This is a genomic window from Nocardia sp. NPDC005998, from assembly GCF_040614395.1.
Lineage (GTDB): Bacteria > Actinomycetota > Actinomycetes > Mycobacteriales > Mycobacteriaceae > Nocardia.
Genome location: NZ_JBEXUI010000021.1, coordinates 57,308 through 154,670 on the forward strand (window position 1 = coordinate 57,308; position 97,363 = coordinate 154,670).

Annotated in this window: 54 protein-coding genes and 2 pseudogenes; 21 read left to right on the top strand and 35 right to left on the bottom strand. The window is 66.4% G+C overall.

The window, feature by feature from the left end; translation table 11 throughout:
• Positions 1–45: 45 nt before the first annotated feature.
• The 8 genes from ABZ293_RS25575 to mftA form a co-directional block, all read right to left on the bottom strand.
• Complete coding sequence (locus ABZ293_RS25575; RefSeq protein ID WP_354958956.1) at positions 46–264, bottom strand: MbtH family protein; 219 nt, start codon at positions 262–264, stop codon at positions 46–48.
• 25 nt (positions 265–289) lie between these two features.
• Positions 290–25,972: a non-ribosomal peptide synthase/polyketide synthase gene (locus tag ABZ293_RS25580; protein ID WP_355184551.1), complete on the bottom strand. Its 25,683-nt coding sequence runs from the start codon at positions 25,970–25,972 to the stop codon at positions 290–292.
• Positions 25,972–43,911: a non-ribosomal peptide synthase/polyketide synthase gene (locus ABZ293_RS25585; RefSeq protein WP_355184553.1), complete on the bottom strand. Its 17,940-nt coding sequence runs from the start codon at positions 43,909–43,911 to the stop codon at positions 25,972–25,974. Before ABZ293_RS25585 ends, ABZ293_RS25580 begins: the two co-directional genes overlap by 1 nt.
• 487 nt (positions 43,912–44,398) lie before the next feature.
• Positions 44,399–45,775, bottom strand: coding sequence for a GAF domain-containing protein (locus ABZ293_RS25590; protein ID WP_355184555.1), 1,377 nt, complete (start codon positions 45,773–45,775; stop codon positions 44,399–44,401).
• 128 nt (positions 45,776–45,903) lie between these two features.
• Positions 45,904–47,346: a mycofactocin system GMC family oxidoreductase MftG gene (mftG, locus tag ABZ293_RS25595; RefSeq protein ID WP_355184557.1), complete on the bottom strand. Its 1,443-nt coding sequence runs from the start codon at positions 47,344–47,346 to the stop codon at positions 45,904–45,906.
• A 44-nt stretch (positions 47,347–47,390) separates the two neighbouring features.
• Positions 47,391–48,791 carry a mycofactocin biosynthesis glycosyltransferase MftF gene (mftF, locus tag ABZ293_RS25600; protein WP_355184559.1) on the bottom strand — a complete coding sequence of 467 codons (1,401 nt, stop codon included), beginning with the start codon at positions 48,789–48,791 and terminating at the stop codon, positions 47,391–47,393.
• A 228-nt stretch (positions 48,792–49,019) separates the two neighbouring features.
• Positions 49,020–50,567 (bottom strand): mycofactocin radical SAM maturase, encoded by a 1,548-nt coding sequence (gene mftC / locus ABZ293_RS25605; protein ID WP_355184561.1) that lies wholly within the window; start codon positions 50,565–50,567, stop codon positions 49,020–49,022.
• Between the two features lie 14 nt (positions 50,568–50,581).
• Positions 50,582–50,671: a mycofactocin precursor MftA gene (gene mftA, locus ABZ293_RS25610; protein ID WP_354956351.1), complete on the bottom strand. Its 90-nt coding sequence runs from the start codon at positions 50,669–50,671 to the stop codon at positions 50,582–50,584.
• A 475-nt stretch (positions 50,672–51,146) separates the two neighbouring features.
• On the opposite strand from mftA, the gene mftR2 reads away from it, so the two are divergent.
• Both mftR2 and ABZ293_RS25620 read left to right on the top strand, forming a co-directional pair.
• Entirely contained in the window at positions 51,147–51,785 is a 639-nt protein-coding gene (mftR2, locus tag ABZ293_RS25615; protein WP_355184563.1) for a mycofactocin system transcriptional regulator MftR2, read from the top strand.
• A 127-nt stretch (positions 51,786–51,912) separates the two neighbouring features.
• A complete protein-coding gene (locus ABZ293_RS25620; RefSeq protein WP_355184565.1) occupies positions 51,913–52,968 on the top strand; it encodes a ferredoxin--NADP reductase in 1,056 nt (351 codons plus the stop codon).
• A 14-nt stretch (positions 52,969–52,982) separates the two neighbouring features.
• Here the strand turns inward: ABZ293_RS25620 and ABZ293_RS25625 are convergent, their stop codons facing one another.
• The 3 genes from ABZ293_RS25625 to ABZ293_RS25635 form a co-directional block, all read right to left on the bottom strand.
• Positions 52,983–53,717: a DNA alkylation repair protein gene (locus ABZ293_RS25625; protein ID WP_355184633.1), complete on the bottom strand. Its 735-nt coding sequence runs from the start codon at positions 53,715–53,717 to the stop codon at positions 52,983–52,985.
• Complete coding sequence (locus ABZ293_RS25630) at positions 53,714–54,484, bottom strand: aspartate/glutamate racemase family protein (protein ID WP_355184567.1); 771 nt, start codon at positions 54,482–54,484, stop codon at positions 53,714–53,716. The genes ABZ293_RS25625 and ABZ293_RS25630 overlap by 4 nt, the downstream gene beginning before the upstream one ends.
• A 117-nt stretch (positions 54,485–54,601) precedes the next feature.
• Positions 54,602–55,801, bottom strand: coding sequence for an FAD-dependent oxidoreductase (locus ABZ293_RS25635; RefSeq protein WP_355184569.1), 1,200 nt, complete (start codon positions 55,799–55,801; stop codon positions 54,602–54,604).
• Between the two features lie 232 nt (positions 55,802–56,033).
• Here ABZ293_RS25635 and ABZ293_RS25640 point away from each other — a divergent pair, with 232 nt between their 5' ends.
• The 3 genes from ABZ293_RS25640 to ABZ293_RS25650 all read left to right on the top strand — a co-directional run bounded on the left by ABZ293_RS25640 (position 56,034) and on the right by ABZ293_RS25650 (position 58,346).
• Entirely contained in the window at positions 56,034–56,390 is a 357-nt protein-coding gene (locus ABZ293_RS25640) for an SPW repeat protein (RefSeq protein ID WP_355184571.1), read from the top strand.
• Between the two features lie 5 nt (positions 56,391–56,395).
• A complete protein-coding gene (locus tag ABZ293_RS25645; protein WP_355184573.1) occupies positions 56,396–57,019 on the top strand; it encodes a TetR/AcrR family transcriptional regulator in 624 nt (207 codons plus the stop codon).
• A gap of 148 nt (positions 57,020–57,167) precedes the next feature.
• A complete protein-coding gene (locus ABZ293_RS25650) occupies positions 57,168–58,346 on the top strand; it encodes a lipase family protein (protein WP_355184635.1) in 1,179 nt (392 codons plus the stop codon).
• On the opposite strand, the gene ABZ293_RS25655 is transcribed toward ABZ293_RS25650, so the two are convergent.
• A complete protein-coding gene (locus ABZ293_RS25655; protein ID WP_355184575.1) occupies positions 58,343–59,152 on the bottom strand; it encodes an alpha/beta hydrolase in 810 nt (269 codons plus the stop codon). The two genes, ABZ293_RS25650 and ABZ293_RS25655, sit on opposite strands and share 4 nt — an antisense overlap.
• Positions 59,153–59,352: 200 nt before the next feature.
• Between ABZ293_RS25655 and ABZ293_RS25660 the strand changes: the two genes are divergently transcribed.
• Positions 59,353–59,991 carry a DUF4232 domain-containing protein gene (locus ABZ293_RS25660; RefSeq protein ID WP_355184577.1) on the top strand — a complete coding sequence of 213 codons (639 nt, stop codon included), beginning with the start codon at positions 59,353–59,355 and terminating at the stop codon, positions 59,989–59,991.
• 115 nt (positions 59,992–60,106) lie between these two features.
• Here ABZ293_RS25660 and tuf read toward each other — a convergent pair whose 3' ends face one another.
• The 7 genes from tuf to hppD all read right to left on the bottom strand — a co-directional run bounded on the left by tuf (position 60,107) and on the right by hppD (position 67,206).
• Entirely contained in the window at positions 60,107–61,297 is a 1,191-nt protein-coding gene (tuf, locus tag ABZ293_RS25665; protein WP_354956311.1) for an elongation factor Tu, read from the bottom strand.
• Positions 61,298–61,444: 147 nt separating this feature from the next.
• A complete protein-coding gene (gene fusA, locus ABZ293_RS25670; RefSeq protein WP_355184579.1) occupies positions 61,445–63,547 on the bottom strand; it encodes an elongation factor G in 2,103 nt (700 codons plus the stop codon).
• A gap of 140 nt (positions 63,548–63,687) precedes the next feature.
• Positions 63,688–64,158, bottom strand: a complete 471-nt coding sequence (rpsG, locus tag ABZ293_RS25675; RefSeq protein ID WP_030525248.1) for a 30S ribosomal protein S7 — start codon at positions 64,156–64,158, stop codon at positions 63,688–63,690.
• 1 nt (position 64,159) lies between these two features.
• A complete protein-coding gene (rpsL, locus tag ABZ293_RS25680) occupies positions 64,160–64,534 on the bottom strand; it encodes a 30S ribosomal protein S12 (RefSeq protein ID WP_014353064.1) in 375 nt (124 codons plus the stop codon).
• A gap of 295 nt (positions 64,535–64,829) precedes the next feature.
• Positions 64,830–65,387 (bottom strand): DUF3558 domain-containing protein, encoded by a 558-nt coding sequence (locus ABZ293_RS25685; RefSeq protein ID WP_355184581.1) that lies wholly within the window; start codon positions 65,385–65,387, stop codon positions 64,830–64,832.
• Between the two features lie 11 nt (positions 65,388–65,398).
• The gene (locus ABZ293_RS25690; protein ID WP_354956318.1) at positions 65,399–65,926 is read right to left on the bottom strand and encodes a DUF3558 domain-containing protein; all 528 of its coding nucleotides are present in this window, start codon (positions 65,924–65,926) and stop codon (positions 65,399–65,401) included.
• 71 nt (positions 65,927–65,997) lie between these two features.
• Positions 65,998–67,206, bottom strand: a complete 1,209-nt coding sequence (hppD, locus tag ABZ293_RS25695) for a 4-hydroxyphenylpyruvate dioxygenase (RefSeq protein WP_355184583.1) — start codon at positions 67,204–67,206, stop codon at positions 65,998–66,000.
• 158 nt (positions 67,207–67,364) lie between these two features.
• Between hppD and ABZ293_RS25700 the strand changes: the two genes are divergently transcribed.
• Positions 67,365–67,889 (top strand): Lrp/AsnC ligand binding domain-containing protein, encoded by a 525-nt coding sequence (locus ABZ293_RS25700; protein WP_354956324.1) that lies wholly within the window; start codon positions 67,365–67,367, stop codon positions 67,887–67,889.
• 45 nt (positions 67,890–67,934) lie between these two features.
• The gene (locus ABZ293_RS25705; protein ID WP_355184585.1) at positions 67,935–69,101 is read left to right on the top strand and encodes a low temperature requirement protein A; all 1,167 of its coding nucleotides are present in this window, start codon (positions 67,935–67,937) and stop codon (positions 69,099–69,101) included.
• Positions 69,102–69,145: 44 nt separating this feature from the next.
• On the opposite strand, the gene ABZ293_RS25710 is transcribed toward ABZ293_RS25705, so the two are convergent.
• Together ABZ293_RS25710 and ABZ293_RS25715 are read right to left on the bottom strand one after the other, a co-directional pair.
• The gene (locus ABZ293_RS25710) at positions 69,146–70,258 is read right to left on the bottom strand and encodes a winged helix DNA-binding domain-containing protein (RefSeq protein ID WP_355184637.1); all 1,113 of its coding nucleotides are present in this window, start codon (positions 70,256–70,258) and stop codon (positions 69,146–69,148) included.
• On the bottom strand, positions 70,258–71,232 hold the full coding sequence (locus tag ABZ293_RS25715; RefSeq protein WP_355184587.1) for an NADPH:quinone oxidoreductase family protein: 975 nt from the start codon (positions 71,230–71,232) through the stop codon (positions 70,258–70,260). The genes ABZ293_RS25710 and ABZ293_RS25715 overlap by 1 nt, the downstream gene beginning before the upstream one ends.
• Before the next feature lie 147 nt (positions 71,233–71,379).
• Here ABZ293_RS25715 and ABZ293_RS25720 point away from each other — a divergent pair, with 147 nt between their 5' ends.
• Together ABZ293_RS25720 and ABZ293_RS25725 are read left to right on the top strand one after the other, a co-directional pair.
• A complete protein-coding gene (locus tag ABZ293_RS25720) occupies positions 71,380–71,703 on the top strand; it encodes an ESX-1 secretion-associated protein (protein WP_355184588.1) in 324 nt (107 codons plus the stop codon).
• Entirely contained in the window at positions 71,700–72,839 is a 1,140-nt protein-coding gene (locus ABZ293_RS25725) for a transglycosylase SLT domain-containing protein (protein ID WP_355184590.1), read from the top strand. The genes ABZ293_RS25720 and ABZ293_RS25725 overlap by 4 nt, the downstream gene beginning before the upstream one ends.
• Positions 72,840–72,857: 18 nt before the next feature.
• On the opposite strand, the gene ABZ293_RS25730 is transcribed toward ABZ293_RS25725, so the two are convergent.
• The 4 genes from ABZ293_RS25730 to ABZ293_RS25745 form a co-directional block, all read right to left on the bottom strand.
• Entirely contained in the window at positions 72,858–74,075 is a 1,218-nt protein-coding gene (locus ABZ293_RS25730; protein WP_355184592.1) for a hypothetical protein, read from the bottom strand.
• The gene (locus ABZ293_RS25735; RefSeq protein WP_355184594.1) at positions 74,072–76,015 is read right to left on the bottom strand and encodes a serine/threonine-protein kinase; all 1,944 of its coding nucleotides are present in this window, start codon (positions 76,013–76,015) and stop codon (positions 74,072–74,074) included. The genes ABZ293_RS25730 and ABZ293_RS25735 overlap by 4 nt, the downstream gene beginning before the upstream one ends.
• Entirely contained in the window at positions 76,015–77,841 is a 1,827-nt protein-coding gene (locus ABZ293_RS25740) for a serine/threonine-protein kinase (protein WP_355184596.1), read from the bottom strand. The genes ABZ293_RS25735 and ABZ293_RS25740 overlap by 1 nt, the downstream gene beginning before the upstream one ends.
• Before the next feature lie 101 nt (positions 77,842–77,942).
• On the bottom strand, positions 77,943–78,143 hold the full coding sequence (locus ABZ293_RS25745) for a DNA-binding protein (RefSeq protein ID WP_355184598.1): 201 nt from the start codon (positions 78,141–78,143) through the stop codon (positions 77,943–77,945).
• 180 nt (positions 78,144–78,323) lie between these two features.
• Here ABZ293_RS25745 and ABZ293_RS25750 point away from each other — a divergent pair, with 180 nt between their 5' ends.
• Positions 78,324–79,091: an acyl-ACP thioesterase domain-containing protein gene (locus ABZ293_RS25750; RefSeq protein ID WP_355184600.1), complete on the top strand. Its 768-nt coding sequence runs from the start codon at positions 78,324–78,326 to the stop codon at positions 79,089–79,091.
• A 41-nt stretch (positions 79,092–79,132) separates the two neighbouring features.
• Here the strand turns inward: ABZ293_RS25750 and ABZ293_RS25755 are convergent, their stop codons facing one another.
• Positions 79,133–80,803, bottom strand: a complete 1,671-nt coding sequence (locus tag ABZ293_RS25755) for an FAD-dependent oxidoreductase (protein ID WP_355184602.1) — start codon at positions 80,801–80,803, stop codon at positions 79,133–79,135.
• Positions 80,804–80,985: 182 nt separating this feature from the next.
• On the opposite strand from ABZ293_RS25755, the gene ABZ293_RS25760 reads away from it, so the two are divergent.
• Complete coding sequence (locus ABZ293_RS25760; RefSeq protein ID WP_355184604.1) at positions 80,986–81,477, top strand: histidine phosphatase family protein; 492 nt, start codon at positions 80,986–80,988, stop codon at positions 81,475–81,477.
• A gap of 17 nt (positions 81,478–81,494) precedes the next feature.
• Here ABZ293_RS25760 and ABZ293_RS25765 read toward each other — a convergent pair whose 3' ends face one another.
• Positions 81,495–81,698 carry a hypothetical protein gene (locus tag ABZ293_RS25765; RefSeq protein ID WP_354961774.1) on the bottom strand — a complete coding sequence of 68 codons (204 nt, stop codon included), beginning with the start codon at positions 81,696–81,698 and terminating at the stop codon, positions 81,495–81,497.
• Positions 81,699–81,757: 59 nt separating this feature from the next.
• On the opposite strand from ABZ293_RS25765, the gene ABZ293_RS25770 reads away from it, so the two are divergent.
• The 8 genes and pseudogenes from ABZ293_RS25770 (at position 81,758) to ABZ293_RS25805 (ending at position 86,401) form a co-directional block, all read left to right on the top strand.
• Positions 81,758–82,126 (top strand): glyoxalase superfamily protein, encoded by a 369-nt coding sequence (locus ABZ293_RS25770; protein WP_355184606.1) that lies wholly within the window; start codon positions 81,758–81,760, stop codon positions 82,124–82,126.
• Between the two features lie 193 nt (positions 82,127–82,319).
• The gene (locus ABZ293_RS25775; protein ID WP_355184608.1) at positions 82,320–82,790 is read left to right on the top strand and encodes a MerR family transcriptional regulator; all 471 of its coding nucleotides are present in this window, start codon (positions 82,320–82,322) and stop codon (positions 82,788–82,790) included.
• Between the two features lie 16 nt (positions 82,791–82,806).
• Positions 82,807–83,439, top strand: a complete 633-nt coding sequence (locus tag ABZ293_RS25780) for an aldo/keto reductase (protein ID WP_355184610.1) — start codon at positions 82,807–82,809, stop codon at positions 83,437–83,439.
• Positions 83,440–83,477: 38 nt separating this feature from the next.
• Positions 83,478–83,771, top strand: a complete 294-nt coding sequence (locus ABZ293_RS25785; protein ID WP_355184612.1) for a putative quinol monooxygenase — start codon at positions 83,478–83,480, stop codon at positions 83,769–83,771.
• 81 nt (positions 83,772–83,852) lie between these two features.
• A pseudogene (locus ABZ293_RS25790) lies at positions 83,853–84,317 on the top strand (carboxymuconolactone decarboxylase family protein); the annotation flags it as partial.
• A gap of 12 nt (positions 84,318–84,329) precedes the next feature.
• Positions 84,330–84,641: a GNAT family N-acetyltransferase gene (locus ABZ293_RS25795; protein WP_355184639.1), complete on the top strand. Its 312-nt coding sequence runs from the start codon at positions 84,330–84,332 to the stop codon at positions 84,639–84,641.
• The gene (locus ABZ293_RS25800) at positions 84,638–85,627 is read left to right on the top strand and encodes a pirin family protein (RefSeq protein WP_355184614.1); all 990 of its coding nucleotides are present in this window, start codon (positions 84,638–84,640) and stop codon (positions 85,625–85,627) included. Before ABZ293_RS25795 ends, ABZ293_RS25800 begins: the two co-directional genes overlap by 4 nt.
• Before the next feature lie 129 nt (positions 85,628–85,756).
• Complete coding sequence (locus tag ABZ293_RS25805) at positions 85,757–86,401, top strand: hypothetical protein (RefSeq protein WP_355184615.1); 645 nt, start codon at positions 85,757–85,759, stop codon at positions 86,399–86,401.
• On the opposite strand, the gene ABZ293_RS25810 is transcribed toward ABZ293_RS25805, so the two are convergent.
• Positions 86,380–87,252: a helix-turn-helix transcriptional regulator gene (locus ABZ293_RS25810; RefSeq protein ID WP_355184617.1), complete on the bottom strand. Its 873-nt coding sequence runs from the start codon at positions 87,250–87,252 to the stop codon at positions 86,380–86,382. The two genes, ABZ293_RS25805 and ABZ293_RS25810, sit on opposite strands and share 22 nt — an antisense overlap.
• Before the next feature lie 101 nt (positions 87,253–87,353).
• Here ABZ293_RS25810 and ABZ293_RS25815 point away from each other — a divergent pair, with 101 nt between their 5' ends.
• Positions 87,354–88,367 carry an aldo/keto reductase gene (locus ABZ293_RS25815; RefSeq protein ID WP_355184619.1) on the top strand — a complete coding sequence of 338 codons (1,014 nt, stop codon included), beginning with the start codon at positions 87,354–87,356 and terminating at the stop codon, positions 88,365–88,367.
• A gap of 98 nt (positions 88,368–88,465) precedes the next feature.
• Here ABZ293_RS25815 and ABZ293_RS25820 read toward each other — a convergent pair whose 3' ends face one another.
• The 7 genes and pseudogenes from ABZ293_RS25820 to ABZ293_RS25850 all read right to left on the bottom strand — a co-directional run.
• The gene (locus tag ABZ293_RS25820; protein WP_355184621.1) at positions 88,466–88,831 is read right to left on the bottom strand and encodes a CD225/dispanin family protein; all 366 of its coding nucleotides are present in this window, start codon (positions 88,829–88,831) and stop codon (positions 88,466–88,468) included.
• A 111-nt stretch (positions 88,832–88,942) separates the two neighbouring features.
• On the bottom strand, positions 88,943–89,995 hold the full coding sequence (locus ABZ293_RS25825) for a glycerophosphodiester phosphodiesterase family protein (protein WP_355184623.1): 1,053 nt from the start codon (positions 89,993–89,995) through the stop codon (positions 88,943–88,945).
• Between the two features lie 197 nt (positions 89,996–90,192).
• A complete protein-coding gene (locus ABZ293_RS25830; protein ID WP_355184625.1) occupies positions 90,193–91,266 on the bottom strand; it encodes an ABC transporter permease in 1,074 nt (357 codons plus the stop codon).
• Positions 91,267–91,300: 34 nt separating this feature from the next.
• The gene (locus ABZ293_RS25835; RefSeq protein WP_355184627.1) at positions 91,301–92,260 is read right to left on the bottom strand and encodes an RNA polymerase sigma-70 factor; all 960 of its coding nucleotides are present in this window, start codon (positions 92,258–92,260) and stop codon (positions 91,301–91,303) included.
• Positions 92,261–92,514: 254 nt separating this feature from the next.
• Positions 92,515–92,694: pseudogene (locus tag ABZ293_RS25840) on the bottom strand (NAD-binding protein); the annotation flags it as partial.
• A 377-nt stretch (positions 92,695–93,071) separates the two neighbouring features.
• Positions 93,072–97,025 carry a DNA-directed RNA polymerase subunit beta' gene (locus tag ABZ293_RS25845; RefSeq protein ID WP_355184629.1) on the bottom strand — a complete coding sequence of 1,318 codons (3,954 nt, stop codon included), beginning with the start codon at positions 97,023–97,025 and terminating at the stop codon, positions 93,072–93,074.
• Between the two features lie 104 nt (positions 97,026–97,129).
• Positions 97,130–97,363 (bottom strand): hypothetical protein (locus ABZ293_RS25850; protein ID WP_195154422.1); only part of this gene is annotated, 234 nt, incomplete at its 5' end.

The window sequence follows — 97,363 nt, forward strand, 5'->3', positions numbered from 1 at the left end:
GCACCGGTCGGCAGGGGGGATGTGAGACCGGTGCGCCCCACCTATTCAGTTGGCTTCGCGGTGCATTGCGGCGATCAGGGAATTCGGGCGCATGTCGAGCCAGTGGGATTCGACGTAGTCGAGGCAGGAGTGGCGGGGGGCCGCGCCGTGGGCGATGGTCCAGCCGCCGGGGACGGCGGCGAAGATCGGCCACAGTGAGTGCTCGCCCTCATCGTTGATCAGGACGTAGAACTGGGCGTTATCGTCGTCGAAGGGGTTGGTCACGGGAATTGGCCTTCCTGGTTGGGGTTCAGGTCCGGTCGGCGTGCGCCAAGACATTGGTCAGGACGTGGCCGATGCGGGCGAGAGCGGATTCGGAGGTCATGCGCCAGTGCGAGGCCTGCACGGCGTGGTTGTGCACGGTGCCGTCGATGGCGTCGGACCAGCTGGCCGCGCCGGTGGCCCCGGTCGGATCGTCGAGTGCGGCGGTGAAATAGATGAGATTGCCCTTATAGGGCCGTGGGCGGTAGCGGGTAATGAGCTCCAGGGAGTGGGTACCCGCATCGAGCACGCGGCCGAGTCGATCGAAGCCGAAGGAGGCGAACGGTTCCGGGAGATCGGCAATGCGGCGGGCGAGTTGGGTGCGGTCGAGTTCGGTATCGGTTTCGTCGGCCTGTTCGCCGAGTAGTCCGCCGAGCAGATCGGCCACCGGGACCGTCGCCGTCTCGTCCACCGTGACGTGCAGTGAACTGTCCATCATGGCCAATATCGCGACCTGCTGACCCTGGTCCTGCAATTGGTTCGCGACGGCGTGCGCGAGCACACCGCCGAGCGACCAGCCCAGCAGGTGGTAGGGGCCTTCCGGCTGCACCGCGCGGATCTCGCGGACATAGCGTCCGGCCCAGTTCTCGATCGAATCCGGCAGCGCCGCCGTGGAATTCAATACCGGGGACTGAATGCCGTAGATGGCGCGCTCGGGATCGATATGCGCGGCCAGACCGGCGAACGACCAGGCAACGCCGCCGACCGGATGGATACAGAACAGCGGCTCACGGGACCCGCCGGGCCGCAACGGAAGTAGCACATCGAAGGCGGCCTGTGCGTCGACGCGGCCGCGACCGGAGCGGTGCAGTTCCAGTTGGGTAATGAGATCGGCGGGTGTCGGTGCGGCGAACAGCCACACCACCGGGATCGGCTCGGCGAGAGCCGAACTCAGTTGGGTCGACAGTCGGGTGGCGAGCAGCGAATTGCCGCCGCGTTCGAAGAAGTTGTCGTCCATACCGATGCGCTCGGCAGCCAGCACCTCGGCGAAGGCGGTGCAGACGAGCTGCTCCAATTCTGTTTCCGGAGAGCGAAATTCCCGGGTGCCCAGCTCGGGCCGGGGCAGCGCGGTCCGATCGACCTTGCCATTCACATTGAGCGGCAGGGTTTCCAACCGCATCAGCACCGTTGGCACCATATAGCTCGGCAGCACCTCGGTCAGCGCGGTGCGCAGTGCCGTCGGATCGACCAGCTCGGTACCGGTGAAATACCCGACGAGCATGGCGTTATCGGCACCTTCATGGGCGACGACGATGGCCTCGGACACCATCGGGCGGGAACGCAGCGCGTGCTCGATTTCGGCGAGTTCGATGCGATAACCGCGCACCTTCACCTGGAAATCGCGGCGCTGCACATATTCGAGATTGCCGTCCGCACCCCAGCGGACCATATCGCCGGTCCGATAGATTCGCGTGCCCGCTGCGCCGAACGGAGAGGCCACGAAGCGTTCCGCGCTCAGGTCGGGTCTGCCGTAATAGCCGCGGGCCAGTTGCGCACCGCCGAGATATAGCTCACCGGTCACCCCGGCCGGGACCGGATGCATCCGGTCGTCGAGCACATAGACCTGGTTCCCCGCCTCCGGTGTGCCGATCGGGACCACCGCGTGCCGAAGGGCCGGGCCGGTACGGAATCGAGTCACCGAGACCGCGGCCTCGGTGGGGCCGTACAGATTATCGATCCGGGCCGTGGTAAGCGCCCGAATGCGATCGACGGTGTCCGCGGGCAGTGCCTCACCGATGACGAGCAACCGGCGCAGCGATGTCGGCAACCGCCGGTCGTCGCCGACCTCCGCCAGCATGGCCAATAGTGATGGCACCAGCGTCACGGTGGTCACCGAGGCGCGGCGGATCAGATCCAGTACCCCCGCCGGATCACGCTGCACGCCCTGCGGTGCCAGCACAATGCGGGCACCGGTGCGCAAGGCCAGCCAGAACTCCCATACCGACAGATCGAAGGCGGCGGAGGTCATCAGCAGGGTGGCGTCGTCGGCGTCGAGTGCGTATTCCGATTGCAGCCAGTCCAATTGGTGCGCCACCGCAGCGTGCGGGACCGCCACGCCCTTCGGCGTTCCGGTCGAACCCGAGGTGAAGATGACGTAGGCGGTATTCGCCGGGGTCAGCGGCGTCACCCGTTCCTCGGCACGCACCGGACTGCTGTCGAGAACACCGGCGGCGATCGAGATATCCAGCACCACATCGTGATCCGCCACGCCGTCGGGCAGCATCGGCCGCTCGGCCGAGATCAGCACCAGCGCCGGATTCGCGGCGGCGAGTACGCTTGCGGTCCGGTCCAACGGATGGGCCGGATCCAACGGTACGTACGCACCACCAGCGGTAACCACCGCGTACATTGCGGTCAGCAGCTCGATACTGCGCGGAATGGCCAGGGCTACCAGCGATTCCGGGCCGACACCGCGCCCGATCAGCGCGCGGGCCAACCGGTTAACCCGGGCGGCGAACTGACCGTAGGTGACAGTCGCGCCGTCGTCGACGATTGCCACCGCATCGGGGGTCCGCACGGCCTGCGCCTGGAATGCCGCGATGAGCGTGGCCGGTGCCACCGGGTGCTCGCTTCGATTCCAGGTCACCAGCATGCGTTCGCGTTCGGCCGGGTCGAGCAGGTCGAGATCACCGACCGGCACCTGCGGTGCGGCACAGATCGCGGCCAGCAGGCGTTGCAGGCGACCCGCGAAACCGGCGACGGTCGATTCGTCGAACAGTGCGGTCGCGTAAGTGATCGATGCGGCCATCCCCGCCGGATTCCCCTCCGCGTCGTAGCGGTCGGTCACCACCAGATGCAGATCGAATTGCGATATCTCGGAATCGAAATCGGCTGCGGTAGCTGTCAATCCGTCCAGTGCGAACTCGGCCTCGGCCTGATTGTGGAAGGAGAAGCCGACCTGGAACAGCGGGTGCCGGGCGGTGGAGCGCTCCGGATTCAGCACCTCCACCAGCCGCTCGAACGGCACATCGGCATGCGAGAAGGCGGCGACGTCCGCGGCACGCACCAGATCCAGCAGTTCGGTGAAGTCCGCGCCCGCATCGACCGGCGTGCGCAACACCAAAGTGTTGACGAACATGCCGACCACATCATCGAGTTCGGCCGCGCCCCGGCCCGCGACCGGAGTGCCGACGGCGATATCGGCGGCTCCGGACAGGCGTGCCAGCAGTGCCGCGAATGCGGCGTGCAGCACCATGAACAGCGTCGCGCCGGTGCCGCGCCCCAGATCGGCCAGCGCCGCCTGCATTTCGGCGTCGATGGTGAAGTCGACATGTCGGCCGCGGGTGGAGACGAGGGCGGGTCGCGGCCGGTCGGTCGGCAGGGTGAGTTGCGCGGGTAGTCCGGTCAAGGTGTCGATCCAGAACCGGAGTTGCTGGGCGAGCAGCGAATCCGGATCGTCCTCGCTGCCGAGCAGATCCCGCTGCCAGCGGCTGTAATCCGCGTACTGCACCGGCAGTGGCGCCCACCCGGGCTGCCCACCCTGTTTGCGTGCGGCATAGGCGATCATCACGTCACGGGCCAGTGGGACCAGTGACGAACCGTCCGCGGCGATATGGTGCACGACCACGACGAGCACATGCGCACCGAGATCGGTCGGCCCCTCGACGGGACGGAACAGCCGGGCGCGCACCGGAACCGCCTCGGTGACATCGAATCCGCCGCCGACGAAGTCCACCACCGCCGAGGTCATATCGTCGACCGGCACCGGAATCGGCACCAGCACCGGCACTTCCGCCTCCGCCATGGGCAGCACCACCTGCACCGGACCGCCCTCGTGCTGCGGGTAGACGGTGCGCAGCACCTCGTGGCGCCGCACCACGTCGGTGATGGCCGCATTCAGCGCCGCGATATCCAGATCACCGGTGAGCCGCACCGCGAGCGGAATGTTGTAGGCGGTGGACTGCCGGTCGAGGCGGTTCAGGAACCACATGCGCTGCTGGGCGAGCGATAGCGGCACCGGATCGGTTCCGGTGCGCCGGGTCAGTGCCGGACGTGCGCGCACCGCGGCCGGATCGGTGGCGGCGGTATCGAGGGCGGCGGCCAGGGCCGATACCGTCGAGTTCTCGAAAACCAGCCGCACGCCGATCGACACATCGAGGCGCGCACCCAGTCGCGCGGCCAATTGTGTTGCGGTCAGTGAGTTTCCGCCGACCGTGAAGAAGTCGTCGTCGACACCGACGGTGTCCAGGCCGAGCACATCGGCGAAGACCTCGGCCACGATCCGTTCGGCCGCCGTCTGCGGCGCGCGGAAGGCCGCGGTACGGAACTGCGGCTCCGGCAGTGCCTTTCGATCCAACTTGCCGACGGGGGTCAGCGGGAGTTCGGCCAGGACCATGATGGCGGCGGGCACCATATACGCGGCGAGTGCGCGTCCGGCGAAGGCGGTGAGCTCGGCGGTGTCGATCGTCCGGCCCGCCGCGGCGACCACATACGCGACCAGCGAGACGGTGCCAGCGGCATCGGTATGTCCGATGGTCACCGCGAATTCGACGGTGTCATGGGCCGAGAGCACCGCGTCGATCTCACCGAGTTCGATGCGCAGGCCGCGCACCTTCACCTGATGGTCGGCGCGTCCGACGTACTGGATCGCGCCGGTCGCGGTCCAGCGCACCAGATCACCGGTCCGATACAACCGCCCACCCGCCGGACCGTAGGGATCGGCGACGAACCGATCCGCCGAAAGTCCCGGCCGCGCGTGGTATCCGCGGGCCAGACCCGGCCCGCGCAGATACAACTCACCGGTCACCCCGTCCGGGACGGGCTGCAGCCGGGTATCGAGCACCACCGCGGACATGCCGTGGATCGTGGTCCCGATATCGAACCGGCCCGGTCGCAGCGGTGCGCTGATATTGGTGATGATCGTGGTTTCGGTCGGCCCGTAGGCATTGTGGAAGGCCCGCCCGCTCCCCCAGCGCTGCACCACATCCGGGCCGTAGGACTCGCCGCCGACGGTCAGCCGCTTCAGTTCGGGCAGCTCGCCGGGATCCAATGTCTGCAGCACAGCGGGAGTTATGAACGCATGGCTGACCCGCTGGTCCCGGATCAGCGCGGTCAATTCCGCCCCGCCGTAGACACCGGCGGGCGCGATCACCAGCGCGGCACCTGCGGACAGTGCGAGGAGCAGTTCGAGCATGGACGCGTCGAAGCTGGGCGATGCCACATGCAGGACTCGCGACGTCGCGGTGACCTCGTACCGATCCCGTTGTGCCCGTGCAACTCCCGCGAGTCCGCTGTGCGTGGCGAGCACGCCCTTCGGTATGCCGGTGGAACCCGAGGTGTAGATCATCCAGGCGGGGTTGGCGACCCGCACCGGACGCGCCAGCTCCGTCGCGCTGAGTGGGGCCGCACTCGTATGCCGCATGCGCGCTGCCGTGCCGGGTGCGTCGAGAACCAGCCATTCCGCGGTCTCCGGCAGTGCCGATCGGCAGGCGGTCAGGGTAAGACCGACGGTCGCACCGGAATCGGACAGCATATGCGCGATCCGGTCGGCCGGATAGGTTGGATCGACCGGTACGACGGCCGCACCGGTCTTGGCCACCGCCCATACCGCGAGGATGGACTCGGCCGAACGCGGGATCGCCACGACAACGAAATCCTCGGCGCCGATGCCGTGCCCGATGAGCATCCGCGCCAGTCGGGAAGACTGCTCGTCCAAGGCGCGGTAGCTGAGTTCCCGATCCTGCGAAATCAGCGCGAGCGCATCGGGATTCATCGCGACGGCCTCGGCCATCAGCTCGGCGAGGGTGCGCGGCGGGACCGGTGCATCGCCGCGCCTGCCGAGCAGTTCGGCGCGTTCGGCCGGAGCCAGCACATCGATCATGCCGACCGGCGCGGACGGATCCGCGGTGAGTGTGCCGAGGACCCGGCCGAATCGACGCAGCAGCGCAGCGGCGGTGGCCGCGTCGAATAGGTCGGTGGCGTAATTGAGTTCTACCGCGAGGTAACCGTCGGCATCGAGTTCGGCCGCGACGGTGAACTGCAGATCGAACCGGGCCACCGGCTCGTCGAAGGCGACGGCCGCCAGCTCCAGACCGGGCAGCGTGAATGCCTCCGCGCCGGTATTCAGATAGCTCAGCGCCACCGTGAACAGCGGATGCCTGGACTGCGAGCGTTCGATGCCGAGTTCGTCGGCGACACGTTCGAAGGGGACGGTGGCATAGGCGAATGCGGCCAGATCGACCGTTCTGGTCTCGGTGAGCAGATCGGCGAACGAACGCTCCGGATCCGGATGCGTGCGCAGCACCAGGGTATTGACGAACATGCCGACCAGATCGTCCAGCGCCGCGGCACCGCGTCCCGCGACCGGGGTGCCGATGGCGATATCGACCGAACCCGAGAGCCGGGCCAGCAGTACGGCCAGCGCGGCATGCACGACCATGAACGGGGTCGCGTTGTGCCGCAACGCGAGTTCGTGCACCCGGGCGCCGACACCGCCGCCGATCCGGGCGTGCATATTGCCGCCGCGCTTGGACGCGATGGCCGGGCGGGGCCGGTCGGTCGGCAACGCCAGCTCTTCCGGCAGATCGCGCAGCGCCTCGGTCCAGTACGCGAGCTGCGGAGCCGCGACCGCGTCCAGCTCGGCCGTCTGCCACAGCGCGTAGTCGGCGTACTGCGCGGCGAGTTCCGGCCAGACAGGAGTACCGCCGTACACTCGGGACAGGTAGGCCGACAACAGATCTCGCAGCAGCGGTTGCATCGAGTAGCCGTCCGCGGCGATATGGTGCAGCACCGCGACGAGCACATGGCTGGTCGCATGTTCACGCAGCAGCACCGCGCGCACCGGCACCTCGGCGGTGACATCGAAGCCCGCAGCGAGGAATTCGGCGATCCGCTGGTCCACCGGACCGTCCGGGGTCTCGACCGTCAGCCGCACCGGAGCCGATTCGGCGGGCAGGATCACCTGGTGGCCGGTGCCGCCCGCATCGGCCGGATACACCGTGCGCAGCACCTCATGACGTGCGACCACATCCGCGAACGCGGCACACAGCGCCGCCGCGTCCAGTTCACCGCCGATCCGCACCGCGACCGGGATATTGTGCGCGGCCGAATCCGGATCGAGCCGGTTGAGGAACCACATGCCGCGCTGCACCGGCGCCAGCGGAATCAGCTCCGGGCGTGGTCCGGCGAGCAATGGCAGCACCTGCTCGTGTGCGTCGGCATCGGCGGCCAGCCGGACGGCGAACGCGTGCACGGTGGGTGCCTCGAACAGCGCGCGCACCGGCACGCGGCGACCGAGCCGCTCGCTCAACCTGGCCAGTACCCGGGTGGCGATCAGTGAGTTGCCGCCCAGGTCGAAGAAGTTGTCGTCGGCGCCGATCGGCGTCCGCGCCAGGACCGTCGCGAAGGCCTCGGCAACCAGTCGTTCGGCCGGAGTGACCGGCGCGCGGTAGGTAGTGCGGTCGAATACCGGTTCCGGCAGTGCATTTCGGTCCAGCTTGCCGGAGGCATTCAGCGGGAATTCGGCGAGCACAATGATTGCCGACGGAATCATGTACGACGGCAACGCAGCCGCCGCGGCGGCCGAGGCGGCGGCACGGAGTCCGTCCGCATCCGGCGCGGTACCGATGACATAGCCGACGAGCTGATCGCCGGTATCGGTGGCGACGACTCGGGCGGCTGCCTGTGAAACACCGGGCACTACGGCGAGTACCGCCTCGATCTCGCCGAGTTCGATGCGCTGGCCGCGGAATTTCACCTGGAAATCGGTGCGGCCCAGGTACACCAGCTCCGGGGTGACACCGCTGGTATCCCAGCGCACCAGGTCGCCCGTGCGGTACATGCGCTCGCCCGCCGGGCCGAACGGGTTGGCGACGAAGCGATCCGCGGTCAGATCCGGCCTGCCGTGATAGCCACGGGCGAGCTGCGTCCCCGCGAGGTACAACTCCCCCGCCACACCCGGCAAGGTCGGCCGGAGCCGGGAATCCAACACGTACACCCGGCTGTTCCACTCCGGATTGCCGATCGGCAGGACGGCACGGTCGATATTGCCGGTGACATCGCGGTAGGTGATGCTCACCGCCGCCTCCGTCGGGCCGTACAGGTTGTGCAGACGGGCGTCACTCACCGCATCGAAGGCACGCACGGTCTCGCCGGGCAGCGCCTCACCGATGACGAATACCGTCCGCAGTGTGTCGAGATCAGCTCGCACTCCGTCGGTTTCGATATGTCCGGCGAACGCGCTCAACATCGATGGCACGAAATCGGTGACGGTAATGCCGTATTCGCCGATCACCGCGCTCAGGTAGCCGGGATCGCGGTGACCGTCCGGGGTAGCCAGCACCAGGCTCGCTCCGATGCGCAGCGGCAGGAAGTAGCCCCAGAGCGAGACATCGAAGGTGGTCGCCGTCTTCTGCAGATACACGTCTTCGGCGGTAAGCCGGTACTCCGACTGCATCCACGTCATCTGGTTGACGATGGCGGCATGGGAGACGCTGACGCCCTTGGGCTTTCCGGTGGAACCGGAGGTGAAGATGACGTAGGCCGGGTTCCGCGGGTGAATCGGCGCGGTGCGCTCGTGCACCGCGATCGGATCGTCGGCGTAGCCGTCGAGCGCGACGGTATCGACGTGCACCGTCGCACCGGTGTAACCGAATTCCGCTCGATCGCGCTCGGTGGTGAGCAGCACGGCCGGTGCCGCGGTATCGACAATGTGCGCAATGCGCTGCACCGGATGATCCGGGTCGATCGGCACATACGCACCGCCCGCCTTGAGCACCGCGTACATCGCGACAACCAGATCGGTCGAACGCCGAATCGCCAAGGCCACCAGTGACTCCGGGCCGACGCCGATCGCGATGAGATGCCGGGCCAGCTGATTGGTCCTGCGGTCCAATTCGCCGTACGACATGGTGTGGCCGGTGCCTGCGTCATCGGCCGCGAAGACCAACGCGGTGTCCTCCGGTGTCGCGGCGGCCTGCGCCTCGAACTCGTCGAGCAGCATCTCCGCGACGAATGCGGTATGCGCGGAGTCGTTCCACGCGGTCACCACCCGGTCCAGCTCACCGGATTCGAACAGATCGATATCGCCGACAACCTGCTCCGGATCGCCGATCACCGCGGTGAGCAGCCGGGTGAAGCGGGCACCGAAGGTCGCGATGGTCGTCTCGTCGAACAGGTCGGTGGCGTAGGTGAACCGCAGCGCGTCATCGGTGACGGTCAACTGCAGATCGAATCGGGTTGTCTCGTAATCGATGTCGTACTCGGTGACCGCGACGCCCGCCATCGCCACCGATACCGGTGCGAGATTCTGGAAGAACAGCGCGATCTGGAACAGCGGATGGCGCGCCTCGGAGCGCGGTGGATCCAGCACCTCCACCAGCCGCTCGAACGGCACATCGGCATTGGCGAAGGCATCGAGGTCACCATTGCGGACGCGACGCAATACCGATGCGAAGGAGTCGGCGCCGGGCACCCGAGTGCGCAGCACCAGGGTGTTGACGAACATTCCGACGAGATCATCGAGCGCCGCCGCGCCACGACCGGCGATGGGCGCGCCGATGGCGATATCGGCCGTGCCGGACAGGCGCGCGAGCACGGCGGCCAGCGCGGCATGCACCACCATGAACGGGCTGGCATCGTATTGCGTTGCGACGGCGGCAATTCCGTCACGGACCGCCGCATCGAGCCCGATGGTGATGCTCGCGGCGGCATGGCTGGCGACGGCGGGGCGCGGCCGATCCGATGGCAGATCCAGTTGTGCGGGCAGCCCGCCGAGCGCGTCCTTCCAGTAGCGCAGTTGCCGTGCGGCCACCGATTCCGGATCGTCCTCGGCACCGAGGACTTCTCGTTGCCAGAGTGCGTAATCCGCGTACTGCACACTCAACTCGGTCCAGCTGGGTGCGATGCCGGTGGCGCGCGCCGCGTACGCGACGGCGATATCGCGGGCCAGCGGCGTCATCGAAAAGCCGTCCGCCGCAATGTGATGCACCACCAGGGCGAGCAGGTGTTCCCGATTCGACAGCGTGGCCAGGCCGATGCGCAGCGGTACCCCGGTGCTCACGCCGAAGGGTGTCGCGACCAGATCGACCAGTGCGGCAGCGATATTCGACGGATCCAGTCGAACGATGTCCGGCACCTGTGTGCGGTCCAGAATCTGTTGGTAGCCGGTGCCGTCGACATCCGGATAAATGGTGCGCAGCGTTTCATGTCTGGCGATCACATCGGCGATTGCGGCCAGCAGCGCGCCGGTATCGAGATCTCCGGTGAGCCGGATGGCGACCGGAATATTGTTCACCGTCTCGTCCGGATCGAAGCGGTTGAGGAACCACATGCGCTGTTGCGCTGGCGAGAGCGGGATCAGGTCGGGACGCGGTCGCGCGGTCAGTCGCGGACGGCCACCGGTGCCGGTGAGCCGGGCGGCGCGCACGGCCAATCCGGCGACATTCGGGGCCTCGAACAGCATCCGCACCGGGACTTCGGCATCCAGTGCCGCGCCGAGCCGGGCCGCCACCTGGGTGGCGAGCAGCGAATTGCCGCCGAGGGCGAAGAAGTTGTCATCGAGGCCGATCCGCTCGACGCCGAGCAGATCGCCGATGATCTCGGCGACGGTCTGCTCGGTCTCGGTCGCAGGTGCCCGGTAGGCGGCGACCTCGAATACCGGTGCGGGCAGGGCGGTGCGGTCGAGCTTGCCGGAGGCATTGAGCGGGAAGGCAGCCAGTACGACGAAGGCCGAAGGCACCATATAGGCGGGCAGCTCGGCCGCCAGCTCCGCACGCACCCCTTCGATATCGACAGACCCGCCGACCAGATACGCCACCAGCTGATCGCCGAGACGATCGTCGGATCGGACGACGACAACGGCCTGGTCGACCGCATCCAGTGCGGTGAGCACGGCTTCGATCTCGCCGAGCTCGATCCGCAACCCGCGCACCTTCACCTGGAAATCGGTGCGGCCCAGGTATTCCAGCTCGCCGTCGGCATGCCACCGGACGAGATCACCCGTGCGATACATCCGCTCGCCCGCGGCACCATGCGGATTCGCGACGAACCGGTCAGCGGTCAATTCCGGCCTGGCCACATAGCCGAGCGCCAACTGCGCACCGGCCAGATACAGCTCGCCGGGGACGCCGATCGGCACCGGACGCATGCGCGCATCCAGCACCAGCAGCCGGGTATTGAACACCGGCCTGCCGATCGGCACCGACACCGTATCGACGTCGGTCACCTCATGGAAGCTGACATCGACCGCGGCCTCGGTCGGCCCGTACAGATTGTGCACGCGGGCGCCGGTCAGTTCCCGGGTCCGCTGCGCGATCGCCGCGGGCAGCGCCTCACCGGAGGCGAATACCGCACGCAGCGTCCGACATTCGCGCACCCGCGGTTCGGCGAGGAATACCGCCAACATCGACGGGACGAAATGCGCGACGGTAATCCGCTCATCGTCGATCAATCGAGCCAGATAGGCCGGATCACGATGGCCGTCGGGCCGCGCGAGCACCAGACGCGCGCCGACCCGCAACGGCCAGAAGAACTCCCAGACCGAAACGTCGAAGGTCGCCGGGGTCTTCTGCAACACCGCGTCCTCGGCGCCCAGACCGTACTGCGCCTGCATCCAGAGCAGCCGATTGACGATCGCGGCATGCGATACCGCGACCCCCTTCGGACGTCCCGTCGATCCGGAGGTGAAGATGACATACGCCGCATGCCCCGGCGCCAGCACACCGAGCCGATCCACCGTGGTCAGCGGTGCTGGCGAGTATCGGGTCAGATCGAGTCGATCGATCCGGACCTGAGGCGCCGCACCGACTTCCAGGTCTTGTCCCGCGGTGAGTACCAATACCGGCCGCGCGGTCTCCAGTACGTATTCGATGCGGTCCGCCGGGTGGTCGGGATCCAGCGGCAGGTACGCGCCGCCGGCAACCGTCACCGCGTACATGCCGACCACCAGGTCCAGCGACCGCCGCATGCCGAGCGCGACAATCGCATCCGGTCCGACGCCCTGGCCGACCAGCCAGCGCGCCAGTCGGTGCACCCGATCGGCGAATTCGGCATATGTCAGCGTCGCGGAGCGACTCGTTGAGGGGTGGTCGTCGGGCGACGGGTGGGCCAGCGTCGAGCGGTGGTCGTCGGGCGACGGGTGGGCCAGCGTCGAGCGGTGGTCGTCGGGTGACGGGGCGGCAGGACTGCGCCCCTCGAATGTCACCGCGATGGCGTCGGGTGTCCGCAGCACCTGCTCCTCGAACAGCGATACCAGGGTCTGGGTGCCGTCTACCGGGAAAGACGTATCGTTCCACCGGTCGAGCACCAGCGCGCGCTCGGCGTGATCGAGCAGTTCGATATCGCCGACGCGGACGGTGGCATCGACCGCGACCGCCTCGAGCAACCGCACCAGGCGGGCCGCGAACGATTCCACCGTCGTCCGGTCGAACAGATCCGTCGCATAGCGCATGACCGCGCGCAATGCGGTGCCAGCGCCCGCCGCGTGCTCGGCGAGTTCCAGCGCGAGGTCGAATTGCGCGACCTGGTTGTCGATCGGGTAGGCGGCAACGTCCAGTCCGGGCAGGCGCAACACCGTATCGTCGCGGTGCTCGTAGGTCAGCAACGTCTGCACGATCGGTGCATGGGCCTGCGAACGCATCGGATTCAGCTCATCGACGAGCCGCTCGAATGGCAGATCGGCATGCGCGAAGGCTCGGATATCGGCGGCCCGCACCCGGCCCAGCAGTTCGGCGAAGGTTGTCTCGGCCGCCACCTCGGTGCGCAGTACCAGGGTGTTGACGAACATGCCGACGAGATCGTCCAGCGCCTCTTCGGCCCGACCGGCAACCGGGGTACCGATCGCCACATCGTCCACCCGCGCCAGGCGGGCCAGCAGGGTCGCATAGGCGGCGTGCAGGACCATGAACGACGAGACCCCGTGCTTGCGCGCCAGCTCCGCGATGGCGGCGGTCAGCTCGGCGGTGATCGCGAAATCGACCGCGGCCCCGCGCCCGGATGCGACCGCCGGACGCGGCCGATCGGCGGGCAGTTCCAGGACCGGGGCGAGACCGTCGAGTTCGGTGCGCCAATGCGCAATCTGACGGGCCAGCACGGATTCCGGATCATCGGCCGAACCGAGCACATCGTGCTGCCACAGAGTGAAGTCCGCGTACTGGACCGGCAGCGGCCGCCACATCGGCGCTTCCCCCGCGGTGCGGGCGTTATACGCCACCATCAGATCCCGGGCCAGCGGGGCCGTCGAGACGCCGTCGGCGGCAATGTGGTGCACCACCACGACGAGCACATGGTCGTCGGGTGCGACCCGGAACAGGGTGGCGCGCACGGGCATTCGGGTGCGCAGCTCGAATCCGACGGCCGCGACGCCGACAACCGCAGCGGCGAGTTCGGATTCGGCGATATCGACGCGCGGGAGCGCCAACCCGGTGCCCTCGGCCAGCACCACCTGTGCGGGACCGGCGCCGTCATCGGGGAATACCGTGCGCAGCGACTCGTGCCGGGTCACGACATCACCCAGCGCCAGGTGCAGCGCCCGCGCGTCCAGTGCGCCGGTAAGGCGAATGGTGATCGGAATGTTGTAGACGGCCGATTCCGGATCGAGTCGGTTCAGCAGCCACATCCGAGTCTGGGCCAGCGACAATGGAATGCGGCCCGAGCGCGCCCTGGCCGCAAGTGCGGGTCGGGTGGCGTTCGCGCTATCGGAATCGGTCACCCGAAGGGCCAATGCGGCCACCGTCGGTGCCTCGAAGATCTCGCGCACGGTCAATGCGCACCCGAATGCGGCATTGGCGCGGGCGACCAGACGCATGGCCAGCAGCGAATTTCCGCCGCGGACGAAGAAATCGTCATCCGCACCGATCCGCACACCACCGCCGATGAGATCGGCGATGAGCACGGCGAGCACCGATTCGGCGCCCTCACCGGGTGCCCGGAATTCCGTTGTAGTACTGGATACTTCGACGGCGGGCAGGGCGGCGCGATCGAGCTTGCCGACCGTGGTGAGCGGCATCTCGTCGAGCACCACCAGATGCGCGGGCACCATATACGCGGGCAGGTGGTCGCGCACCTCGGCGAGCACCGCCTCCGCCGACAGCTCCGCCCCGGTGACATACCCGACCAAACAGTCATAGCCGGAGGTGTCCTGAACCAGCACCACCGCGGCATTCGTCACGCCCGCCACGGCGGTCAGCGCGGACTCGATCTCGCCGAGTTCGATGCGTTGACCGCGCAGCTTGACCTGGAAATCATTGCGGCCCAGATAGACCAGGTCGCCCCCGCGATTCCAGCGCACCAGATCACCGGTGCGATACATCAATCTGCCGGGCACCCCGAACGGATCGGCCACGAACCGCTCGGCGGTCAGCCCGGCCCGTCCGTGATAGCCGCGGGCCAATTGATCGCCCGCGAGATACAGCTCACCCGTCACACCGATCGGCACTGGTCGCAGCCGCGCATCCAGCACATAGGCGCGGGTATTCCAGCACGGACGGCCGATGGCGACATCACGGCCGGATTCGACGTCGGCATCGGTGAATTCGTGATAGACCGCCGAAATCGCGGCCTCGGTGGGGCCGTACGCATTGTGCACCGCCCCGCCGACGTGTTCGCGAATCGCGGCGAGCAGATCCGGCGTGAGCGCCTCGCCGCCGCAGTGCAGGTGCCGGAAGGAACCCAGCGCATCCCCCATGCCCTCACCGATCAGGGCCGCGAGTACCGACGGCACATATTCGGCGATAGTGATGCCGTGCTCGCGCAATAGTCCAGCGAAGTAGGCCAGGTCGAGATGGCCGCTCGGGCGGGCGATCACCAGTGGTGCGCCGACCGCGATGGGCAGGAAGCATTCCCAGACCGAGACGTCGAAGGTGAGCGGAGCCCGCTGCAGAATCCGGTCATCCGTGGTGACGCCGTAGCGGAATTCGAGCCACCGCAGCTGATTCATAATGGCGCGGTGGGTGACCGCGACCCCCTTGGGGCGGCCGGTCGAACCGGAGGTGAACAGCACGTAGGCCGTATTGTCCCGGCGCAGTGGCGCGCGGCGCTCCGGAAGCGTCCTGGCATCGAAGCCGGTGAGGTCGAGGTCGGTCAGGTCGACCACGCGCACGCCATCGAGTTCGGGCAGCACCGCACCGCCCACCGCCAGCACCAGAGCCGGTGCGGCGCTGTCGATCACCTGCGCGAGCCGGTCGGCCGGATGGGCCGGATCCAAGGGCAGGTAGGCACCGCCCGCACGCACGATCGCGTATACCGCCACGAGCATGTCGACCGACCGCAGCGCGGCAAGACCGACGATCGTCTCCGGTCGCACATCCGCCGCAATCAGCCACCGGGCCAGGCGGTTCACCCGGGACTCGAATTCGGCGTAGGTCACCGCGGTGTCCTCGAAACGCACCGCGACGGCGTCGGGGGTCGCGGCCACCCGGGCGGTCAGCAGATCGTCCAGGGTCGCCGACGGCAGCGACCGGGCGGTGGCATTGCGATCCGCCAGCAGCAGTCCGCGTTCGGCCACCGACATCAGCTCGACATTGCCGACAGGTGTGCGCACATCGCTGACCATCGCGCGCAGTACCCGTTCGAAACCGGCGCGGAACCCGCTGACGGTGTCCTCGTCGAAAAGGTCGAGCGCGTAATGCACATGGATATCGATGCCGTCGGCCGAACCGTCGGCGGCGTAGCGGTCGGTCAGCGTCCAGTCCAGATCCAGCTGGATCGGCGCGGGACCGATATCGAGTGCGGCAATGGTCAACCGGTGCAGCTGGAAGTCCGGCTTGGACTGGTTCTGCAGCGTCAGGGCCACCTGGTACAGCGGCGCATGTGCCTGTGAGCGAACCGGATTCACCACATCGACGAGCTGTTCGAAGGGTACGGCGGCATGATCGAAGGCGGCCAGGTCGGCCGTGCGGACCGCGGCGAGCAGGTCGGCGAGCGTGGCCTCGGCACGCACCTCGGTGCGCAGCACCAAGGTATTGACGAACATGCCGACCAGATCGTCCACGGCTTCGTCGCCGCGACCGGCAACCGGTGTGCCGACCACGATGTCATTGCTCGCGCTCAGACGGCTCAGCAGTACCGCGAGTGCGGTGTGCAGGACCATGAACGGGGTGACCCGGTGCGTGGCCGCCAACTCCTGGATGCCCTGGTGCAGATCGCGGTGCAGGCGGCCGGTGATGGCGCCGCCGCGGTTGGAGGCCACCGCGGGGCGTGGCCGGTCCGCGGGCAGGGTCAGCACCTCGGGGACGCCGGCGAGCCGCTTGGTCCAGTACTTCAGTTGGTGGGCCAGCAGCGAACCCGGCTCGTCGGCCCGGCCGAGTGCGGCGCGCTGCCAGATCGCGAAGTCCGCGTACTGCACCGGGAGCGGGCCCGAGGACGGGGCGACACCGGCACAGCGGGCCACATAGGCGGTGGCCAGATCGCGGGTCAGCGGTGCGAACGACCAGCCGTCCGCGGCAATATGGTGCACGACGAACAGCAGCACGTGCACCTGCTTGGCGGGGGTGCCCTGCGACGCCGCCGATTCGTCGTCGATGCGCAGCAGCCGCACCCGCAGCGGCACCTCGGTCGTGACATCGAATCCGGTCTGGGCCACCGTGGCGATGAGTCCGGGCAGCTCGGTCGACGGTACCGAGCGGGCCACGAGTTCCACCAGCTTGGTTCCGGCGGGCAGCACCACCTGCGTCGCGGCGCCATCGTGTTCGGGATAGATGGTGCGCAGCGTCTCGTGCTTGGCGATGACATCGGCAATGGCACGTTCCAGCGCTGGCACATTCAGTACACCGGTCAGGCTCAGTGCGAACGGAATGTTGTATCCGCCACTGGCCGTATCGAATCGGTTCAGGAACCACATGCGCTGCTGGGCGATGGACAGCGGAATCGGCTCGTGGCGCTCCTGGGCGGTCAATGGCGGCACCGCCGGTGGCGCGGTTTCGATATCGTCCGGGTGGGTGACGGTGATCCGACGGGACAGTTCGCGCACCGTCGGGGCGTCGAAAATGGTGCGCACCGGGACATCCACGCCGGTCGCCCTGGTGAGCCGGGCGGCGAGCTGGGTGGCGATCAGCGAATTGCCGCCGAGGACGAAGAAGTCGTCGTCCGCGCCGACGGTCTCCACATTGAGCAAGGCGGTGAAGGTCTCGGCGACCAGGGTTTGCGCCGGACCGCTCGGTGCGTGGAACTCGGTGGCGACCAAAGCCGGTGCGGGCAGGGCTTTTCGGTCCAGCTTGCCGGAGACGGTGACCGGGAAATCGTCGAGCACGACAAAGGCGGACGGCACCATGTAGGCGGGCAGCCGCCGCGCCAACTCGGCTCGGACGACATCGGTATCGACTCCACCATCTGCCACCAGATAGGCGATCAGCTGATCGCCCGTGCCGTAATCGTCTCGGGCCAGCACGACCGCCTGTGCCACCGCGTCCTGTGCGGTGAGCGCCGACTCGATCTCGCCGAGTTCGATGCGCAGACCACGCAACTTCACCTGGAAATCGGTGCGACCCAGATACTCCAGCTCGCCGCGCGCGGTCCACATGACTAGGTCACCCGTGCGGTACATACGCTCGGCGGTACCGAACGGATTCGCAACAAACCGCTCAGTAGTCAAATCGGGGCGACCGACATAACCGTGCGCCAACTGCGCACCCGCCAGGTACAGCTCACCCGGAACACCCACCGGCACCGGACGCAACCGCGAATCCAGCACATACACCTGGGTGTTGAATACGGGAGCACCGATCGGCACCGAACTCACATCGGCATCGGTCACCTCATGGAAAGTGACATCGACCGCGGCCTCGGTCGGACCATACAAATTGTGCAACCGCGCACCCGTCAACTGACGCAAGCGCTGCGCCGCCACCCCGGGCAATGCTTCACCCGAGGCGAAAACATTACGCAGACTTGTGCATTCAGCCGCGCGGTCCTCAGCAACGAAGACCGAGAGCATCGACGGCACGAAGTGCACCGTGGTGACCTGCTCTTCGACGATCAACCGTGCCATGTAGGCCGGATCGCGGTGGCCGTCGGGCTTGGCGACAACCAAGCGTGCGCCGACCTGCAAGGGCCAGAAGAACTCCCACACCGACACGTCGAAGGTCGCCGGAGTCTTCTGCAGCACCACATCATCGGCCGAGAGACCGTATGCGGCGTGCATCCACACCAAACGGTTCACGATCGCAGCATGCGAAACAGCCACACCCTTCGGGCGGCCCGTCGAACCCGAGGTGAAGATCACGTACGCGGTATTGCCCGGCCGCAACGGCCGATGCCGATCCGCGTCCGTCAACGGCTCATCCGAGAACTCGGTGAGGTCGAGTTCATCGATGCGGACCTGCCGCGACACCGTCGTCTCCAGATCAGTGCCGGAGGTCAGCACACACACCGGACGCGCAGTCTCCAGGATGTAATCGATGCGCTCACCCGGATGATCCGGATCCAACGGCACATAGGCACCACCCGCCATCGTGACGGCGTACATACCGACCACCAGATCGATCGAACGCCGCATACCAAGGGCGATAAAAGAATCCGGTCCGACACCCTGCTCGATGAGCCAGCGCGCCAAGCGGTGCACCCGCCCGGCGAATTCGGCATAGGACAGCGTCGCGTAGCGACTCGATGAGGGGTGGTGGTCGGGCGACGGGTGGGCCAGCGTCGCGTAGCGACTCGATGAGGGGTGGTGGTCGGGCGACGGGTGGGCCAGCGTCGCGTAGCGATTCGATGCGGGGCGATGGTCGGGCGACAGGTCGGCCAGCGTTGTCCCATCGAAGGTCAGCGCGGGTGCGTTCGGGGTCCGCACCACCTGGGCCGCGAATAATGAAGCGAGCGTGTAAGTTTCGTCGATTGCGCGAGTGGTGTCGTTCCACCGATCCAACAGCGACCGCTCGTCGGCATCCAGCAGCTCGATCTCACCGATCCGGGTCTGTGGCGTCGCGGCAGCGGCGGCGAGCACGCGAAGGAAGCGGGCGACGAAGGCGGCGATCGTCGACGCATCGAACAGATCGGTGGCGTAGCGCAGGCTGCTGGTGAGACCGCCGTCCTCGGCGCGTTCGTTCACCACCAGGTGCAGATCGAATTTCGCGCCGGTATCGGCCGGTTCGACCGGCTCCACCGTCAGCCACGGCACCTCGAACGCCCGGCTGCCCGCCACCACACGCGGTGCCTCCCCGAAGCTGAACATGACCTGGAACAAGGGATGCGCGCCGGTACCACGGTCCACCGCCATGGCATCGACCAGGCGCTCGAATGGCAGATCCGCATTGGCGAAGGCCGCCAGATCCGTATCACGCACGCCCGCAAGAAGTTCGGCGAAGGTCGCCGACGCGCTGACCCTGGTCCGCAAGACCAGGGTGTTGACGAACATGCCGATGAGCGCATCGAGTTCGCGCGCACCGCGCCCGCTGACCGGCGAGCCGATCACCACGTCGTCGGTGCCGCTCGAGCGGGCAAGCGTGGCCGCGAAGGCCGCGTGCACCACCATGAACAGCGTCGCGCCGCCACGCTGTGCCAGTGCGCGCAGATCTGCCGCGACCTCGGACGTCACCTCGAAATCAACGGCGGCACCGCGATTCGACGGCAGCGCCGGACGCGGCCGGTCGGTGGGCAGCGCGAGTTGGGCCGGCAGGCCGTCGAGGGTTTCGCGCCAGAATCCCAACTGCTGATGCGCCGGATCTCCGGGCCGGTCCTCGGCGCCGAGCAATGCCCGATGCCAGAGACTGTAATCCGCGTACTGCACCGGCAGTTCCTGCCAATCCGGTATGCGGCTCGGCCCACCCGCCACCCGGCCACCACCCCTCATCGAATCGCTTTGCGATGCTGTACCCAATCTGGCCAGATAGGCGCGCACCAGATCGCTGATCAGTGGCGTCATCGACAGCGCGTCGGCGGCGATATGGTGCACGACGAAGACCAGCACGTATTCGTCACCAGGGATACCGCGCCGATCGTCGACGCGGTCGACACTCAGCAGCGCCACCCGCACGGGCAGTTCGCTGGTCACATCGAATCCGGCACTGGTGATCGCGGTAATGGCGGCGGTCAGCTCGGCACGCTCGACGGGTGCCGGAATGAGGTTCAGCCCGATCTCAGCGGCTACCAGAATCGACTGGTACGGACCGGATTCGCTATCGGGGTAGCAGGTGCGCAGCGATTCGTGCCTGGACAGCACATCCAGCACCGCGCGCTCCAGCGCGTTGACGTCGAGCCTGCCGGTGAGCCGGAGGACGACGGGAAGGTTGTACACACTGGCCGCGCGGTCCTGGGTTTCGATCCGATTGAGAAACCACAGTCGCTGCTGGGCCGGTGAGAGCGGAATGCGCTCCGGACGTTCCTGCCGCACCAGCGGCCGTGCGGGCGCGGCGGCCCGACTGAGTTCATCGACGGCGGCCGCGAACCCCTCGACCGAGGACGCGTCGAAGAGGGCTCGCACCGGGATGCGCGCACCGATGGCCTCCCCGGCCCGGGCGGTCACCTGGGTGGCGTCGAGTGAGCTGCCGCCGAGTGCGAAGAAATCGTCATCGAGGCCGACCCGTTCGACCCGCAGCACCTCGGCGAATACCGCCGCGACCAGGCGCTGGGCCGCATTGGTCGGTGCTCGGAAACTCTTGTGCCGCAATACCGGAAGCGGCAGAGCTTGGCGATCGAGCTTGCCACTGGTGTTGCGCGGGAACTCCGAAAGCTCGACCAGCGCGGTCGGCACCATATATCCGGGAAGACGCCGTGCCAGACCCGCTTTGACCTCCTCCAGCTCCAATTCGCTGCCCGGTGTGCGGATCACATATCCCGCCAGATAGTCCCCGGTATCGCCATCGATCAGCCGAACCGCGGCCTGCCCCACCGCTGGCGCCGCCAGCAGGGCCGCCTCGATCTCCGCGAGTTCGATGCGCTGGCCGCGGAACTTCACCTGGAAATCCATCCGGCCGAGGTAGACGAGCTCGCCATCGGCGCTCCAGCGCACCAGATCTCCGGTGCGGTACATGCGCGCACCGGATCTGCCGAAGGGGTTGGCCACGAACCGCTCCGCGGTCAGGTCGACCCGGCCGTGGTAGCCGCGGGCCAGCTGGTCACCGGCCAGATACAGTTCGCCGGGTACCCCGATCGGCACCGGATGCAGCCGCGAATCCAGCACGTACACCTGGGAATTCCACTCGGGCTCGCCGATCGGCACCAGTTCGTCGTCGGCGGTGATCTCGCGGTAGGTGATCGATACCGCCGCCTCGGTCGGGCCGTACAGATTGTGCAGCGCGGCATCGCTGACCGCATGAAAACCCGCGACGGTCTCCGGCGGCAATGCCTCACCGATGACGAAAACATCGCGCAGCGAATCGAGTTCCGCCGCCTCGGCATGCGCCGCGAAGACCGCGAGCATCGATGGCACGAAGTCGGTCAGTGTGACACCGTGGCGGGCAATGGTTTCCGCGATATAGCGCGGATCGCGGTGGCCGTCCGGCGCGGCGAGCAGCAGCGTCGCGCCCGCGCGCAGCGGCAGGAAATAGCCCCACAGCGATACGTCGAAGGTGGTCGCGGTCTTCTGCAGGTAGACATCGCCGCTGTGCGGCCGGTATTCGTCGTGCATCCAGGCCAGCTGGTTGGCAATGGCGCGGTGTTCGACCGATACCCCCTTCGGCTTGCCCGTCGACCCGGAGGTGAAGATGACGTAGGCGGGGTGTTCGGGTCGCAGCAGCGCGCGACGCTCACCGTCGCCGATCTTGGCGGCGGAGTACTCCGACAGGTCGAGCTCGTCGATATGGTGCAGGTGCACGCTCGGCGGCACGGTGGCGGGGAGGGTGAATCCGCTACCGCGCGTGGTGAGTACGGAATGCGGCCGGGCGGTGTCGAGAATGTGCCAGACGCGCTCGATCGGATGTTCGGGATCCACCGGGACGTAGGCGGCACCGGCGCGCAGCACCGCGTACATCGCGACGACCAATTCGATCGAGCGCGGTATGGCCAGCACCACCAGTGATTCCGGTCCGACTCCGGTACCGATGAGCAGGCGGGCCAGCCGATTGACTTGCTCGGATAGCTCGGTGTAGGTGAGCTCGGTCGTATCGGAGACCAGGGCAATGGCATTCGGCGTACGACGCACCTGGTTGTCGAAGCCCTCGTGCAGAAATCGGTCGGCCACCTTGTGCCCGCTGGCATTCCAGCTCGCGGTGACGTAATCGAGTTCGCCCATATCCAGCAGCTCGATATCGCCGACCGCGATATCCGGATCGTCGATGGCCGCGCGCAGCAGCCGGAGGAACTTGGCCCCGAATTCGCGCACAGTCGCGGCATCGAACAGATCGGTGGCATAGGTGAATTCGGCACGGTAACCGGATTCGTCCGCGCCGGTGTCGGAAAGTGTCAGCTGGAGATCGAATTTCGCGAAGCCGGGATCGAAATCGACCAGCTCCGCGTCCAGCCCCGGCATGGTCAGCGCGATCGGCCCGATATTCTGCATGAACAGCGCGACCTGGAACAGCGGATGCCGCCCCTGCGACCGCGCCGGATTGACCACCTCGACCAGCCGCTCGAACGGAATATCGCTGTGCGCGAAGGCATTCAGATCGCGCTCACGGGCCTGGGCGACGAGATCGGCGAAACTCACCTCGCCCCGGACTTCGGTGCGCAGCACGAGGGTATTGACGAACATGCCGACGAGGTCGTCGAGCGCGCGCTCACCACGCCCGGCCACCGGCGTGCCGATGGCGATATCGGAGGTGCCGGACAGCCGTGACAGCAGCACGGCGAGCGCGGCGTGCACAACCATGAACGGCGTGGCACGGCTGCGAGCGGCGATCCGGTCGATCGCATGACGCAGTTGCGCGTCGATGGCGAACTCGTGGGTGGCCCCGCGATAGGACGCCACCGCGGGGCGCGGTCGATCGGCGGGCAGATCCAGCTGTGCGGGCAGCTCGGCCAATTCGGTGGCCCAGAACCCGAGCTGGCGCGCGGCGACCGAATCCGGATCGTCCTCGTCGCCCAGCACCTGCTGCTGCCACAGTGCGTAGTCGGCGTACTGCACCGCCAATGCGGCCCAACCCGGATTGCGGCCAGCGCGACGGGCGGAATAGGCGGTGACGAGATCGCGCATCAGCGGCCCCATCGACACACCGTCGGCGGCAATGTGATGCACGACCAGCACCAGCGTGTGATCCTCCGGTCCGCTGCGCAGCAGGCACACCCGGACCGGAATCTCCTCCGTGACATCGAATCCCTGTACGGCGGTGGCCAATACGGCCCCGGCGAGTTCGGCATCCGGCACATCGGTCGGCGATAGGTCGAATACGGCGTGCACCGAACGCACCACCTGGACCGGACCGTCCTCGGTCTGCGGGTAGACGGTGCGCAGGATCTCGTGCCTGGCCACGAGATCGGTAATGGCCGCGGATAGGGCGGAGACCTCGAGCACACCGCGCAGCCGCAGCGCGACCGGGATATTGTCCACCGCGGCGGTATCGAAGACGTAGGCCGATTCGGTGTATGTGCCGAACCGGTTGAGAAACCACATGCGCCGCTGCGCCGGGGACAGCGGAATGCGCTGCGGCCGGGCGACCGCCGTGAGTGTGGGCCGCGCGACTCCGGTTCGCGACAGTCCGGCCAGTGCCGCCACCGTCGGGCGGTCGAAGAAATCCCGGACATCAATGGTGATGCCGAGCGCTGTCCCGATCCTGGCGATGGCACGGGTGGCAATGAGGGAATTGCCGCCGAGTGCGAAGAAATCGTCATCCGCGCCGACCCGCTGCGCGCCGAGCAGCTCACCGAAGATCTGCGCGACCGCGATCTCATCGGCGGTCGCCGGGGCACGGTATTCGGCCACACCGGAACCGAATACCGGTTCCGGCAGCGCGCGACGGTCCAATTTGCCGTTGGCATTGATCGGCATTTCGTCGAGCACCATGACCAGCGACGGCACCATGTAGTCCGGCAGGTCCCGCCGGGTCGATGCCAGCACGGTGGCCGGATCCGGCGCAATGCCACGGTGCGCCACCACATAAGCCACCAAATGATCCCCGCCCGCGTGCCGATGCAGCAGCACCGCGGCCTGCGCGACCTGCTCATTGCGCAATAGCGCCGCCTCGACCTCACCGAGTTCGATCCGCAGCCCGCGCAGCTTCACCTGGAAGTCGATGCGGCCCAGATATTCCAGTTCGTGCGGGCCGCCCTTACCATCGGTGACCCAGCGCACCAGATCGCCGGTGCGATACATCCGGTCACCCGGCGCGCCCTGGGGATTTGCCACGAAGCGATCGGCCGTCAGTCCGGGACGGGCCACATAACCGCGGGCCAACTGCACACCGGCGAGGTACAGCTCACCGACGACACCGCTGGCGACCGGCCGCAGATTATCGTCGAGCACCAGCAATTCGGTGTCGTCGGCGGGCGCGCCGATCGGCACGGTGGTGTGGTCGGCGGCGGTGACCTCATGGGCGGTGACATCGACGGCGGCCTCGGTGGGGCCGTACAGGTTGTGCAGCGTCGCGCCGCTGATATCGCGGAAGGCGGCCGCAGTGGCGGCGGGCAGCGCCTCACCGGAGGCGAAGACCAGGCGCAGGCTCCGCGCCGCCGTTTCGATCTGCGGTTCGGCCACGAATACCGCGAGCATCGATGGCACGAAATGCGCGACGGTGACGCCGCGTCCGGCGATCGTGCGGGCCAGATAGGCCGGATCACGATGACCGTCCGGTGCCGCGATCACCAGCCGCGCACCGACCTGCAACGGCCAGAAGAACTCCCATACCGAGACATCGAAGGTGAACGGTGTCTTCTGCAGTACCACATCCGCGCCGCGTAGTCGGTACAGCCGCTGCCGCCACCGCAGGTTGGCGAGGATCGAACGATGCGATACCGCAACACCTTTCGGGCGGCCCGTCGACCCGGAGGTGAAGATGACGTAGGCCGTATTGTCCGCCGACAGCGGCGCGCGGTCCAGCGCCTCGTCGGATATGGCGCCGCCGTCGAATTCGTCGATCCGCAGTACCCGGATATCGGGCCCGAGCTCCGGCTGGTCCTGGGTCGTGGTGAGCACCAGCACGGGTGCGGCGACCTCGAGGACGTAACCGATGCGTTCGGCCGGATGCTCGGGATCGATCGGCACATACGCACCGCCCGCCTTCAGGATCGCGTACATGCCGACCAGCAGGTCGAATGAGCGCCGAACGGCCAGCCCCACCAGGGCGTCCGGGCCGACGCCCAGGTCGATCAGGTGCCGCGCGAGGGCGTTGACCCGGCCGTCGAACTCCGCATATGTCAGCGTCGCGCAGCGACTCGATGAGGGGTGGTGGTCGGGCGACGGGTGGGCGAGCGTCGAGCCCGCGAATTCCAGCGCCACCGCATCCGGCGTCCGGCGCACCTGCTCCTCGAATTCGGTAACCAGGGTCTCGACCGGCGCGAATGTCGTCGGCAGCACATGCGCCGCCGCCGTCAGCGCATCGTCGAGCAGCTGCTCGAGCACCGTGCCCAGCGCACCGTCGGCCGATTCCAGCAGCGCGGGCAGCTGACCGGAGACCACGACCGATACCAGTGCGTCGGCGCCGAGCCCGCCGCCCATGGCCTCGTCGAGCACCATGATCTCGGTGGCCAGCACACCGTAGGTGATGGTGGTCTCGTCGTGCCGCAGGGCGACCCGGTCCGGGTCCAGTTCGGCGACCTTATCGATCAGGCCGGGCAGATCATCGATGCCGTACGCCCGGCGCAGCGCCGAATGATCGTGCGCGGCACTGCGATTGCCGAGTCCGCTGGATGCGACCGATTCTGCGTGGGACATCAGCTAATTCCTTCCGAATCGACTTCCAACCCCGAGTTGGAGATCACGGCCTGTGCCTCGGTGCGCAGGGTCCGCAGCACCGCGGCCAGACCACTGCCGCCGAGGGCGGCCAGGAGACCGGGCACCAGCCCGGCCAGGGCGACATTGATGAGCGCTTCCGGTTTCGCGGTCGCACCCATGGCCTTGGCGACCGTCGCGAGCTTGGCGGCCAGCTCGCCATAGGTCACCGTGTGCGCGTCGTGGGTGAAGGCGACGGCACCGGATGCGATATCGGCCGCGGCGGCAATGACCGCGGGCAGGTCCGCCAGCTTCGGCGCAGTGTTCTGGTCATCGACGCGTCGCGACTGCTCGGCTCCGCCGCGCTCGGCGGCGCTGCGAATATCGATGGCGCGAATCGCGATCGACGGGTCCGCTGCCACGACCGCGAGCACACGCTGAAGTCGCTCGGCGAACAATCGGACCGTGGCGGCGTCGAGAATGTCGGTCGCGTACCCGAACCGCATATCCAGCCCGGCCAGCTCCCCCGCCGCGTCGAACATCTCGATGCCGATCAGCTGCAAGTCGTATTTCGCCTCGGCCAGCGCGAGATCGAGCACCTCGACCTCGAGCCCGGGCAGCGCGACGCGGCCCGACGGCATGTTCTGGAAGGTGAACATCACCTGGAACAGCGGCGCATAGGCGCTGGATCTGGTTCGGCCCATGGCGTCGACCACCTGCTCGAACGGCACATCGGCATGTGAGAGGGCGGCGATATCGCGATCCCTGGCCTGGCGCAGCAGATCGGCGAAACCGGTGCGCCCATCGACTTCGGTGCGCAGCACGACAGTGTTGACGAACATGCCGATCAGATCGTCGAGTTCGCGTTCGCCGCGGCCCGCGACCGGTGCGCCGATGGCGATATCCGTGGTCCCGGACAGCTTGCCGAGCAGGACCGCGAAGCCACTGTGGATCAGGGTGAACAGCGTGGTCCCGTGCTCGCGGGCAATGGTGTCCAAACGCTCGGCGAGTTCGGCGTCGATCTCGAAATCAACTGCCGCGCCGCGCATATTCCGGCGCGGTGGCCGCGGTCGGTCCGTCGGCAGCGGCAGCACCTCCGGCAGTCCGGCCAATTCCGTTGTCCAGTAGCCGAGTTGCCGCGAGAGCAGGCTGTTCGGATCGTGGTCGGCGCCGAGTGCCAACCGTTGCCACTGGCTGTAGTCGGCGTACTGGATCGGCAAGGGAGTCCAGTCGGGTGCGTGGCCCGCGGTCCTGGCCAGATAGGCGCGCATCAGGTCCCGCGTCATCGGAGCCACCGAATAGCCGTCGGCGCTGATGTGATGCAGCACCACAACGAGCAGGTGCTCATCGGTATCGGTGCGCAACAGCGCCGCGCGCACCGGCACCGTCGCGGTGATATCGAAACCGGTGGCGACGAATTCCTCGATCCACGCGTCGATATCGTGCCGAGACACCGGAATCGGAGTCAGTTCGAATGACAGATCGGCGACGGTCAGCACCTCCTGCACCGGACCGGGCTCGGTATCCGGATACCGGGTGCGCAAGCTCTCGTGGCGTTCGATCACGTCGCGGATCGCCGAGTCGAGGGCAGCGATATCCAGCGCACCGGTGAGACGCAGTGCCGCCGGAATGTGATAGGCCGAGGAGTCCGGTGCCAGCCGGTTGACCACCCACATGCGCTGCTGTGCCAAGGAAAGCGGAACGGGCGCGGTCCCGGACCGGCGGGTGAGCGCGGGCCTGGCATCGGCGTCGCCGAAGTCGGCCAGGTGTGCCGCGAGCAGCTCGACGGTCGGCGCTTCGAATACCGCGGCGACCGGAACCCGCACTCCCAGCGCGGCACCCAGCTGAGCGGCCAACCTCGTCGCCAGCAGCGAATTGCCGCCGAGCGCGAAGAATTCGGTGCCGACCCCGATCGCGCTGTGCCGCGCCGCCATACCGATCACCGATACGAAGGTGGCGGCGACCAACCGTTCCAATTCACTCGACGGTGCGCGGAAGTCCGCCGCGGCGAACACTGGTTCGGGCAGCGCGGCTCGATCGACCTTGCCATTGGCATTGAGCGGCAAGGACTCCAGCACGACAACCGCGGCGGGCACCATATAGGTCGGCAACTCCGCGGCCACGGCGGTGCGGATCGTAGCGGCCAGTTCGGTCGAATCGGCCTCCGGCACTGCGACATAGGCGATGAGCCGCGCTCCCGCATTGCCGTCCTTGTGCGCCACCGCCACCGCGGCTCGCACATCGGGCAGCCGCAGCAGCGCGGTCTCCACCTCGCCCAGCTCGATCCGGAATCCGCCGATCTTGACCTGGAAATCCGCACGCTCCAGGTACTCCAGCATGCCCTCCGGACGCCAGCGGACGATATCGCCGGTCCGATACATCGTGGTGCCGATGGCGGCCGCGAACGGATCCGCGACGAACCGGTCGGCGGTCAGACCCGGTCTGCGCTGGTAGCCGCGCGCCAATTGGGCACCGGCCAAATACAATTCACCCGGCACACCCACCGGAACCGGCCGCAAGCGACCGTCGAGCACATAGACCCGGCTGTTCCACGCGGGCGTCCCGATCGGCACGATATGAGTCGGATCGTCAGCGACCTCGAAACCGGTGATCGATACCGCGGCCTCGGTCGGGCCGTACAGATTGAACAGGCGCGCGCCGGTCCGTTCGGCCCTGCGCCGGAATTCGATCGCGGTAGCCGGCGGCAGCGCCTCACCAATGGCGAGCACCTGCCGCAGCGATTCCGGCAGCGGCGCGGCCGACACCGCGAGCAGCATGCCGACCAGGGACGGTACCGCGTGCAGCACCGTTACCGCATGCCGTTCGATCAGGGCACGGAGCCGGTCCGGATCACGTTCGGTGCCCGGCGCGGTCACCACCAGCCGACCGCCCGTCGTCAGGATCGACCAGAATTCCCATACCGACAGATCGAACGTCGCCGGTGTCTTGAGCAGCGCGCTCGCATTCGGTCCGGATGCGAATCGGTCACGCAGCCAGGCCAATTGGTTGACGATCGCGGCATGCGCAATGGTGACGCCCTTGGGCAGGCCCGTGGACCCGGACGTGAAGATCACGTAGGCGGGATGCTTCGGTCGCAGTGATCGAACCCGTTCGTCATCGGTGATCGGCGTCGCGTCGTATTCCGACAGGTCGAGCCGATCCACTTCCAGTGCGGCAAGTCCGGTTTCGATGGGCATTCCGTCGCGCGAGGTCGTCAGCACACAGCTGGGTCCGGCGGTCTCGATAATGTGCGCGATGCGGTCGACCGGATGATCCGGGTCGATGGGCACATACGCACCACCCGCCCGCACCACCGCGTACATGGCGACAACCAGTTCGACCGAACGCCGCATCGCGAGCACGACGGTGGCCTCCGGGCCAACCCCGTCGGCTATCAGCCTGCGTGCCAGCCGGTTGACCACGGCATCGAATTCCGCATAGGTGAGCACGGACTCGGAGGTCGCATCGATCAGTGCGATGCGGTCGGGTGTCAGCGCCACCTGGGCATCGATGAGATCCGCCAGCGTCGCCGATGCCACCGGATGCGCCGTCCGGTTCCACTCCTCGAGCAACTGGGTACGAGCGACCTCCCCGAGCAGGTCCAACTCGCCGACTGCGGTATCAGGCTGGGTAACAACATCTTCGAGAATCCGGAGCAGCTGCGCACTGAACCGCCGCGCACTCGCGGGCTCGAACAGATCGGTGGCATACCCGAGCGCCAGGTCGATCCCCTCGGGTGCGCCGTCCGCACCGTAGTGGTCGACCGCGAACAGATGCAGATCGAATTGCGCTACCCCGCTGTCGAATTCGAGCTCATGCACCTCGAGTCCGGGCAGCCGCAGCTCACCGCGCTCATGGTTCTGGAACGAATACCCGACCTGGAACAGCGGATGACGCGCCGTCGACCGTTCCGGATTCAGCACCTCCACCAGGCGCTCGAACGGCACATCCGCATGCGAGAAGGCCGCAATATCCGCGGCCCTGGCCCGCCCGAGCAGCTCATCGAAGCTTTCCGCGCCCTCGACCCGGGTCCGCAGGACCAGCGTATTGACGAACATGCCAATGACATCATCGAGGTCGGCATCGCCCCGTCCCGCGATCGGCGTGCCGACCGCGATATCCGAACTGCCGGACAACCGCGCGAGCAGCACCGCCAAGGCGGCATGGACAACCATGAACAGCGTTGCGCCGCTGCGTCGTCCGAGCGCGACGAGCGCGACATGCGACTGCGCGTCGATCGCGAACTCGACCTTCGCGCCGCGCAGGCTCTGACGCGCAGGCCGCGGGTGATCGGTCGGCAGCGCCAGCTGATCCGGCAGCCCGGCCAATGCCCCCGTCCAGTAGGCGAGCTGTTGCGCCGATACCGATTCGGGGTCGTCCTCACTGCCGAGCAGATCCCGCTGCCACAGCGCATAGTCCGCATACTGCACGGCGGGTGGCGTCCAGCCGGGTGCGCTGTCGTTCCGGCGCGCGGTGTACGCCTGTATCAGATCCCGGACGAACGGTGCGCGCGAAGACCCGTCCGCGGCAATGTGATGCAGCACCACGGCCAGGACGAACTCCGCACGTCCCGCGATCCGGAACAACCGCATCCGCACCGGGATATCGACCGTCACGTCGAAGGTGGTGGCGGCCAGCTCCCGAATCCGTTCCGGGAGTTCGGCCTCCGTGCTGTCGATCGGGTAGAGCGACGGAACCGCCTGTGCGACCGGCACGATCAGCTGTGTCGCCGCGCCGTCTACCTCCGGATACCGGGTCCGCAGCGATTCGTGTCGGCCGACCAGATCGGCGACCGCCGCTTGCAGTGCCGCGATATCCAATGCACCGGTGAGCCGCAGCGCCACCGGAATGTTGTAGGCGATCGAGTCCCGGTCGAACCGATTGAGGAACCACATCCGCTGCTGCGCGGGTGATAGCGGAAGCTGCGCCGGACGCGCACCGGCGATCAGCGCGGGCCGGATCGCACCCGAATCGTTCGCGACGACTGCCGCGGCGAGATCGGCCACCCGCGGCGACTCGAACAGCGCGCGGACGCCGACGGTACGGCCGAGCGCGGCACCGATGCGGGCGGCGGCCTTGGCGGCCAGCAGGGAACTACCGCCGAGTGCGAAGAAGTCGTCATCCGCGCCGACCAGACCGTCGGCGCCCATGCCGAGCACATCGGCGAAGACTCCGGCGACGACTTCCTCTGCGACCGAGCCCGGCTTGCGGTAGGCCGTGGCCTCGAATACCGGCGCGGGCAGCGCGGCGCGATCCAATTTCCCATTGACGGTCAGGGGAATTCGACCCACCACCATGATCGCGGCGGGCACCATATGCTCGGGCAGCCGGTGCGCGAGCCGTTGGCGCAACCCCACGGTATCTACCCCGTCGGCGCCGACCACATACGCGACGATGCGCGGCTCATCCACCAGATCGGTGCGCACGATGACCGCCACCTCGTGCACCGATACGTCCGCATCCAGCAGCGCCGCTTCGATCTCCCCCAGCTCGATCCGGAACCCACGCAGATTCACCTGCTGATCGGCCCGGCCCAGATACTCCAGCTCACCGTCGACGGTCCACCGTGCGAGATCACCGGACCGATAGGCCAGCGCACCATTGTCGGCATACGGATCGGCCACGAACCGGCTCGCGGTGAGCGCGGGCCGCCCGAGATAGCCGCGCGCCAACTGGCCACCGGAGACATAGATTTCGCCGGGCACGCCGACCGGTACCGGCCGCAGCCGGGCATCGAGCACCCGCACGACCAATCCCGGTATGGCGCCGCCGATGACGCTCGCCGAGCCGGTGCCCGCATCGATCCGCCGGTAGGAGACGTGCACGGTGGTCTCGGTGATGCCGTACATATTCACCAGCTGCGGCATACCCGGATGCCGGGCCGACCAGCCGCCGAGCCGCTGCGGTTCCAGCGCCTCACCACCGAAGATCACATAGCGCAAGGCGAGTTCGGCCGGCGGTGCGGCGGCCTCGGCGGCGATCAGTTGATAGAACGCCGACGGCGTCTGGTTCAGCACCGTCACCCGTTCCGCGGCGAGCAGTTCCAGGAACTGTTGTGGTGAGCGCGAGGTGAAGTAGTCGACCACCACCAGCCTGCCGCCGTGCAGCAGCGCGCCCCACAGCTCCCAGACCGAGAAGTCGAAGGCGTAGGAGTGGAACATCGTCCAGACATCCGATGGTCCGAAATCGAAATGGCCCCGGGTGTTGTCCAGCAACCGCAGCACATTGCGATGTGGGATGACCACACCCTTCGGCTGCCCGGTGGATCCTGAGGTGTAGATGACGTAGGCCGTATGCGCGGGGTCGAGCGGTGCCCGACGCTCGGCCTGGGTGATCGGCGCCGGATCCATCGAATTCAGGTTGGCGGCCATATCCAGCACCGGTCCGCCGAACCAGCCGGGTGTCAATTCCGCGGTGGCACTGGTGATCGCGCAGATCGGACGCGCGTCATCGAGGACGTATTCGATCCGATCCGCCGGATAGTTGGGGTCGATGGGCAGATATCCGCCCCCGGCCTTGACCACCGCGAGCAGCGCGACGATCAGTTCCACCGAACGCGGCAGCGCCACCGCCACCAGGGCCTCCGGTCCGACTCCGGCCGCGATGAGCCGCCGGGCCAGCCGGTTCGACCAGGTATCGAGTTCGGCGTACGTCAGCGATCGGCCACCGGCGCGGACCGCGACCGCCGCCGGATGCAGCGCCGCGGCCAGCGCGAACCGGTCGGCCAGTGTGCTGGTCTCGGTGACGTAGGTCGCCACCGGAGTGGCCCATTCGTACAGCGCCCGATGCTGCTCCTCGGCGCTGAGCAGTTGGATATCCCCCACCACCACCGTCGCATCGGCCGCGATGGCGGCCAGCACCTGGGTGAACCGGCGACCGAGCACCGCGATGGTGCTCGCGTCGAAAAGGTCTGTCGCGTAGCTGATCTCGATATCCATGCCGTCGGCGCGACCATCGGCATCATCGGATTCGACCACCGTGAACTGCAGATCGAATTTGGCCGCGGCCGCATCGAATGCGACCGGCCGCACCACCAGATCGGCGAGTTCGAGCCGGGGCAGCGCGAAGTTCTGGAAGGCCAGCGCCACCTGGAACAGCGGATGCCGGTTCTGTGCCCGGGTGGGCGCGATGACCTCGACCAGCCGCTCGAACGGCACGTCCGCATTGGACAGCGCCTCGATATCCTGTGCGCGCACGGTGTCGAGCACCGTTTCGAAGCGCGCCCTGGTGTCGATATGCGTGCGCAGCACCAGGGTATTGACGAACATGCCGACGAGCCCGTCGAGCGCGGCGGCACCGCGACCGGCGATCGGAGTGCCGATCGCGATGTCCTCGCCGACCGACAGCCGCGACAGCAGCACCGCCAGTGCCGCGTGCACCGTGCTGAACAGCGTGGTCTCCCGTTTGCGTGCCAACTCGCGCAGTTCACTGTGCAGATCCGAGTCGATGCGCAGCCGGTGGGTGTCACCGCGATACGACGAGACGGCCGGTCGCGGACGATCGGTGGGCAGTTCCAGTTGCTCCGGCAGACCCGTCAGCGCGCCCCGCCAGTACGCGAGCTGGCGGTGCGCCTGCGACCGCGGATCATCGTCGACGCCGAGTGTTTCGGCCTGCCACAGCGTGTAGTCGGCGTATTGCACCGGCAGTGTGGTCCATTCCGGCCCAACGCCCGCGCGCCGAGCCGCATAGGCGGTCATCAGATCGCCCGCAAGCGGGCCGAGCGAGAAGCCGTCGGCCGAAATATGGTGCAGCACAATCGCCAACACGTGCTCGACCGCGGCACCATCGGTGATCGTGAACAGCCGGGCCCGCATCGGCAGCTCCGCCGTCAGACCGAAGGTGGCCGCCGCGAATGCGCCAAGGCACGGTGCGAGTTCCGCTTCGGTGACCGGCTCCGACCGCAGCGTCGGAACAGCCTGCGCCGCAGGGATGATCACCTGCTCCGGACCTTGGGAACCGTCCGGATAGACAGTGCGCAGGCTCTCGTGCCGGGCGACCACATCCGCCAGCGCAGCGGCCAGAGCCGCGACATCCAGCGCACCGGTGAGCCGCAGCGCGACCGGAATGTTGTCCACGGCATCGCCGGGTCCGGTCTCATCTCCCGCGAGAAAACGATTGAGGAACCAGATGCGCTGCTGCGCGGGCGACAGCGGAATCCGCTCCGGACGTATGCGAGCGGTCAACTCGATATCGCCGAGCCCCGGGAATCCGCCGCGCGACACCTCGTCCGCGAGCGCCACGACCGTGCACGCCTCGAACAAGATCCGTACCGGCAGCCGCATATCGAGCGCCGCACCCAATCTGGCCACGACCCGAGTGGCACTCAGCGAATTGCCGCCGAGGGCGAAGAAGTCATCGTCCAAGCCGACCCGCTCGGTACCGAGGACCTCGGCGAAGGTGCGGGCGATGAGCACCTGTATCGCGGTGCCGGGCGCACGGAAGACGGCGGCCTCGAATACCGGCGCGGGCAATGCCCTGCGATCGAGCTTGCCGGAGCCATTGAGCGGGAACTCATCGAGCACCACATAGGCCGATGGCACCATGTACGCCGGCAGTTCCCCGCTCAGCGCTGCTTGCACGGCATCGGTATCGACCGTCGCACCGGCTTGCGCGACGAGGTAGGCCACCAGCTGTTCCTCGCGCAGCACGACAACGGACTGTCCGATCGAATCGACTGCGGCAAGCGCGGTTTCGATATCACCGAGCTCGATCCGCAGACCGCGCAGCTTCACTTGGAAGTCGGTGCGCCCCAGATAGTCGAGCACCCCATCGGCCCGCCAGCACACCAGATCACCCGTGCGGTACATGCGCGCACCGTCGCCGAACGGATTCGCCACGAACCGATCGCCGGTCAGCTCCGGCTGCCCGACATATCCGCGCGCCAATTGCGCTCCGGCCAGGTACAACTCACCAGGTACCCCCACCGGCACCGGACGCAGCCACCCGTCGAGCACATAGACCTGGGTATTGAATACCGGCGCACCGATCGGCACGGTGTCGATATCGGCAGCGGTGACCTCGTGGCCGGTGACATCCACCGCCGCCTCGGTCGGGCCGTACAGATTGTGCACCGCCGCACCGGTCAACGCACGCAGCCGGTGGGCGGGCCTCGGCGGCAGCGCCTCGCCAGAGGCGAATACCAGCCGCAACGAATCACACTGAGCCGCTAGCGGTTCCGCGACGAACACCACCAGCATCGACGGCACAAAGTGCGCGACACTGACCCGCTCGCGGCGGATCACGCGCGCCAGATACGCCGGGTCGCGGTGTCCGTCCGGCTCCGCGATAACCAGGCGCGCACCGATCTGCAAGGGCCAGAAGAACTCCCACACCGACACATCGAAGGTGGCCGGGGTCTTCTGCAGCACCACATCATCGGCGCTCAACGCATATGCGTCCTGCATCCACACCAGCCGATTCACGATCGCGGCATGCGAAACCGCCACGCCCTTCGGCCGTCCGGTGGAGCCGGAGGTGAAGATCACGTACGCGGCATTGCCCGGCAGCAACGCACCGAGCCGATCCGCATCGGTGAGCGGCGCGTCCGAATAGTCGTCGGTGTCGAACAGATCCACATCGAGCACTGCCCACGCCCGCGAGCGCCCCTCGACCTCGGTGGGCAGTTCCAATCCGTCAGCCGAACGGGTCAGCACACAGACCGGCCGAGCAGTCCGCAGCACCTGCGCGATGCGCTCGGCCGGATGATCCGGATCGACCGGAACATACGCGCCACCCGCGGTGAGCACCGCGTACATCGCCACAACCAGATCGACGGAGCGCCGCATGCCGATCGCCACGGTGCTATCCGGACGAACCCCAATGGACACCAGCAACCGCGCCAGCCGGTTGACCCGGCCCGTGAACTGCGCATATGTCAGCGTCGCGTAGGGACTCGATGAGGGGTGGTGATCGGGCGACGGGTGGGCCAGCGTCGCGGAGCGACTCGATGAGGGGTGGTGATCGGGCGACGGGTGGGCCAGCGATTCACCCTCGAATGAGATCGCGACCGCCTCCGGCGTCCGTACCGCCTGCGCCTCGAACAGCGACACCAATGTCGCGTCGGCGGCGCCCGGATGTGCCGTCGCATTCCAGGAGTTCAGGATCAGCGTCCGCTCGTTCTGGTCGAGCAGATCGATATCGCCGATCCGCATCCCCGGATCCGCCATCGCGTCGAGTACCCGCTGCAGCCGGATCGCGAACGAGGCGACCGTCTCGGCGTCGAACAGGTCGGTCGCGTACTCGAAGGTCGCACCCAGCCCAGCGGGAGCACCGGCGGCGTCGACAGCTTCGGCGAGTGTGAGCTGTAGATCGAATTTCGCCGTCTGCGTATCGATATCGAGCGCCGATACCGCGAGTCCGGCCAATGCCAAGCTGGTCTGCGCGGTGTTCTGGAAGTCCAGCATGACCTGGAACAGCGGATGCCGCGCCGCCGACCGCTCCGGCTGCAATACCTCGACCAGCCGCTCGAACGGCACATCGGCGTGTGCGAAGGCGCGCAGATCGCCGTCGCGCACGGCCACGATCAGGTCGGCGAAGCGCAATTCCGGACGCACATCGGTGCGCAGGACCATGGTGTTGACGAACATGCCGACCAGGTCGTCCAGCGCCTGATCACCACGTCCCGCGATGGGCGTGCCGATCGCAATATCCTGCTGCCCGGCGAGTTTCGCCAATACCGTGGCGAACGCCGCGTGCAGGACCATGAACAGCGAGGCGTTCGCATCCTCGGCCAGGCCGCGCAGCCGCTGATGCGTCGCGGCATCGATGGTGAATGCGTGGCGGGCACCACGGCCGGTGGCAGCCGCGGGACGTGGCCGGTCCATCGGCAGGGTCAGGACCTCGGGCACGCCGGCCAGTTCGGCGGCCCAGAACCGGATCTGTTCGGCGATCAGCGATTCCGGATCGTCCTCCGCACCCAGCGTCGCACGCTGCCACAGGGTGTAGTCGGCGTACTGCACCGGCAGCGGTGCCCACCCCGGCTCGGCACCGGCCAGGCGGGCGGCGTACGCGGTGATGAGATCCCTGGTCAGCGGCGCGATCGACCAGCCATCGCCGCTGATGTGATGGATGGAGACGACGAGTACGTGCTCGCTGCCTGCCGGAGCGTCCTCGGCCATGCCACTGGCACCCTCGGACCGCATGCGGAGCAATGTCAGCCGAACCGGCGGCTCCTCATCCACGGCGAAAGGCATTGCCGCCAGGGCACGGATCCGATCGGCCAACTCCGCCGCCAGCACCCGCTCCGGTACGAGCGAACCCGTGACTTCCTCGACCGCCAATACCTGCTGGTGCGGAATACCGTCCACCGCTGGGTATCTGGTGCGCAGCGCCTCATGCCGGATGAGCACATCGGCAATGGCGGCGTTCATGGCGGCCACATCGAGCGCGCCCCGCAACCGCACCGCGGCCGTCAGATTGTTCGCGACCGAATCGGCATCGAACTGATTGAGGAACCACATCCGCTGCTGCGCATAGGACAGCGGCACCACATCGGGACGGGGACCGGCCACCAGCGCCCGACGGTTGCGCGCCGTGCCCGCGGTGGGCAGATGCGCCGCGAAGGCGGCCACCGTCGAATATTCGAACAGCAGCCGCACCGGCACCTCGACACCGGCGATGGCGCCGATCCGCGCCGCAATCTGCGTGGCCACCAGCGAATTTCCGCCGAGTGCGAAGAAATCGTCGTCCAGGCCGACCCGCTCGAGCCCGAGCACCGCCGCGAACACCTCGGCCACCGCGAGTTCCGCCGATGTGGTCGGCGCGCGATATGCCTTGGCGGCCAGCACCGGATCCGGCAGCGCACGGCGATCGAGCTTGCCGGAGCTGGTCAGCGGCATTTCGGCCAGCGCGACGTAGGCGGTCGGCACCATATATGACGGCAGCGTGGCGCGCAGCCGCTGCTCCAACACCGCGCTCAGCTCCGTCTCCGGGATGGCGGAAACCACATAGGCGACCAGCAGTTCACCGGCGGCATGTGCGAACACCCGAACCGCCGCCGCCCGCACATCGGCCGCGGCCACCAGCGCCGCCTCGATCTCGCCGAGCTCGATCCGCTGCCCGCGCAGCTTCACCTGAAAGTCACTGCGCCCCAGATATTCCAGTTCCCCGGCACGATTGCGCCGCACCAGATCACCGGTCCGGTACATCCGCGCTCCGGCCGGGCCGTAGGGATTGGCCACGAAACGCTCGGCAGTCAACTCGGCCCGGCCGTGGTACCCCCGCGCCACCTGGACTCCGGACAGGTACAGCTCGCCGATCACCAGATCCGGCACCGGTCGCAGCCGCGCATCGAGCACCAGCACCTGACTCGCGCGCACCGGACGACCGATCGGCACCGGTCCCTTCGCCGTGGCATCGACCGCCGCGTAGGTGGCATGCACCGTGAATTCCGTGGGGCCGTACAGATTGTGCAGCTCGGCTCGGCTCACCGCGGCGAAGTCGGCCGCGACCTCACCGCTCATCGCCTCCCCTGCCACAAAAACCGTCCGCAGCGAGGCGATCTCGGCAATGCCGGTGGCATCGGCGAATACCGTCAGCATGGAGGGCACGAACGAGGTCATCGTCACCCCGTGCGCGGCAATGGTGGCGGCCAGATACGCACTGTCGCGGTGTCCGTCGTGTTCGGCAACCACCACGCGCGCACCACGCGCCAGCGGTGCGAACAGCTCCCACACCGATACATCGAAGGTCGCCGGAGTCTTGAACAGCACCACATCGCCGGTCCCGATGCGGTACTCATCGGCAATCCACTCGATCTGGTTCACCACCGACGCATGCGGTACCGCGACACCTTTCGGCCTACCGGTCGATCCGGAGGTGAAGATCACGTATGCGGTATCGGTCGCCCGCAGCGGGTGGAGCCGATCCGAATCCGTCACCGGCGCATCCGAATAGCCCGAGCAGTCGAGCGCATCGATGGCCAGCACCGGCGAATCGGCTCCGATCGACCATCCATCGCCGGTGCGCGTCAACACACAGACCGGCCGGGCCGAGCCGATAACGTCCGCGCGCCGGGCCGCCGGTTGGTCCGGATCCACCGGCACATACGCACCGCCCGCGGTCAGCACGGCATAGGCGGCCACCACGAAATCCACCGACCGCCGCATACCGAGCACAACCAGCGCCTCGGGACCGACCCCGGCGGCGATCAGCCGCCGAGCGAGCCGGTTGACCCGCCCGGACAACTGCGCATACGTCAGCGGACCGTCCGCATCGACCAGGGCCACGGCATCGGGCGTGCGCCGAGCCTGCGCCTGGAACCCGGCCAGCAAGGTAGTCGGACTTTTCAGCGTCGACTCGGCGGTACCGCATTCGATCGCCCGCTGCCGACCGGCCGCGTCGAGCAGCGGCAGATCCCCCACCCGCGACTCGGCATCGACCACGACCGCTCGCAACAACCGGACCAGCCACTGCGCATAGTCCGCGATGGTGGATTCGTCGAATAGCTCTGTGGCATAGGTGAATTCGGCCCTGACACCCCCCGATGGCAGCTCCGCCGATGCCGAACCTTCCCCGAGTCCGGCACCGGCGAAACCTTCGGTGACCGTGAGTTGGAGATCGAATTTGGTCACGCCGGTGTCCAGCGTACTGGTGTCGACCCACAAATCGGGGAGTTCGAATCGGATGTCCGCGGCATTGTCGAAAGCGAGCAATACCTGGAACAGCGGGTGCCGTGCCTGCGAGCGCGGCGGGTTGATGGCCTCGACCAGCTGCTCGAATGGCAATTCGGCGTGTCCGAAGGCGGCGAGATCGATTTCGCGCACGCGCGCGAGCAGCGCCGAGAAGGGCGCGGCAGGATCGATCGCGGTCCGCAGCACCAGGGTGTTGACGAACATGCCGACCAGGTCGTCCAGCGCCCGTTCACCGCGTCCGGCCACGGGCGTGCCGATCACAATGTCATCGCTACCGGACAGCCGCGCCAGCAGCACCGCGAATGCGGCATGCAGCACCATGAAGTTCGAAACACCCTGGACACGTCCGAGTTCGGCGATTCCGGCGTGCAGGTCACCGGGCAGCTCGAAGCGGAAGACCGCGCCCCGTCCGGACGAGACCGCGGGCCGCGGCCGATCGGCTGGCAGCTCGATCAGATCGGGCGCACCGGCGAGCGTGGCGGTCCAGAACTCCAGCTGTTGCGCCAGGGGTGCCACCGGATCCGCAGCAGAACCGAGCAATTCACGCTGCCAGAGGCTGTAGTCCGCATACTGCACCGGCAGTGGCGTCCACTGCGGCGCAGCGCCCGCATACCGGGATCCGTACGCAGACATCACATCTCGCGCCAATACCCGCAGCGACAGCCCATCGGCCGCGATGTGATGCAGGACCAGCGCCAGCGCGCAGCTTTCGTCATCGACCAGGAAGATCCGCGCCCGAATGGGAATTTCGCGCTCGAGGTCGAAGCCGAGCGCCGCGAACCGAGCCAACTCCGCATCCAGCGCACCGGCACCGATCGGCTCGGGCTCGCCCACGACCGCGGCCTCGTCCACGGACAGCACCACCTGCTGCGCGGCCACCTCCGGTGCCGACACCGCGGGAAAGACCGTGCGCAGCACCTCATGCCTGCCGACCACATCGGCCAGGGCCGCCCGCAGCGCGGCCACCTCGACCGCACCGCGCAACCGCACCACGAAAGGCATGTTGTAACCGGCGCTGGCACGCTCGAACCGGTTCAGGAACCAGATCCGCTGCTGCGCCGGAGATAGCGGAACCAGCGACGGCCGGTGACGCGCCCGCAGCAGCGCGAGCACCGGCACGTCGCTGGCTCCACCCGTCTGCTCGATCAGTTCGGCGAGTGCGGACACCGTTGTGGCGGTGAACAATTCGCGAACTCCGAGCCGACAGCCCAGATCCGCACCCAAACGGGCCGCGACCTGAGTGGCCACCAGGCTGTTACCGCCGAGAGCGAAGAAATCGTCGTCACGCCCGACCCGATCGTGACCCAACACCTCGCCGAAAACCCGCGCCACCGCGGCCTCCACCGGCGTCGCCGCCGCGGCATATTCGGTCGAGCTGCGCTCGGGCGCGGGCAGCGCGGCACGGTCCAATTTGCCGGAAGCATTGACCGGCAGCGCATCCAGCACCACGAATGCCGCGGGCACCATATACCCGGGCAGCGCCTGGCTCGCCGCGGCCCGCAACTGCGCGAAAGATACTGCGCCCGGCTCGGATTCGACGACATAGGCGACCAACTGCTCGCCGACTCCGGCATCATCGCGCACCACGACCACCGCCCGCACCACCGCATCGACGGCGCCGAGCACGGCCTCGATCTCACCGAGCTCGATCCGCAACCCGCGCAGCTTGACCTGGAAATCGGTACGCCCCAGATACTCCAGCTCGCCATGGGTGGTCCAGCGGACCAGATCACCGGTGCGGTACATCCGCGTGGCGGCACCGTCCGGCCCACCGAACGGATCGGCGACGAACCGGTCGGCAGTGAGCCCGGGTCGGCCGATATAGCCACGGGCGAGCTGTACCCCCGACAGATACAGCTCGCCCGAAGCCCCGACCGGTACCGGCCGCAGCCGCGAATCGAGCACATAGAGCCGGGTATTGAACACCGGCGCGCCGATCGGCACCGAGAGGGTATCGGTATCGGTCACCTCATGGAAGGTGACGTCGACCGCCGCCTCCGTCGGACCGTACAAATTATGCAGCCGCGCACCGGTCAGCACCCGCAGCCGCTGTGCCAGCGCGCCGGGCAGCGCCTCACCGGAGGCGAAGACCGTGCGCAGCGAGGTGCGGTTGGTGAACTCCTGGTGAGCCAGAAACGCTTCCAGCATCGATGGTACGAAATGCGCGGTCGTCACGCCGTATCGGCTGATCACCGCGCGCAGATAGGCCGGATCGCGATGGCCGTCGGGCTCGGCGAGCACCAGTCGCGCCCCGACCTGCAGCGGCCAGAAGAACTCCCATACCGACACATCGAAGGTCGCCGGCGTCTTCTGGAGTACGACATCCTCGGACGAGAGCCGATACATCTGCTGCATCCACACCAGCCGATTCACGATCGCCTCGTGCGTGACTGCCACGCCCTTCGGCAGTCCGGTCGACCCCGAGGTGAAGATCACGTAGGCGGGCTGTCCCGGCCGCAAGGCGCTGCCGCGCTCCCGATCCCAGACCGGACCATCGGCATATTCTGCGAGATCTGCCAGGTCGACGCGGATTTCCGGGATCCCGGAAAACTCCGGTGCCGCAGCCGCCTCGGTGGTCAGCACGCAGGCGGGCCCGGCGGTGGCCAGAATATGCGCGGTGCGCTCGGCCGGATGATCCGGATCGAGCGGCACATAGGCCGCTCCCGCCGCGAGAATCGCGTAGATCGCGACGATGAGCTCCGGCGAGCGGCGGATGTTAACCGCGATCAGCGTTTCGGGTCCGGCGCCGAGCCCGATCAGATGCCGTGCCAGCCGGTTGCTGCGGGCCGCGAGTTCCCGATAGGTCAGATCCGGTGCACCGGCGAATCGCACCGCGACCGCATCCGGTGTCCGCCCGACCTGCGCCTCGAACATCGACACCAGCGTCGGCGCACCGGCGAGCACCGTATGCATATCGAAGGCGGTCGCATTCCAAATCCTGGTGCTCACCTCGAGTTCCAGTTCGGTCGCCACCGCCACCGCCACCATCGGCGTATCGATCTCGGCGGCCACCACCCGCTCCAGGTACTGCAGGAAGCGGGTGTGATGGCGGGCGATGTCATCGGCCGAATACAGATTCGGATTCGCCTCGAAATCCACGTGCACGCTGTCGCGCTCGCCGTAGTACACATTGAGGCTCAGGTCCTCCACCGGCCCGGTAGAGAGCACGTGATACCGGCCGACCGTATCGCCGAGGGTCAACTCGCTGCCGAACAGCATGATGTTGGCCACCGGACCGAATAGCGCCCGGCGCGTGGGCTGCCCGTCGTGCTCGGCATCGCGCCGGATGTCCTCGTGCCGATACCGCTGGTGCCGCAGTGCGCCCGCCACCTCGACCCGAGTCGCGCGCAACAGCTCACCCCAGGTGCCGTCGACCGCGAGCCGCAGCGGCACGATATTCGACAGCATCCCCGCCGACCGCCGCATCACCGCCGTGGTGCGCGCGGTCACCGGCAGGCTCAGCACCGCCTCGTCCCGGTCGGTGATCCGCCCGAGATATCCGGCGAAGGCCGCGAGCAACACCACCGCCAACGTCGAATCCTGGCTCACGGCAACAATATTCATCCGGTTGACCAGCGCTTCCGGCAATACCCGACCGGCGATCAGGTTGGTTGCCGAACGCGGTGCGGTGCGCCCGTCCAGCGTGGTCGTGCCGTCCAGCCCGGCCACCCGCTCGGCCCAGTACTCCCGGTCGGCCTCGAAACGGGTGCTATCGCGGTAGGCGAGTTCGCCGTCGACCAGCGCGGTCAGCGCACCCGGCCGCACCGCTGGCGGCTCGGTGCCCAGCACCCGGGCGGTGTACAGCTCGGCCACCCGCTGGATATTGGTCAGCGCGCCGAACCCGTCGAGCACGATGTGATGCACCCGCAGATACCAGAACGACCGATGGTCGCCGACCCGCAGCACGGCACCCGCGAACAGCCGGTCGGCCAGCATATCGACCGGCGCACTCGCATCGGCCCGCATCCATTCATGTGCCGCCGCAACCGGATCGGCATGGTCGCGCAGGTCGATCGCCTTGATATCAACGGAATTCGCGGGATCCACCCATTGGCACGGTGCACCGCCGGATTCACCGACCCGCACCAGCGCCGATTCGTATTCGCGTGCCGCCTCGACCGTCACCTCTTGCAGGATCGCGATATCCAGCGCCTGCGGCACATCCACGTACTCGGCCACATTGATCGGCACGTCGGGCTCGAGCAACTGTGCGTACCAGATCCCCAACTGCGCCGGAGCAAGCGGAAACGCTCGCAATGCGTTGTGCGCCGGCCCTTCCGGTCGCGCCCCACCCAACTCCGTATCGTGCACCAGAGCCTCCTCGTTCGGCGAAACAACAGCTGGCCGAACGCTTTTGGGCACGACGAATAAGCCGCTGCGACAACGCTGTTCAGCGTTGGACGCATGGCTGGGACGCCACCACAAGATGATTCGGCGAATGTGCGGGGCACGACGACGGCACCCACACGAGATCGGAACAGATTGCGTGAATCGAGATTCGGTGACCGACGGTCACCACCGCGGCGACCGACGGTCACCGCATGCGACTAGCTCTTGATCGCTCCTCCAACGTTGCTGCCGCGGTGCGGGGCGCCGGGGCTTTGTCAGCTTCATCACACGGATGTGATCCGTGCATTGCGAACATTAGGCGCTTCGTTAATAAAAAGGAACTTTTTGCACTAAAAAAAGTTGGTCGATCGTCCAGCGCGCTCAGCTGGGCCGACGCAGCAGGGCAAAGCTGTGTCCGCGACCACATTTCGATCGCGTATGTGAGCTACGGCACTTTCAGATGTGCAGACTATGAGCCCGAACGTTGCATCCGCGTTGCATCGGCGCCCAAGCGTCGATCGAGCACTCGAATCTTGGCCTCGATCTGCGCATATAACGGCGAATCACGATCCACCGTCGCGCGATAGGCGGCCCAGGACGCGGCATCGTCACGCCCTTCGGCACATGCGGTCCACCGACGCAGCACCGCGGTATCGCCGGAACTGAGCACCGCGGTGCGCAGCCGAACCCGAAGTTCATCCCGAATGTCAATAATTCCGGGCGCGGTCGAGCGCGGCAGCACCGGTCCGGCGTACAGCCGTAATGCAGAATCGACATCACCGGAGTCGAGTGCGGCCCGCAGCGCTTCGATATCGGTTGCGACATGCACCCGCAACCGGTAAGGGCGCGAACCGAATACGCTCGGACCGACCACCGCACGCAGCCGCGACATGGCGGCACGAATGGTGCCGTTGTCCAGATCCGTGTCATCGAGCAGCAGCGCGAGATGGTCGGCGCCGAGCCCCTCGGGATGTTCGGCGAGCAGCAGCAGGATCTCAGCATGCCGCTGCGACAACGGAACTCGATCACCCGCGACACTCAGCAGCGGCTGCCCGAGCCCGAGCACGTCCAGACCGAGCCGGGCCACCGCGATTTCGCCCGTCGTGCTGTCATAGGCCACGGCGCGGCCCGAGGACCCGTGCTGCCCCGCCCGCATGGCACTCAGCAGCAAATCCATTTCGGCCGCCGTCGATGTCGCCTTCACCAGCGCCAGGATTTCCGGCTTGGCCACCCGCACGCCCCCGGCGATCATCAGCACGCCGACCAGCCTGCCGTCGGGATCGTGTACCGGCGCGGCGACACCGGTGATCTGATGCATCCGGTGCAGAAAGTGTTCGGGCCCATGGATCCACGCGGCCCGGCCGGTGCGCACCACCAGGCCGACGGCATTGGTTCCGATGCGGCGTTCGCTCAGATCGTCGCCAGCACGCAAACCGATTTCGGCGGCCGCGTCGACCTGATCCGAATTGCCGTGCACCCACAGCGCCCGGCCGAATTGATCGGCCACCGCGACGATCAAACCCGTTCTGGCCGTGTCCTGTACGAGTAATTTGTCGATCAGCGGCATCAATGCAGCAATCGGGTGCGCATCGCGATAGCGCTGCAGATCGGCACCGCGCAGGCCGCGCCCGTCCAGCAGGTCCATCGGGTCGATGCCGCCGCGCACGCTGCGCAGCCAGGATTCGAGCACAGCCGGACGCAGCAGACCGGCAAGCTGCGACAGCTGCTCGCCACCCGCGCTAAGGTATCCATGTGCTTGTGCGGCATAGGCTTCCAGAGCGCCGAGTTGAGTGCCGGGTTCGACGCCGTGCCGTGGGGGCCGCCCACCTGCAAGATTGCTGACCATTAGCCTTTCTTTCCGCCCCAAACTGTACCGGCGTGCATTACCAGACAAAGGCGGTTGTCTTGGTTTGTCCGCCAGCTCACATCCCGTTCAAACCTCGTGCAAATGTGACCTACCCGTCTTTCAGATCCTTAGGTGAGATATTCGCTGATGCGTTCGGCGATCATTACCGTCGTCGCCTTCGGACCGCGGCTCAGCGGTACCGGCACGACGGAAAGATCCACCACGGATAACCCGGTCGTGCCATGCACTCGGCACCGCTCGTCGACCACCGCGCGTTCGTCGTCCGCACCGCCCATTCGGCAGGTTCCCGACAGATGTTGCGAGGTAGCCAGATTCGCTCGCAGCCACGCATCGGCGGGTTCCGGTTTCGATTCCGGCGCGCGCACCATCGGGATTCCGTGCAATACCTCGACCGCCATGGTCACCGCTTCTCGCAATCGAATCCGATCGGCGTCCGCCGATAAGTAGCGGAAATCGATGAGCGGCGCGATGGTGGGATCGGTGGAACGCAGCCGGAGCACCCCTTCGGATCGCGGACGCATGAGCGCAACACCTAAACGATGGATATACGGGGTAAACGATACGGTGTACGGACGGATTTCGACATCGTCGAGTTCCAGCACATATTCCAGCGGGATACCGACGCCGCTCGCCAACGCTGGATCACCGCGATAGTCGATACCGATCTCGGGATGATCACTGAACCACGCGCCGACCGGCGCGGGATGCAGCACCGGAACATCCAGCGCCCGTAGCTGTCCCGGATCACCGATACCGGAGCGCAGCAACAGCGCGGCAGATTCGATGGCGCCCGCACACAGCACGATGCGATCGGCCGCGAGCGTGCCCGCCCTGCCGTCGTGCAAATAGTCGACGCCGACGGCACGGGTGCCGTGAAAGCGGATGCGAGTCACCAGCATCGCGCCGGTGACGGTGAGGTTCGGTCGGTCGAGCGCGGGTGCCAGATACGCCGTCCCGGTGTCGACCCGCCTGCCGTGCTCGATATTGCACGGCACCGGTCCCCAGCCTTCGGCCGGACCCGCGCCGGGCAGCGCGTTCAGGTCGGGAATCGCGGCAAGGCCGAGTGCCGCACAGACCGAGGCGAATTCGCGACTCAGCGGGGTCGGCGCGGCGGTGCGGCGCACCGGTATCGGCCCGGTCGTGCCGTGCCCCGGCCGGTCGCCGTAATCGAGATCGCGCTCGAGGCGGCGATAGGCGGGCAGCACCGCGTCGAAGGACCAGCTCGCCGAGCCGCCCAGCTCCTTGCTCCACGCCGTGAAGTCGGCCGCCGTCGCACGCACGAAGTAGCCGCCGTTGATCGCGCCCGATCCACCGATCACCCTGCCGCGCACAATATTTCCGGCAACATCGTCGGCCAGGTCGACGGGATAGCGCCACACCAAGGTCGATTCGGGGCCGATCGGCATCCGGGTCGCGTCGAGCAGTTGCGCCGCATCGATCGACACCGGACCGGCCTCGACCAGCCGCACACTATGGTCCGGATCCTCGCTCAGCCTGGCCGCCAGGACGCATCCGGCCGTGCCACCACCGACGATCAGCGTATCGACCATCTCTACATCAGCTCATCAGGTGGCACAGCCATTACACGTTCGATTCAGTTCCGAGGCGTACTCGGCTTGAGCGACTCCAGGCTGCGGGCGCGGAATGCGCCCAGCCACAGGCCGGTTCCGTACGCGATATCGTCCATCCGCTTGTAGGCCACATAGCGGAACGGGTCGAGGCCGCCCGCATCGCGATGGGTGAACCAGTCGGCGAAGCCGTCCGCGACCGCCATGGTGACCGCGATGCGCCGGACCCGCCGCGACAGCATCATCGCCACCATGGTGACGGGCCAATAGTGTCGGCACATCGCCGAGGCCAGTCGCCAGATTCCCGCGAAGTAGCCGCGCGCCAGATAGATCGCCGCGATCCGCGTTGGGTTGTCCAATCCGGTGAAGACCCGGCGTAGTCGGGCCAGCGCGGTCACCATGGTGATCAGTCCGCCGAGCAGTCCCCACTTCGTCAGCGTGGCGAACAGTATGGTCGCCACCGCCGTCCACAACGGCATTGCCAGCGGCGTCACCATGCCCGGATGCCGCTCGCCGAGCGGTGCGGCGCCGGTGCCGTAGAAGAGCTTGCGACCGAACCAGGCGCGGAACGAGATTCGACTATCGTGCGCCACATGTGCTGCGGGCTCATAGCGCAGCCGCCAGCCCGCCTGCTCCAGCCGCCAGCACAGATCGACATCCTCGGCCACCTGCATCGACTCGTCGAATCCGCCCCCGGCCAGCAACGCCCTGCGGCGTACCAGCAGCGCGGCGCTCGGCACGTACGACACCAGCCCGCGCGACTGCACGGCCGATTCGCGCCGACCGAGATCGAGTGAGGAGCGGGTGTGCTCATAGCGCGCCAGCGCATTCGACTCCGGATCGAGTGTGACGATCCGGGGCGCGACCAGCGCCACCTCCGGATCGCTGAAATGCCCGAGCATCACCTCGAGCCAGCCGCTGCGCGGGACCACGTCGGAGTCCAGGAAGGCGACGAAGTCGGTTGTCGCGGCCCGCAATCCGGCATTGCGCGCGGCGGCCGGGCCCTGTCTGCGGTCGTGGCGCAGTACCGTCACCCGGCAGCGGGTGCCACGGTTGCGCGGGATCTGCACGGGCTGATCCGAACCGTCGTCGACGACGATCACGTTGTGCCCGCGCAGGGCCGCGAGGAGTCGGGCCAGGCCGTCGGCATTGTTGTGCAGCGGCACGATCACGGTCACGTCGTCGAGCGCGGGCAGCAACTGGGGACGCGGATTACCGACACCGGAGTCGAGCAGCCGTCTGGCAACAACGGCGGACTTCGGGCCGGTGACCTCGAGGTACCCGTCGCCGATCATCTCGGCGGCCTCCGGGGCAAGTCGCAGCAACCGGGCGGGCGAACCCCCGATCAAGATGCGCCCCCCGGAGTATGCGCGTACCCGTGGATCGATCCGCACCCCGAATCCATCGGGCAGGCGATCATGGCGCATTCCTGGCATGCTAGGCGGAGATTCGCGCATTGGCATCATCAGTCCGGAAAAAAGGACGGAATTCCGCACGAATGCGCCCGCGGGGCGGGATATCTCCCGACACGGCTTTCCGGCGGGTCGCGCGCGACTCGCCGAAGACATTCGGCAACATTCCGGCAATCATCGAATTGCCACTCGATAGCCATCGTCGATTGATCGTGCAGCACATAACTGGCTACCGGTTCGGAATCATGTCAGTGGACTCTCGTCGCAGGCGCGCGCGGGTCGCCGCTCCGGTGATATGCGTTCAGCGGCGGGGCGAGATACCGACAGTGTCAGCGGAATCGGGCCCGACTTACGCGATCCCGGTCGGCTCGGCGCGGACCGGCGCGAGTGGTCGACCGACGAGCGCGGGATCATCCGTCCGGCGTCGGCCAGCGCCGCCTCGCCGTAGCCCTGCACGCACTCCGGGTCCGGCCCATCCGCGGGCAGTCCGGTGAAGAACTTCGCCGCCATACAACCGCCGCGGCAGGCGTCGTAGTGGGCGCAGCCGGAGCACGCACCGCCATCGGTGGGCTCGCGCAGTTCGGCGAAGAGTTCCGATTCCTGCCACACGGTGCGGAAACCGCCGTCCGCCACCACATTTCCGGCATGGAACCTGTCGTGAATCGCGAAGGGGCAGGCATACACGTCGCCGACCGGATCCACCAGGCAGACCACCCGGCCCGCACCGCACATATTCAGACCGGGCAGCGCCTGGCCGAATGCGGACAGATGGAAGAACGAATCGCCGGTGAGCACGCCTTCGCCATTGCACACCAGCCAGTCATAGAGCACCCGTTGCTGTTCCGGAAGCGGATGCAGTTCGTCCCAGACATCCGCACCCCGACCCGATGGCCGCAGCCGCGTCAAACGCAGTGTGGCGCCGTACCTATCGGCAATCGCCTTGAACTCGTCGAGCTGGGCGATATTGTGCCGGGTCGCGACCACCGAGAGTTTCGCATCGGTGAATCCCGCCGCCGCCAGATTCTCCAACGCCCGGATCGCCATGGCATAGGACCCCGGTCCGCGCACTGCATCGTTGACCTCGGCGTCGGCGCCGTCCAACGAAATCTGTACGTCCACATAGTCACTGGCGGCCAGGCGCGCGGCCACCTCGGGTGTGATGCGAACTCCGTTGGTGGAGAACTTCACTCCGACATGGTGCGCGGTCGCATAGTCGACCAGCTCCCAGAAGTCCTGGCGCACAGTGGGTTCGCCGCCGCCGATATTCACATAGAAGATCTGCATGCGCTCGAACTCGTCGATCAACGCCTTGCACTGTTCGGTGCTCAGCTCGCGCGGATCGCGGCGGCCGGAGGAGGACAGGCAGTGCACACAGGACAGATTGCAGGCGTAGGTCAGCTCCCACGTCAGGCAGATCGGTGCGGCCAAACCGGTTTCGAACTTATCGATCAGCCGCCCGCCCGTGGCAGCTCGCGGCAGCCCGGTGTGCGACAGCGGTGCGGGCATCGGCGTGGGCACACTGCCCGGCGCGGCCTGCCTGATCATGTCCGAATCGGCCAACTGCGCCAAGGCGCGCACATACGGTCCGGCGAGGTCGTCCGAGACGCCCGCCGCCCGCAGTGCCGCACGGGCCGAGACATGCGCGGGCAGCGAGCGGACGATCTCGAGGATCCGTCGACTCTTCAGAAAGGAGAGTTTGCGCGTGCCGAAGTGGTAGAGCAGCGCACCGAACGACTCCGGCCGCAGCGCCACCCGCGGATGCGGCTCCCATCGGGTATCGAGATCGAGCATGGTCCTACCGCCGGTCAGTAGACGCCGCACATACCGTCGATGGAGACCTCTTCGATGAGGGTCTCCTCGATCAGCGGCGCCTCCTCGATCGACCTGGATTCGATCGTCGCGATCCGCCCGGTGTTGTCGGTATCGGTGTGTCCGATGGATCCGTGCTCCGGCATGCCTACCTCCGAGATGCGACCAGTTACCACGGCCACGGGTGCGGCCGTGCTCACACGATAACGTCACGAGCTGACAAAATGGAACACGTTTCAGTATGTGAATTACACCAGCGCCGTATCGCCGCCGCCGCGACCCCACATGTCGCCGCAGGTCCGCCTCCCCACACACGCCGACCGAGCGGCGACCGCGCGCTCTAGACTGCGGGTGGCAAGCAGCTGAACAGGACGTGACGGGCGACATCGCCCGCAGTGGTAGAGGTGGCATGGGAGTCGGACGAATGCAGACGAGCGGGGGCGGCTACACCCCGCGGTGCGAGCTCGAGGCCCGGAGGCAGCAGCTTGCGTAACCAGGTAGGGCCCGGGAGCGCCGCAAATAGGACCCCGCGGTGCGAGCCCGAGGACCGGAGGCGGGAGCTTGCGTAACCACGGAGGGCCCGGGAGCGCCGCAAATAGGACACTGTCGGAATCCGAGATCGTCGAGGCCGCGCTGCGCGTGGTCCGCGAGGACGGCGTGGAGAAATTGTCGATGCGTCGACTCTCCCGCGAACTCGGAGTTTCACCGATGGCGCCGTATTACTACGTCGCCGATAAACGCGAGCTGCTCGACCTCGTCGCGAGCGCGGCACTGACCGGAGTTCGCAAGCCGGCGCCCGATTCCGGGCCGTGGCAGCACCGGCTGCGCGATCTGATCGACCAGATCGACGACAAGCTGCGCAAACATCCCGGACTCGGCGATGTGCTGATCGAGCAGATGCTCGGCAAACAGCTCGATCTGATCGCCGCCATTATGGAGATCCTGTTCGAGGCGGGTTTCAATGACCGCAATGTGCTGGCCGCGTACGCGACGATCCACACCTACCTGTTCGGCCGCCGGCGGGTGAATCCGCGCGACCGGTCGCCGCTGTCGGAGGTGGCACTGCCGGAGGCGGTGGAGCGGGCCACCAAATACATGGCGGACCTGCGTGGGAAGTACGCCTACGACTTCGGCGTCGAGGTGCTGATCGACGGTCTGCAGGCCCAGCTTGTCCGTCAGCCCGGTCCCGACGTACGATGAAACTGAAACACGTTCTAGTTTTGGTTGTGTTCGAGAGGACGAGAACCGTGAGCGAGCGCAGCGAGCGAGCCATACACACAGCACCCTCGGTGGTCATGACGGAGCCGAGCGCCAGCGAGGCGCAGTCGTGACCACCGTCGAAGTTCCACACGGTTCGCGTTCGGTCGTGCTGCGGGTATCCGCAGTCATCGCCGAAACGGCCGACACCTGTTCGCTGGTCTTCGACGTGCCCGACGAACTGCGCGAACGTTTCGAATACCAGCCGGGGCAGTTCCTCACCCTGCGCATCCCGAGCGACCTCACCGGCTCGGTGGCACGCTGCTATTCACTGGCCAGCTCACCGCACACCGACGACCAGCCGAAGGTGACCGTCAAGCGCACCGTGGGCGGCTACGGATCGAATTGGGTCTGCGACAACGTCAAAGCGGGCGATCAGCTCGAAGTACTGCCGCCATCGGGCGTCTTCACGCCGAAGAACCTCGACGACGATCTGCTGCTGTTCGGCGCCGGCAGCGGCATCACGCCGGTGATGTCCATCCTGAAATCGGCGCTGGCGCGCGGGAACGGCCGAGTTGTGCTGGTGTACGCCAATCGTGATCACGAATCGGTGATCTTCGCTGGTGAGCTGCGCGAATTGGCCGAGAAGCATCCGCAGCGGCTCATTGTGATCCACTGGCTGGAGCACCTGCAGGGGCTGCCGACCGCGGACGGTCTGGCCGCGCTGGTCGCGCCGTACGCGGGCTACCACGCCTACATGTGTGGGCCGAAGCCGTTCATGGACCGGGTGCACGACGCGCTGGCCCGACTCGATGTGCCGCGTTCGCGCACGCACGCCGAGGTGTTCAATTCCCTTGCGGGAGACCCGTTCGCGGATCAGGCACCGGTCGAGGTGACCGACGAGGAGGCCGCCGACGCGGCCACCGTCGAGGTCGAACTCGATGGCGAGGTGCATGAGCTGAAGTGGCCGCGCAAGCAGACCCTGGTCGACATCATGCTGTCGAAGGGCCTGGATGTGCCGTATTCCTGCCAGGAAGGCGAATGCGGTTCCTGCGCGTGCACGGTGCTCGAGGGCAAGGTCGAAATGGACAATGCCGAGATCCTCGATCCCGAGGATATCGAGAACGGCTATATCCTCGGCTGCCAGGCGCATCCGGTCACCGACCACCTGCGCATCCAATTCTGATCCGGCGCAACCGGTTACAGTCCGCGGTAGTGGACGCGGAGGGCGGGATCCAGGCGCTCGGTCGCATAGCTCAGTGCGGTGCGGCCCATATCGGCCGCATGCTTGTCGAGGAAGCCGGTCAGCAGTCGCTCGTCGACGCGCTTGCCGACCTCGCGCAGCATCCAGCCGAGCGCCTTCTGGATCAGATCGCGGCGATCGTCGAGGAGATGTTCGCAGAGTTCGAAGGTGGTCGAGGCATCGCCCGCCTTGATGAAGGCGAAGCTCGACAGCAGCGCCACCCGGCGCTCCCAGAGCGAGTCCGCGCGCGCGAGTTCGAAGAGCAGGTCGCGTGGCCGATCGAGCAGCCAGGGGCCGATGACGTTCTCGGCGGAGACGTCGACCAGATCCCAGTTGTTCACCCGGCCCCGGCGCACCGCGGCGAGATAGAGCTCGACCATCGCCGCCTGCCCGTCGGTATCGAGCGTGCGCGGCTTGCGCGCCGCGGCGAATCTGGCATTGAGGATGACCAGCGCGGCCAGCCGGTCCTCGTGCACGGCACTGTCCAGCAGCGCATCGATCTCGTCGAGTGGAAGTGCCGCAAAGCGTTTCGCGATCGATCGGGTGACGGGCACCCGCACACCGAGGAAGACATCGCCTTCGCCGTACTCACCGGGCCCGGTCTTGAAGAACCGCGCCAGCTGGCTGGCATCGGCGGGATCGGCGACCTCGGCCAGCGCCGCATGCACCGCGGCGGCGGTCAGTTGGGTCAGCACTGCAGCCCCTGCGCCCCCAGGATCCGACCCGATTCGAAAGCCGCTGCGCTGACCGGCAATTCGCCCGGCCGACCGCTGTTGAGCACCCGCACCGCACCATTGCCGGTGGTCGGCTTGCCGAGCGCATCCATCCGCCGAATCGTCTGTGCCGCAACGGCTTGCGCGCTGTCGAAGAGCCGAACGCCATCGGGCAGTGCGGCGACAATGGCATCGATGACCAGCGGGTAGTGGGTGCATCCGAGCACCACCCCCTCGACATCGGCCGGCGTCTGTTCGGCCGCGCGCGCAATCGAATCGCGGGCCGCGACCAGGTCGCCGCGATCGATCGAATCCGCCAAACCGTGACAGGCGATGCCGACCACCTTCGCATCACCGCCGAAGCGGGCGATCAGATCCGCCTGATACCGACTGGCAGTGGTGGCCGCGGTCGCCCACACCGCGACCGACTTGCACACCGCCGCAGCCGGTTTGATCGCCGGAACGGTGCCGATCACCGGGACGCCGGGCCCGACCTCAGCACGCACCTGGTCCAGCGCGGTGACGCTGGCCGTATTGCACGGCAGCACGATCACCTCCGCCCCGAGGCGAACCGAACTCCGCGCGGCGTCGACCACCCGGTCGGTCACCCACTGCTCGGGTTTGGGTCCCCACGGCGCGCCATCCGGATCCAACCGCAGCAGCAGGTCGACATCCGGCCGCAGCTTGCGCAGCCAGGCGGCCGTGGGCAGCAACCCCAGCCCGGAATCGATGAGCGCGACGATCACTCGACCACCGTATTACAGCGGACCATCACGCCCTACTCGGCCGCCGGGCTGGTTGTGTAGAGCGCCCGGACGAGCAATCGCTACGACAGATCCTTTCGAGCGACCCGCGAGCAATCGCTAGGGTGTGGCCGCGAGCAGATCCGCGATCGGCGCATTCGCGGCGATCTTCGCGCGGGCCTTCATCACCTGGCCGGTCATGCCCGCGCCGACCACACCGGTCAGGTTGCCGTGCTGGGAGTAGTAGGCGAGGAATTTGCGGCCGTCGTCGGCGACGATGTGGATATCGTCGGTGGCGCTCGGGGTGCCGAGGGCCTGGATCTTCACGTCGTACTGATCGCTCCAGAAGTACGGCACCCGCGCCGCGGTCGGCGGTTCGGCGCCGAGTAGCGCGCAGGCCAGCAGCTTGGCCTGTTCACCCGCATTGGTCCAATGCTCGACGCGCTTGCGCAAGCCGGTCTCGTGCCGCCAGGCGGCCACATCGCCGACCGCCCACACCCCATCGACCGAGGTGCGGCCCACCTCGTCGGCGAGTACGCCGCCACCGGCCATGGGCTCGGCGAGCTCGATACCGGAATCGGCGAGCCATTCGGTCACCGGACGCGATCCGACGCCGATGACCACCAGATCGGCGGATACCTCACTGCCATCGGAGAGCACGGCGCCACGCACCCGCTCGGCATCGTCGGCGAGGAAGGTGTCCAGGCCGGTCTCGCAGCGCAGGTCGACACCCTCGGCCCGATGCATGCGGGCCACCAGCGCGCCGATCTGTGCGCCGAGCACCGAGGCCAGCGGCGTCGGCTGCGGTTCGATCAGGACGACCTCTACACCGCTGGCCCGGAAGCTCGCCGCGAGTTCACAGCCGATGAATCCGGCCCCGACCACCAGCGCCGTACCCGCGCCGGACAATTCGGCGCGCAGCGCGGCGGCATCGGCATGTCCGCGCAGTACGTGCACGCCCCGCAGATCCGGTAGTCCGGGCAGGCGGCGCGGACGCAGACCGGTCGCGATGATCAGCTGGTCATAGTCGAGCGTGCCGCCACCGGCCAGACGCACCTGGCGCGCGGCGGTATCCACGCCGACCGCCTCGGTATCGAGCCGCAGGTCGATCTGCTTCTCGTCGAAGAATTCGGCGGGCCGCAGGGTGGTGTCGTCGGTCTCGCCGCGCACGAACTGCTTGGACAGCGGCGGGCGGTCGTAAGGCAGCCGCGACTCCTCGCCGATGAGGATCAGTTCGCCCTCGTATCCCGCGCGACGCAACTCCTCGGCGGTGCGCAGCCCGGCGAGACCGGCTCCGACGATCACAATCGGCCGGTTCATGCGGCCTTCCCTTCATTAGCGCCGAACCGGCGCCGGGTCGAGTTGGCATCCGTTACTGAGGGTGACACGAAGCTCACCCTAACCTTTGCTTGGTTGCAAACCACAGCGAGGGCCGCCACACCAGATCACCAACCGATCGGTGCGCAATCGTATCCATATTTATATTGATCGGGCGGTCAATCAGAGTTAGATCGAAGTGCGGAGAACAATTCAGAGCCTGAGGAGGCACACCATGTTCACCGAAAGTCGCGCGCAGGATTTCCTGGCCGTTGTGCTGGGCATCTTTACCGCGCTGTCACCCCTGTGGGTGAACACGAACGACAACGGCATGTGGTCGTTGATCGTCCTGGGCGTGCTCATCGCCCTCACCGGCCTGACGCAGATGTACCGGGCGACCCTGGCGGCCGCCGACTATGCGATGGGCCTGTTCGGCGCATTGCTGTTCATATCGCCATGGGCGATGGACTACACCGGCTACCGCGGCGCATCCTGGACCGCATGGGTAGTGGGCGTGGTGACGGTGGCGGTCGCGGTGGCGGCGCTGCCGACGGTATCGGGTCGGCTGCACGATATGGCGCCGCATCACTGATGCAGATGCCGAAACCCCGGCGAGGCGGGCGGCGCCGTAGCGCGAAAGTCGACGGCGACGCCCGTCAGCTTATTCTCGATGCCTCGGAAAAACTGTTCGCGGCACAGGGATTCGACGCGACCGCGACCGCGGCCATCGCCGAGGCTGCCGGTGTCCCCAAGGGCCTGGTCTTCTACTACTTCCCCACCAAGGATTCGATCCTGTCCACACTGATGGCCGAGCGGGTGCCCGCGGAGCCGATCGGCGATATCGGCACGGTGGTCGCACCGGGCGATCCGGCGGCCAGCCTGGTCAATCTCGATGCCGCGCTGAATCTGCGCGATCACCATTCCTCGGTGCTACGCGTCATCATGTGGCGCGAGGCCGATACCCATCCCGATGTCCGCCGCCAATTGCGCCGCCTGCGCGATCAACTACTCGATACCACCGCCCGGGTGCTGCAGGCCAGCGCGCCCGTTCCGGTTCAGCCCGGCACGCTGCGTGCCTGCGCGGCCGCGTGGGTTTCGGCCATGTTCGCCATTGCCAGCAGCGATCGGCTGCACGCCCTCGACGGGGTGCCGCTGCCGACGGCGGATGAGATCTTCAATGTCGCGCGGGTCGTCGCGGCGGGCATGACGCAGCTCGGTTGAGCATGCTTTTTATTCTTTCGACTGGATAACTGAAGCGCGCCTTTACCGATGTCATCCGGGGCGCGTGATAGACCTTCGGCTTGTGCAGATCAATCGAACCCTTCGAGATCTGACCGGTCTCGCGACGCGCGCATTGATCGTCTGCCTCATGGTCGGCGCCTCGACGACATTTCTGGGCGGCACCGAAGCCCACGCCACACCGATTTACCCGACCCCGGATCCGGACCCCTTCTATGCGGCACCACCGGATCTGGCGAATAAGCGACCGGGTGAGGTGCTCGCGACGCGACCGATGCCGCCACTGCTGGTTTTTCCGGAAACCACGGTCACACAGATCAAATTCCGTTCGAACAATTCCGCCGGACAGCCGATCGCGGCGACGACACTAATGCTGACGCCGCGCTCGCACCGCCCCGATGGACCGGTTCTGTCCTATCAGCACATCATCAACGGCCTCGGCATGCAGTGCACGGTGTCGCGCGTGCTCTACACCTCCGATCCGGCTCTCCAGCTGCGCGAGGCGGTGCTGCTGAACGCGCTGCTGTTCGCTGGCTGGAGCATCGCACTGCCCGACCATCTCGGGCCGAACTCCGCCTATGGCGCGGCCCGGCTCGGCGGCCAGATCACCCTGGACGGCATTCGCGCCATTCGCCGAGTTCCCGAACTCGAAATAGCGAACAGCAGAATCGCGATGGCGGGCTATTCCGGCGGCGGCATGGCCACCGCATTCGCCGCCGCGATGGCGCCGAGGTACGCGCCCGAACTGGATATCGCGGGCGCCGCGATCGGCGGCGTACCGATGAACCTGGTGAAAATGGTGGAGTGGGTCAACACCGATCCGCATCCGGCATTCGGCCTGTTGATGGCGGCCGGTATCGGGCTGGAACGGGAGTACCCGTACCGTTTTCCGATCAGCGACTACCTGAATCAACGCGGGTTGGAAGCACGCACCGCGATAGCCAACGCCTGCACCAACGAAATCCTCTACATCGGCGCCGGGCACAGCGCCCGCGATTACGCACGGAATATGACCCTGGCCGATGATCGGAATGCCAGGGCGGTGGTCGAGGAGAACAGTCTGGAACTCTTCGACGGCATCCCGAATATCCCGATTTTCGAATGGCATTCGCCGAGCGATCCGCTCATTCCGGTCGACGCGATCCTCAATGTCGACCGGCGGTATTGCGCTGCGGGTGTCGCGCTGCAAGCCGAACTCACCTACTCCCCCGAACATCTGAGCGCCGCCGTACTCGGGATACCCGCGGTGCTCTTCTGGCTCGACGCCCGCTTGCGCGGCGACCCGGCCCCGAACAACTGCGAAAACTAGTCCGCCAGGAAGGCGACGACATCGGGAACGAAGCGCTTCACGACCCCGATGTGGGTGGTGTGCGGGTAGATGATCAAGCGCGAGTTCGGGATTCCGTCCGCGGTGCGGCGGAAGGTTTCCGTGCTGTAGCCGCCATCGCTGTCGCCACCAAGGACCAGGGTCGGTGCGGTGATATCGCTGAGCCGACCCGTGAGGTCGAAGGCGTCCTCGGCACGGATGAAGGCCAGGGTGTCGGCGGGATTCCGCGGGCGCGCGAGAGGATCGGCCAACCACATGCCCGCGGCGGCGAGGCGCTGCACGACCGGTGATTTGAAGGCGACCGCAGCCATATGGTGCAGTCCGCGCTTGCCCGCATAGGCCGCCTCGCCGTAGCGCAGCTGCGCCGTGCGCGTGGCGTTTTCCAGGGTGTAGCCCGACGAGGCGATGATCAGTCGCCGAACGGCGGCGGGGTGGTCCGCCGCGAGCTGTAGGGCCAGCGATCCCCCCGAGGAGACGCCGACAATATCGACGGGCTCGCCGAATTCGTCGTGCAATGCCCGCGCATGTTCGGCGGCGATATCGGCCATCGTGGTGCCCTCGGCCATACCGGGCGCGCGGTTTACCGCGTATACCCGGAAATGTGCCGCGAGCGGGGCCAATGTCCTGATCTCGGACTGTCGCAACCATCCGGTCGGATTGGCGTGATCGGGGGTGAACCACCGCAGGAAGACCAGCGGACGTCCGGATCCGAGTGCGAGATACGGCATGCCGTGCGTCCACGTCCCCTCGGTGACATCGAGTGCGGTGGCCAGGGCCGAACTACTCATGCTTCCTCCGATCAACCGGTCTTACCTCTTCGCTCGACGTTAGCGCCGAGCCATGCCGACCCGCGATAACCTCGGAGGTCATGGGTTCGAGTACCCATTCGGAAGGGTTCGGCTACCGCACCGGCGCGAAGTTTCGCCACAAGTTCGCGTATGCGATGCGTTGTAGTCCTAGTTGCGCACCTGGCGGTTACCGTTGGAATATGCGCCTGATAGCAGCGGCCGCCCTGGTGGCGGCGTTGCCGATGGCCGCCTGCGAGAGTTCATCGCCCGCGCCATCGGCCAGCATGATCACCCGGCCCGCTGTTGCGGTAACTCCGCATACGCCGATTCCCGAACCATCGGTTCCCGCGGCATCGGTGCCCGGAGCGACAACGCCCGCAACCACCGGCCCGCCGACCGACGCGCAGCCCCTGGGCGCACCGTACTGTGCCGCCACGGATGTCGCACTATCGCTGGAGAATGCGGGCGGGGCGGCGGGGAGTATCTACGCCCCGATCGATTTCACGAATATCACCGCGCGCGCCTGCGCGCTCTTCGGCTATCCAGCAGTGTCACTTGCCGTCGGAGATCCGCCACTGTCGATCGGCCCCGCAGGCGAGCAGACCACCGACGGCGAGCCGCAACAGGTCATCCTCGGCCCCGGCGCGGTCGCGCATGCGACAGTGCGATACACACAGGCGGGAAACTTTGACTGCGAGCACGCTCCGGCCGAATATCTGCTGATCTATCCACCGAACCAGACCGCCGCGGTAACTCTCCCATTCGACGTCGACGTCTGCGTGCAGCCCCCTATAGCGCTACTGCACGTCGATTATGTGAAGCCGGGCACGGCAAACTGAAACCCCGTGCGGCACAACACTTTTCGATGCAACGGCGTCCGCGCTCCAGGAGCGGGAAACGCCGAACGGCGCCGCCCCTTTCGGAGCGACGCCGTTCGATAAGCGATTCAGTGAATCACTTGACGATCTTCGTGACGCGACCGGCGCCGACGGTGCGGCCACCCTCGCGGATCGCGAAGCGCAGACCCTCGTCCATGGCGACCGGCTGGATCAGCTTGACGGTCATCTCGGTGTTGTCACCGGGCATGACCATCTCGGTGCCCTCGGGCAGCGTCACAACGCCCGTCACGTCCGTGGTACGGAAGTAGAACTGCGGACGGTAGTTGTTGAAGAACGGGGTGTGGCGGCCGCCCTCGTCCTTGGACAGGATGTAGGCCTGACCCTCGAACTCGGTGTGCGGGGTGGTGGTGCCCGGCTTCACGACAACCTGGCCACGCTCGACATCTTCGCGCTTGATACCACGAACCAGCAGACCGACGTTGTCACCGGCCTGGCCCTGGTCGAGCAGCTTGCGGAACATCTCGATACCGGTGACGGTGGTCTTGGTGCTCTTCTCGCGGATGCCGACGATCTCGACTTCCTCGTTCACGTTGATGATGCCGCGCTCGACACGACCGGTGACGACGGTGCCACGACCGGTGATCGTGAAGACGTCCTCGACCGGCATCAGGAACGGCTTGTCGGTCTCACGAACCGGGTCCGGGATGGACTCGTCGACCGCGTTCATCAGCTCGACGATCGCCTCGGTCCACTTCGGGTCGCCCTCGAGCGCCTTCAGACCGGAAACCCGCACGACCGGCGCGTCCTCGTCGAACTCCTGGGCGGCCAGCAGTTCGCGGACCTCCATCTCGACGAGCTCGAGGATCTCCTCATCGTCGACCATGTCCGACTTGTTCAGCGCGACCAGGATGTAGGGCACGCCGACCTGACGGGCGAGCAGCACGTGCTCACGGGTCTGCGGCATCGGGCCGTCGGTGGCGGCGACCACGAGGATGGCACCGTCCATCTGCGCCGCACCGGTGATCATGTTCTTGATGTAGTCGGCGTGACCCGGCGCGTCGACGTGAGCGTAGTGGCGCTTCTCCGTCTGGTACTCGACGTGGGAGATGTTGATCGTGATACCACGAGCCTTCTCCTCCGGCGCCTTGTCGATCTGATCGAACGCGAACGCCGCGTTCAGATCCGGGTACTTGTCAGCCAGCACCTTGGTGATCGCTGCGGTCAGCGTGGTCTTGCCGTGGTCGACGTGACCGATGGTGCCGATGTTGACGTGCGGCTTCGTCCGCTCGAACTTCGCCTTCGCCACTTGGTGTCCTCCTGGACTTGTTGGTGCGTGCAGTTGCAGCAGTGCGGTTTACATATTGGGGGTCGTGCTGACTCCCGGCTGATCGGGGCAAGTCTTGCACCTGCCCCGATCGTGCAGGCGCGGAGCCTGCGGAGTGCCCGAAGACACCTACTCGCCGGTCGCCTTGGCGATGATCTCCTTCGACACGTTGGCCGGAACCTCCGCGTACGAATCGAACACCATGGAGTAGTTCGCCCGGCCCTGGGTCTTCGACCGCAGATCGCCGATGTAACCGAACATCTCCGAGAGCGGAACCAGCGCCTTGACGACACGGGCACCACTGCGTTCCTCCATGGCCTGGATCTGGCCACGGCGGGAATTCAGGTCGCCGATCACATCGCCCATGTAGTCCTCGGGCGTGATGACCTCGACCGCCATCAGCGGTTCGAGGATCACCGGACCGGCCTTACGGGCCGCTTCCTTCAGGGCCTGCGAGCCAGCGATCTTGAAGGCCATTTCCGACGAGTCGACGTCGTGGTAAGCGCCGTCGAGCAGCGTGACCTTCAGGTTCACCAGCGGGTAGCCCGCGAGCACACCGTACTGCATGGCATCCTGCGCGCCCGCGTCCACCGAAGGGATGTATTCGCGGGGCACGCGGCCACCGGAGACCTTGTTCTCGAACTCGTAGGTCGCGCCGTCCTCGCCGACGAACGGCTCGAGGGCGATGATGACCTTCGCGAACTGGCCGGAGCCACCGGTCTGCTTCTTGTGGGTGAACTCGAGCTTCTCGACCTTCTTGGTGATCGTCTCGCGGTAGGCCACCTGCGGCTTACCGACGTTCGCCTCGACCTTGAACTCGCGGCGCATGCGGTCGACGAGGATGTCGAGGTGCAGCTCGCCCATGCCGCCGATGACGGTCTGACCGGTCTCCTGGTCCAGCTTGACCGAGAAGGTCGGGTCCTCTTCCGAGAGGCGCTGGATCGCGGTGCCCAGCTTCTCCTGGTCGGACTTGGTCTTCGGCTCGATCGAGACCTCGATGACCGGGTCCGGGAAGGTCATGGACTCGAGCACGATCTGGTTCTGCGGATCGCACAGGGTGTCACCGGTGGTGGTGTCCTTCAGGCCGATGACCGCGTAGATGTGGCCCGCGACGGCCTCGGTGACCGGGTTCTCCTTGTTGGAGTGCATCTGGAACAGCTTGCCCAGGCGCTCCTTCTTGCCCTTGGTCGAGTTGATGACCTGGGCACCGGAGTCGACCTTGCCCGAGTACACGCGCACGTAGGTCAGCTTGCCGAAGAAGGGGTGCACGGCGATCTTGAAGGCGAGACCGGCGAACGGCTCAGCAGTGCTGGCGTCACGGTGGATGACCTCGTCTTCCTTGCCCGGCACGTGACCGTCGGTGCCACCGTCGTCCAGCGGGGTCGGCAGGTAGTCGATCACGGCGTCGAGCATGGGCTGCACGCCCTTGTTCTTGAACGCCGAACCACACAGGACCGGGTAGAGCTCGGAGTTGACCGTCATCTTGCGGATGGCGCCCTTGATCTCCTCGATCGAGAGCTCCTCACCGCCGAAGAACTTCTCCAGCAGCGCCTCGTCCGACTCGGCGACGGTCTCGAGCAGTTCCTGGCGGTACTGCTCGGCCTTCTCCGCGAGATCGGCCGGGATCTCTTCGATCTCGTACTTCTCGCCGAGCTTGGTCTCGCCCTTCCAGACCTTGGCGTTCATCTCGACCAGGTCGACGATGCCCTCGAAGGTGTCCTCAGCGCCGATCGGCAGCTGGATGACCAACGGCTTGGCACCGAGGCGGTCCTTGATGGTCTGCACGGTGAAGTAGAAGTCCGCACCGAGCTTGTCCATCTTGTTGACGAAGCAGATCCGAGGCACGTCGTACTTATCGGCCTGACGCCACACCTGCTCGGACTGCGGCTCGACGCCTTCCTTGCCGTCGAACACCGCAACGGCGCCGTCGAGCACGCGCAGCGACCGCTCCACCTCGACGGTGAAGTCGACGTGCCCGGGGGTGTCGATGATGTTGATCTGGTTGTCGTTCCAGAAGCATGTGGTGGCCGCGGAGGTGATGGTGATACCACGCTCCTGCTCCTGCTCCATCCAGTCCATGGTGGCGGCGCCATCGTGGACTTCACCGATCTTGTAGGTGATGCCGGTGTAGAAGAGGATGCGTTCAGTTGTGGTCGTCTTGCCCGCATCAATGTGGGCCATGATGCCGATGTTGCGGACCTTGTTCAGGTCGGTGAGCACGTCCTGTGCCACGGAAATCTTCCCCGCTCGTAGCTAGATGGGATTTTCGGGGACGACCCTGTGGTCGTCTCTATGTCAACGCCGGAAGCGGCAGGTTAGTGCCGCGTTCCGACTGTGCCTCCCGACCCAGAAAACGACGGGCCGGGCAGACGTCACCAGCGGTAGTGCGCGAAGGCCCGGTTGGACTCGGCCATCTTGTGGGTGTCCTCACGGCGCTTCACCGAAGCACCGAGACCGTTGCTGGCGTCGAGCAGTTCGTTGGCGAGGCGCTCGATCATGGTCTTCTCGCGGCGCGCGCGGGAGTAGTTGACCAGCCAGCGCAGCGCAAGGGTGTTGGAGCGGCCGGGACGAACCTCGACCGGGACCTGGTAGGTGGCGCCACCTACGCGGCGGGGCTTCACCTCCAGGGCAGGCTTGACGTTGTCGAGCGCGCGCTTGAGGGTGACGACCGGATCGGTGCCGGTCTTCTCGCGCGCCTGCTCCAGCGCGCCGTAGACGATGCGCTCGGCGGTGGACTTCTTGCCGTCCAGCAGGATCTTGTTGACCAGCTGAGTAACCAGCGGCGAACCGTAGACCGGGTCGTTGATCAGCGGACGCTTGGGTGCGGGGCCCTTGCGTGGCATATCAGCTCTTCTCCTTCTTGGCGCCGTAACGGCTGCGGGCCTGCTTGCGGTTCTTCACACCCTGGGTGTCGAGCGAGCCGCGGATGATCTTGTAGCGAACACCGGGGAGGTCCTTCACACGACCGCCGCGAACGAGCACCATCGAGTGCTCCTGCAGGTTGTGGCCCTCACCCGGGATGTAGGCCGTGACCTCGACCGCGCTGGTCAGGCGAACACGCGCGACCTTGCGCAGCGCGGAGTTCGGCTTCTTCGGGGTGGTGGTGTACACGCGGGTGCACACGCCACGACGCTGCGGGCTCCCCTTGAGGGCCGCGGTCTTGGTCTTGGCGACCTTGTCGCGACGACCCTTGCGGACCAGCTGGTTGATGGTTGGCATAGACCGGCTTTCCTTAATTAGTTAACGCGGTGTCTGGAACTTCATGTCTGTGTCATCGAGTCTTCACCCGCACGTCCGACCGCGTTTCTCGCGTCCCGAGGTCGGGCGTGTCGCACGCAAGACATAGTCCGAATTCCGGGCACGCCGGAAAGGTCGGCCGCTCTCGCTGGCCTACGTTTGCGCACGAACTTGCCCGCATGCTTCCGGGCACAGCGATCCACGATACCCGTGGCCTCGACACATGGTCAAAGTGGGGTCGGTCGGCGCGGCCGAAAGGCCACTATCACCGGCCGGGCTACCTGGCCAGATTCAGGGTCAGCTCGACCAATTTCTGGGCGCCGGCACACGGATCGGGATGGCCGCCCGGTCGATAGTTGATCCACCAGCCGATGATGCCGGTATCGGCGGCGCCCGCACTCACCCCGCACGAGTCGGGATCGTTCGGACGCGTCGTCTTCAGACCGCGCCGCCCCTGCACGGTGATGTTCTCGGTGTTGTAGCCCAGCTTGTCGTTATTGGACTTCTCGTTATTCAGTGAGCCTTCCTCGTACCAGTTGAGGGTGACCATGGCCGAGCCGCCGGGTGCATCCTCGACATCCCACATGCAGACCGCGCCGTTGAACGACGACGAGACGATCTGCGCATTGCCCACCGCCGAACCGATCTGGTCGAGCCCGACCACCTCGCATTCGCGCAGCAGCTTGTCGAAATTGGTATTGACGGTGGTGGCTCCGCTGCCGCCCGCCGGATGCGCCGAACCGTTGACGGTCTTACCGCAGCCACCGGCGGTCAGCGCGACCGCGCATACCGTGGCGGCGACGGCCGCGATCCGGAGGCCCGGACGTGAACTCATCTGTGCTCCCCTCACTGCAACCGCTGCACGGTCAACTCGGCCAGCTTGCGGGTCCGGTCACACGGATTGCCCTGACTGGAGAACAGTCCGTAGGACATCGACCATTCGAAGAAGTCGTCATCGAGTTGCACCGCGAGATCGCAGACCGCACCGCTGGGGTCGAGCGCCTGGAATCCTTTGCGACCGCCGACATCGATGGTCTCCGGATTGCGACCGACATTGGAGACCCAGGCCTTCTCGCGATCGATCGGGCTACCCCGATACGACGCGAAAGTGACACTCGGCGAAGCGAGTCCGGCGGCCTGGAAGTTACAGCCGACCGAGTTCCGATACACCCGCGCAAGCTGGGTCAGTCCGGCGATATCGCGGACCTCTTGTTCGGTGACATGGCCACATTCACCGACGAACGGGCCGAGCGCGGCGACCTTCGGCGGCGGACGCAACGGGGCGTTGGAGGAATCGGAGTCACCGTCCGAGCCGCAGGCCGCTAGCGTCAATGCCAAGGCCAGACCGGTGACGATCGCCGACGGGATCCGCATGCCGTGAACAATACCGGCGGAACCCGGGGTGCAGCCCGCTGTGCGGTGCGGGCTGCACCGACCGGGCTGGTTCAGAGGTTGCCCCGGGCGGCCTGTTCGCGTTCGATCGCCTGGAACAGGGCCTTGAAGTTGCCCTTGCCGAAGCCGAGGGAGCCGTGGCGTTCGATCAGTTCGAAGAAGACGGTGGGGCGGTCGGTGAGCGGTTTGGTGAATATCTGCAGGAGATAGCCGTCCTCGTCGCGGTCGACCAGGATGCCGCGGCTTTGCAGTTCGCGCACCGGGACGCGGACATGGCCGATGCGGGCGCGCAGTTCGGGATCGGAGTAGTAGGTGTCGGGTGTTTCGAGGAATTCGATGCCCTCGCGGCGCAATACGTCGACGCATTCGAGAATGTCGCTGGTGGCCAGTGCGATGTGCTGTACGCCGGGGCCGCGATAGAACTCGAGGTATTCGTCGATCTGGGAACGCTTCTTACCCACCGCGGGTTCGTTGAGCGGGAACTTCACCCGGTGATTGCCATTGGCCACCACCTTGCTCATGAGCGCCGAGTACTCGGTGGCGATATCGTCGCCGACGAATTCGGCCATATTCGTGAAACCCATGACCCGGCGGTAGAACTCGACCCACTCGTCCATCATGCCCAGCTCGACGTTGCCGACGACATGGTCGATGGCCTGGAACAGCCGGGTTGGCGTGCCGGGGCGCGGCTGATGGCCGGAGCGGCGGGCGATATATCCGGGCAGATACGGCCCGTGGTACCCGGAGCGGTCGATCAGTGTGTGCCTGGTCTCACCGTAGGTGGCCAGTGCCGCCGACCGAACGGTGCCGAATTCGTCTGTGTCGTCATGTGGTTCGGCGAGAATCGTCGCGCCGTGGGTGCGCGCCCATTCGATGCAGCGGTCCACATCCGGCACCTCCAGCGCGATATCGACGATGCCGTCGCCGTGCCGGTCGTGGTGGGCGACCAGCGGGCTGTCCGGTGCGACCGCTCCGGTGATGACGAATCTGGCCGCGCCGCTGCGCAGCACATAGGCCTTGTGATCGCGGTTGCCGGTCTCCGGGCCCGAGTAGGCCTCCAGCCGCATGCCGAAGGCGGACTCCAGGAAGTGGGCGGTCTGGGTCGCGTTGCCGACCACCCAGACCAGTGCGTCCCAGCCGATGACCGGGAACGGATCGACGGCGTCATCGTGATCGACCAGCCCGACGAGCCGGCGCAGCTCAACGTCGGTGGGCAGCGGGCCGCTGTGTCGCTGGGAGTTCGGCAGGTGCTCGATGGTCATGATCCAAGGAAATCGCCGCCTCTGCGGATAGGCAACATCATCGATTTTCGGTAGACACTGTGGTGAATTCGGCTAGGAACCCACCCCTGATGCTGGACAATTTGAATAGCATCAGAGCGACCCGCACCACGCCGGTCGCGCCCCGAACGGAGGCCGTCATGTCGCGCACGCCCGCGAAACTGGATGAACTCGATCTCGCCATCCTCACCGCGATGCACGAGTATCAGAAGGCGGGCATTCTCGAACTGTCCCGGCGCACCCGGGTCGCGCGGGCCACCGTCCAGTCGCGCATCGGACGGATGGAGGAGTCGGGCGTCATCGCCTCCTATGATCCGCAGATCGATGTCACCGCAGCGGGTTTCGATGTGCAGGCCTTCGTCACGCTGGAGATCGCACAGGGCGCGCTGGATGCCGTGGCGGCCGAACTCGATGCGATTCCAGGGGTTTTGGAGGCATACGCGACCACGGGCTCGGGCGATGTGCTGTGCCGGATCGGCGCGGATTCGCATGCCGGGCTGCAGGCGGTGCTGTTGAGTATCGACCGGACGAGTTCGGTGGTGCGTTCGCACAGCGTGATCGTGCTGTCGACGGTCATCGCGCACCGGACGCTGCCACTATTGCGCACGCTGACACCGACCGGGACCACCAAAGCGCCCGCCTACCGGGACAACCCGGAGCGCTGAACCCATCTAGGCTCGTATTCCCGTGTCACCGAGTACGAGATTCCGATGAGCGAGCCTGCCGAATCCAACACCGCCACACCCCATGCCCGCGCCACCTGGGCCGAGTTGTTCTTCGATCTGGTCCTGGTCTTCGCGGTCACCCAGACCGCGCATGTGCTGGGCCAGCACACCTCGATCGCCACCCTCGGCCACGCCCTGGTCCTGCTCGCCCCGCTGTGGTGGGGCTGGGTCGGCGTCACCATTCTGGTGAATACCGTCGAGGAGACCAATGCCCAACGTCTCGTGCTGTTCGGCTGTGGGCTGTTCATCTACTTGATGGCGGTGGCGGCGCCCGCGGCACTGGACCAACCACGCGGGGCCGCAATGGTTTTCGCGGGCGCGCATCTGCTTTTGCGCATCGTGCTGTTCATCGCCGTCACCCGCACGCACGGCTTCGAGACCACCATCAATCCGTTCAGCATCGGATTGGTCACCGCGATAGCGATCTTCGCGAGCGCGCCGCTGCCGGAACATACCCGCATCTGGGTCTGGACCGGGGCGCTCATCGTGCAGTTGGGCGCACCGCTGCTGTACGGCAGGGCCGTGCGCAACCGGGCGATCGGGGTCTCGCATCTGGTGGAGCGGTTCGGCCTGTTCATCATTATCGCGCTGGGTGAATCGGTGGTCGACGCGGGCGCGCAGGCCGCATCGACCGACCTCGATCCGCAGGTGGTGACCACGCTGGTGCTGGCCTTCCTGGTGGGCGCAGGGCTGTGGTGGATCTATTTCCATCGCTCGGCGCGATTGCTCGAGCACGCGCTGACGACCATGCCCGCGCCCGGGTTGATCGTGCGAGATGTGCTGAGCTATGGGCATTTGGGGCTGGTGGCCGGACTGGTCGCGGTGGCGGTCGGGCTGGGTCATGCGGTGGCCGATCCCGGTCACATCGCGCACGGTGTTGCCGCCGCACTGGCACCGGGCGGCGCTGCGCTGTTCCTCATGGCGCTGGTGGTGAATCGGTGGCGAATGCTGGGCAATGTGGCCACGACCCGCATTGCGGCGGCACTGGGTTTGATCGTCGTCGCGCTGGTGTCGTCGATGCTGCCCGCCATCGCCGTGGTCGGACTCACCGCGGCGGTGTTGATGGCAACCGATATCGCCGAGCAGATGGTGGCCGGACCCGGTCAACCGTTGCCGGTGGTCCGGGTGCGACGGCAACCGCGCTCGATGTAGCGCCGGGCAGGTAGGCGCAGTCAGCGCCGTCCCGGCCGACCTCGTCAGGGTCGCAAATCGGCGCCCACATCGAGGATTTCGACGCTCGGCTGCTTATCCGCCTCCAGGAATCCGACCAGCGCATGGGCCTCGGCATCCACCGCTGCGCGCTCCGCGGCCGTCCACTTCCTGGTCGGCGTTATGCGCAGTCGGGCGACGCCCTTCGCCAGGAAGATCTTGTAGAAACCCGCGAGGAAGCCATCGACCAGTACCGGTGAAACCGCGGCGGCGAATGCCCGCAGCGGCGGCGCCGCGCCATCGGGCACGATTCGGGACCGATCCTGATGGGACAGGATCGCGTTGTCGTACCAGCCGAGCAGCCGGACCGGAGCGGGCACATCCGCATCGGCGAGTTCGCCGTCGGCGACGTCGTAGAGGGTGCGGCCGCGTTCGTCGGTGTAGGTGCGCAGGCGATCGCCGAGTTGTGTCACGGCGGCCTTCATACCGGTCAGCTTCGACCAGGCCTGCATATCCATGGTGCTGGCCGGGCCGAAGGCGCGCAGATAGCGAAAGACCAACTCCGCCAGTGGATAGCTCGGATCCAGCGGTGCGCCGAGCCAGGGTTCGACACGCGACCACACCGGCCTGCTGTTGTCCTTCCACTTGCCGCGCGGCGGGGTCTGCAGCACGGGCAATTGGTACAGCCAGGTCTGCAGCACCGCACCCGCATCGCGATCCGGGTAGATCGCCGCGGCCTTGGCGCGCAGATCGGCCGCCGACATCGGCTCATCGCCCATCGCCGCCTCGCCGTGTTCGCGCACCTCATCCGGATCCAACCCGACCATTGCGCCGTAGTTGAAACCCTTCCGGAAGGGCACCTTTTCGAGTTCCGGCTGAATATGCGGCGCAATACGCAGCGCGTCCGGCGGCGTCACCAGATGAATTGTGCCGCGCATCAATGTGATCCGTACCAGCCAGCGGTCCTCCAGCCCGGCCGAAACCGTCGCCGGATCGAAATCCGCTATGCGACTCCACAATCCGACGAACGGCGGCGGCGAATCCTGCGCCTGCAGCCCGACCAGATGCTCACACATCTCGAACACATTCAGCGTCGAACGCTCCAGCAGATGCTGACGCGCGAGCAAGGTCCGATTCAATACCCGATTGGACAGCATTATCAGCGCAGGGTGACGACGACCTTGCCGGTTGCCGTGCGATTGTCTAAAGAGGCGACGGCCTCGGCGGCGCGCTCCAACGGGTAGAGCACGGGCTCCGGCGGGGTGATCTTGCCGGAGGCCAGCAGGGGCTCGACTTCGGCCCACTGTTCGGTCAGGTAGCCCGGATGGGTCATGATCCATTCGCCCCAGGCCGCACCGGCCACCTCGACGTTCTTCAGCAGCAGTCGATTCACTTTGACCGTGGGGATCTCCCCAGCGGTGAAGCCGACCACCAGCAGGCGACCCGCCGAGGCCAGGCTGCGGATGCTGTCGGTGAACCGGTCGCCGCCGACCGGATCGAGCACGATATCCACACCGCGACCACCGGTGAGTTCCTTGACCGCGGCGAGCCAGCCGTCGGTCAGCACCACATCGGTGGCGCCATTGGCGCGCGCGACCGCCGCCTTCTCCTCGGTGCTCACCACCGCGATGACCCGGCCCGCACCCAGCGCCGCCGCCATGCGCAGCGTCGAGGTGCCGATGCCACCGGCCGCACCGTGCACGAGCACGGTCTCCCCCTCGGCCAGTCTGCCGCGGTTGCGCAGGCAGAAGTGCACGGTCAGATCGTTGAACAGGATCCCGGCCCCGGCCTCCAGCGATACGTTGTCCGGCAGGCGGAACACCATCTGCGCCGGTACGACCGCGACCTCGGCCATGGCATTGCCGAGCAGCGTCAGCGCGACCACCCGGTCGCCCGCCACGACGTGCGCGCCCTCCGGGGCCTCGCGCACGATCCCGGAGATTTCACCGCCGACGACGAACGGCAACTCCGGCTTCATCTGGTACAGACCGCGTGTCATCAGCACATCGGGAAACGCCACCCCGGCCGCGTGCACGTCGATGACCACACTGCCGGGATATGCCGCGGGTTCGGCAATCTCGACGACCTCGACCGCTTCCGGCCCCTCCAGCTTGCTGACCTGGGCTGCGCGCATATGCCGACCTCTCTGTCCACTCGGCGACACTCAGACCATCACCGACGCCGTAACCAACCTAACCGGCCCCATCGGCCCCCTGTCCACACCACCCGTTTTTGGCTATGCTGACCGCGACCTGAGGTGGGGACGAAGGGGGAGTTTTCCGTGGTGGACACCAATGACCCGGGGACATTGAAAGTCGACGCGGGCGCGCTACAGACCTTCGCCAAAAGTCTTGGCGATGAGGCGAGCGGCATCAAAAAGCTCAATGCCGGTGACGGCTTCAACTCGGCGATCAACGCATTGCCCGGCACCCAATTCGGCGCCGCGGTGCAACCGGCCACCGATATCGTCAACCGCAGCCTGACCCGAATCGGCGAGCGCCTCGAGAAGATCGCGTCGATCACCCACAATGCGGCGGGCGCCTTCGAAGTCGCCGAGACCGACTTCACCAACAACCTGAAGACGATCGGGCTGCAACTGCCATGACGCTCACCATCGACGACGTCGCCAAATGGGAGCCCGACCACCTCACCACCGCCGCGAACAACGCGGGCAAGATCTCGACGGATCTGGATACCGTGGTCCGCAAGGGCACCGAGGACACCGCGAAACTGGGGATCGACAAGACGTGGTCCGGCGTGGCCGCTACCGCGGCCAATACGCGAATGGAGACCGAAAAGACCCGCGCCTCCACGCTGAGTCAGGCACTGCGCGATCTCCAGACCGCCTTCACCTCCCAGGTGGACAATCTGAACAACGCCAAGCAGAAGGTGCTCTCGCTGCGCGATCTGGCCACCAACCCGACCTGCCCGGCCCCTGGCGCGAAGACCGAACCGGGCTTCCGCGTCGCCGCCAACGGCACCGTCGACGCCAATGACCGAATCGCTTGGTACAAGGAGAATCTGAACGAGTCCGAAGCCAACCGGCTCACCGATCAGACCAGCCTGGACGCCGCCAAATGGCAATCGGACATTGTCAATGCGCTCGCGCAGGCCGAAGCCGTGGCCGATCAGGCGAAGGTCCAGGTGAATCAGGCGGTCACGAAACTCCAGACCGCCTACGACGGCCTCGGCGATCCGAATGCCGTTGCGTCGCAGCCGCAGAACACCAGCACCACACCGACCTCTACCACCACCTCCACACCCAACACGGGCAAGCCCAGTTATGTGTCGAGCAACCACAACGGCAGCGGCTCCGGATCCCCTTCCAGCTCGCTGTACTCCGGTGGTACGAGCTCGAGCGCACCAACCGGGGCGAAGCCGTCCGGCGATGTGGCCAAGTGGATCGAGGATGCGAAAAAGGCGCTCATCGCCATGGGTTACGACCCGAAGGATATCGATGAGAACGCGATCGCACTGATCATCCAGCACGAATCGGCTGGCGATCCGTACGCCGAAAACCGCTGGGATAGTAACTGGGTGGCCGGACATCCGTCCAAAGGGCTCATGCAGACCATCGACAGCACTTTCAACGCCTACAAAGCGCCCGGCCACGACGACATCTGGAATCCGGTCGACAACATCATCGCTGGGGTTCGGTACTCGATCGATACATACGGATCGCTCGGCAATGTGCCAGGTGTCGCGGCGGTCAATTCCGGTGGCGCATACCGCGGCTACTGACGGCGAGCGAACAAGGCGTCATCGACTGTTGGCGAACAAGGCGTACTGTGCCGCTGCCCTCTGCTGGGTCTCCCACAATCGACGGCCCAGGAGCAATGCGACGTAGCGCCGGTAGGCGACGAAACACCGGAACTGCGCGTCGGACGATTGCGCCGAATAGTCCTGGACACACGCCGTATTCGGAACTTCCTCGGGTGGATCCACCGCACGGCGATCAACCGCCGCACCCAATTCCACCGATTCAGCGACGAATACGGTTGCGGCCGCGTCGTCTCGGGTTCGGAACACCAGTACACTCGGCGTCATCGCGACCCGATCCACGCCAGCGCGCTGCAACACCGGGAATCGTCCGCCCTGATCGAGGATGTAGTTCAGATAGCCACGCGCGGTGTAGACGACCTCGCCTTGACCATCGGGTTCTGGAACGACTCCGCCAGCATGCAGGGCACGAATGAGGACGCTATCCGGATCCTGACGAAGGGTATTTAATTTGCCGATCGGCGTTGGTACGAATTTGTCCAGTTCCGGGAGTTCCGCGTCGAGGTATTTCTGCGTCATCTCGGTCAGCCGAGTGAGATCCGCTGACCGAGCATCCGCAAGGACGCTCACCACGTAAACCCCGTGCGCGGTCGTACTGCCGAGCGTAGGAACCGCCGGTCGCCAGTGCGCGCTAGATGTCGGATATTTGGGCAGCGTGACCGCGACATTCTCTGGACTGAGCCCGAAATCCACAGTATCGAGCTCCTTAGCCGCGGCCTCTGCCGCCGTCGCATCCGGAAACCGAAGCACCGTTATCACCAGACCCTCCCGCTCGTGACTACCATGCGTGGCTTTGGTCAGCGGGCGTGAGTCGTCGGCGGATCCAGTCGAGAACCCCACGACGAAGTCGTATTTCTGCAGTACCGGTACGACGGCATCGGCCAAGTAGAAGGTCACCGACTTCGCCTCGGTGTGTGCGGCCGCCGCGGCACCACCGGTGTACTTGCCGTCCACCTCATGTGGGCTCAGCACCGCATCCGACATCCGGGCGGCCTCGAGGCGCCGGTATCCGAGATCGCTCAGACGTGACGACAATTTGGGTGGCGATGTCGGCAGGGCACCAACATCGAGTGTGCGCACGTCGATTTCGGCGGCGACACCGCTGCCATGCACAGTCGCACCACATCCGGATGCGACGACAACAGCAGTAAGCACAGCGACCGTGCGCAGAGCTGAAAACATCCGGCCGCGCTTCATCGGCTCACCTTGGGGAGGTTGTCGAGAATGTTCTGCAGGATCTGGCGCGCGCCGAGGCACCGCAGCTCGGGATGTTCGCCGACCGAGGAACCCGCAACCGAGACCGTCACCACCTCGGACGGACGGCCATCGGTGGCAGGGCGGTATACCCCATGCCGAGTGCACGAGGTCGACTTCATCTCGGCCTCGTCGACATCGACCGTATTCCCGCCACCGAAGTCGAAATGAATCGGTTTCTGCTCGTTGGGCGGAGTGTACGTCCAGAGGGACACGGTGACTGTGTTCGCAGAAACCCACTTACACGTATGCAGCGAGTCCGGAGTCCCATGAACCAGTTCGCCGATCGATAATTTCAAGGTGATGGTGTCGACCACCGCACAGGGGTCGTGCCGTGCCAACGAACCACGAAAGTTCTGCAGCTGCGGCACTTTGACACTGAGATTACGAGCCAGCTCTGCCGCGGCTTCGTCCGAGATTCGGCAAAGTTTGTCGGCCGATCCCTCGTGCACAGCCCCCACATGAACGACGATTCCGAACTGCGGATCGGCGGCAGCGGGCAACAACGCGCGGTCGCACTGATTTTCTGCAGCCGCAGGGTTTTCGAGCACCGGAACTCCGCTGACTTTCGTGCTGCTGTCTCGAAATCCATCGATCCGCTCGACGTCCACGGTGATCGAATACCCACCTGCAGTCGCATTGCAGGATCCCCAATCGCCGAAGGCCGGTTTCCGCTCCCATTCCCCCAGGGAATCCACCAACGGATCGTTCATGGCGGAGCACACATCGATCGACCGCAGCTTCGTCATGTTGAACCCGGCAAGCGGGTTCGGTCTATCGGGGTCCGACCCACCTCCGCTGAGCGCGACCGCACCGGTCACGGCCGCGAGCAGAACCACCACTCCCATGAGCGCACCGATCCAGACCCGCTTACGTTTGCGCCGATCCGATCGGTTCGGTGACCATGCCTCGAGCTGCCGGAGTTTCTCATCGAAGCTCGGACCAGCCCCCGGGCCGATGGTGTCATCGGCGCCGACGATCTGCGTCGCTTCCGGATCGGTGAGCAGCGCAGACAGTTCCGCGCCCTGTGCGCGAACAGCCCGATGGACCGCGGCGGACCATGGATGCGCCTGGGGCGGAAGCGGTCCCAAAAAGTCGAGGATTTCCGCCGGGGTAGGGCGGGTTTTCGGGTCCTTGCGCAGACAGGGCTCGACGAGGTGACGCACCTCCGGAGGGAGGCCGCTGAGGTCGGGCTGGGTGTGCACGATGTTGTAGAGCGTGTGCGGCAGGGAAGATCCGGCGAAGGGGCTCTTGCCGCCCGCTGTCATCGCTAGAACAGCGCCAAGGGAGAAGATGTCACTGGCGGGGGTCAGCGCCTCGGATTGCGCCTGCTCGGGCGACATGAAGGCGGGCGAGCCGATGATCGAGCCGGTATGGGTCAGTTCGGATCGGCCTTCGACGGCACGAGCGATACCGAAGTCGATGACGCGCGGACCATCCTCGGCAAGGATAACGTTGGCGGGCTTGAGATCTCGATGGATCAATCCGACGCCATGAATCGCATGCAAAGCAGAGGCAAGGCCTACGGCGAGGGTCCGCACTTGCGCGGATGGTAGCGGCCCATGGTCTTGCACCGCTTTGTCCAAGGGCACACCAGGTACAAAAATAGATGCAAGCCAAGGTGTTTCAGATTCGATGTCGAAGTCGATCACGGCCGCGGTGAAAGCGCCCGATACCCGCGCGGAGGTTTGCACCTCCCGGCGGAAGCGCGGCAGGAAGTCCTCTTCGGTAATCAGGTGCGCGTGCACCTGTTTGATCGCGACCAAGCGGCCATCGGGACCGACGCCGAGTAGCACCCGACCCATGCCACCGGCACCGAGCTGACCCAGCAGCAGGTATCTGCCGATGCGGACGGGGTCACCGGGCTGCAGCTGCGTCACCATCAGGATTTCCTCAATCTGTCGACAACCCCACGGAGTACCGATTCGGTTGCGGCACAGGCAGCCTCGACAGCCGTTCGGTCTGCGGGTACGACCATTACGGTGATCAATTCCCCCCGATCTTCGATGGTCGGGCGTACCAGGTGAATTGTTGTGCAGACGCCACTGCTGGTGGTTATGCGCGTCGAGGCGAGACCGCCCAGCTTGCCACCGTCCACCACAAAGTTGCTATACCTCGAATTGTCGTCGACCCGTGGTTCCTCATCCGTCCGGACAGTGATGAGACCGAAATTAGTGCCCTTCCATGAGCAGGTGTGTACGTTTTCCGGCGACGGCTCGGCTGTCGATCCCATCGTGGCTGCAATGACCGTTGGATCGACCGAAGTACAGGGGTCTATCGGCACAACCGACTGCTTCGGCGGACTGACGCGCGGTGGATCGGTCACCAATCGCGTGACAACAGCTCTCAGGGCCTGCGCGGCCAACTCACAGACATCCCCGTCCACCAGGCCGATCTTCAGCTCGACACCGATGAATGGTTTGGCGCGAAGCGCGATACCGCGGGCGCACGACTGCGTTTCGGTTGTTGTATCGAGTACCGATTTGCCCGCAACCGAGGTGCCGGTTTCGCTGCGCGATCCGGCAAGTACGGTCCCAACACTAACCGTCATGGCGGGCTTCTTGCCATCAACGGTCGCGAACTGTGTACTGCAGACCGAGGAATTCGTCAGCTTGGGTCTTAGCGGTTGACCGAGCGTACCGACTACATCGGAGCCGAGCAGTTTGCACGAGTCGACCAGCCGCAGTTGATCATCGGACAAATCGACAGACTTGTTCGCCAGTGGATCCGGTGTGGGCTGGGTGCGAGTGAGCAACACCGCCGTGGTCCCGCCTGCGATCAACAACGTCACCGCAGCCGCGGCAATTGCCCATCGAGCCGGACGCCTTGGCTTTTCGGGATCGGGGACCCGCCCGTCCAGCGCCACCCACCGTTCCGCATCGGCCCGCGCCCGCGCGATCTGTTGCCGCACTCCGCCCGACCAGTTGGACTGGGCGGTCACAGCATCGACCGATTCGAGCAGCTGAGCGGGCGTCGGGCGATAGGCGGGGCGCTTATCGAGGCACGCATCGAGCACCGGGCGCAATATCGTCGGCACTCGGCTCGTGTCGGCCCGGTTGTGCACCACGTTGTACAAGGTCTGCGGCGGCGACGCCCCGAGGAATGGGCTCTGCCCGGTCGCGGCGAACAACAGCATGGCACCGACGGAGAACACATCACTGGCGGCGGTGAGCTGTCGGCCTTCTGCCTGCTCGGGCGACATGAAGGCGGGTGACCCGATGAGCGAGCCGGTGCTGGTGAGCTGGGGATCCCCCTCCAGCGCCCGGGCGATACCGAAGTCGATGACGCGCGGACCATCCTCCGCGAGCAGCACGTTGGTCGGTTTGAGGTCGCGGTGCACCATGCCGGCGCGATGAATCTCCATGAGCGCCGATGCCAGTCCCGCAGTGAGCAATCGGAGCCCACCCAATGGCATCGGGCCGAATTGGTCGACAGCGTCGCGGAGCGCTGGGCCCGGGACGAAGACCGAGGCGAGCCACGGCTCGGGCGCATCCGGATCGGCATCCATGACCGCAGCCGTGTATGCGCCGGTGACGCGCTGCGATGCCTGGACTTCCAGTCGGAAACGGGCGCGGAATTCCGGGTTCTGAGCGAGGTGGCGGTGGATCATCTTGACCGCTACGAGCCGTCCATCCGGCGAACGCCCGAGCAGCACCCGCCCCATCGCACCCTGCCCGACTACGGCGATCAAGCGGTGGCGACCCGCCATCTGCGGATCATGCGGCCCCAGTGATTCCAACTCCGCCCCTCCCCTCGGTCCTGCTCGGGATAGTACCGGCGCAATCGCCGATCGTCCCCGCGGCGGAGCGCTCAGGCGAAGCTCTTGCCGCGTTCGGCCAGGGCGGTGCGGAGTTTGGCGATGGCGGTCGGGCCGACGCCGTGTAGGGCGGCGACGTCGCGTTCGGTCCAGCTGGTCAGGTCGGACAGGTGCTGGATGCCGGCGGCGGCCAGGGCGCGTTCGGCGGGTTTGCCGAGTTTGGCGGGTAGGTCGGAGTCGGGGGCACTGGTCACCGGGCACCACCTCTCATCGAATCGCTGCACGGTGCTGCACTCATTGCCCGTCCTGCTCGGCGGGACCGACAAGTGAGAGTAGAGGCGGCTCGACGCGAGGGTGTGACGTACGCCCCGTAAAGTCGTCTCAGAACAGCAGCGTAAAAGAACGCGGCACACCGTGCAGCGCGAGGAGCACCAGTGTCACTCGATCAGCCACTCGCCCCGCTTCCCCAGGAGGGCATGGGGTTTGCGTCGGCGTGGCCCATCCGGGCTGGCGATGTAGATCCGTACAACCGCTTGCGGTTCGACGCCGTCGCACGCTACCTGCAGGATATTGCCTGGGAGCAGCTGCAGCAGACGAATCTGCATACCACCGATCCGACCTGGATCGTGCGTCGTACGGTCATCGACGTCATCCGGCCGATCCTGTGGCCCGACGAGGTGCGGCTGCTGCGCTGGTGTTCGAGTATGTCCACCCGGTGGACGAATATGCGGGTCCGGGTTACCAGCGCCAACGGCGGATTGATCGAGACCGAGGGCTTCTGGATCAATATCAGCGAGTCCAACAACATGCCGGCGCGGATCAGCGATGAGGGCCTGGCCTATCTGGCCCAGACCACCAATGAGCACCGCCTGCGCTGGCGGCCCTATCTCATCGACGCCACACCGCCGGAATCGGATACCGATATGCCGTTCCCGGTGCGGGCCACCGATATCGACCAGTACAACCACGTCAACAACGCCTGCTACTGGCAGGCGGTGGAACAGTTCCTGGTCGAGTACCCCAAGCTCGTCGCGGGCCCGCATCGCGCGGTGATCGAGTACGTGGCGCCGGTACTCGCGCGTCAGCACGTCACCGTGCGCAGCCGCTACGAGCCGGGCGATCGCTCCGGGCGGCCGGTACTGCGGTTGTGGTTCGTGGTCGGCGGCACGACCACCACGGTCGTGCGCATCATGCCCCTGTAAGAAACCGGCTCCGTTCGCTGGGAACGGAGCCGGTCGCCGGTTCAGCCGCGCGCGGCCTTGAGCAGATCCTCGCGGGTGGTGAACTTGACCCGCGGACGTCCCGAGGCCTTGCCCGCGGATTTCTCCGCCGTATCGATCGCCTTCCAGCCCGCACGGTCGACCAGATCGGCCTGCCGCTGCGCGAGCAGTGCCTTCAGTGCGGCCCGATCGGCCTGTGGCGCATCGAGTTTGCCTGTGCTGAAGTCGGCGAGCAGCAGCTCGACGGTCTCCTCGGAGTCGATGCGGTTGGACCCGATGACACCGCGCGGACCGCGCTTGATCCAGCCGCTCACATAGACACCGGGCAGCGGGACACCGTCTTCGCCGATTACCCGCCCGTGCTCATTGGGAACGACCGCGCGGCGCTCATCGAAGGGCAGATCCTTGATCGGTTCGCCCTTGTAGCCGATCGAGCGCAGCACCAGCCCGGTCTCGAGGGTTTCGGTGCGATCGGTCGCGCGCGCCACCAATTGGTCGTTCTCACTGACCAATTCGTTGTGCGCGAACTCCACCGACTCGACGTGCTCGGTACCGTGCAACGCGGTCGGCGAGGTCAGGTAGCGGAAGACGATCCGCTTGTTCGCCGGATCGCGGTGGCCGGCCGCGAACTCCTCGGCGAGGGTGTACTTGAGCTGCAGTGACGGCTCGACCTCCGGATCGTCGAGCAGCGCCTGGCTGGCCGGGTCGAGCGCGAGGTCGGCCTCGTCGACGACGATATCGACGCCCTTCAGATGCGCGAGCGCCAGGAACTCCGGCGAGGTGTAGGCCGCCTGCAGCGGACCACGCCTGCCGAGCACGACCACCTCGCGGATATTGCTGGCGCGCAGCGCATCCAGGGCATAGTCGGCGATATCGGTCTTGGCGAGTTCGTCCGGATCCACCGTCAGCACGCGGGCGACATCGAGGGCGACATTGCCATTGCCGACGATCACCGCGCGCTCGGCGGACAGGTCGAAGTGTCGGTCCGCAAAGTCGGGGTGGCCGTTGTACCAGGCGACGAACTCGGTCGCCGAATGGCTGCCGGGCAGATCCTCACCGGGCACGCCAAGGCGCCGGTCGGAGGATGCGCCGACGGCATAGATGACCGCGTGGTGATGGGCCAGCAGTTCCTCGTGCGTGATGTGCGTACCGACCTCGACATTGAGGTAGTACTGCAGCGTCTCGCGACGGAACGCGGACTCGAACAGGCCCGAGACCGTCTTGGTGCCCGGGTGGTCGGGGGCGACACCCGCGCGCACCAGCCCCCACGGCGTGGGTAGCCGGTCGAACATCTCGACCTCGACATCGCAACGCCGCAGCAGTTCGTCGGCGGCGTAGCAGGCGGCGGGCCCCGCACCGACAATGGCGACGCGCAGGGTGCCGAGTTCCTTGGGCGGACGTGCGGGCGTGACGATCGGATCGAAGTTCGATTCGAGCGGATGCCGTTGGAAGTAGGCGGCATTGATGTCACGGAACCTGGCCAGTGACGCGGTCAGATCATCCTCGGAGAAGATGGCCTCAACCGGGCACGCGTCGACGCAGGCACCGCAGTCGATACAGGTGTCGGGATCGATGTAGAGCATTTCGGTGGTCGCGAACTCCGGCTGATCCGGGGTAGGACGAATGCAATCGACCGGGCACTCAGTGACGCAGCTGGCGTCGTTGCAACAACGCTGCGTGATTACGTAGGCCATATTGTGCAGATCCTCGAAAATGTACGTGGGTTGTAGCCACCCAAGGGGTCAGGTGTGGGCGGGAGCGTCACCGCCGCGGAGCCTGCGGAGGGTGCCCCAGGGGGCGCCGCGTTGTGATGCCGCTTTCAGTTTGCCTCGAGTGTGGTCGAGGCCTCTCTTCCGCTAGGCCTTACGGTATCTGCATGGTGCGGACTCTGATCCTCATGCGGCACGGTAAATCGGCCTACCCCGACGGTATCTCGGATCATGAGCGCCCGCTCGCGCCACGCGGTCAGCGTGAGGCCGGCCTGGCCGGACAGTGGTTGCGCGATACCCAGCCACCGATCGATGCGGTGCGCTGCTCGACCGCCACGCGCACCCGCGAGACCCTGGCTGCCACCGGCGTCACCGCGCCGGTGGTCTATGAGGCGGGCATCTATGAGGCGTCGCCGCGCACGCTCATCGAGTTGATCCAGCTCAGCGATGACGATGTCGAGACGCTGCTGGTGATCGGGCACGCGCCCGGAATGCCGTGGACGGCATGGGAGTTGGCGAGCAACCGAGATTCCGATCGGGCGATCGAGCTCAGCAGGAAATTCCCCACCTCGGCACTCGCGGTGCTCGAATTCGACCGGCCGTGGGCGCAGGTGGATGAGGGCACCGGCGATCTGGTGCGCTTCCACATCCCGCGTTGAGCACGGGCTCGGCGTCGTCAGCGCAGTAGCTTGCCGCCGACGACCACAACGACGCCGAGGACGACGAGCAGGACGAACGCGGCGAATCCGCCGAGCAGCCACCACACGACGCCGAGCGCCAGTACGAACGGTGCCACCGCGATGGCGGTGATCACCGGGCTTTCCTTGACCGTAGCCCAGGCCGCGCGGCCCCTGATCCGGTCGATGTCCTTACCTGGCATGTCACCAGGGTAGGTGCGAAAACTAGTTCTCGCCGTCGAGCCGGTGGGATGCTCAGCGGATGGATTGGAAAATCGAACTGGTCGCCATTCCGGTGACCGACGTGGACCGCGCCAAGGATTTCTACACCAAGATCGGCTTCAATGCCGATCACGACCACCGGGTCAATGAGAGCCTGCGCTTCGTCCAACTGACCCCGCCCGGCTCCGGCTGCTCCATCTGCATCGGCGAGGGCATCACCGACGCCGCACCCGGCAGCGTCGTAGGCATGCAGATGGTCGTCGCGAGCGCCGAAGACGCATACCAGCAGCTGGTCGCGGCAGGTGTGGAGGCGACCCCCGTAAAGGATATGGGCTGGGGCCTGTTCACCTTCTTCGCCGATCCCGACGGGAACAAGTGGGCGGTACAGGAGTTGCCCAAGCGCGACTGAGTCCGAGATATCGGCCCATCTCGGTCATCGCCGCGCAGCAGCTGCGCGGCGATGACCATATTCGGGCTCCGACGGCCCATGGAAGGTACGCAGGCGGCGGCGAGCGGTTCCGAATTTCGGCAGAATGAAGACTTGCTTGGAGTGCACTCCAGGTTATTAACGTCGTTGGTGTTCATCGAGAAGGGCGAGTGCAGTGGGTGGAGCCGTAAGTCAGGTTGTCGGTGATCAGCAGGCCGTCGATATCGATCGGGAGAAGCCGCAGTATTCGATCGGCGAGGCGGCCGATCGGTCCGGGCTCAGCCGCGACACGTTGCGCTGGTACGAGCGGATCGGGTTGATGAACTACATCGGGCGCGATCACGCCGGGAAGCGCCGGTTCAGCAATCGCGATCTGGAGTGGTTGGCATTGATCGGCCGGCTGCGTGCCACCGGCATGTCGGTGGCGGACATGGTCCGCTACGCCGAATTGGTGCGGGAAGGGGAATCCACCGTGCCCGAGCGGCTGCAGATGTTCCGCAATACCCGCGCCGAGGTGCTCGCCAAGATCGACGAACTTCGCCAGACGGTGGCCGTGCTGGATTACAAGATCGACCTGTACGAGGGCAAGACCTCCGCCGTCAAACCGGCCGCGCTCACACAACCATGCGAAGGGACCAGGATATGAATGCTGCACCGCGTGCATGCACCGTCGCGATCCGGCGGTCCCGATCGAGGAATCGGTCGCCGCGATGGCCGAACTCGTCGCGCAGGGCAAGGTTCGGGCGCTGGGCCTATCCGAGGTGACCGGCAACGAACTGCGCGCGGCCCATGCGGTGCATCCGATCTCGGCCGTGCAGTCCGAATGGTCGCTGTTCTCCCGGGACGTCGAGCGCAGCGCGGTACCCGTCGCCGCCGAACTCGGCATCACCTTCGTTCCGTACTCGCCGCTGGGTCGCGGATTCCTCACCGGATCCTTCACCGCGGCAAGCGAATTGGCCGATGGCAAGGACTTCCGGCACCTGCAGCCGCGCTACTCCGGCGATAACGCGGCACACAATGCCGAACTGCTCGCGCCGCTGCGCGCCATCGCGGACGCCCGCGGTATCTCGCTCGCCCAGGTGGCATTGGCGTGGGTGCACGCCCAGACGGGTGTCCGCGGACTTGCGGTGGTCCCGATTCCGGGCACCCGCAGCCGCACCCGGCTCGCCGACAACGTTGCCGCCGCCACCATTTCGCTCACCGCCGAGGAGTTGGCCACGCTGGAACCGATCGCCGATAAGGTGGCCGGAGACCGGTACACAGATATGTCCTTCACCTCCGTCGGCCGGGAATGACCGCGCGTAGTGCACGCACAGCAGATCAGGAGTAATCGGTGTCCACACTGACCCTCAATGTCCGGTTCACCGCCAAGCCCGGTCACGAGACCGAGTTGCGCGAGACGCTGGAGGATATGGTCGCGCCGACGCTCGCCGAACCAGGCTGTCTGGCCTATGAGCTGTACCTGCACCCGAGCGATCCGAGCCGCGTGGTGCTGCTCGAGGAGTGGGTCGACGAGGCGGCGCTCGCGGCACATTTCGAAACGCCGCATCTGAAGGAGTGCTCCGCCACATTGGCGGAGATCCTGCTCGAGCCGTTGCAGGTCCGGCGGTTCAACGACGTCGGCTGAGCCAGCACGGCAGTCGATTGCAGCACGGCGATCCGGACCACAGTCCGGGCATATCGCCGTGCTGCTCTACTATCCGGACCTATGGAGTACCCAGACGGGCGTGTGTTCATGGATAAGCAGACCCCGGAAGCGTTTCGAGCGCTGAACACCGTGGCCAGCACGGTCCGCGCGGCGGGCGCCGCGGCCGGACTCGACCGCAGGCTCATCGAATTGATCAACGTGCGCGTCTCGCAGATCAACGGCTGCGCCTATTGCCTCGACGTGCACCATCGCGCGGCCGTCGCGGCCGGGGCCACCGAGCGCGAACTCGCCGTACTGCCCGCATGGGACCGCACCGAGCTGTACACACCGCAGGAACGGGCCGCGCTGACACTGGCCGAACTCACCACCACATTGCCGGATGAGGCGACGATGGACCGTGAGTACGCTCGGGCCCGAGAGCTTTTATCCGATGATCAGGTCTCGGCGATCCTCTGGATCGCCACCACGATCGGCGCGTTCAACCGGGTGTCGATCCTCAGCAAGCACCCAGTGCGCCCACGGAAGGAGAAGCCGACCATGACCGAACCGACGCCCGAGAGCAAGGTCGTCCGCAATGACGAGAAGAGCCGCTATGAGGTGTTCTTCGATGGCGAGCTGGCCGGGTTCAGCGAATACGAGGAGCGCGATGACGAGACGGTGTTCATCCACACCGAGATCGATGGCGGGTTCTCCGGTAAGGGCCTCGGCAGCATCCTGGCCAAGAACGCGGTCGAGGATGTGATCGCCCGCGGCCGGGTGATCCGGCCGCTGTGCCCGTTCATCAAGGCATATCTCGAGAAGCATCCGCAGTACGACGCACATGTGGTCGGCAAGGGCGTCACGCGATGAGTGATCTCGAGCTGCATCCGGAGGAGGCGGTCTGCGAGGCATCGCCGAGTCCCGGACCTGTCGCCGAGTTCTATCCGGCACGCGAGGTCCCACTCGGCGGTGTGCGCGGCGTCTACGTGGAACGCGTACTGCCGCAACGTGATCTGCCGACCGTCGGCGCCTGGTGCTTCCTCGACCATTTCGGCTCGCCAACGGTCACCAAGACGGGTGCGTCGCCGGATATCGACCCGCATCCGCATATCGGACTGCAGACAGTGACCTGGCCGTTCGACGGACGGATCCGCCATCGGGATTCGGTCGGCTCCGATGTGGAAATCGAACCGGGTCAGCTGAACCTGATGACCTCCGGCCGCGGCATCGCGCATTCCGAGTACGGCGTCGCCGGTGCGCACGCCGGGCACGGGCTGCAGCTGTGGATCGCATTGCCCGGCGACAGCCTCGGCATCGATCCGCATTTCGAGCAGCATCGCGACCTGCCGGTCTACCAGGGGGCAGGAGTGCAGGCCATCGTGCTGATCGGCACCTTCGCCGGACTCACCTCACCTGCCAAGGCCTATACGCCGATCGTCGGCGCGGATGTGCGGATCGAGCCCGGCACCGATACCACCATCACCCTCGATCCCGATTTCGAGCACGCACTCATGGTGATCGACGGCGACCTCACCGCCGCCGACACCGAAATCGCCGCCGGCCCACTGCTCTATCTGGGCACCGGACGCGACGAACTGCGACTCAGCAGCACCGCGGGCGCCCACTTCGCGCTGATCGGTGGCGAACCGTTCGGCGAAGAACTGGTGATGTGGTGGAACTTCGTCGGCCGCAGCCATGAGGACATCGTCGCAGCCCGAAATGATTGGGAGAAGCACGATCTCGACCGCTTCGCCGATATCGCGGGCCACACTCCGGAACAGCGCATCCCGGCTCCGCCATTGCCGGGTCTGCATCTGAAGCCGCGCAAGCGTCGAATCGGCCAGGCCAGAACCTGAATTCGAGGCGCCGCCGCGCGGCCCCGGTGAAATCACCGGGCGTGACCCTCTTCTGATGTCGATCACGAAACGGTATCGTCGGCAACCAAAACGGACATTCCACTCGGGTGGCGCGACGAGAAGAGCACGATGAGGATCTCCACTATTACCGCGACGGCACTGCTGGCGCTGGCGACCACCACGATCGGAGCCAGTGTCGTGCACGCGGAACCCGCACCGCCCGTGGCGAATTCGACCGCAGACGCACCACTCGATCTGCAGGGCGTATTCCAGCAGATCGGCTACCGCGTCACGGCAGCCGAGAACCGCCATGCCGTGGTGACCACCATTTCGGAGGGTCGCTGGGATCTGGTCCGGGAGAACAAGGTCGTCTCGCTGACCGATCACAACGGGCAGGTCGTCGCCGCGCTGCCGACCGCGCTGAATATCGGCGGACACCGGATCAATCTGGCCCCGGTCATCGATGAGGCGGGTACCCGGCTGTCGCTGACACCCATTAGCAGGTCGGATGAGCCGGTGCGCGACGTCAGCACCCAGGAGCGCTTCTTCGGTCAGATCGAAAAGTCGATGCCGCAGGTCCTGACGGGCGCGGCCATCGGTGCGGCCATCGGGTTCGTACTCGGCTTCCCCCTCGGCCTGTTCGTCGTCGACTTCGTCACCGTTCCGATCACCACGGTGGTAGGTGGCGTCATCGGCGCGTTCGCCGGTCTGTCGACCGGCGGTGGTGAGCCGGCGGTCCAGGCCGCGATGGACTACTTCAACGTCAATCCCTGAACGCCATCGTGGGCGGGGAGCAGGCGCTGCGTGCCGATCACCCGTAGCAGATCCAGCTTCTCCGCCGCATCGGTACCCGGACGGGGCAGGTAGACGAGTAGTCGCTGGGCCTCGTTCGGGGTGAGCAGGGTTTCGCAGATGGTATCGATCAGACCGACCTCGGGATGCAGGATCCGCTTGGTGTCGGAGATCCGCACCGCCACTTCGTGTTCGTTCCAGAGCCGCTCGAATTCCGCACTTGCGGAACGCAATCGGCTCACGAATTCGGTGACATCGGCATCGCCGGAACGACGCGCGGCGGTCGCGCGCAGGTCCGCGACATGCTTGCGGCCCAGCCGATCCCAATCCTCGGCCGGGAAGATGGCCCGCGACGACGGGTCGGTGAACCAGCGCCAGGCGTAGAACCGATCCCAGCCGCGCCGATTCCCGTGGTCACCGACGAGCAGCGTGTGCATCCGGTTCTGTACCAAGACCTCGCCGAGGTCGGTGATAACGGTGGCCGCGGTGTCGTCGAGCTTCGCCAGCACATGCATGATCCCGGGACCGACGTGCTTATCCGCGAGCTCACGCCCGGGCGCGGCGTGGTCGCACAGGTGGTAGAGATGGTCGCGTTCGTCATTGCTGAAGCGCAGCGCCCGCGCCAGCGCGGCGAGCACCTGCGTGGACGGCCGCGGGCCACGGGACTGCTCCAACCGGGTGTAGTAATCGGTCGACATGCCCGCGAGCAGGGCGACCTCGTCCCGGCGCAGGCCGGGGGTGCGCCGGCGGACCCCCGGCGGCAGCCCGACATCGGCAGGCGTCAGCTGTTCGCGGCGCCTGCGCAGGAAATCGGCCAGTTCGGATCGGTCCATGTCACCACTGTCCCGCAATACCCGGCGCCGAGCCAGGGATCGCCGATCCCCCGATAGGCGATCTCTGCCGCACCCCTTTCCCAGGGGGCAGGCTTGATGCCATGACGACATCGAAGATCACCACTGATACCGAACTCGGCAAAACCGGCCCTGCCGTCAGCCGCATCGGACTCGGCGCCATGGGCATGTCCGGCGTGTACGGCGCCGCCGATGACACCGAATCGATCGCGACCATCCACGCCGCTCTGGACTCCGGTGCCAACCTCATCGACACCGGCGACTTCTACGGCGCGGGCCATAACGAGATGCTGATCGGCCGGGCCATCGCCGAACGTCCCCGTGCGGATGTAGTGCTCAGTGTGAAGTTCGGCGCGCTGCGCGGACCAGGTGGCACCTGGGGCGGCACCGACAGCCGCCCCGTCGCACTGCGCAACTTCCTCATCTACAGCCTGCAGCGCCTCGGCGTCGACTACATCGACATCTACCGACCCGCGCGCCTGGACCCGAACGTGCCGATCGAGGACACCATCGGCGCCATGGCCGAACTCGTCGAGGCGGGCTACATCCGACACATCGGACTGTCCGAGGTCGGTGTGGAGACCATCCGCCGGGCCGCGGCTGTGCATCCGATCGCGGATCTGCAGATCGAATACTCGTTGATCTCGCGCGGTATCGAGGCCGAAATCCTGCCCGCGGTACGGGAACTCGGCATCGCGATCACCGCGTATGGCGTGCTGTCACGCGGCCTGCTGAGCGATTCGGTGCGCCAGGGCACGACCTTCGCCCCCACCGACTTCCGTGCGCACAGCCCGCGCTTCCAGGGTGAAAATCTCTACCAGAACCTAAAATTGGTCGAGGCGCTCGCGAATATCGCTGCGACGAAGGATGTTTCGATCGCACAACTGGCCATCGCCTGGACGCTGACCCGGGGCGCGGATATCGTGCCGATCCTCGGCGCGCGCACCCGCGAACGCTGGTCGGAATCCCTTGGCGCACTGGATATCCAGCTCAGCGTCGAGGAACTGGCCAGCATCGAGGCCGCGGTGCCCGCGGATCGGATCGCGGGTGAGCGCTATGCGGCCGCGCAGATGACGTTGCTGGACAGCGAGCGCTGATCTGGCCGGGAGAGCGGCTCGGCGGCACCGCCAATTCGACATCGACCCGCGCCGCGATATCGGCGCGCGCCCGCTCGAGCGGCGGCAGCGGGAAACGGTCAGTACGAGGACGTACTCGTCAGCGTGACGACGAGATAGCCGATCGCGAGAACCGCACAGGCCACATTGGCAACAGTGGCGGCGATCGCCCAGGTCTTCGCCTTCTTGGACGCATCGAACGCACCCGCGAAATCCCCGCTGTGCCATTTCGAATGCACCTGCGCACCGAAGAGAATCGATACGATGCCGAGCACGGAACCCACCATGCAGGTGAGGGTCCCGAGGATGGTGGCCCCGATCGCCCAGCCCAGATGGGCGGGCGGCTCCGCCGGCGGATACTGCGGATATCCGTACCCCGGCTGCGGACCATATCCCGGCTGGTTGATGGGGTAGCCGTAACCGCCTGGCTGTTGCCCATCAGTCATGGCAGTGATCCCGTCTCGAAGTCGGCGGCAGGGCCCGGCAGTTGCGGCCGAGGCCGTTACCAGCGTACGAACCCAACCCGCGTCGCGCACCACGGCCCTGCGCCGGATGGACTAGCCGTGAGACGACCTGGGCAGCCGGTAGCCGCGTTCAGCGAGGATGGCGCGCAACAGATCCGGACGGTTGGTGATCAGTCCGTCCACGCCGAGATCGATCAGCGCGGTCATGGTGGCGCGATCGTCCACCGTCCACGGCACCACGGTCATGCCGCGCTGATGTGCGGCGTGGACCAGTTCGGCGGTGGTGAACGCCGCATAGCCCGGATCCTCGACCGTGCCGTCCTGCGGGCTGCCGTGCACCGGCGACAGGATATTCGCGCCGAAGGACGCCGCTGCCGCCACATATTTCTCCGGCAGCGTGCCCGAGAAGTCATCGATATCGATTCCACCCAACCAGGGCGACGCACCCGGCTGACCCGCCTGCAGAAACTGCTGCCCATTTGTCAGCGCGACGATCGGCAATTCCGGCGCCACCTGCCGCATCCGCATCAGCGCACCCCAGTCGAAACTCTGTATGGTCACCCGGTTTTCGAAATGCGCCCGATGCACCTGCGCCGCGACCACCTGGACGAACTGCTCCCGCGGCGCGGTCTGCTCCGGAGCACCCGCCTCCACCTTCGTTTCGATATTCAGCATGACGTCATCGGCTCGATACGCCCGAACCAGATCGAATACCTCCGATAGCAACGGCATTCGCTCCCCCGGCACGGTTCGCTGATCCGGAAATGCAGCCAATCGCTTGGAGCCACAATCGATTGTCCGCACCTGAGCCAATGTCAGATCCCGAATGAACTGTGTACCCGGCACATACGGAAACCGTGGATCACCGGGAAACGCGGGCGCAGTGTCGACACATTTGTCCGGACTCGGATCCCGATCGTGGGTGACCACCGCGAACCCATCCGCCGTGATCTGCACATCCAACTCCAAGGTGCTGACGCCGAGCTCCAAGGCATTCGCGAACGCGGCCAGAGTGTTCTCTACCACCAGCGCGGCACCACCCCGATGCGCCTGCAGATCGAAACTTCGCCCCGGTCCGTCCGCCGACGCCGCACCGGCGGCGGCCACCAACGCCCCAGCCAGACCAGCCACGAACCATGGTCGCATGCACCTCATCGTGACAAACCCACCCCACCACCGCGCAACTATCGAATGAACAACCGACGCGGGGATCTGGCTTCAGCTCCGGACTGCGGCATCATCGCCGATCAGTTCGGCGACCAGCCGCCGACTCCGTCCGACCTGACATCCGTCGATCCTGGCCGTGGTGATGGTCCGGCGGATCGGCCGGGATGATGATCACGTTATGCACGCTGCCACGGCTGGGGTTCATGCCGGACAAAGTCGCCGTCGGCCACCGATTGCGGTGGTCTACGCACCGCTGCGCCATTGCTGGTCCGGCGAGCGCGCAGGCCGCCGACCAAACAGAGCACTGCACCCAGCGCGACCCAGGTGACCAGCACGCTGACGGCGTGGGCGGCGCCGCGGCCGTCGAAGAAGGCGGTCGATCGCAGCAACCGGCCACCGGCCCCTGGCGGCAGCAGTTGGCCGAGCGTGCCGGACCAGCCGGGCAGCATCTCGGGTGCGGTCGCCGTGCCCGAGAGGGGGTTGCCGATGAGCATCATGACCAGCGCACCGATCCCGATTCCGGCATATCCGAGCAGGGATTCCAGCCCGAGGACGGTCAGGGAGGTGGCCGCGATGGTCAGGGCGACGGCACCGCTGTTCGCCGGATAGGAGCCACTCAGTGAGCCGAGCCAGAACTGCAGGATCGCTGCCACGGTCAGGCCGGCGGTTGCCGAGAAGGCGAGTGCCCCGGCAGCCCGACGGACGGCGCCATGAACGAGCCTGGTCAGCAGCACCGCACCCAGCAGACCGCCCATCACCAGTGGCAGGGCACCTGCGGAGAGGCCGGCGCCACGTGGGTCGTCGCCGGGCAGGGCGGCAAGGTCGCGGACAGCGACCGGCGAGCCGGTGCTGCCCGCCTGGCCGAGTCCGGTCCCCATGGACTGCAGGGTCTGGGCGACCGCGGTGCTGGCGGCGGAGGCGACGATGACGTGCGGGGTACCGGAGCTGAGGTCGATCGCCCCGTACACCTGCCGGTTGCGGATGAGTTGTTCCGCGGCGGCGGTATCGGCAACTTCGGTGATCTCGAAGCCGCCCGGCAGATGCTGATCGAGTGCGGCGCGGATCTGTGCGACCGCGGTGGTCGGCCCGGCGACGGCGATCGGCACATCGTGCACCGACGACCGTACCGATGGCCAGGCAAAAGCAATGAGCAGCACGCTGATGATCGCGGTGAGCAGGACGACTGCTCCGGCCACAATCGGCCATCGTGACGGAAGCGCATCGCTGGCGAGCGGTGCCTGCGTGGTCATATCTACTCCTCGAACATTGGGCCGTGACCGGTGTTCATCGCAGTGTGAGTGGGGTTTCGGATTCGATATGGGTCAGTTTTTGCGGGTTGCGGACGTAGTAGATGCCGGTGACGTGGGTGTCCTCGACGCGTATCGCGATGACGCCGTCGAGTTCCCCGTCCACATACAGCGCCAGTGCGGGGCTGCCGTTGACCATGGTCGCCGCGACGGTGAGCGCGACGTCCTTCTTGGTGAGGCCGCCGACGATGAACCGGGCCACCTTGTCGGCGCCGATGATCGGCCGCGGTGTGGCCTGCTTGATGCCACCTCCATCGCTGATCGCCACGACATCGGGTGCGAGCACGTCGAGCAGGCTCCGTAGGTCCCGGGTCTCGAGCGCGCGTCGGAACGCCTCGACAGCCGCCTCGGCCTGGCCCGCGGTGACCGAGCGGCGTGGGCGGCGGGCTTCGACGTGGCGGCGGGCGCGATGGGCGATCTGGTGCACGGCGGCAGGGGTCTTGTCGACCGCGGCCGCGATCTCGTCGTAGCCGATCCCGAACGCTTCACGCAGCACGAACACCGCCCGTTCGGTCGGGGTCAGTGTCTCCAGGACGAGCATCAGTGCCATCGACACGCTCTCGGCGAGTTCGACGTCGCAGGCCACATCCGGGGTGGTGAGCAGCGGCTCCGGCAGCCAGGAGCCCACGTAGGCCTCTCTGCGGCGCTTCATCGCGCGCAGCCGGTTGAGCGCTTGGCGGGTGGTGATCCGGACCAGGTACGCGCGCGGCTCGTCGACCTGTACCGCGTCGACTCCGACCCAGCGCAACCAGGTTTCCTGCAAGACGTCATCGGCGTCGGCCGCCGATCCGAGCAGCTCGTAGGCCACGGTGAACAGCAGGTTGCGATGGGCGAGGAAGGTTTCCGTCGCCGCGACGATGATGTGATCGCCGCCGCCGCGCCCCACGGCCGCGCTGTCGGACCGGGGCTGCCCACCGAGTTCAGCTGTCGTGTCCATGGATCCCTCTCCTGTCGGCCGTCAGTAGTCGTTGGAGCCCGCCGATGACGCTCGTGCGGCAACGCCTTTGATCAGGGCGCTGCCGCACATCGCGCCGTGCAACTGGGCGCGGCGACCGCGGTTTCGGTGCGCTACGCGACCGGTGCTGCCGCCGCGTCGCCGCGCTGTGCCTGCAGCAGTTGCGGCCGGTGCTTGCCGTCCTTGGGCCAGGAGTGCGAACCGGGCTTATGCGCTTCGGTCACCAGATGTTCCCGGTAGTCCACGACCGCATCGTGCGTCCCGCCCACGAGCTGGTGCAGACGCAGCCGCGGCACGAAGACCGGACGCGGATTGATCACGGTTACCGTCACGTCGTCGCGCTGCGTCAAACGATTGGCCGCCATCACACCGGCGTATCCGCCGCCGACAACGACCACGTCGACGTTCGTGCTCATGGTGTCTCCTTCGGTCCGAGAGGCTCGAATACAAGACACCGCAGCGCCGAACATCCTGACATCATGTGACGCAGATCACCGAGTGGGCACGGTCCGCGTTGCTCATCACTCGGTGAAGGATCTGGCTGCGACCAGGTCTCGGCACAGCAGTCGCCGAGTATCTGTCCAGTCGCCCGACAGGTCAGAAACGAAGGTTCGCAAGATGCCGTCGCCGAATTCGATCACGCCCCGATAAGCGAACGCACCCGCGACGGCTCGGCGCAGTCCGCGCGGCCGCACCGGCGGCCAGACCCGTACGCGGGCCTTTGATACGGAAACGCAAATCGGCCCCCGTTCCGAATGGAACGGGGGCCGAATGCTGTTACGGCACTGCCGGATTACCGGTAGTCGCTGAAACCGTAATCGTCGAGCGGAACCGCGGCACCTGTGGTGGTGCCGAAGCTGTCCGGGCTGTAGTAGGTGTCGTCGTAGGACGGCACCGCGTACGCCGCGGCACGAGCCTCTTCGGTCGGCTGAACCTGGATGTTGCGGTAGCGGTTGATGCCGGTACCGGCCGGGATCAGCTTGCCGATGATCACGTTTTCCTTGAGGCCGATGAGCTTGTCCGAGCGGCAGTTGATGGCCGCGTCGGTCAGAACTCGGGTGGTCTCCTGGAAGGATGCCGCCGAGAGCCACGAATCGGTCGCCAGCGACGCCTTCGTGATACCCATCAGCACCGGGCGACCCGCCGCGGGCTCATTGCCCTCGGCGACGACGCGACGGTTGGAGGCCTCGAACTCGGACCGCTCGGTGAGCGAGCCGGGCAGGAACTCCGTGGCACCCGAGTCGATGATCGTCACGCGACGCAGCATCTGGCGCACGATGACCTCGATGTGCTTGTCGTGGATCGACACACCCTGCGAGCGGTAGACCTCCTGGACCTCGTGGACCAGGTGGATCTGCACCTGACGGGGGCCCATTACGCGCAGCACCTCGTGCGGATCCGCCGCGCCTTCCAGCAGCTGCTGGCCGACCTCGACGTGGTCACCATCGGAGAGCAGACGCTCGGTGCCGTCGTCGTGCTTGAACACACGCAGGCGCTGACGCTTCGAGAGCTTGTCGTAGACAACCTCTTCGCCACCGTCATCCGGGATGATGGTGATCTTGTAGAAGCGATCGTCGTCCTCGAGCCGCACCCGACCCGAGACCTCCGCGATGGGCGCCTTGCCCTTGGGCACACGAGCCTCGAAGAGCTCCTGCACACGAGGCAGACCGCCGGTGATGTCATCACCCGCGACACCACCCTGGTGGAAGGTACGCATGGTCAGCTGGGTACCGGGCTCACCGATGGACTGCGCGGCGACGATACCGACGGCCTCGCCGATATCCACCAGCTTGCCGGTCGCCATCGAGCGGCCGTAGCAGGTGGCGCAGACGCCGGTGCCGGTGGTGCAGGTCAGCACGGAGCGGACCTTCACATCGGTGATGCCGGCGTCGAGCAGTGCCTCGATGGCCGGGTCGCCGAGGTCGGCGCCCTTCTCCACGATGACATTGCCCTTCGTGTCGATCGCGTCGGCCGCGAGCGTCCGCGCGTAGGCGGAGGTCTCCACGTGCGCGTCCCGGATCAGCGAGCCGTCGAGCTGCTTCTCCGCGATCGGCACCAGGATGCCGCGCTCGGTGCCACAGTCGTGCTCGCGCACGATGACGTCCTGCGAGACGTCCACCAGACGACGGGTCAGGTAACCCGAGTCGGCGGTGCGAAGCGCGGTGTCGGCCAGACCCTTACGGGCACCGTGGGTGTTGATGAAGTACTCCAGAACCGTCAGGCCCTCACGGAAGGAGGACTTGATCGGCCGCGGGATGAACTCACCCTTCGGGTTGGTAACCAGACCCTTCATACCGGCGAGGGTACGAGTCTGGGTGAAGTTACCGGTCGCGCCCGAGTCGACGATCGTGATGATCGGGTTGTCGGCCGGGTAGTGCGAACGCAGCGCCTTACCGACCTCTTCGGTCGCTTCCTGCCAGATCTTGACCAGGGCGTTGTTGCGCTCCTGATGATCGAGAGCACCACGCTGGTACTTCTTCTCGATCTGATCGGACTGCGCCTCGTAGCGCTCCATGATCTCGGTCTTCTCCGGCGGAACGAGCACGTCCGACATCGAGACCGTCACACCGGAACGGGTGGCCCAGTAGAAGCCGGCGTCCTTCAGCTTGTCGACGGTCTGCGCGACCACGATCATCGGGTAGCGCTCGGCCAGATCGTTGATGATCGTCGCCTGACGCTTCTTCGGCATCTGCTCGTTGATGAACGCGTAGTCCGCCGGGAGCAGCTCGTTGAACAGCACGCGACCAAGGGTGGTCTCGGCAATCCACGCGTCGCCGCGGCTCCAGCCCTCCGGGAACAGCTCCGCCTCGATAGCCTTCGGCGGGCGCTGGTCGGTGAGCCGCACCTTGATCAGCGAACGCACGGTGAGCTCACCACGGTCCACCGCCATCTGCGCCTCGGCGGGCGAGGAGTACACGCCCTGCTCCGGTGCGTCCTTGGTGGCCGCCTGGTACTCGCCCCGCGCGCCCTCTTCCAGGCGGGTCAGGTAGTACAGGCCGGTCACCATGTCCAGACGCGGCATGGCCAGCGGTCGACCCGAGGCCGGCGACAGGATGTTGTTCGAGGACAGCATCAGGATGCGGGCCTCGGCCTGCGCCTCTGCCGACAACGGCAGGTGCACGGCCATCTGGTCACCGTCGAAGTCGGCGTTGAACGCCTCACAGACCAGCGGGTGCAGCTGGATGGCCTTACCTTCCACCAGCTGCGGCTCGAAGGCCTGGATGCCGAGGCGGTGCAGGGTGGGCGCACGGTTCAGCAGCACCGGGTGCTCGGCGATGACCTCTTCGAGGACATCCCACACCTGGGGCCGCTGCCGCTCGACCATCCGCTTGGCGGACTTGATGTTCTGCGCGTGGTTCAGGTCGACCAGACGCTTCATCACGAACGGCTTGAACAGCTCCAGCGCCATCAGCTTGGGCAGACCGCACTGGTGCAGCTTCAGCTGCGGACCGACCACGATGACCGAACGGCCCGAGTAGTCGACACGCTTACCGAGCAGGTTCTGCCGGAAACGACCCTGCTTACCCTTGAGCAGATCGCTCAGGGACTTCAGCGGGCGGTTACCCGGACCGGTGACCGGACGGCCGCGGCGGCCGTTGTCGAACAGCGCGTCCACCGACTCCTGCAGCATCCGCTTCTCGTTGTTGACGATGATCTCGGGCGCACCCAGATCGATCAGTCGCTTGAGGCGGTTGTTGCGGTTGATCACGCGGCGGTACAGATCGTTCAGGTCGGAGGTGGCGAAGCGGCCACCGTCGAGCTGAACCATCGGGCGCAGCTCCGGCGGGATCACCGGAACGGCGTCGAGCACCATGCCCATGGGCGAGTTGCCATTGGCCTGGAAGGCCGCGACAACCTTGAGTCGCTTGAGCGCGCGCAGCTTCTTCTGGCCCTTGCCGGAGCGAATGGTTTCGCGCAGCAACTCGGCCTCGGCGTCGATGTCGAAGTTCTCCATCAGCTTCTGGATGGACTCCGCACCCATAGCGCCGGTGAAGTACTCGCCGTAGCGGTCGATCAGCTCGCGGTACAGGACCTCGTCCACGATGAGCTGCTTGACCGACAGCTTGGTGAAGGTGGTCCAGATCTCCTCGAGCCGGTCCAGTTCGCGCTGGGCCCGGTCGCGGAGCTGACGCATCTCGCGCTCGCCGCCGTCCTTGACCTTGCGGCGCACATCGGACTTGGCACCCTCGGCCTCGAGCTCGGCCAGATCGGCCTCGAGCTTCTGGGCGCGGGCCTCCAGGTCGGCGTCGCGCTGATCGGCGACGGCCTTCTTCTCGACCTCCATCTCGGCCTCGAGCGTGGAGAGCTCGTTGTGACGCAGCTCCTCGTCGACACCGACAATGACGTACGCGGCGAAGTAGATGATCTTTTCCAGATCCTTCGGCGCCAGGTCGAGCAGGTACCCGAGGCGCGAAGGCACGCCCTTGAAGTACCAGATGTGGGTAACCGGAGCGGCCAGCTCGATGTGGCCCATCCGCTCACGGCGCACCTTGGCGCGAGTCACCTCGACGCCACAGCGCTCACAGATGATGCCCTTGAAGCGCACGCGCTTGTACTTACCGCAGTAGCACTCCCAGTCCCGGGTGGGACCGAAGATCTTCTCGCAGAACAAGCCGTCCTTCTCCGGCTTGAGCGTGCGGTAGTTGATGGTCTCCGGCTTCTTCACCTCGCCGTAGGACCACTGGCGGATGTCTTCGGCGGTGGCCAGACCGATCCGGAGTTCATCGAAGAAGTTGACGTCTAGCACGTAACTTCCTTTCCCCTATTCGGGTCGAATTCGAGCAAAAGTTCACTAGTTGGTGGAACGCGGAGCCGAATGCGGTTCGCAATGAACAACATTCGGCCTACCGCCTAGTTCGCCAGATCGTCGACGGTGGCGGCTTCGTTCCTGGACAGGTTGATGCCCAGGTTCGCGGCCGCGCGCTCCAGATCCTCGTCGTCACCATCGCGCATCTCGATCGCCGCGCCGTCCGAAGACAGCACCTCGACGTTGAGGCACAGTGACTGGAGTTCCTTGAGGAGCACCTTGAACGATTCCGGGATGCCCGGCTCCGGAATGTTCTCGCCCTTGACGATCGCCTCGTA

What these genes read in the sequence shown, in the direction of transcription:
- ABZ293_RS25725 (WP_355184590.1), top strand. Translation starts at nt 71,700, where the DNA reads ATGACGCTCACCATCGACGACGTCGCCAAATGGGAGCCCGACCACCTC.
- ABZ293_RS25795 (WP_355184639.1), top strand. Translation starts at nt 84,330, where the DNA reads ATGACCGAACCGACGCCCGAGAGCAAGGTCGTCCGCAATGACGAGAAG.
- mftC (WP_355184561.1), bottom strand. Translation starts at nt 50,567, where the DNA reads ATGCTCGATCTCGATACCCGATGGGAGCCGCATCCGCGGGTGGCGCTG.
- ABZ293_RS25735 (WP_355184594.1), bottom strand. Translation starts at nt 76,015, where the DNA reads ATGGTGACGCAGCTGCAGCCCGGTGACCCCGTCCGCATCGGCAGATAC.
- ABZ293_RS25690 (WP_354956318.1), bottom strand. Translation starts at nt 65,926, where the DNA reads ATGCGGATCCCGTCGGCGATCGTCACCGGTCTGGCCTTGGCATTGACG.
- ABZ293_RS25755 (WP_355184602.1), bottom strand. Translation starts at nt 80,803, where the DNA reads ATGGCCTACGTAATCACGCAGCGTTGTTGCAACGACGCCAGCTGCGTC.
- ABZ293_RS25740 (WP_355184596.1), bottom strand. Translation starts at nt 77,841, where the DNA reads ATGGCGGGTCGCCACCGCTTGATCGCCGTAGTCGGGCAGGGTGCGATG.
- ABZ293_RS25830 (WP_355184625.1), bottom strand. Translation starts at nt 91,266, where the DNA reads ATGACCACGCAGGCACCGCTCGCCAGCGATGCGCTTCCGTCACGATGG.
- rpsL (WP_014353064.1), bottom strand. Translation starts at nt 64,534, where the DNA reads ATGCCAACCATCAACCAGCTGGTCCGCAAGGGTCGTCGCGACAAGGTC.
- ABZ293_RS25815 (WP_355184619.1), top strand. Translation starts at nt 87,354, where the DNA reads ATGACGACATCGAAGATCACCACTGATACCGAACTCGGCAAAACCGGC.
- ABZ293_RS25590 (WP_355184555.1), bottom strand. Translation starts at nt 45,775, where the DNA reads ATGGTCAGCAATCTTGCAGGTGGGCGGCCCCCACGGCACGGCGTCGAA.
- ABZ293_RS25805 (WP_355184615.1), top strand. Translation starts at nt 85,757, where the DNA reads ATGAGGATCTCCACTATTACCGCGACGGCACTGCTGGCGCTGGCGACC.
- ABZ293_RS25715 (WP_355184587.1), bottom strand. Translation starts at nt 71,232, where the DNA reads ATGCGCGCAGCCCAGGTCAGCAAGCTGGAGGGGCCGGAAGCGGTCGAG.
- ABZ293_RS25800 (WP_355184614.1), top strand. Translation starts at nt 84,638, where the DNA reads ATGAGTGATCTCGAGCTGCATCCGGAGGAGGCGGTCTGCGAGGCATCG.
- ABZ293_RS25835 (WP_355184627.1), bottom strand. Translation starts at nt 92,260, where the DNA reads ATGGACACGACAGCTGAACTCGGTGGGCAGCCCCGGTCCGACAGCGCG.
- ABZ293_RS25730 (WP_355184592.1), bottom strand. Translation starts at nt 74,075, where the DNA reads ATGAAGCGCGGCCGGATGTTTTCAGCTCTGCGCACGGTCGCTGTGCTT.
- ABZ293_RS25660 (WP_355184577.1), top strand. Translation starts at nt 59,353, where the DNA reads ATGCGCCTGATAGCAGCGGCCGCCCTGGTGGCGGCGTTGCCGATGGCC.
- ABZ293_RS25685 (WP_355184581.1), bottom strand. Translation starts at nt 65,387, where the DNA reads ATGAGTTCACGTCCGGGCCTCCGGATCGCGGCCGTCGCCGCCACGGTA.
- mftG (WP_355184557.1), bottom strand. Translation starts at nt 47,346, where the DNA reads ATGGTCGATACGCTGATCGTCGGTGGTGGCACGGCCGGATGCGTCCTG.
- ABZ293_RS25705 (WP_355184585.1), top strand. Translation starts at nt 67,935, where the DNA reads ATGAGCGAGCCTGCCGAATCCAACACCGCCACACCCCATGCCCGCGCC.
- ABZ293_RS25765 (WP_354961774.1), bottom strand. Translation starts at nt 81,698, where the DNA reads ATGCCAGGTAAGGACATCGACCGGATCAGGGGCCGCGCGGCCTGGGCT.
- ABZ293_RS25825 (WP_355184623.1), bottom strand. Translation starts at nt 89,995, where the DNA reads ATGCGACCATGGTTCGTGGCTGGTCTGGCTGGGGCGTTGGTGGCCGCC.
- mftF (WP_355184559.1), bottom strand. Translation starts at nt 48,791, where the DNA reads ATGCGCCATGATCGCCTGCCCGATGGATTCGGGGTGCGGATCGATCCA.
- ABZ293_RS25635 (WP_355184569.1), bottom strand. Translation starts at nt 55,801, where the DNA reads ATGAACCGGCCGATTGTGATCGTCGGAGCCGGTCTCGCCGGGCTGCGC.
- hppD (WP_355184583.1), bottom strand. Translation starts at nt 67,206, where the DNA reads ATGACCATCGAGCACCTGCCGAACTCCCAGCGACACAGCGGCCCGCTG.
- ABZ293_RS25780 (WP_355184610.1), top strand. Translation starts at nt 82,807, where the DNA reads ATGCACCGTCGCGATCCGGCGGTCCCGATCGAGGAATCGGTCGCCGCG.
- ABZ293_RS25810 (WP_355184617.1), bottom strand. Translation starts at nt 87,252, where the DNA reads ATGGACCGATCCGAACTGGCCGATTTCCTGCGCAGGCGCCGCGAACAG.
- ABZ293_RS25655 (WP_355184575.1), bottom strand. Translation starts at nt 59,152, where the DNA reads ATGAGTAGTTCGGCCCTGGCCACCGCACTCGATGTCACCGAGGGGACG.
- ABZ293_RS25580 (WP_355184551.1), bottom strand. Translation starts at nt 25,972, where the DNA reads ATGTCCCACGCAGAATCGGTCGCATCCAGCGGACTCGGCAATCGCAGT.
- ABZ293_RS25820 (WP_355184621.1), bottom strand. Translation starts at nt 88,831, where the DNA reads ATGACTGATGGGCAACAGCCAGGCGGTTACGGCTACCCCATCAACCAG.
- ABZ293_RS25650 (WP_355184635.1), top strand. Translation starts at nt 57,168, where the DNA reads ATGGTCGGCGCCTCGACGACATTTCTGGGCGGCACCGAAGCCCACGCC.
- rpsG (WP_030525248.1), bottom strand. Translation starts at nt 64,158, where the DNA reads ATGCCACGCAAGGGCCCCGCACCCAAGCGTCCGCTGATCAACGACCCG.
- ABZ293_RS25700 (WP_354956324.1), top strand. Translation starts at nt 67,365, where the DNA reads ATGTCGCGCACGCCCGCGAAACTGGATGAACTCGATCTCGCCATCCTC.
- ABZ293_RS25760 (WP_355184604.1), top strand. Translation starts at nt 80,986, where the DNA reads ATGGTGCGGACTCTGATCCTCATGCGGCACGGTAAATCGGCCTACCCC.
- ABZ293_RS25645 (WP_355184573.1), top strand. Translation starts at nt 56,396, where the DNA reads ATGCCGAAACCCCGGCGAGGCGGGCGGCGCCGTAGCGCGAAAGTCGAC.
- ABZ293_RS25770 (WP_355184606.1), top strand. Translation starts at nt 81,758, where the DNA reads ATGGATTGGAAAATCGAACTGGTCGCCATTCCGGTGACCGACGTGGAC.
- ABZ293_RS25640 (WP_355184571.1), top strand. Translation starts at nt 56,034, where the DNA reads ATGTTCACCGAAAGTCGCGCGCAGGATTTCCTGGCCGTTGTGCTGGGC.